This window comes from Nocardia jiangsuensis, assembly GCF_042650385.1.
Lineage (GTDB): Bacteria > Actinomycetota > Actinomycetes > Mycobacteriales > Mycobacteriaceae > Nocardia > Nocardia jiangsuensis.
The window spans coordinates 1-110,508 of sequence record NZ_JBHSAX010000022.1 but is presented as its reverse complement, the minus strand read 5'-3'; the positions used below and the strand labels follow the sequence as shown (position 1 = coordinate 110,508).

Sequence of the window (110,508 nt, the reverse complement as noted above, 5' to 3'; positions counted from 1 at the left end):
AGCGGCGCATCGGCGGCGGCCCGGATCCGGTGGCGTTCCTGCTGCAGCGCAGCTTCATCGTGGTGCGCGAGCGCACCCGCGACTACGGCGCCGCGACCCGGCGCCGGTTGCCCTTCGGCACGGTCTCGATCGACCCGCCGGTCACCCCGGACCTGGCGCCGCTCCCCGAGGGCCCGCAGGTGACGGTCCCGAGGATCGGCGGCGAACCGTACCGGTGGACGGTCACCGGTATCGACCACGAAGGCCGCCCGATCACCCTGTCGATGCCGCTGGTGCTGGTCGTGCCGGGGCGGACGGTGACGGCGACCGCGACGATCCTCGCCGCGTGGCCGCCGGAGCTGCGGCGCGTCCCCGTCGGGGACGTGGCGGTCGCGATGGCTCCGCCGTCGACGCCGGGTGACACCACGCTCGCCGTGCACGCCCTCGACTTCACCGGCGTCGCCGATCCCGATCCACCCCGGGCGACCAGCACGCCGGCCATGGCGCGGGCCTTCGTCACGATCCCCGCGCTGGACACGATCGGCCGCCCCCGCGGCCCGGTCGAGACGCGCTACGCGGAGGGCTATGCCACGAGTGACTTCGACGCCAATGCGCAGGTCTTCCTCACGCTCGCCGACCGGCAGACCCTGAGTTTCGCCGGCGGTGCCGATCGCGCAGGCGGTTTCGTCGAACCGAGCGTCGCGGTGGCGGCGCTCTCGCGCCGGCTCGGCGCGATCGGTGACGAGGCCGGTGCCGCCGCGGGGACGCTCGACCCCGCGACGTTCCTGGCCGGGGCACTGCCGAAGCTGTTCGGCCTGTTCAGCCTGGTCGAACTGGTCGACAGCGCCGGCCTCGGCGAGGCTCCCGCCCTGATCGCCGAGCGGCTCGACGTGCTCGGCTCGCTCGGCGCGGAGTTCACCCGGTTCACCGGCGCGCTCGACCGGGCCGGTGCCGAACTCGGCGACGACATCGCGCACGCCGCCAATGCGGCGGCGAGCGGGCGCGCGGAGGCACTGCGGACGCTGGTCGACGCCGCGCGGGCCGGATCGGCCGGGGCGGACGAGCAGCTGGGCGCGGCATTGCGTGCCGTACTCGACGGACAGGCCGACGAAGCCGCGGCCGCGGCCGGCGCCTTCCGCGCGACCCTGTCGGCCGTCGACCCGGTGCTGGCCGACCCGGCGCTGCCCGCCGCGCTCCGCGCCGCCCTGCACAAGCCCGTGGCCGCGCTGCGCCGGATCGCCGATCTCACCCAGGGTTCGGAGCTGCTCGCCGCACTGCGCGCGCCGTTCGCCTCGAACGTGCTGCGCTTCGAATGGCAGCCGAGGCTGAAGAACTGGTCGCCGCCGGGCGTGAACGCCGACACCGACCCGGTGTTCAAGCCCCGGCCGGACGGCCTGGTGATCGCCGTCGAGGTCCGCACCACCGAACGCGGCGAGCCCGCCGTCGACATCAGCGCGCAGCTGCGCGCCTTCGAATTGATCCTGATGCCGGGCGCCCCGCTGCTGTCGATGCGCTTCGGCCGTCTCGGCTTCCGGGTCGACGGGGCGCGCAAGCCGGAGATCGACGTCGTCTTCGACCGGCTCGAATTCCTCGGAGCGCTGTCCTTCATCGAGAAGATCCGGCAACTGATCCCGTTCGACGGCTTCGCCGACCCGCCGTACGTCGACATCGCCGCCGACGGGGTGACCGCCGGCTTCGATCTGGCACTGCCGAGCGTCGCCGTCGGGGTGTTCGGGCTGGCCAACATCACGCTCTCCGCGGACTGCCGGATCCCGTTCCTCGGCGCGGCGGTGACGGTCGGTTTCGGCTTCTGCCGCAAGGATTCCCCGTTCCGGCTGACGGTCATGTGCATCGGCGGCGGCGGCTGGGTGGAGCTGCGGCTGAGCCCGGCCAAGATGGTCGTCCTGGAGATGGGGCTGGAGGCGTGCGCCTGTCTCGCGGTGGATCTGGGTGTCGCCTCCGGCTCGGTGTCGGTGTCGATCGGGGTGTATCTGCGGCTGGAGAACGGCACAGGGCAGCTGACCGGCTACTTCCGGATCCGCGGCGAGGTGGACGTGCTCGGCCTGATCTCGGCCTGCATCACCCTCGAGCTGTCGCTGACCTACCACTTCCGGTCCGGCAAGCTGATCGGGCGCGCGAGCCTGACCGTCGAGGTCGAGGTGCTGTTCTTCTCCGCCTCGGTCGAGATCGTCTGCGAGCGGCAGCTGGCCGGCTCGAAGGGCGACCCGACGCTGCGCGACATCATGCCGCCGGAGTCCGGCGGCCACGACATGTGGAACCACTATCTCGATTCGTTCGCGATCGGAGCCTGACCATGCCCGGTACCGCTGCGCTGCTGGTGACGGCGCTCCCGCACTCGGTCGACCCGGCCGCGGGCTTCCACGTCTCGCTCTTCTTCACCCACCGGCTCACCCCCGGCGAGACCGGCACCCTCGCCGACGTGCCCGCGCTGACGAACTGGGTCGCGGCGCTGCGCGGCGCGCGGATCGTGCTGCGGACCGACGCGGGCCCCGTCGCCTGCACGCCGATCCTCGACCCGCTGGACGAAGCAGCCTGGGCGACGGCGTTCCCGCCGCAGACACCGGTCGCCGCGTTCCCCGCGCCGGTCACCACCGACACGCCGTGGAAGAGCTACCCGGCCCACCGCCTGCCCGAGCACGCGCTCGGCGCGCACTACGTCTCCGCCTACTCCTCGCCGGTCACCCGGCCGTCGGTGGCGGGCAGCCGCCTGGCGCGCGCGATCCTCGGGGTGCTCGGCGACACCGTCGTCCCGGCCGGTGACTACCCGCACCTGCGCCGCACGCTGGCCGCGCTGGACTCCTACGCGGCGGCCGAGCAGGCCCGGCGCGAGGCGAACGCCGACGCCGCGCGCGCCGACGCCACCGCCGCGCTGCGGCCGGGGATCCCCGCGCCGCCCGCCGATCCGCGCCCCGAACCCACCCCGGAGCCGAGCGGCCCCGCGGTGCACCTGGCCGAGGCGACCGGTGAGCGGCAGCCGTGGCGCTCCCCGATCGAGGCGCCGCTGGACGAATGCGACCGGGAGATCAGCGACTTCCTCGACAAGCCGCCCCGCGACCGGGACGCCGAGGATCCGGCGCTGGGCATGTTGCGCGATACCCATGCCGCGCAGCGCTTCTACCACCGGCCCGAGGAACAGCGGACGTACGCCCCGACACCGGTCGACGGGGTGCACGAGCCGCGCCCGGCCCCGCCGGTGCAGGACTTCCACGCCCGCGCCGCCACCGTCGGCAGCACCCCCGCGCTGGCCCGGCGGCTCGGCTTCGTGCTCGATCTCCGCGTCGCGGACCTCGGTGCGCTCGCCACCGCCACCCTGATCTGCTGCGATGTCACCGTGGACGGGGTCGGCGCACTGGTCGGACCCGCCACCCGCTGTGTGGTGGACGGTCAGCGGTTCCTCGCCGCGCCCGACAGCGACGCGTGGAGTTCGGGCTTCCTCACCGTCGGCAGGCCCGACCGGTACCGGGTCCTCGACCTGGACCCGGACGCCTCGGGGCTCAAACTCGAGCAGTTGTTGCGCGGCACCGTGCGGGCGCGGGCGAGCGAACTCAACGGCGACCCGGCCGCGTTCGCCCCCGGCACGCTGCGCTCCTCCGGCTTCTCGATCGCCCACATCGGCCGTCCGGACGAGTTGCGGGCCCGGGTCGCCGCGGCCGAGCAGCTCACCCCGCGGATCGCCACCGGGGAGGTGCCGCCCGCCGAACGGCAGCCGCTCGGCTTCGAGTCGCTGGCGCGCGGCTACCGCCTCGAGGTGTGGGACGACAGCACCGAGCACTGGCACAGCCTGCACGAACGGCTGGTCAGCGTGGACCATCGCGGCACCACCCTGCTGAGCGACGCGCCCGACACCGGCTATCTGCAGAACGCGCCGATGACCCGGGTCCCCGGCGATCCGGCGAACCCCTACTACGTGCACGAGGTCGTCGCCGGGTGGGACGGCTGGAGCTTGGCCGCGCCCCGGCCCGGGCTGCGCATCGTGCACGACAGCGGCCAGGGCGGCGAGCCGGGCTCGGAGCTGCTGCGCGCGGAGGACGAGCGCCCGCCCGCGGCGGCCGACGGCCTCGGCATCCGCTCGGTGCCCGCCCCGCGCTCGCTGCCCGCGCTGCGCTACGGAAGGCGGTACTCGTTCCGTCTGGCCGGGGTGGATCTGGCAGGCAACAGCGTCGACCGCGGCACCGCGACGGCGCCGCCCGGCCCCGGGGCGGTCGCGGCGGCCGCCGCGCATCTGGCCGCCCTGCGCGCCGATGCCGACGCCCGCGACGCGACCGGGCTGCTCGCCCGATCGCGCGGCACGGATCCAGGGCATCGCCCGGCCGGTAACGATCGGGTCGCCGCGGTGGAACAGGCCATGGCCGCCGTCGAGGCCGCCGCGGGCCGCCCGGCCGTCCGCCCGCAGCTGGCGATCGAGCCGGAGCGGTTCGCCGCCCTGTTCGCCGCCGAGTCGGCCGACCCCGCGACCGTCACCACCCCGCGGCTGTTCCTGCGCTGGGAGGCGGTGCTGCCCCCGGCAGTGGTGCCCCGCGCCCCCTACTCCCTCGGCGAATCGCTGCACCGCCTGGTGATCCGCGACAGCGCCGACGGCGCGGTCAGCACGCAGCGCCATCTCGCCCCGCCCAAGTCCACCCAGCTCGACGCCGAGCTGGACGGGCGTTTCGACCCCTTCGCGACCTCGGCCGACCCCGCCGAGCGGCGCCGCGGCTACGCCATCGCGCTGGCCGAGCGCGGCACCTTCTTCCACCGGCGGATCCAGGACCTCGACGACCCGGCCGCGACGGTGCCGCAGCCCGGGATGTCGCTGCACGCCTCGCCCGGCGCCGATCCGGCCGCCCTGGTGGATCTCGATGCGCTGCAGGATGACCCGGAGGCGCAACCCGCCGAGGGGCAGTATGTGGTGCACGACGTGGACCAGCTGGTCGTGCCCTATCTGCCGGACTCGATGGCCCGTGGCATCGCGCTGATCTTCTCCCGCGCCGCGGCGGGCCACTCGCTGCGCGATGCCCGCATCCTGCAGTCGGTGGTCATCCCCTATGCCGGGGAGTGGCCGCGGATCCGGCCGCTGCGGCTCGTCGTGCACGGCGCCCCGGTGCTGCACGCCGCGCAGGAGGGTGACGTCATCGACGTCGGGGTTCCGCCCGGTGAGCAGATCGCGGTCGCGGTCTCCACCGTCCTGGACCGGGAACACCTGAACCGGCTGGGGCTGTGGCGTTTCCACGCGGTGCACGATCCCGGCGTCGCCGAAGCCGACCGAATGCTGCTCGAGCAGGCCGGGCTCGACGGCTGGCTGTGGTGGCTCACCCCGAGCATCGATCTGCGGCTGGTGCACGCCACCGTCCGGCCCGCGATCGCGCCGGAGCTGACCGCGCTCACCGCACCCGCGCGCACCGCCGGTGTCGCCAGCGCGGAACTGGTCGGATCCCTGCGGGTGCACGGGGCCAGCACCGACCGGGTGGAGCTGCGGGCGTCCTGGACCGATCTGGTGGACGACCCCGCCGCCGCCGAGCCGGGCCCGGTGCCGAAAGCGGAGGTGGTGACCGGCTTCGCGATCGGCGCCGACGAGGGGGAGTCGCTGTTCACCAGCACCGCCGCGACAGTCCCCGGCAGCCGCGACCCGGGGGTGCCGCTCCGGCCGGTGCTCCATCGGCTACCCGACACCAGGTATCGGGAGGTCGACTACCGGTTGCACGGCACCTCGCGCTACCGCGAGTTCTTCCCCGCCGACCAGCTGCCCGCCCCCGGCGACGAGGGCAGCGCCGGTCCGGCCCGCCGGGTGGCGCACCCGAATTCGGCACCGCCCCCGGCACCCGCCGTGCACGAGGTCGTGCCGATGTTCCGGTGGGAGGAGGACGTCGAACCCGGGCACCCGCTCGCCCGCCGCCGCACCCGGCGCAGCGGTGTCCGGGTCTGGCTGGATCGCCCCTGGTTCGCCAGCGGGGACGGCGAAGTCCTCGCGGTGCTCATCGGGGCCGCGGGCTTCCCCGCCCCCGCCGGGAACGCGACCACCGAGGAGATCAGCCTGTGGGGTCGCGACCCCGCCTTCGTCACCGCCGCGCTGCGGAGCTCGACCGACCTCCAGGTTGCCCCGGCCTGGCACCAGCGCGCCCTGCAGCTCCGCCTCGATCCCGGCGCGCCCGCGGGCCGCCCGATCGGCCGTGCCGATGTCGACGCCGATCGCGTGGCCTACCTGTACCGGCCCGAGTACCACCGCGAGCGCGGGCGCTGGTTCGCCGACATCGTCTTCGACGCCGCCGACATCGCCTGGCCGTTCGTGCGGCTGACGCTGGCGCGATACCAGCCGCGCTCGGTGCCCGGGTGCTTCTTCTCTCCCACCGTGGCCACCGATTTCGTGCAGTTGCTGCCCGAGCGGATCGCGACCCTGAGCCGCCCGGCGGCGGGACAGGTGCGGATCACCGTCTCCGGAGCCACCGCCCTCACCGACACCCCCGGGCTCGTACCGCCACCGGCGCCGGAGGAGTTCGCCGACTTCGTGATCCGGGCCCTGCCCGCCTGCAGGCAGGTGATCGCGACCCTGCAGGTGCGTGATCCCGGCTCGGACAGCGATCTGGGCTGGACCAAGGTGGGGCAGACCGTGTGCACGGTCGCGGGTGCCGAGGTGACCCGCGACCCCGCCGACGGGCGCCGCACCCGGCTGGCGGCCGGATGGAGCGGGCTGCTGCACCTCGACCCCGCCCTGCGCCTGCGCACCCCGGGGACCACCCCGGAGACGCGCGTCCTCGTCGAGGAATTCGAGCTGCTCCCGACAGATCCCGTCCCCGGCACCGAGCCGCCCGCCACGATGCCCCGGCTCGTCTACGCCGACCACCTCTATCTGTGAGCATCGCGGGGACGGCCGGGGTCTCGGTGTCGCAGCAGTTCCATCGAGCCGCCCCGGCACACCGACCGGCCGGGCTAACCGGCACTCAGCACTCGCTCGGCGCCGGGATGCCGCGGAGGCGGCCGTCGACCCACCCCTCCAGCTCCGGTGCGCCGGTGACGTAGCCGATCAGGTGCTCGCCGGGCACCACCCGGAACACGCCGGGAACACCGCGCCCGCACTGCTCGCGGAACACCCGCTGGACATCGCCGAGCGGGATCCACGGGTCGTGCGCGGCGTGATACATGAACAGCGGCGCCGAGGAGGTGCGGGCGGTGAGGTCGAACTGCCGGAAGAGCGCCGCCGCGAACTCGCTGTCGAGCGGGGCCGCGGTATCCGCGGCGGTTTCGACCGGGAGGCCGACGATGCCGAGCGGGCCGGAGGTCTCACCGCAGATGTCGCGCAGCGGCGAGGTCGCCACCCACTGGGCCGAGTTGTTGATGTGCCGGAGGATCTCCGGGTGCTCGCGCGCCAGCGCCAGCGTCACCGTCAGCAGGATGCCCGAGGAGATCCTGCCGTTGAACTGGTGCGCGATGTTCACGTAGTCGGTGACGACGCCGCCCGCCGCCGCTCCGGCCAGCACCCCCGCGAGCTCGGGGGCGTACTCGTCCAGCTTCATGGCAGCGGCGTAGGCGGCGATCGCGCCGCCGGAGTAGCCGACGGCCACGTACCGGCTCTCGCCGAACTCGCCGGGCGGGAAACCACGTGCCGCGCGGATGGCGTCGAGCATGACGTGCGCCGCGACGTTCGGATCGGCGTAGGCCATGAAGGGGCCCTCGTGGTCGGGCAGCAGCACCGCGTGGCCCTTGCCGAGCGCCGTCCGGACGGCGGGCAGGAAGGCGGGGAGGTCGGCGTTCGGCTTGTCCAGCAGCCCGTGCGACATCTGATACCCCGGGGTGCAGTGCAGGCCGAGCGAGTTGATCGGCAGCGCGTTGACCTCGACCGGCCGGGAGCCGGGGCCCGTCCACGGCGCCACCGGGACGATCAGGGTGGCGGTTCCGAACGACGGCGCGCCCGTGCCGGAGGTGGAGCGGAACTTCAGCAGCGTGGACCGGGCGACCGGCATCCCGACCCGCAGCGCGGTCGTCGCCGTGACCTCCCTGGCCTCGATGATCTCTCCGGGCGCGCGTTCCGCGAGATCGGCGGGCCAGGTGTCGAGGATCGGGTCACCCGATGGCGACGGCAGTATCGCCCGCCACAGCGATTCCTCGTCGGTCGCCACGGGCGGCGCGGGCACGGTGCCCTCGATCCACGCCTGCAGCGGCGAGGGCGGGGCGGCGGGTAACGGTGGTTCGACCGGATAGGGCGGAGCGGCGGAGGCGGGGGCGCCCATCAGGGCACAACCCACGAGCACGGCGACAACGATCGGCACGGAAGTTTTCACAGACTCTCACCCTCGACTCGAAGCGATTTCGGCCGACGGCGGGGCGCTCACGTCCGGGGGATTCGAGCTGACTCCCGATGGGCGTCGGCACCGCACCGTGATCGCGGCCGGGGGATGTGACATGTGCTGGTGCACTCTAACCGATCTCCGCCCGGATATTCGGTATGCACCGTCGCCGCCCTGGTCCTGCACCGGCCGGTACCCGGAACCACCGCGAAAACCCGTTGACGATGCTCTGCGGCCATTGCTACCTTGCCGAGGCCGTGCAAGAGAACGAGGAGGTGGTACCCGTGAACGCAGTATCGACATGGGTGCTCCCCTCCGGGGTCACGGTCGGGCGATAGGTCGCCCGGGAGCGCCGCTCGAGAGCACTCCCGAAAGGCACGATCATGCGGTTCAACACTGAACAGCGCCTCGACGACGACATCCTCGAACGTGAATTCACCCTCGGCGGGATCCCCGGCATCCTGTGGACGCCCGGATCCGCATCCGGTCCCGCGCCACTGATCCTGGCCGGTCCCCCTCCCCTCGGGCTGCGCGCCTCGTACCCGCGCTTGCTGGCCCGCGCCCGGAGCTCCCTCGCGCAGGGCTACGCGGTGGCCACCATCGAGCTCCCCTGGAGCGGCGAGCGGCCCCGCTCTGCCGCATTCGACCAGGCCCGCGCCGACCTGCAGCGGGCTCTGGCGGCGGGCGGGCCGGTCGACGGCGCGATCGTCGACCGGCTCATCCTTCCCCTGGTCGACGAGGCGGTTCCGGAGTGGCAGGCCGCCCTGGACGGCCTCCTCGCCCTGCCCGAGATCGGCGGCCCGGTCGGCTACTCGGGCGGAGTGATCTCCATCGGCACCCGGCTCGCGGTGGTCGAACCACGCATCGCGGCCGCCGTCCTCTTCGCCGGAAGTTTCGTGCCCCGCGCCGTACTCGACGAAGCCCGGCAGGTCGCCATTCCGCTGCATGTCCTGCTGCAGTGGGACGACGAGGGAAACGACCGGCAGATGGCCTTGGATCTGTTCGACGCCTTCGGCTCCGCGGAGAAGACGTTGCACGCCGATATGGGCGGCCACACCAGCGTGCCTCCGTATGCCGGGGAGGCGGCCGACCGGTTCTTCGCCAGGCACCTGAGGTGAGGCCGCCCCGGCAGGTCATGTATGCGAACACTGTCCGATTTGCGCATGAGTAGCTGACCCTCGTTCCGTCCGTCGGTGCACCGAGCGCGTCCGGCCGGGCCGGGACGGCCCGGCCGGAACCTGTCGGTCCCCCTCGCTACGTTCCCTTCGAGACCGGCGCAGCGGGCGCCGGCGAACGTCGCGGGGAGAAGCCATGTTCCGACAGGGAGACGTCCTGATCGTGCCGGTGCCGGAGGAGGCGGTGCCGCGGCACGCGGTCGACGCCGCGGGCGAGCCGCGCGACGCGCGCGGCCGGATGGTGCTGGCGCTCGGCGAGGTCACCGGGCACGCGCACGCCCTCGTCGCGCCGGGGAAGCTGGTGCGTACCGGCGCCGAGCGCATGCTGCTGCACCTGCCCGAGGGCGGGCGGCTGAGCCACGAGGAGCACGCCGCCATCCCGCTGCCGCGCGGCTGGTACCGGGTGGTCAGGCAGCGCGAGTACACCCCGTCCGCCATCCGCGTCGTCGCCGACTGAGCGCGGGAGCACCGATGAGCATCGACACCTGGCGTGACGTCGCCGCCACCACCGGCCCCGCCGACCGCCCCGCCGCCGAGGCCGCGGTCCGGCTCGCCTACCACCGCGCCGGACTGCCCGCCCCCACCACGGTGATCTGGGCCGACTCCCCCGCGGCCGCGGTCACCGCCGTCCGCGCGCTGACGAATCCCGGTGCCTCCGTGCGTGATCGGGTACGTACCCGGCCGTGGGCCGCCGAGCGGGCGCGGCTCGCCGCCGAGCTCGGCCAGGACGGCTGGGCCACCCGCTGGGCCGACACCGGCGCCCGGCTCTGGGATCTCACCCGCGCGCTCACCGGGGTCGTCCGCGAACAGGTCGTCGCCGCGCACATCGGCGCCGCCCCCGATGCGAAGGCCCGCGCCCGCGTCGAGGGCGAGACCCGCGCGATCCTGCTCGACGCCGTGCTCGGCCAGCACGACGCCCCTTGGCTCGCGGCCTTCGACGGCGCCCCCGCACTGGCCGGAGTAGCAGGGGTTGCCCGCACCGCGGGCTGGTGGTGGCCGTACGAGCACGCCGTCGTGCTCAGCGAGCGCCCCACCCGGCTGCTGCGCGACGAGGCTGGCAGGCTGCACTGCGGCGACGGCGCCGCGCTCGCCTACCCCGACGGGTTCGCGCTGCACGCCTGGAGCGGCATGCCGGTCCCCGCCGAGCTCGTCGCCGACCTGCGCACCCTCACCCCGGAGCGCATCCGGGTCGAGGAGAACGCCGAGCTCCGCCGCGTCATGCTCGAGCACTTCGGCTACGACCGCTACCTCGCCGAATCGCACGCCGAGCCGGTGCACCGCGACGAGACCGGCATCCTCTGGCGCATCCCGCTCCCCGGTGACGAGGACGTCGTGATGGTCGAGGTGGTCAACTCCACCGCCGAGCCGGACGGGAGTTTCCGCACCTACTGGCTGCGGGTTCCGCCGGGCACGGCCACTGCGAAGGCCGGGGTGGCGTGGACCTTCGGGCTGGAAGCCGACGAGTACGAGCCGCAGCGGCAGACCTGAGCCGGGCGGGGATCGTGCCGCTGCCCACCCGGCTCGGCGGGGCGAGAGACCGCGCTTCTCGGCACGCCGAGGGATGACCGCCGCCTGCCTCTCCGGCTCACACCGTGGCGGCCGCCATGGCCTCGTCCACCACCGCCACCATCCTGGCCCGGAACGCCTCCGGGCCGAACGACTCCGCGTGCGCGCGGACGGCGGCGGGGGTGTAGGCGGCGATGTCGTGTGTGCCGAGAACCTCGGCGAAGCCGTCGACCACGGCAGCGTCGTCACCCGGCGGGACGTGGGCGCCGCTGAGGCCGGGCAGCACGGTGTCGAGCGCGCCGCCGGAGCCGACGGCGAGGACGGGGGCGCCGCAGGCCATGGCCTCGACCGGGACGATGCCGAAATCCTCGACGCCGGGCATGAGCAGGGCGGTGCAGCGGCGGTACATGTCGACCAGGACGTCGTCGGGAGCGGCCCCGAGAAAGGTGGTCTCGGGTCCGGCGAGCGCCTCGAGCTGGCGGCGGTAGCGGCCGTCACCGACGACCACGAGGCGGCGGCCGGTGCGCTGGGCGATGCGGATGGCGAGGTCGGGGCGCTTGTAGGGCACCAGCCGCCCGGCGAAGAGCAGGAACTCCTCCCGCGGAATCGAGGGCTCGGGGGCGAAGCGGTCGAGGCGGACCGGGGGGTGCACGACCGAGGCGGGCAGCCCCCACCAGTCGCGGACGCGGTCGGCGACGGCGCGGGAGTTGGCGACCACGCCGGTGAGCCGGGGGGCGGCGGCGAGTTCGGCGCGCCTGGCGAGCACGCCGAGGGTGGCGAGCGCGGCGCGGCCGAGCGGGCCGCCGGCCTCGCGGGCGCGGAAGGCGGGGTCCCAGGCCCAGCGGGCGGGGCTGTGCACGTAGGCGACCACGGGGGCGTCGGTGGCGAGCGCGGCCTGCACGGCGAAGGCGTGGTGGCTGATCACGACGGCGTCGAACTCGCGCAGCGGGAGGCCGCGCAGGGCGCGGGGCACCAGCGGGAGCAGCGGGGCGTGCGAGCGGCGGCCGGTGGCGGCGTGCAGCCGGTTCAGCCAGGTGGTCTCGATGGTGTCCCAGGGCGGGTGGGCGATGTCGGGGGCGGCGGCGGGGTCGACGAGGGGGGCGAAGACCCGGGCCCGCGGCCAGGCGCGGGCGAACTCGCCGACCACGGCCTCGGAGCCGCCGTACTCGGTGAAGCGCTCGTGCACGATGGCGATCCTGGTCATCGCAGCACCTCCGCGAGCCGGCGCGGCGCGGCGGTTGCGCGCAGCGCGGGGGCGACCGGGCGGCCGTCGAGCAGGCCGTCGACCGTGCCGCGGGCGAGCGCATCGGCGTAGACGGCGGCGGCGCCGCGCACGGCCTCGACGGTGTGGTCGATGTCGGCGTCGGTGTGCGCTGCCGAGGTCACGAAGGACTGGCCGAGCACGCCGCGGCGCAGCAGCTCGCCGAGGAACAGTGTGCGGAACTCCTGCGAGGGCTGCCCGGCCGGGTCGAGGGTCTGGAAGACCAGGCAGGAGGGGCGCCCGGCGACCCGCAGGTACTCCCCGATCCCGAGCTCGGCGACCACCGCCTCGAATCCGGCGCGCAACCGCAGCCCGGCGCGCTCCATCCGCCCGACCGGGTCGGTGGTGGCGTAGGCGTGCACGACGGCGCGGAACGCGGCGAGCGCGCCGGTCTCCGGGCCGTGCGTGGTGGAGAGCAGGAAGACCCGCCGCTCGTCGGTGCGCAGCCCGCCGCGCTCCATGTACTCGCGCTTGCCCGCGAGCGCGGCGAGCGGGAAGCCGTTGCCCATCGCCTTGCCCCAGCAGGACAGGTCCGGCGCGACCCCGTACACCGCCTGCGCGCCGCCCGCCGCCCAGCGGAAGCCGGTGATCATCTCGTCGAAGATCAGCAGCGCGCCGTACCGGTCGCAGAGCGCGCGCACCGCGGCCAGGTAGCCGGGCGGCGGCTCGTGCAGCGCGGTCGCGGCCTCCATGATCACGCAGGCGACCTCGTTCCCGGACAGCACCGCCTCCAGCGCGGCGGCGTCGCCGTACGGGAAGGAGACGGTGCCGGGTTCGGGGATGCCCGCCGACATGGCGGTGGTGCCGATGAACCAGTCGTCCACCGAGAAGAACGGCTGCGCGCAGGCCGCGACGGTCACCCGGCCGGTGACGGCGCGGGCCAGCCGGACCGCGGCGGTGGTGGCGTCCGAGCCGTTCTTGCCGAACTTCACCATGTCGGCGGCGGGCACCAGCTCCAGGAAGTCCTCGGCGGCGGCGAGCTCCAGCGTGGTGGGGCGGGAGAAGTTGCTGCCGTCGGCGATGGCGGCGGTCACCGCATCGACCACCGGCCGGTAGCCGTGGCCGAGCGTGACGGCGCGCAGCCCCATGCCGTACTCGACGAATTCGTTGCCGTCGGCGTCGGTCACCCGGCAGCCGCTGCCGCGCACCAGCACCGGCGCCATCCCCTCCGGGTACTGGTCGTCGCCCCTGGCGTAGGTGTGCGCGCCGCCGGGCACCAGTTCGTGCAGCCGCGCCTGGGCGGCATTGCTCCGCGAGAAATCCGTCACGGTCGCTCCTTCCCGGCTCAGCAGCCGATCTCGGTGAAAGCCCTGAGGTAGCCCGCGCTCTGGCGCAGGTACATCCAGGCGGTGAAGGCGAGGTCGGTGCGGCTGGGGCTGGCCACCATGGTCAGTTCGCCGCCGAAACACTTGCCCACGATGTACCTGGCCCGGGACACGTGCGGGGTGAAGGTGACGACGATGATGTGCTGCCAGTGCTCGGCCGCCGCACGCCGCCCGATCTCCTGCGCCTCGCCCTGCGTGGTCCACGGGTCCGGCTCGAAGCAGGAGACCCGGAAGGGGTGGTCGTTCGCGCAGTAGCGCTGCATCACCGGGTCGTTCAGCCCGGTGGAGGCCGAGATGACCAGCTCCGGCGCGAGTCCGCGCTCGGCCAGCTCCAGCCCGACGTCGAAGCGCTCGTACGGCGTGCCGCCGAGCACGACGATGGCATCGGCCGGGCGCAGCGGATCCACCTGGGGGTGCACGAAGACCGGCAACCCTGCCGCCGTCAGCGCGGCGATGACCAGCAGCAATCCGGCCAGCCCGACCGCAACCCGGCGCAGCACCGGCCACCGCGGCCCCGGGGCGGGCGCGGGGTCGGCGGGTTCCGGTGGCGGCGCGGTCATCTCAGCGGGCCGGCCGATCCCTGCCGAGCGGGGCGGTGGTCAGCGCGCCGCCGGGCGCGACGACCAGCCGCCAGTAGCCGCCCTCCGGGTCGCGCAGCACCACCCCGGCGTCGGCGCGGTCGGAGACATAGGCGCCGCTCGGCAGGATCGAGGAGACCGCGGCGCCGTCGGCGGAACGCGCCCGCAGGATCTCGCTGTCGCCCGCGGCCTGCGCCGTCACCGTCCCGGTGAAGCTGGGGCGGTGCGTGCGGCCGCGGCCGATCACCTGCCAGTGCTCCGGGAACGCCCCGGCGTCGATGTCGTCGCCCGCGCTGGAGACGAGGTTGACGGCGGTGCCCTCCGGGCAGCGCTCGGGGTCGATGCGCAGCTCGATCGGGCGCCGCCCCGGGTCCGGGTCGAAGGCGATGTTGGCCAGGTAGGGCTGGCGGCAGTGCACCAGGTCGAGCACCACCGAGCGCGCGGAGGCCTTGCAGTTCACCATGCCGAACTGCGACGGCCCGCCCTGCCCGGCCACCCCGACCTGCACCGCCACCTCGGCGCCCTCGAACCAGACGTTGGTGAGCCACCAGTTGTTGGCCGCGCCGTCGATCAGGATGTGCCGGTCGGTGGTGGTCAGGTCGTTGTCGGAGACGAATTCGCTGTTGCTGATGGAGAGCCCGGCATTGTGGTCGTTGCCGGTGCCGAGCACGCCGATCCAGTTGCTGGTGAACTTCGAGGAGGTCACGTAGTTCTGGATGCACGAGGTCACCAGCCCGACCCCGAAGTTGTTGATGTCGCAGTCGATGAACGCGGTGCCGCCGGTGTTGCTGTCCAGGACGACGCCGCGCTGCCGCAGGTAGCGCGGGTGGTTCTCGGTGATGTGGTTGCCGCGCACCAGCACCTGGTCGAAGCCGCACCGGAAGCAGTTGCTCAGTTTTATGGCGGTGGAGTTCTCGCCGGTCAGGTAGAAGCCCATGCGGGAGAAGCGGATCCGCTGCTTGTCCCGCAGCGAGACCAGCGTGGTGTCCCGGTCGCAGAAGACAGTGGTGAGGTCGGAGCCGTCGCCGTAGACGACGGCGCCGTCCGGCAGGTCCGGCCACGCGGTGACGGTGTAGTCGCCCGCGGGCAGGTAGAGCACCGGCGGCGCGCCGTCGGTCTTCGCCGCGGCGGCGATGGCGGCGGTGTCGTCGGCCTTGCCGTCGCCGAGCGCGCCGAACTCGCGGACATTGCGCACGGTCGGGCTCACCGGCCCGGTCCTGGCCGGCGCCTCCGGCGCCTCGCAGGCGACCAGCGGCACCGCGGCCGCGCCGAGCCCCGCGGCGAGCAGGTGCCGCCGGCGTAAACCACTCACTGCTCCGGCCCGGGTTCCACCGCGGGCGCGGTGCGCCTCGGGCTGCGCCGGGAGAGCCGCTGCCACCAGTTCCGGCCGGTGTTCACGGTGACCAGCCCGGTGACGGTGGCGCCCGCGGCGGTCAGCGTGGCCAGCGCGGCCTCGGCCCGGTCGGTGCGGGCGTCGCCGAGCACGACGACGCCGATGGTGCTCGCGGCGCGGCTGGCCAGCGCGACCGCGTCCGCGGAGTCGCCGGGCGCGGCGGCGTCGATCAGCACGTGGTCGTACTTCTCCCGAGCCGCCCGCAACACCGCGACGAACCGGCCGGAGGCGAGCAGGTCAGCGGTCTGGCCGTCGGCGGCGCCGAGCGGGAGCACCGCGAAGTTGCCGCCGGGCCACGGGGTGACGGCGTCCTCCACCGAGCCGTCGCCGCGCAGCAGCGCGGCCAGCCCGCCGGTGTGCCAGGCGGCCGCGACCGAGGCGGGGAGCTTCTCCGGCTGCGGCTTGTCCGCGGGCGGGTTCCCCGGGATGTTGCGCAGGTCGAGCTTGGTGGTCTGCTGCGCGGCGTTCTCCGGCGCCTCGCCGGCGCCGACCAGCGCGAGGTCGGGCTGCGGCTGCGGGGCGCCGGTGCGCACCGGCCAGTCGATCTCCGGGGCGGGCAGCAGCGCTGACGAGCCGGTGCGGGTGGTGTCGGCGTCGATCAGCAGCACCCGGCTCCCGGTCGCGGCCAGCGCGCCGGCCAGCCCGATGGCGAGTGCGGGCTCGGAACGCGCGCCGATGCCGGTGAGCAGCACCGTCTTCGTCGCCTCCGGCAGCCGGGAGCGCAGCGCGCGCAGGTCGTCGCGCTCCGAGGCGGTGCCGAGCGCGACCGAGCCCAGCAGCGGCCTGCCGAGCGGGGCCAGCTCGGCGCCGGTGCGCACCCTGCGGTCGAAGAGCTCGAGCAGCAGTGCGACCCCGCCGCCGAGTACCAGCCCGCCGACCGCGCCGAGCGCGAGCAGCTTGGTACTGCCGCCGCCGGACGCGGCCGGGCGCTCGGCGCGGTCGACGACGGCGACCCTCGCCTGCGGGGCGGCGGTGTCCTCGATCGTCTCCAGCTCGGCGACGAGCGCGCGGAACTGCGAGACGGTCTCGTCGGTGAGCAGCCGGGAGCGCTCGGCCTCGGTGTCGGTCACCGTGATCCGCAGCAGCGCGGTGGCGGGCGGCGAGTCCACCGAGACCATGCCGCGCAGCTCGTCGCGGGTGAGCCCGAGCCCGAGCTGGCCGATCACCCGGTCCAGCACGAAGTCGCTGCCGACCAGCTCCAGGTACGAGCGCACCCGCTGCTGCGCGGCCAGCCCGCCCTGGTAGGAGTCGGCCACCGAGGTGCCGGTCGCCATCGACACGTACACCGTGCTGGTCGCGCTGTAGGACTTCGGCGTCGACTGCGCCGAGAAGGCCGCCAGCGCGATACCGAGCACGAGCCCGGCCAGCAGGACGGGCCAGCGGCGGCGCGCGATCGCCAGGTAGTCGGAGAGTTCCCTCATTGTTTTCCTTCGCTTCCCACCGGCACCGGGACTCCTGCCGCGACCGGCGCCGTCGTCCGTTCCCGATGCCGCCGCCATTCGCCCACCGCGAGGCGGACCATCCAGGCCAGTACCACCACTTGCAGATATTTGCCGAGCGTCTCGGCGGTGCCGAGCATGCCGCGCTCGAAGACCACCGGCACCTCGATCAGCCCGATCCCGAACAGCACCGGAACCATATGTCGCGCGTACAGCGCACGCGACCACGCGATCAGCACGATCGCGGTGAACACCACCCCGATCACCACCCCGGCGTAGCCGCCGAGCACGTACCCCTCCGGGATGCTGCCCTCCGCCAGCGAGACCGAGACCTGGCTCATGTCCACCGACGCCCCGCGCACATCGGTCGCCCACGCCGTTCCGGCCTGCAGCTTCTCGCCGGGCAGCAGCTGCCCGGGCACCAGGCTGCGGGCCAGCGCGGTGATCACCTGGTCGGGGGTCAGCCAGCTGCCCGGCTCGATGAAGTAGGCGTCGGTCGCCGCCTCCAGCAGGTCGAAGCGGCGCAGCAGGGAGAGGAAGGGCCGCACCGGCTCCGGGTAGGCGGCGTCGACCGAGGCCGCCTGGGCACGCAGGTACGGCGTCGACTTGAGCGACTGCAGCCAGTCGAAGCCCGCGATACCCGCGACCGAGACCGCGCCGATACCGAGCACCTTGTCCCTGGTCCAACCGGTCAGCGCGAAGCGGACCGCGACCGCGAGCGCCGCGCCGAGCACCGGCGTCTTGGACTGGATGGCCGTGGTCCACCACAGCTCGCCGAGGACCAGGAAGCCGAGCAGCAGCATGGTGTCCCGGTTCCGCTCCGGCCTGGCCAGCACGATCAGCCCGACCGCGCCGAGCGTGGCGGGCATGGCGAGCAGGCTGAGCACCGGCGAGGCGCTGGCGACCTCGCCCGCCGCCCCCGCCGACCCGCTCGCGACGCTGGCCAGCCGGGCCAGCGTGCCGAGCGCGTAGAGCACGACGAGCGTGCCCATCATGTTCGGGTCGCCTGCCAGCGGCACCGGCCGCCGGGGCCGGGGGCCGCGCCGCCGCGACCACAGCGCGTACCCGAGCAGCAGCAGCGCGTAGACGACAAGGCCGAAGGCGACCGGGGTGAGCGCGGCCTCGATGCCGCGGTCGTAGCCGAGCGCGACCAGCCGCGGATCGGCCACGTTGTCGCCGAAGCTCGCCGCCGGCTGCACGACGAGCAGGACCACCGGCCGCGCCACGTAGGACATGCCCCAGTACACCGCCTGCGCGATGAGCAGCACCCGGAGCACGCCGGAGAGCAGCAGCGCGGCGATCACCATCGTGACCAGCGCGGCCACGATGATCATCAGCGGGGTGTTGCCGATCAGCACTCCGGCACCCTAGTCGAGCGCATTCAGGATCTCCCGCGCGCGGTCGGCATAGCTGTGCCCGCCCTCGACGATCCGCCGGTACCCGGCCTCGGCGATCTTGGTGGCCTGGTCGGGGAAGAGCGCGCAGCGCTCCAGGATGTCGTCCAGCTCGTCCCGGCTGGAGAAGAGGAACGCCTCGGCACCGTCGTCGAGCAGCTCGGCGTGCTCGTCGGTGCGCTCGCCGACGAAGAGCCCGCCCGCCGCCGGCACCTCGAAGGTACGGCAGGTGTGGGTGTCCCGGTTGTCGGAGTTGAGCAGCACCAGGTTCGCCGTCACCGAGGCGACGGTCATCGAGAAGTCCTCGCCGAACACCCCGGGTCTGACCTCGGCGCGGGTGGTGCGCAGCCGCCGCACCCGGCGCCAGCCCGGCCCGGCCACCAGCAGCTGCGCGCCGTAGGTGCGGGCCAGCGAGACCATGCCGTCGCGCCGGTCCGGGCGGCAGGCGCCGATGAACCCGACCAGGTACTGGCGGGTGGTGCGTTTGGCGGCCGGGTGGTGCCAGGCCGGGTCGTAGGCGCTGCGCACGAAGAGCGTCTCCTTGGCGCCGCGGGCCATGAGTTCGCGCAGGTTGTGCCGCTTGGTGGTGACCACCAGATCCCACTCGGACTCGTGCGCCAGGTAGTCCGGGGTGGTGTTCTGCGGGTTGGCGACGTCGTCCGGGCTGTAGTGCACGTGCAGCGCGGCCGGGATGTCGAGCAGCCTGCGCTGGTCCAGGTGCACCGACTTGAAGCCGAAGACCAGGTCGGGGCGGAGCTCGGCGCCCGCCCGCTCCAGCCGCTGGTGCACGCGGTCGACCGTCCACGGTGCGCGCTGCTCGTGCGACTTGGCGTAGAGCCAGGACGGCGAGAGCCGCGGCGGCAGCGTGGCCGCCGTCGAGTCGATCACCATCACCTCGTGCCCGAGGTGCCGGAATCCTTCGGCGAGCGAGCGGGCGTTGCTGCCGAGCCAGTCGTCGCCGACGAAGAGGATCTTCATCGCGTCCTTCTTTCCGCGCCGGCGGGCAGCGGCCCGCCCGCGGCACGTTCACGAACGATCAGCCCGCGCGTGCGGGCGAGATACCAGAGTGCTACGGCGAATTCGGCGGCCACGATGCCACCGACCAGGGTCCAGACGGAGTGTGTGCGCGCGGCGATCAGCAGCGCGACGCCCGCGATGCAGGTGCCGACGAGCGCGCCGATCAGCACGCCGATGGTGTCCTGCCGCACCGGCAGGATGGCAGTGGTGATGAAGGAGGTGATGGTGGTGGCGGGCAGGATCAGCACCTCGAGCCGCAGCACCGCCACCGCATCGGCGAACTGGTCGCCGAAGATCAGCGGCACCACGACCGGGGCGAGCAGCCAGAGCAGCGCGCTCGCCGCGCAGGCCAGCCCCACGCAGACGGTGAGCGCGCGCAGCGCGTCCGGCCAGAAGCGCTCGTCGCCGCCGCGCTTGGCCATCCGCGGCAGCAGCGCGAAGCCGATCGCGTCGAGCAGCGACTGCACCGCACGGACCAGCCGGTCCGACGCGGAGTACAGCCCGAGCGAGGCGGCGTCGAGCACCGAGCCGAACACCGTGGCCGAGCCCTGCCCGTAGCTGGTCACCAGCAGTCGCCCGGTGACCACCGGCGCGGCCGCGCGCAGCAGCGCGACGACCCCGCGCGGGCGGCCGGGCGGGCCGAACCCGCGCCAGGTGTCCCACCAGGTCAGCGCGACGCAGAGCACCGAGTTGCCGAGCAGGCAGAGCAGCGCGACCTCGGCGGTCGGGATGCGCGGCAGCACCAGGACGAGCAGCAGCAGGTACGCGATCCGCGCCACCGCCTGGTAGAGCGTGGAGGCCCCGAACCGGCCCTGCCCGATCAGCAGCCAGTCCTCGGACATGGACCAGACGCCGCCGATGAAGAGCCCGAGCGCGATCATCCGCAGGTACTCCGGCGCGCCGACAGCGAGCACGACCGCGAGCGCGAGCGTCACCGCGCCGAGGATGCCGCCGCGGATGACCAGGTAGGTACCGCGGGTGCGGTTGATCGACGCGGTCTGCTCGGCCGGGCTCCTGGTCTCGCTCGACTCCTGGACGCGGGCGGCCATGTACGAGGTGATTCCGAGGTCGACCAGCAGCGAACCGATGAAGTAGGAGGACATCCCGATCGCGAGCAGCCCGAGCCCCTCGGTGCCGAGCACCCTGGCCATGAGCGGCAGCGTCGCCACCGTCACCAGGTACTGGCCGTACTTGCCGAAGCTGACGTAGGCGATGTCGCGCGCGACCCCGAGCAGCTCGCGCACCCGCGACACCGGCTCCGCGGGCGGCGGCTTGACGATGATCGGGAGCTTCTGCGTCGGCCAGTCCATGAAGGCCGGCATGACCTCGGTCGGCGGGTCGTACTCCGGCATCCGCATGCCGTCGAGCGACACCGGGTAGTGCCGGTGCACGATCCGGATCGGGACGGTGTCCTCCGCGTAGCGGTTCACGGCGCGGCCACCGCCCTGCGGCCGGTGACCGTCGCCAGCAGCCCGGTGACCGCGGCCGCGGTGGCGTCGATCCCGAAGTCGCGGGAGCGCTCGACCGCCGCGGCGGCGAGCCGGGTGCGCAGCGCGGGGTCGGCGGCGAGGCGGTCCAGCGCGGCGGCGAGCGCGGCCGGATCGCCGGGCGGGACCAGGATGCCGTCCACCTCCGGCCGGACGATCTCGGTCGGGCCGCCGGCGTCGGCGGCGAGCACCGCGCACCCCGCGCGCATGGCCTCGACCACGACCTGGCCGAACGGCTCCGCGGTCACCGAGCAGTGCACGGCGATGTCGGCATCGGCCAGGTACGGCCCCGGATCGGCGACGTGCCCGGTGAACTCGACCGGGATCGGCAGCGCGGCGGCCAGCTCCTCGAGCCGGGCGCGGTACTCCTCCTCGTCGAAGAAGGCGCCGCCGACCAGGGTCACCGCGGCGGGGCGGTGCGCCGTCAGCGCGAGGGCGCGCAGCAGCACGTCCTGGCCCTTCCACGCGGCGAGCCTGCCCGCCATCACGATGCGCACGGCGTCGGCGGGGCGCTGCGGCACGCGCGGCGGCGGTGCGGATTCCTCGATGCCCGGGTATGCCACGACGGCGGGCCGGCGCCGGACGGCGAGGGTGCTCAGGGTGGCGCGGCTGTTGGCCACGACCCCGCGCGCGGCCCACCGGCCGAGCACCCGCAGCGCGACCGCGAGAACCCGGCCGAAGTAATCGGCGGAGATCCGGTCGTGCACCTGCCAGACCAGCGGGATTCCGGCCCGCCGCGCCGCTACCGCCCCCATCAGCAGCGCCTTGGTGCTCTGCGCGACCACCACATCGGCGTCCGCGCGGCGCAGTGTGTCCCCCAGTGCCAGGCCGAGCCGCACCAGCTCCAGTGCCCCACCGACCAGCCGCAGCGGCCCGGATCCGGCGATGGTCAGCGAGCGGCTGTCGAAGTCGTTGCGCTGCACGGTGACCGGGATGTCGCGGGCGCGCAGCAGCTCGACCAGCGGGCCGTCGGCGGTGAGCAGCGCCGACGGCCGCACGGCGGTGCCCGCGCGCAGCGCGGTGAGCAGCCGCAGGGTCGCCAGCTCGGCGCCCGACGGCGCGGCGGTGTGGGTCAGGAAGACGGCGTCGATCATCCGGCCAGCTCCCGGTAGAGCGCGACGTGCCGGTCGGCGGCTGCCGTCCAGGAGAAGGTCTCGGCGTGCGCGCGGCAGCGCTGCGCGTCGGGCAGCTTGCCGTCCAGCGCCGCCACCAGCCTGGCGGAGAGCGCCTCGGCGTCGCCCGCGGCCACGATCAGAGAATCGTCCAGCTCCCGCACGGAATCCGGCAGCCCGCCGCAGTCGGTGACCACCGGAGCGCGGCCGGCGGCGAGCGACTCCAGCGCGATCAGCCCGAACCCCTCCAGCGCCACCGACGGCACCACGGTGAGCGCCGCCTCGCCGTACAGCCCGGTCAGCTCGGCGTCGCTCACCCGGCCGGCGAACCGCACGCTCGCGCCCAGCGCCTCGGCCCGTGCGCGCAGCGCGGACTCGGCGGTGCCGGTGCCGACGATCACCAGCCGGGCGCCGGGGTGCGCGGCGAGCACGGCGGGCCAGCCGCGCAGCAGCACGTCGATCCCCATCCGGTGCTCCAGCCTGCGCACGCACAGCACCACCGGTTCGTCGCTCGCCGGTGCCGGGCGGAAGTGCGCCAGGTCGACGCCGGGCGGGATCACCGAGATCTTCTCCGGACGCACCCGGTAGTCGGCGACGAGCAGGTCGCGGAAGTGCCCGGAGAGCACGACGAACCGGTCCGCGCGCAGCGCGCGCACCCGCTCGAGCAGGTACTTGGCGCGGGTGGCCGCGGCGCCCTCGCCCGCCATCCGGCTCTCCGCCGCCCACGGGCCGTGGAAGTGCACGACCAGCGCGGCACCGCGCCGCGCGGGCGGGCCGTAGAGCGCGAAATGCCGGTCGAGCACGGCTTTTCCGGCCGGGCCGTCGGCGTAGGCGGTGCGGGCCCGGTGCAGCGTGGAGCCGCCGGTCGGCCCCCAGGAGCGGGCGCCCGCGGGCGCGGTACCGAAGGCCGCGGCGTCGACGGTGAGGTCGGCGCGGGCGGCGAGCGCGGTGTAGAGGTCGGTGAAGTAGCGGTTCAGCCCGCCGGGGGCGGAGCCGAACCACTCCGACCCGGTCATCTGCACCCGCGGTGCGGCGCCGGTCATGCCCGGCCCCCGCCGCGGGTGCGGATCAGGTGCCCGGTGCGCACCCGCAGCCGGTGCAGCGCCGCCTTCGCCAGCCGCAGGTCGCCGACGGCGACGTCGAGCGGGGAGAGCAGCCGGGGGCAGTCACGCGCGATGCGATGGTGGAAGCGCAGCATCTCGGTGAGCTTGCTCAGCGACGAGGTGCGGCTGGAGAGGTTGAAGGTCGAGTTCCGCCACGCCGCCGCCACCTCGGTGAAGCCGTAGAAGAGCCCGAACTGCCCGACCCGGGCGAACAGGTCGACGTCCATCGGGAAGACCAGGTCGCCGCGGAGCCCGCCGACTCGGTCGAAGTGCTCGCGCCGGAACATGGCGGCCGCGGTCGGGCCGAAGTCGGCGGGCCCGCGCCGGACGATGGTGCGGGCGAGTTCGCGCGGGCCGTGCACGCCGTCCAGCCCGGGCAGTCCGAGCCCGGTCTCCACCAGCGCGCCGCCCTCGTCGATCACCTGGAAACGCGAGGAGCTCAGCGCGAACGCCCGGTCCCGCATGACCTCGAGCTGGGTGGCCAGCGAGCCGGGCAGCAGGATGTCGTCGGCGCAGACCACCTTGACCAGCTCGCCGGTGGAGAGCTCGATGACCCGGTTCCAGTTGTCGCCGATGCGCAGCGTGCTGTCGTTGCGCTCGACGCGCACGCGCGGGTCGGCGAAGGACGCGGCGATCTCGCCGGTCTCGTCGGTGCTCGCGTTGTCGAGGACGAGCAGTTCGAATTCGACGTCCTGGCTCAGGATCGAGCGCATCGTCGGTTCCAGGGTCCGTCCCGCCTGGTAGGCGGGGACACAGACCGAAAGGCTGACCATGTCCCCTCCTATAAACGGGATAAAAATGAATTCAGCAACATGTCGGCAATATGGCGGGAAATATCGGTTCGGCCGGATACGGCTCGAATCGGATGGACCGAAGACAGGTCCCGTGGTCTTTCATACCGCCCTCATTACGTGCAGCTCCGAATTCTCGAATGTTCAATTCGGCGGAGCAATGGTCAAGCTATCCTGATTCGGCAATCCGGGGAACCCCGGATTGCCGCCAGTGGGCGACCTCACAGCGCCGCACCGCCCCCTGTGCGCGTCAGCGGATCGGCGGCTCCCCGTTGCTCGAGGCCGGCTCGCCGACGAGCCAGCGCCCGGTCAGCTCGGGATACCGGTCGGAGACCTCGGCCAGCAGGTCGGGCACGGTCAGCAACACCCGGTCCGGGTGCGCGGCGACCAGCTCGGCGGGCGCGATGATCGGCACGTCGGTGCCCGGCATCCGTCTGCCCTGCTTGGCGGGCGAGGCGTCGGCCACCCCGGCCACCAGCTCCCGCCGGACCCCGGCCCGGCAGAACAGCGCCACCGCGCGGGACGCGGCGCCGTAGGCGTACACCCGCGAACCGCGGGCCGCCTCCAGTTCCAGTGCGGCGCGCAGGGTCTCGCTCTGCCGGTCGGCCGCGCGCTGCAGCCCGCCGACGAATGCCGGATCCGCCGAGCCCGCCTCGCGGGCGAGGACCCGCCGCACCGCCGCGTCCGGCTCGGCCGGGCCGTGCACCGCGGCGATCAGCACCGTGCCGCCGTACAGCCCGAAATCCCAGGCCGTGACGACCGACATCCCGGCCGCGCCGAGCATGGCGCGGAGCACCGCCAGGCTGTAGTAGGCGAAATGACCGTGCCGCAACGCATTCCACTGTTCTCCCGCGACGATGGTGTGCACGGGATGGTACTGCACCAGCAACACCCCGCCGGGCGCGGTGGCCTGCGCGCGCTCGGCGACGGCGGCGCGCTGGTCACGCTCGTGCATGAGCCCGAAACAGTCGAGCACCACGTCGGCGGGGGCGCTCGCGGGCGCGAAGCCGCGCGCGGCCAGCAACTCCAGCCAGCTGCCGCCGTGCGGGCTGCCGAACTCGCGCACGGTGCGCCCGCGCAGCAGCCCCGCCGCGGCGGCCAGCGCGACCGCCTCGGCGGCCTGCTCGCGCAGTGCCCGCGGCTCGACGCCGCGCGGCTCGGCGGTCTCGGTGTCGTCCGCGGCGAGCTGGGCCAGCCCGCAGGCCGCGCAGAGCGCCATGGCCAGCGGGTGCGCCGCCTCGTCGGCGCGCACCGGCTCGTCCGCGGGCGGGAAGTGGTCGGCGGCAGGCATCCGGCCCAGGTCGAGTACCCGGGTCAGCACGGCGCTCCCGCACGCCAGGCAGCTCATGGCACGATCACCCGGTGCGTATCGAGCGGACCGAGCTCTCCGGCGTCCTCCTGCTGACCCCGAAGCCCTTCCACGACGAGCGGGGCTTCTTCACCCGCACCTTCGACGCCGAACTCTTCGACGCCGAGGTGGGCGCGGGCGTGAGCGCGACGTTCGCGCAGGACTCGCAGTCCCGCTCGGTGCGCGGCGTCGTCCGCGGGCTGCACGGGCGGCGCGGCCGCGGCGAGGCCAAGCTGGTGCGCTGCGCGCACGGCGCGGTGCACGACATCCTGGTCGACATCCGGCCGGACTCCCCCACCTTCGGCCGCAGCCGGGCATTCCTGCTCGACGACAGCGGCTTCCGGCACCTCTACGTGCCGCCCGGCTTCCTGCACGGCTTCCAGGCGCTGACCGAGACCGCCGATGTCTGCTACCGCATCGACCGCCCGCACGACCCCGGCGAGGACCTCGCGGTGGCGCACGACGACCCCGACCTCGCGCTGACCTGGCCGCAGCCGGTCACCGTGGTCTCCCCCCGGGACCGGGCGGCGGGCAGCTGGCGCGAGCTGCTGGCCGCCGAGCGGCTCACGCATCGGTTCTGACCCGGCGCAGCTCGGCGTCGATCAGCCCGCGCTCGCCGAGCGCGCGCAGCGTCGCCAGCCGGACGAAGGTGGAGCCGAAGGCGTCGGCGGTCAGCCCGCGGTCGCGGTACTCGCGGTAGAGCTGGGCGGCGCCGTCCGGAATGCTCCAGCGTGCCTCGAAGCCGAGGTCGCGCCGGGCGGCGGCGAAATCGACCCGGTACGAGCGCGGGTCGGCGCCGGATTCCCCGGTGATGACGACTTCGGCGCCGGGAACCACGTCGGCCACCGCGTTCGCGATCTCGGCCACCGTGCGGTTGTTCCGCTCGGTGCCGATGTTGTAGGCACGGCAATGAATGGCCTCGACCGGGGCCTCCAGGCACACCGCGAACGCCTCCGCGATGTCCTCGGCGTGCACCAGCGGCCGCCACGGGGTGCCGTCCGAGAGCACCTTGACCACGCCGCTCAGCACCGCATGGCCGACCAGGTTGTTGAGCACGATGTCGGCGCGCAGCCGGGGCGAGAAGCCGAAGGCGGTGGCATTGCGCAGGAAGACCGGCGCGAAGCCGTCGTCGGCGATGGCGGCGACGTCGTCCTCGACCCGCACCTTGCTCTCCGCGTACGGGGTGAGCGGGCGCAGCGGCGCCGACTCGTCGACCAGGCCGTCCCCGGCCGAGCCGTAGACCGAGCAGGTGGAGGCGTAGAGGAAGCGGCGCACGCCCGCCTCCTTGGCCAGCCGGGCCAGCCGCACCGAGGCGTGGTGGTTGATGTCGTGCGTGATCTCCGGGACCAGCGCGCCCAGCGGGTCGTTGGAGAGCGCGGCCAGGTGGATCACCGCGTCGAAACCGGCCAGCTGCGCGGCGGTGACGTCGCGCAGGTCGACCGGGATGCCGGGCGGGTCCTGCGGCGCCGCGCCGAGCACGCAGTCGGCGAAGTATCCGGTGTCCAGGCCGGTCACCTCGTGCCCTCCGGCCTGCAGCAGCGGCACCATCACGGTGCCGAGGTACCCCTGGTGCCCGGTGACGAGAACCCGCATCGCCCTACCCACTTCCCACATCGAGCACGATCTTGTCCAGCAGAAAACCTTCGGCGTACGGCGCATAGCACTGCACCCCGCGCAGCCTCGCCAGCCCCAGGAACAACTCGGTGTCGAACCAGTGCCGCTGTGCCTGCGAGGGGTAGTGCCGCGCCAGCAGCGCCGCCTTCTCGGCGGCCACCTCCGGCGCGACCGGATGCAGCGCCGTCGGGCGCGGAGTATCCGTCTCCCACTTGGGGATCTCGTAACCGAGCACCAGATGGTTACGGAACTCGGTCGGCACCAGCTCGGCAAGGGTCCGGTGGTCCTGGTGCGCGTCGCCGCGGTGCGGCGCGAAGACCAGCTCCGGCTCGGTGCTCCGGCGGAACGCGGCCAGCGCGTCCTTCACCCGGGCCCAGTGCGCGGGCACCCGCCCGTCCGGCACGTCGAGCACGGTCAGCGTCAGATCGGCGCCGGGGCAGAACGATTCGAGCGCGGCGCGCTCCTCGGCTTCGCGTGCCGTGCCGCCGCCGGAGAGGACGAGCGCGCGCACCCGGAGCCCGGGGTGGGCGCGCGCCAGCGTCAGCAGCGTCGCACCGGCGCCGATCGCGATGTCGTCGCAGTGCGCGCCGAGCAGCGCGATCTCGGTGAGCCGCGCGGGTACCAGCGCGATCACGACGCCGGACGCTCCCAGACCATCCAGGGCCGGTCGCCGCGGTGGTACCCGGTGTCCAGCTCGGCGCGCTCCTTGAAGGTGTCGGCCGGCTTCCAGAAGCCGAAGTGCTGGTAGCCGAAGAGCCTGCCCTGGGAGGCCAGCGCGCCGCAGGCGTCCTCGACCAGGTCGCCGCCGGCGGGCAGGTGGTCGAAGATCTCCTGGGTGAGCACGAAGTAGCCGCCGTTCTCCCAGATCGGCAGCTTGGCCACCGGGGTGATCTGCTTGACCTCGCCGTTCGGCAGCACGTCCACGCAGTGGAACGACGACTGCGGCGGCACGATCAGCATCGAGGCCGCCGCGCCCGACTGCTCGAAGCGCCCGACGACCTCGTCCAGCGGGGCGTCGGTGAGTACGTCGGAGTAGTTGGCCAGGAACATCTCGTCGCCGTCCAGGTGCGTGCGCACCCGGCGCAGCCGCTCCCCGATCGCCGACTCCAGCCCGGTGTCGACGAAGGTGATGGTCCAGTCCGCGATGTCGGAGTCGAGCAGCTCGACCTCGCCGCCGCGGATGACGAAGTCGTTCGACATCGTCTCCTGGTAGCTCAGGAAGAAGTTCTTGATGTGGTGCGCGCCGTAGCCGAGGCAGAGGATGAACTCGGTGTGGCCGTAGTGCGCGTAGTACCGCATGACGTGCCAGATCAGCGGCCGCGGCCCGACCATCTGCATGGGCTTGGGGACCATGTCGTTGTCGCTGTTGCGCATGCGCATGCCGTAGCCGCCACAGAACAGAACGACCTTCATCGGGTGCCGACCTCCGTGTCAACCGGATCGACCACGCGCACGGTCGGCAGCGGGAAGACCAGCCGGCCGCCCCACTGGCCGATGTGCCGCAACTGCGCGGTCAGCTCCGTCTCGAGATTCCAGGGCAGGACGACGACCACGTCGGGCCGGTCCTCGTCGATCCGCTCGGGCGAGTGGATCGGGATGCGGGTCCCCGGGGTGAATTTCCCGTGCTTGTAGGGGTTGCGATCGACCGTGTAGGCCAGCAGATCGGGGCGGATCCCGCACCAGTTGAGCAGCGTGTTCCCCTTGCCCGGGGCGCCGTAGCCGACCACCGTCCGGCCCGCGGCCCGCTCGTCGAGCAGGAAGCGGAGCAGGTCGTGGCGGACCTCCTCGGCCCTGGTACGCAGCACGGTGTAGCCCGCGACGGTGTGCAGCCCGGCCGCGGCCTCCAGCGCGAGCAGCTCGGCGACCCGCTCGGTCGGCTCGGCCACCGCCTCCGGGCGGGCCCAGATCCGCAGCGAACCGCCGTGCGTCGGCAGCAGCTCGACGTCGGCCACCGCGAGGCCGGCCACCGCGAGCGCGCGCTGCGCCGCGAGCAGCGTGTAGTACTGGAAATGCTCGTGATAGATGGTGTCGAATTGGCCGTAGCGGACCAGATTCAGCGCGTGGTGCACCTCGATCGAGATCCAGCCGTCGTCGGCGACCAGTCCGCGGAGCGCGTGGGTGAAACCGCGCAGGTCCGGAATATGGGCGTAGACATTGTTCGCCACCACCAGATCGGCCGGGCCGTGTTCGGCCCTGACCTTTTCGGCCAGCTCTTCGTCCAGGAATGCGGTCAGCGTCGGCACACCGGCCTCGCGGGCGGCCGCGCCGACATTCACCGACGGCTCGATTCCCAGGCAGGGCACGCCCGCCGCGACCACATTGCGCAGCAGATAACCGTCGTTGCTCGCCACCTCGACCACGAAGGAATCGCCGGTCAGGCCGAGCCGGAGCACCGCGTCCTCGACGAAGGTCTTCGCGTGCCGCACCCAGCTGTCCGAGTACGAGGAGAAATACGCGTACTCGGTGAAGGTCTCCTCCGGGGTGATCAGCGCCGGAATCTGCAGCAGCAGGCATTCCTCGCAGACCCGCAGGTGCAGGGGGTACGTGGGCTCGGGCAGATCGAGCTCGGCGGCGGACAGGAACTTCTCACAGGGGGGTGTGGCTCCCAGGTCGACCACACTGGTCAAGCTGAGCGAATCACACAGACGACAACGCACACGGGCTCCACATCGAAACAACAATCCCGCCGGCGGCGCCCCGCAGCCCGAGAAGTCACTTCTCTACCGACCGGGACAAAAAGTAGCATCACCGTGCGCCCCGCGCGACCCGAAGACTGACCGATTCCGCCCCGAAATCCCCGAACAGCTTGTTTCGAGTTACCGGGCCCGGCGAGCGGTGTCCGGGATCACCGGGGGCGGAGCGCATCCCGGCCCGCCTGCGAATTTCCGTACGCGCGTACCGGCTCACCTCATACCGATCAGTATGCGGCTGTGACCTGGCTCCTACGGGTTGTGCCCGGCGATCATCGGGGGCAATATCTTCGCAACAGATCGGCCCGGTTTCGATTCGCACCGTCGCGACGCCGCCGGACGGGCTGGGTCCTCTGAATTCTTCGTTTTCCTACGGTTGCGAAGAATTAGCGCTTCAAGCTTCAAGCAGGTTGTTTCACACATGGTTCTCGAGCTCACCGGCACCGGCGGTGCCGTCGACCTGCGCCACCTCTCCGCCCGCCCCGGCGAGCGGGACCGCTGGCGCCTCGGCTACGTCAGACGGCTCGTCGTCACCGACATGCTGGCCATCGCCGCGGGAACGCTGCTGGCCCAGCTGGTCGATGTGGATTTCACGGCAGCGCGCCCGCTGGCCTGGGCGCCGGACTTCGGCGCCGCCGCGATCGGGCTCTCGGCCGCCGTCTTCGTCGCCTGGTCGATCGCGCTCGGCTGGAAGGACACTCGCTTCCACCGCACCGTCGGCAGCGGGAACGAGGAGTACCGGCGGTTGCTGTCGGTGACGCTGCACCTGTTCGGCGCGCTCGCGATCGGTTCCTTCGTGCTGCGCGCCGACGCCGCGCACGACTACCTCGCGGTGGCGCTGCCGGTGGGGCTGGCCGGGCTGGTCGGCACCCGCGCCGCCTGGCGCAGGCGCGCCGCCAGGCACCGCGCGCTCGGCCGGTACCGGCACTCGGTGCTCGTCGTCGGCGGGCCGGAGTCGGCGCGTGCCATCGCGCACAACTTCGACCGCAACCACATGTACGGCTACCACGTCGTCGGGGTCTGCACCGCGGCCGGGCCGAACCCCGACGAGCCCGGCTCGATCACGGTCGGCGGGCGGGAGATCCCGATCGTCGGCGACGACCGCTCGGTGATCAGGGCGGCGCGGCGCACCGGCGCCGACACCGTCGTCGTGATGGCGACCGACCGGCTCGGCCCGCGCGACATCCGGCACCTGGCCTGGGATCTCGACGCCTTCGGCGCGGAGCTGATCGTCGCGGCCGGGATCATGGACGTCTCCGGCACCAGGATGTCGAGCCAGGTGCTGGCAGGCATGCCGATGCTGCACATCGAGCGCCCGCAATACGACCGCGCGCTCTCGCTGCGCAAGGCGATCTTCGACTTCTGCTTCTCGATGCTGGTGCTGCTCGCGATCTCGCCGATCCTGCTGCTGATCGCCGCGGCGGTGAAGTTCACCAGCCACGGCCCGATCTTCTACCTCTCCGAGCGGATCGGCATGGACGGCCGGCCGTTCCGGATGATCAAGTTCCGCAGCATGTACGTGCACGCGGACAAACACGTGCACACGCTGATCTCGGAGAACGGCGGGAATCCGCTCTTTTTCAAGATCAAGAACGATCCGCGGGTCACCCCCGTCGGGCGGTTCCTGCGCAAATACAGCCTGGACGAGCTGCCGCAGTTCTTCAATGTGCTGCGCCGGGAGATGAGCGTGGTCGGGCCGCGCCCGCAGGTACGCCGCGAGGTGCACTCCTACGACGGCGTCATGCGGCGCCGGCTGCTGGTGCGGCCGGGTGTCACCGGGCTGTGGCAGGTCAGCGGGCGTTCGGACCTCTCCCCCGAGGAATCGGTGGAGCTGGACATCTCCTACGTGGAGAACTGGTCCATGGTGCTCGATCTCTGGATCATCACCCGCACGCTGCGGGCGGTCGCCGAGGGCGAGGGCGCGTACTGACCCGATCCCGCCGCACCGTCGGGGGGCGGCGGGGTCGTTCTTCGCGGGCCGGCGAGTGTCGCACACCTTCCCGGGCGCGGCCGGGCACCTTCGCAGGTGCCGGGTTCGCGGCTCGCGCGCCGCGGCGCTCGGGGGTGCGGTTCGCACCGGGGCGGCAGCGGTGCGCGAGCGGCAGGCACCCTAGGCTGCGTCCCATGCGTTCGCTCGTCCTCGCTGCCGTCGCCTGCCTGCTGGCCGCGCCGGGGGTGGCGCATGCCTGGCCGTCGGGCTCGCCGCAGCACCCGTTCCTCGGCCCGGCCGGCTCGGCGACCATGCACGGTGATGCCGAATCCTCCGACACCACACCGTATCCCGGCCCCGGCACCCGGCCGCTCACGGTGCGCGCGGACCCGCTGGCCGCCGCCTGCCCGACGCTGCTGCAGGGCCGCGACGGGCTGGTGGTCGCGCTCTGCACGAGTATCGCCGGGCAGGTGCCGACGGTGCACCTGCTCGACCCCGAGCACGGCTCGCTGGCCGCGCTCCCGCTGGCGAAGGGCAGCCTGCTCGGCGGGGTGTACGCCTACCTGGACCAGGACGACCGGCTCGTGGCGGTGGACGGCGATCGCGCGCTGGTCCGGGTGGCGCACCGCCGCGACGCCGACGGCCGCCGGCGGCTGGAGATCGCAGAGCGCACCGACCTCTCCGCCGCGATTCCGCTGGGCGACAGCGTGACCGGGCTGGTGCCGGACTGGTCAGGGAATGTCTGGTTCGCCACCGGGAAGGGCGTCGTCGGGGTACTCACACCGGCGGGCCGCACCGGTGCCGTCCAGCTCGGCGAGCAGGTCGCGAACAGTATCTCGGCGGCGCCGGACGGCCACGTCGCGGTGGCGACCACGCACGCGCTCTACGAGCTGACCGCCGCCGACGGGGTGCCACGGATCGCGTGGCGCGCGCCGTACGATCGGGGCTCCGCCCGCAAGCCGGGGCAGCTCAGCCACGGAACCGGCTCCACGCCGACCTATTTCGGCCCCGGGACCGGCGCCGAGTACCTGACCGTCGTCGACAATGCCGACGGCGGTGTGCGGGTACTCGTTTTCCGCTCCGGCACCGGCGAGATGGTCTGCGCGCAGCCGGTGCTGACCGCGGGCGGGCCGGGCAGCGAGAATTCGCCGATCGGGGCGGGGCGCTCGGTCTTCGTCGCCGGAACGTACGGGTACCCGTACCCCGCCGTTCCCGGGGACGCCGGACCGGCGCTGCCGGCCTCCGCGCCCTTCACCGGCGGCATGACCCGGGTCGACATCGACGAAGCGGGGTGTCACACGGTGTGGGACAGCGGGATTCGCAGCGCGGCGGTACCGCACCTGTCCACCGCCGACGGCCTGCTCTACACCCTCACCCGGCACGGGCCGGATACCGCCACCCCGGCCGATGGCTTCTCGGTCACGGTGCTGGATCCGGCCACCGGCGCGGTGCTCGCGGACTCTCCCGCGCCGGGGACGGTGATGAACGACCCGCTGCAGATGTCGCCGCTGATCCTGCCGGACGGACGCATGCTGCAGGGCACGATCACGGGGGTCCTGCGGATCGGCTGAGCGAGCCCACCGCGCACGCCCGGTGCCGCGTGCACCGGTTCACCCGATGGTCGCGTGCATCTCCCACACGATCACCTCGGCCTCGCCGGAGGCGCTCAACCGCTGCCCGCCCGCGCCGGTGAACCGCACCGAGTCGCCCTCGGCCAGCGGCCCCGTCCCCTCCAGCTCGACCGCGCCGCGCGCGACGAACAGGTGCAGGAACGGCGCGTCCGGCAGCGTGATCGGCGCGTCCCCCGCGCCGAGCCGCGCCACGTGCATGGTGGCGTACTTGTTCGCGATCCGGATGGCGGAGTGGCCGGCGTACTCCTTCATCCCCGAGGCCACCGGTACCAGCCCGCCGGAGAGCAGCGCGTCGTCGATCTCCAGCTGCTCGTAGCCGGGGGTGATCCCGGACTCGTCCGGCAGCACCCACATCTGCACGAAGTGCACCGGCTCGTCGTGCTGCTGCGCGAACGACCCGGTCGCGCCGGAGAACCGCCAGGAGTCGTTCTTCTCCGAGTGCAGGATGCCGGTGCCCGCGCTCATCCGCTGCGCCAGGCCGGGGTAGATCACCCCGGAGTGGCCGGTGGAGTCCTGGTGCACCAGGGAACCGCGGAGCACCCAGGTGACGATCTCCATGTCCCGGTGCGGGTGCGTGTCGAAGCCCATGCCCGGCGTGACGATGTCGTCGTTGTTCACCAGCAGCAGGCCGTGGTGGGTGTTCGCCGGGTCGTAGTGCTGCCCGAAGGAGAAGGAGTGCTTGGAGTCGAGCCAGCCGATCCGGGTCTTCAGCCGGTCGCCTGCGCGGCGGACGTCGATCTGCGGGGTGGTGGGAGCGGACACGGTGCCTCGATTCCGAGTTCGTTGCTTTGTCAACTACTTGCACAGTACTCGGTATCGTTGCCTTGTCAACCACTGCGCGTACGCTGGAGGACGTGAACGCGACACGGTGGCTCGACACCGACGAGAACGAGCTCTGGCGGGCCTACCTCGACGCGACCCGCCTGCTCTTCCGCGACCTCGACAGACAACTGACCACCGACGCGGGCATCGCCTTCGCCGACTACGAGATCCTGGTCCTGCTCGCCGAGGCCCCCGACCGGCGGCTGCGCATGAGCGCGCTCGCCGACGCCAGCAGCACCAGCCGCAGCGGCATCACCCGCGCCGTCACCCGGCTCGAGCACTCCGGCCGGGTCCGCCGCGCCGACTGCGAATCCGACCGCCGCGGCGCCTGGGCCGAGCTCACCGACACCGGCGCCGCCGAACTCGCCGCCGCGAGCCCCGGGCACGTCGCCGCCGTCCGCGAAACGCTCCTCGACCGCATCGACCCCGCCGACATCCCCGCCCTCACCCGCGCCTTCCGCGCCGTGCGCGATCATGCCAAGGTGACTTCCGACCAGCAGCCGGGCGCCCGACATGAGTGACCGTATTCAGATCGACGAGCAGAGCCCGGCTGTCTACAAGACGCAGGTGGGGGTCGCGTTCGCGGCCAAGCAGGCGGCGAAGCGGGCGGGGCTGGATCGGCACCTGGTCGAGCTGGTGAACGTGCGGATCTCCCAGCTGAACGGGTGTGCGCGCTGCTTGGACGTGCATACGAGAGCCGCGCGCGAGGCGGGCGAGACCGAGCAGCGGCTGCACGTGCTGTCGGCCTGGCGGGAGGCGGCGATCTACACCGAGCGGGAGCGCGCGGCGCTCACCCTGGCCGAGGCCGTGACGACGCTACCGCCGCACGACGAGCAGGAGCGCGCCTACGCGGCGGCCCGCGAGCACCTCGACGACGACCAGTTCGCCGCCGTCGCCTGGATCGCCATCGCGATCAACGCGTTCAACCGGATCTCCATCGTGAGCGGGCACGAGGTGCATCAGCGGTGATCATCCGCGCGACCTTTCGATTCGGCCGCGACCAGGACGTAGGAGAAGCACCGGACTCGCGGTAGCCAGAGGTGCAGGGTGGAGAGATCCGCGAGGGCAACAAGGGCGGAGAGGCGCAGCATCCCCCGATGCAGGTGGATCCAGTGTGGCACCTGTCCCGCCGAACAGTCTCCGGCCACCCGCGTAGCCCATCCGGTCTCCGTTCTGCGGGGCTCCAGATCGGCGACGAAGTCGGTCCACACCGTATCGGCCCCCCGGTGTGCGAGGCCACCGCGGATCTCACCGCCCACATCGGGCCGGGTGTCGAGCACCGCCCCCAGCAGCCGTGCGTGCGCGGTGAGCAGGGCGAGAAGCAGGATTACGGCTTGGTACTCCCCCGGGTCACCGTCGAGGCCGAGGAAGCGCGAGGCCGGGGAGAGGTCGCGGGTGGACCGAATCATGCGGTAGAGGTTGACCAGCCGCTTCGCCTCCCTGGGTGTCCCGATCAGTGATTCCATCGCCGCCAAGAGCGCGATCTCCGGTTCGGTGAGCGGCTCCGGCGGGACGCTCGCCGTTCGCGCCGGATCGAGGTCCGCGCCCGCCTCGATCGTGATTCGCTCCGCGTCGACAACGCCCTCCGGCACTTCGGACACGGCATCGGGCAACTCCGGCGCAGGGTCGGCGACGGAAACCGCGCGCCCGCCGTCCGCACCGAACGACCGAAGCAGCCGCTCCACGCTCCCCGAAGGCATGCCGGGCAGGATCAAGGGAATGTTGAGGATCTTCTCCAGGTAGTCCTCCGGAGTATGCCGGTCGGACCCCGCGTCCTCGGTCACGGATTCATGCAGGAGGTTCGCGTACTCGCTGCGCAGGGAGTGCATCAGCCAGCGGGGATCCACGCCGACCACCACGACGAAGAGCTCGAACGCCAGCAGCAGATGCACCGCTTGCAGGACGTCGACCACCTGATCCGGGCGGCAGCGGTCGAGATCGTCGATGTAGAGCACGATGCGATCGGCGGGCTGCCAGGGCGCGCCGGAATCCCCGGGATTCGTCCGCCATTCCTGCATCAGCTCCACCAGTTGCTGGAGGTCCTTGCGAATGGTCGAGGCAAGCCCCAGGTTGCGGGTGTAGGAATCGCTGCGCGCGCGTTCAGCGAGAAAGGTGTAGAGCCTCCGGCCCGGGGTGAGCTGGGCCAGCTGACCGCCGAGCTCCCCTACCTGGGCTATGACCTCCTCGAGCTGCGCCTGGGCGACTCGGTGGTCGGCCTCGGCCTTCCGCAGCTCCGCGAGCTTCGCCGCGACCTCCGGGTCGTCGCCGGTGGCCGCGGCCGCCCCTGCCCGCACCTCCTCGGTCATCGCGCGGAGTTCGCGCAGGCTGCTGTGCGCGCGGGTCAGCCGGCTGTAGCCCGCGCCGCCGGTGACCAGGGTGACAACTCCGAACAGGGCGACCACCCATTCGCGCACCTGCGGGATGAGCAGTGCGGCGGCGGTGGCGATCATCGCGATCGCCGCGACGGACAACGCGATCCGTCCGACGCGATCGGCGCCGGTTCTGCGCAAGGCATCCGCCTCACCCAGGGTTCCACGCAACTCGGCCGTGAAGAGCTTCGCCTGCTCCACCCGGTCAGCGACCCCGAGCCCGCGCCAGACTCCGTCCATCCGCCGCCCGAAGGTGGGCGAGGCCAGCAGCGCGGTGACCACATTCCGGCCGGCCACCTGACGATGCGCCATGGCCGCGTCGACCTCGGCCTCCAGCTCGGCGGCGGCCACCCGCGCCTGCGCGGTCGCGAACTCGAGTTGCGCACGCTGATCGGTCTTCCTCGCGAACTCAACGCGGAGGCGTTCGGCCTCGCCCGGTGCCGACGGTGATTCCGCCAGCTGCCGGAAGATCTCGTCGCCGAGGCTGGCCCACAGGTTGGAATCCGAGTAATGCCAGGCATTAAACCCGATCTGCACGATTCGCTCGCAGTAGCGGTCGGTATCCGAACCACTCAGTGCCTCGATCTGCCCGCGCAGCAGCCCCATGAAATAGCTCTTGCCGGAGCCCCACTCGCCGAAGATACCGACGGACAACGGCAGTGGTGTCTGCTGTTCCGCGATCACGGTGGCGAGCATGGCGGCATACGGGCTCATTCCGAGACGGTCTTCGTGCAGTGCTATTCCGATGGTGGGATCCACGTAGTCCCTCGACACACCACCCGCGAGGTCGACGGGCGTTGGCCCGGGTTCGACCGGACCTGTGTCGTTCACCGTCGGCGCGGGGTTCCAGGCGAACGATCGGGATCGCGCCGTCGACCGGAAATCATCGGCGATCCGAGCAGCTACGTCCGCTTCCTGACAAAGGAAGTCGACGCTGATCAAAGCGTCATTGGCGGGCGAGTTCAGCGCTTCCAGGACAACCGGGACGACGATTGCGGAGATCGGCGCCATCGGAGTTCCCAGGTTACCGGTGGCCAACAGCGGTATCGCCAGCCGACGAGCCCCGTTCCGGACCGCCAGCCTGATGGCGCTGTCGGTCGCCGACTCGATGGCCGCAGTGCTGACCGAATACCCCGAGTTCACATCGTGCGGCGTCGCCAGGATCAGCCGCCGGAGTGCAGAGGTTCCCGAGTCGGCTACCGAAATCTTCAGGAGCCCCGGCCGCTCCGGTGTGATCGCACCGAAGTCGATCGAGAACCAGGCGGCGTCCGGAAACTGTCGGCGAATGGCCGACGCGAGCCCGCCCAGCCCCGTGCCGACCGAGGCCACGATGGTGTCGAAGGGCAGGACCCACGGCGTGCTGGTCCGGGCGATGCCGCAGCGGATGCTTCCGATCGTTCCGAGTTCGGTCCGCGAGGTCCGCTCGCTCCCGGTCATCCGCTGCCCGGCAACCGCACGATCGACCACGCCATCCGCTCCCCCGGTGCGTCCGGTCGGACGCGGGATATCGCCCGCTGCCGCCGGTTCACTGCTGATATGGCGGACAGGCTACCCCGGGACACAGTGGCTCCGTTGTCCATCGAACGCAGGACAGCAGGTGCCGCGCTACCGCGTATCCGGGTCGGCGGGGACCGTGATCGCCAGCGCCACCGGGACGAGCAGGTCGACCAGGTCGGCGACGGGCGGGCGCGGATCCATGAGCAGCCACTCGTGCGCGACGCCGTTGACCGCGCCGATCAGAGCGCCCGCGGCGAGCATGGGTTCGCCGCGGACGTGCGCGCCGGGGCCGGCGATCGGCCCGACGGCCATCTCGATGAGCAGGCTCCACCCGTGCCGCCGCTGGCGGCGGTGCTGCTCCATGCGCTCGCTGACCCCGACCACCTCGAGGAAGGCGACCTTGGCGCGGTGGGGGTCGGCGTCGATGGAGCCGAGGTAGGCGGTGAAGGCGGCGGTGAGGCCTGCCCGCGGTTCGGTGTCGGCGCCGAGGCGGGAGAGCGCGGTGCCGACGGCGGCGGCGGCCTCGTCCTGGATCCGGTCGTAGGCGGCCACCAGGACGTCCTCGCGGGTCTCGAACTCCTCGTAGAACTGGCGCTTGGAGAGCCCGGCGGCGGTACAGACGTCGGCGAGCGAGCAGTGCGAGTACCCGCGTTCAGCGAACAACCTGGTCGCCGCTGCGATGAAGCGAGCGCGCCGCTCCTGCTTGCGCTCGGAGATCGCGCGACCGCCGTACTGCCTGCCGGTGGTTGTCACGACCCTCACTGTATCGGCCGATCGGGGCCCATTTCCGGTGCGGGGCCCGCCGTGGCAGCACTGTGTCGCCGAGACGGCACCTCCGGCGATCGCCTGCTCGATGTACGTCGATATCGTCCTGACGGTCGCGACGTGCCGCACCCGGCTCGATCGAATCCGCTGCGCGGGAGGGCAACAGGACGGCGGCATCGACCAGCCGCGACTGCTGAGCGATTGCCCACCTGCCACCCTTCGGTGATACCGATGCTGGCGTCGGCACTGCGCGCGCTCCGTCTTCGCCGAAATTCCCATCGCAGGCGACTTCCGGGCTCCCCGCTCGACGGCGCTGCGCGACATCGTCGGTCGGGTCGAGGGGCGGGCACCGGCTCGTCCTCGGCACCCCCGCCGAGGTGGCGGAGCAGATCCTGGACCGGTGGCGGGAAGGGGTCGGCGACGGTGCGCGCCCGCTTCGGGTTGCCCGAAGTCGCGGTCCCGGTGACGACCGGCGGGGCAGCGGACTGGTGGCGCCCAAGGATCCGGGCCGCCCGACGCGGCGCACCGGGGGGGGCCGACGGCTCCCGAGCCCCGCCGCCTAGAGCCGCTCCGCCGCGAAACCAGCGGCGGCGGTGACGGCTTCGCCGTAGCGGGTGTGCGCCCCGTATCCGGCGTCGGGGGGCAGGGCGGACGCCGGGTTGCAGACCGGGTCCTGCGCCGCGCAGTACTGCGCGGTGCGCGCGGCGTAGGGCTCCGGGATGGCGGTGTTGTAGACGTGGACCGGGCTGGCGAACAGCAGCAGGGCGGCGATCCGCGGGGCGAGCGCGGGCGGGATGACGGCGGTGGCCGGGAAGTCGTCGCTGCCCATGCCGAGCGCGTTGGAGAGCACCTCGGCTCCCTGCGAGTACCCAGCGAGCACGAACCGCGTTGCCGGGCACTCGACGGTCCGGACGACCAGGTGCGCGACGAGGTCGACGGCGCCGATCACGCGCGAGCGCGGGCCGGTGGTGTCGGCGGGGTAGGACACGTTGTAGAGGGTCCAGTTCAGCTCCGGGCGGGCGGCGCGGACGGCGGCGTCCAGCGGGCGCCCGACCGTCGGGTCGTCCACCGACGCCCAGCTCTCGGCGACCGGCCTCGAGTAGTCGGTGCCGCGCGCCATGACCAGCTCGGCGTCGCCGCAGCCGGGCGCCGCCGCGGCCACCGGGGCAGTGAGCGCGGCTCCGGTGCTGGTCAGGACGGCTGCCAGCAGGGCGGCGCCGGTCGTCGTCGGGGTCATCGCACCTCCGTGTCGGGTGTTGTAGTGGTCGGCGATCTTCGACGCGGACCACGTGGCGGCGCCCGGATCGCGGCGACCGCGGGCGATACCGTCGGTTGCGCGAGCCGTCAGTAGTCGGGGCTGCGCAGCAGCCCGGCGGGATCGGCGCGCTCGGTGACGAGCGGGCGGTGGATCCGCTCGGTCCACTCCTCCTTCGGCACGGGGGCCAGCCCGATCGAGACCGCGCCGTCCCTGACGCCGAAGGCGCGGGTGACGGCGGCGGTGATGTCGGCGTCCAGCCGCGCGCGGGCGGCGGCGTCGAGGTCGGCGGGGAAGTGGCTGATCTCCACGTGCGGCATGGGCGGACCGGCTTCCTGTCGGGGCCGCCCACGGGGGCGAGCGCTCACGGTGCAGCCTGCCAGACCACCGCAGCGAAACGCACCCCGCGGCGGGGCCGAGCGGGCATACTTCCCGGAGAGTTCGCCGGTCGACCCGGCCACGACGCACCGTCCGATCCCAGGGCGGGGAAGGGGCCGAGATGACGGCGCTACCCGGACGGTTGCTCGGCGGCCCGGCCGCCCTGCTCGGCGCGGTGCGCGCCCGGCTCGACCCCTCCGCCTTCCACCCGGAGCTGCGGCTGCACGCGCGGCTGCTGCCGGGCCGGCCGGTCACCGCGCTGACGCTGCCGCTGATGCGCAGGCTCGGCGACCTCGTCCCGGAGGGGCAGGCGGAGGTCGTCGAGATCGGCGAGCACGTCTCGGTGCGGGTGCACCGCCCCACACTCGCCGCGGCGCCGGGGCCCGCGCTGCTCTGGATCCACGGCGGCGGCTACGTTTTCGGCTCCGCGCGACAGAACGACCGGCTCTGCCGCACCTTCGCGGACGAACTGAACGCGGTGGTCGCGGCGGTGGAGTACCGGCTCGCGCCGGAGCACCCCTACCCCGCCGCGCTCGACGACTGCTACGACGCGCTGCAGTGGCTCGGCGCACAGCCGGAGATCGATCCGGAGCGGATCGCCGTCGCGGGAGCCAGCGCCGGCGGCGGGCTCGCCGCCGCGCTCGCCTTCGCCGCGCGCGACCGCGGCGGGGTGCGGCCGGTGCTCCAGGTGCTCTCCTACCCCATGCTCGACGACCGCTCCACCGGCACCGAGCTGGAGACCGGCACCTTCCGGCTGTGGAACACCGCGGCCAACCGCTTCGGCTGGCGGGCCTACCTGGGCGGTGCCGACCCGGCCGCCGCCGTGCCCGCGCGCCGCACCGACCTGGCCGGGCTCGCCCCGGCCTGGATCGGCGTCGGCACCCTCGACCTCTTCCACGCCGAGGATCTCGCCTACGCCGAGCGGCTGCGCGCGGCCGGGGTCGAGGTGCGGGTGCTGGAGGTGCCCGGCGCCTTCCACGGCTTCGACGAGGTGGCCGCCGACACCGGGGTGGCCCGCGACTACATCGCCGCCCAGGTGGTTTCGCTGCGCGCCGCGCTGACCGCCTGATCGAGCAGCTCGGCGATCTCGGCGCACGCCCTGACGTCGCCGAACGAGCGGTAGACCACGTGCAGGGTGGCGTTGTGGTCGGCGTCGCGGCGCGCGGCGGTGGCGTCGGCGAGCAGGATCACCCGGTAACCGAGGGTGCCTGCGTCCCTGGCCGACGACTCGCAGCAGACATTGGTCACGGTGCCCGCGATGAGCACGGTGTCGATGCCGCGGGCGGCCAGCTGCTCCGGCAGGTCGCTGCGGCCGGGGAAGAAGGCGCTGTAGGCGGATTTCTCGGCGTAGAGGTCGCCGGCTCCGGCGCCGAGCCCGGGCCATAGCCGCTCCGCCGAGGGGCCGGTGCCGCCGGAGCAGGCGTAGCTCGCCGCCGTCTCGGCGCCGAAGAATTCGACGGCGTGCGGGAGCGGCGGGCGGGCGGCGGGCACCACCCAGGCCACGGTCCCGCCCGCGGTGCGCAGCCGGGCGGCGAGGTCGGCGACGCGGCCGACGATGCCGCGGCAGTACGGGTTGCCCGCGACGTGGAAGGGCACCATGTCGATCACCACCAGCGCGGTCCGCGCGGGGTCGAGCACCGGGTAGGCGAACCGCCGCCCCCGCCGCTCCTCGTGCCTGCGGTACTCCCGCTCCTCGATGTGCCAGGCGTGCTCGCGAACCTCCCCATCGCTCATACTGGGCAGTGTCGCACCGAAATTCGCTGTCCAGACGAAAGAACACACCACTAACCTCTGGGGATGACCACGGAGATCGTCCTGATCACCGGCGCCATGGCGGCCGGGAAGTCCACCGTGGCCGAGTTGCTGGCCCGCTCGCTCTCGCGCGCCGCACACGTGCGCGGCGACACCTTCCGGCGCTGGATCGTGAGCGGCCGCGCCGAGCCCGAACCGCCGCTCGGCGCGGAGGCCACGGCCCAGCTGGCCCTGCGGCAGCAGCTCGCCGCCGGGGTCGCGCTCGGCTACGCGGGCGCCGGGATCACCCCGGTGCTCCAGGACCTCTACCCCGGCCCCGCACTGGCGCGGATGCGCACCCTGCTCACCGGCCACCCGCTGCGCGTCGTCGTGCTGCTGCCCGACTCGCGGACCCTCGCCGCCAGGGACGCCGCCCGCGACAAGACCGGCTACCGCGGCTGGTCCCCAGCCGAGTTCGACCGCGAGTTCCGCGACCACACCCCACCCGTCGGCCTCCGCCTCGACACCTCCGCGCAGACCCCGGAGCAGACCGTCGCCGCCATCCGCGCCCGCTGGTCCGATGCCCTGGTCTGAGGATTCGCCGACCGGTTGCCCGGAACCGCCGAGCGGCGTTTGATGAAGCGGTGAGCGAAACCTCCCCGATCGACCCGGCCGCGCCGCCGAGCGGCACCGGCTGCCTGGAGTGCGAGCGCGACGGCGGCTGGTGGTTCCACCTGCGCCGCTGCGCCGCCTGCGGCCACATCGGCTGCTGCGACACCTCCCCCGGCCAGCACGCCACCGCGCACGCGGGCACCACCGGCCATCCGCTGATCACCAGTTTCGAGCCCGGCGAGGACTGGTACTACGACTACCGCGACGAGCAGATGTACGAGGGCCCGCGGCTCGCACCCCCGGAGAGCAAACCGGCCGATCAGCCCGCGCCCGGCCCGGCCGACCGGGTCCCGGCGAACTGGCGTCAGCTGTTGCACTGACTCCCGCCGCCGCGGCGCCTCGGTACCCTGAACCCCGATCTCCCCATTCGACCAGCGAAGGGCAACTCCATGCGAGCGACCAGGGTGACGACGACGGCCGCGCTGGCGGCACTGCTGCTGGCGGCGGGAACGCAGGCGGCGGGGGCGCGGCCGGTGGGCCCGTTCGAGGTCGGCGGAGCGATCGAGGTGGAGTTCGACGCGGCGGGCGGGGTGGACGCGCTGGGCGAGCCGACCGGGCCGGAGCAGGACGCGGCGCGCGGCGGCAAGTGGCAGGGGTTCGCGCGCAATGCCGCGGTCTACTGGTCCGAGGCCACCGGTGCGCAGACGGTGACCGGGCCGATCCGGGAGAAGTGGGGCCAGTTCGGCTCGGAGGGCGGCTTCCTCGGCTACCCGGCCACCCGCGAGGCCGCGACCCCGGGCAACACCGGGCGGTTCGCGCACTTCCAGGGCGGCTCGGTCTACTGGTCGGTCGGCACCGCCGCTCACCAGGTGAGCGGCTCGATCCGGGACAAGTGGGGCAGCTACGGCTGGGAGGGCAGCGCGCTCGGCTTCCCGGTCACCGACGAGCAGGCGGGCGCCCGCGGCGGCAAGTACAACCTGTTCAACGGCGGCGCGATCTACTGGGCCTCGGCCTCCGGCGCGCACGTGGTGTGGGGCGCGCTCCGCGAGAAGTGGGTGGCGGCGGGCGGTGACGGCGGCCGCTACGGCTACCCCACCAGCGACGAGTACGACTTCCGCGACGGCAAGGCCCAGGACTTCCAGGGTGGCCGGATCACCTGGGAGCCCTGAGCCCGCAGCTGATTCCACCGTGCGCGATGCACCGCGCACGGTACCGTCATGGGGTGGACCGCCGCTCCGTCGTCGCAGGCGCCGCGCTCGTCGCGCTCGCCGCCCTGCTGGTGACGCTCGGCGCCGCCGTCCGGCCGCTCTTCGTCCCGGACCGGGCACCGGAGCGGGAGATCCTGAGCGCGACCGAGATCGCCTTCCTGCAGGACATGACGGCGCACCACGAGCAGGCGCTGCTCATGGTCCAGTCCCTCGACCCCGGCGTCACGCCGGTGATCGCCCGGCTCGCCCGGCAGATCGACGACGTCCAGCGGGTCGAGCTCGGCACCATGCTGGGCTGGCTCCGGCTGGCGAACACCCTGCCGAGCAATCCGCAGCCGATGGCGTGGCTGCACGAGCCGGGCACCGGTCACCACGGCGCCCCGGTCGCCGCCACCGAGCCCGTCGACACGTCGATGGGTATGGCGACCCGCGCCGAGCTGGACGCGCTCGCCGCCGCCCGCGGCCGCGAGGCCGAGGTCATCTTCCTGCGGCTCATGCAGCGCCACCACTACGGCGGCGTCACCATGGCCCGCGGCGCCGACGCCCTGCTCACCGCGGGGCCGGTCAAGCAGGCGGCGCGGGAGATGGTCACCGAGCAGACCAGGGAGATCGGCATGATCGGGCTGCTGCTGGCGCAGTACGGCTGAGTCAGCTCGCCTCGCGGCAGAGGATGGTCGAGCGCGGGCCGCCGTAGGGCAGGTCGACCTCGGCGGCGATCCGGTACCCGGCCCGCGCGTAGAAGCCGATCCGGGCCGGTTCGGTGGTCTCCAGGTGCGTGGGGAGCCCCTCGGCGTCGGCGCGGGCGATGCCGAAGTCGAGCAGGGCGCGGCCGTGGCCATGCCCGCGGGCAGCGGGATCGGTGCCGATGGCGAGCAGGTGCCAGTGCGGGCGCTGCGGGGCCGCGGTGAAGGTGGCGGCGCTGACGTGCTGCAGGTAGGGATCGCGCTCGCCGTGCAGCCCGCGCAGCGCGGTGCGCAGCCGGGCCTGCTGGAGCCAGGAGAGCCGATACGGCAGCGGGGTCCACAGCGCTGCGGCGAGCAGCGCGCCGTCCGGGTCGACGAGCACGTGCGCGCCGAGCGCGGGCCGGCACACCCGCTCGATCTCCACCTCGAAGGACCCACGCAGCTCGGCGAGGCGCCACTCGGGGACCGGGTGCAGCCAGCGGGAGAGCGGGTCCTCGGCCATGGCGGCGGCCAGCAGCTCCGCGACGGCGGCCACCTCGGTGCGGCGGGCGCCGCGGATGGCGGCGGTGCGTACCGCGGTCACGCGCGGTCGCGCGGGGTCAGCAGCACCAGCGGGATCTCGCGGTCGGTGCGGGTCTGGTAGTTCGCGTAGATCGGGTGCTCCGCGGTGATCCGGGGCCAGAGTTCGGCGCGCTCGGCGGGGTCGGCGACCCTGGCGCGCATGGGCGTGCGCGGACCGCCCTGCACCGAGACCGTGACCTCCGGTCGCGCGAGCAGGTTGTGGTACCACGCGGGGTGCTTGTCCTCGCCCGCCTTGGAGGCGACCACCACGTAGCCGCCGTCCTCCGCGATCGGCGCGGTGAGCAGCACCGCGTGCTCCTTCCCCGACCGCCTGCCGACGGTGGTGAGCTCGAGCGAGGGCATGCCGACGATGCGGTGCCCGAACCTGCCGAAGGTCAGCCTGGTGAGCAGCCGATGCGCGGTATTGGTGGCCCTGAAGGTGAATTCCGGCGGCATGGAAGCACGATAGCGGTCACCGGCCCGGCGGCGCGCTCGCCTCCAGCAGCCGCTGCCGCGCGGAGCGTTCGGCGAGTTCCGGGAGCGAGCCCGCCGGTATTCCGGCGAGGTCGCTCAGACAGCGCCGGACGATCTCGTCGATCGCCCCGGCCGCCAGCCGGTCCTCGAACTCCGCGCGGAGCCGCTCGACGGTCTCGTCGACCACCGAGTCCGGGCACCCCGCCGTGCCCGCCTGTGTTTTCCGATCGCTCACTGCCCCTTCGATCACCCGTCCAGGGTGCACCCGCGCGCCGCCGGTGTTCAGGGCCGAAGGTCCCCGAATCGGGTTCGTCAGGGCACGACGACGGCCCGGCCGGTGATCTCGCCGCGCTCCAGCCGGTGGTAGGCCTCGACCGCGTCGTCCAGGGCGAAGGTGGTGGTCTCGGCGTGCAGCAGGCCGCGTGCGGCGAGGTCGAGCACCTCGGCGAGTTCGTAGCGCCCGCCCCAGTAGGTGGTCTGCACGGAGAGCTCGTAGGGCACCGAGAAGAACGACACCGGCAGGGTGCCGCCGCCGATCCCGATCACGGTGAGGTCGCCGAGCACCCGGCCCGCCGCCGCGCCGAGCGCGAGCGTCTGATCGGTGCCGACGCAGTCGAAGATCGCGTCGGCGCCGTGCCCGCCGGTGGCGTCGCGGATGGCCTGCGCGGCGTTCTCGTCCGAGCGCAGGGTGTGGTCCGCGCCGGCACTGGCGGCGAGCTCGAGCGCCTCCGCGCGGAGGTCGACCGCGATCACCCGCGCCGCGGTCGTCGCTGTGAGGATCTGCACGGCGAGGTGCCCGAGCCCGCCGGCGCCGATCACGACGGCGGTGCTGCCCGGGGTCAGCTCGGCCGAGGAGCGGCGGATGGCGTGGTAGGGGGTGAGTGCGGCGTCGGTGAGCGGGGCGGCGCGCAGCGGGTCGAGCCCGTCCGGCAGCGGGACCAGGTGCCTTGCCGCCGGGACCAGCAGGTACTCGGCCATGCCGCCGTCCATGCCGAGCCCGCCGCCGCCACCGGGCACCGGGGCGGCCGCCGGGTTCTCGCAGTAGGTGTCGAAGCCGCGCGCGCAGTGCGCGCAGACCCCGCAGCCCCACGGCCCGTACACCGCGACCGGCTGCCCGACCTCGAAACCCGTGACGCCGGAGCCGATCTCGTGCACCCAGCCGGCGTTCTCGTGGCCGAGCGTGAACGGCGGGTGCCAGGGCACCGGGCCGTCGTCGGAGAAGTCGCGCATGAGGTGCAGGTCGGAGTGGCAGGCCCCGGCCGCGCCGACCTTCACCACCACCTGACCGGCCTCCGGGTGCGGCTGATCCACCTCGACCAGCTCCGGATCGGACTTCCACGCCGTCAACCGCAGTGCTCGCATCTGTGCCTCCTCGGCTCGTCCCCTTCCGACCCCGCCCTTCCACTCCGGCGCCGGGCTATGCCTGTCATGCTGGTATCGAAATCGGTGCGAGGAGAGGGGCGGCGATGATCCGGGTGTTCCTGGTCGACGATCACGAGATCGTGCGGCGCGGGCTGGCCGACCTGATCGACGCCGAACCGGACCTGGAGATGGTCGGCGGCGCGGAGAGCGTGGCCCACGCGCTGGCCCGGATCCCGGCGCTGCGCCCGGACGTCGCGGTGCTCGACGTCCGGCTGCCGGACGGCAACGGTATCGAGCTGTGCCGCGAGCTGCTCTCCCAGCTGCCCGGGCTGCGCTGCCTGATCCTCACCTCGTTCACCGACGAGCAGGCCATGCTCGACGCCATCCTGGCCGGGGCCAGCGGCTACGTCGTCAAGGACATCGGCACGCTGGAGCTGGTCGACGCCATCCGCGCGGTCGGCGCGGGTAAGTCGCTGCTCGACAACCGGGCCGCCGCCGCGCTGATGGCGAAGCTGCGGGCGCAGGCCGAGCAGAAGGCAGGGCCGCTCGCCACCCTCACCGAGCAGGAGCGCACGCTGCTCGCGCTGCTCGGCAGGGGGCTCACCAACCGGCAGATCGCGGCCGAGATGTTCCTGGCCGAGAAGACGGTGAAGAACTACGTGTCCCGGCTGCTCGCCAAGCTGGGTGTGGAACGCCGCACCCAGGCCGCGGTCCTCGCCTCCAAACTCGGCCGTGACGGACGCTGAACCCCGCGCCGGGGCGGGCGGCGACCGGATGGACGGCCACACCCCGGTCGGCCAGGCCCTCTCCCAGCTGCGGCTGAACGAGCTGCTGCTGGAGGTGCAGGAGCGGATCACCCAGATCGTCGGCGTCCGGGACAAGATGGACCGGCTCATGGAGGCCATGCTGGTCGTCACCGCGGGCCTCGACCTGGACAACACGCTGCGCACGATCGTGCACACCGCCATCGAGCTGGTGGACGCGAGCTACGGCGCGCTCGGCGTGCGGGAGACCGGCAAGGACAGCAAACAGCTCGCCGAGTTCGTGTACGAGGGCATCGATGACCGCGGCCGGATGCTCATCGGCGACCTCCCGCGCGGCCACGGCGTGCTCGGGCTGCTCATCGAGGACCCGAAACCGCTGCGGCTGGCGCAGCTCTCGGCGCACGCCGGGTCGGTCGGGTTCCCGCGCAACCACCCGCCGATGAGCACCTTCCTCGGGGTCCCGGTGAAGGTGCGCGACGAGGTGTTCGGCAACCTCTACCTGACCGAGAAGCGCGGCGGCCAGGAGTTCACCGAGGACGACGAGGTGGTGGTGCGGGCGCTGGCCGCCGCGGCCGGTATCGCGATCGCCAATGCCAGGCTCTACGAGGAGTCCCGGATCCGGCAGCAGTGGCTGGAGGCCACCCAGGAGGTCGCCACCGAGCTGCTGGCCGGCGGTGAGCCGGACGAGGTGCTGGAGCTGATCGTGCGCCGCGCGCTCACCCTGACCGGCGCCGCCTGCGCCTTCCTCGCGCTGCCCGAGGACCCGGACATCCCGCACGATGAGGTGACCGACCTGGTGGTGGTCGCCGCCGCGGGCGCCGATTCCGGGCCGATCACCGGGCGCACCATCCCGATCGACGAATCCCGCTCCGGCGCCGCCTTCCGGGACCGGCGCCCGGTCTCGGTCGCCGACTACTCACCCGCGCCGCTCTTCCCGCGCGAGACCTCGTTCGGGCCAGCGCTGATCCTGCCGTTGCACGCGGGGACGACCGTGATCGGCGTGCTCACCACGCTGCGCCCGCACGGCGCGCCGCCGCTGGACGTCGCCGGGCAGTCGATCATGACGGCCTTCGCCGGGCAGGCGGCGCTCGCGCTGCGGCTGGCCGCGCAGCAGCGCCGGATGCGCGAGCTGGACGTGCTCTCCGACCGCGACCGGATCGCCCGCGACCTGCACGACCACGTGATCCAGCGGCTCTTCAGCGTCGGGCTCTCGCTGCAGGGGACGGTGCAGCGCTCGCACAACCCGGAGATCCGCACCCGGCTCTCCGACACCGTGAACGACCTGCAGTCGATCGTGCAGGACATTCGGCACTCCATCTTCGACCTGCAGAGCAATACCGCCGCCGACTCCGCGACCTTCCGCAAGCGGCTGCACGGCATCGTCTCCGAGACCACCGCGGACAGCGGGCTGCGCACCACGGTCCGGCTGGCCGGCCCGGTCTCGGTGCTCGGGCCGCCGCTCTCCGACCACGTCGAGGCGGTACTGCGCGAGGGCGTCAGCAATGCCGTGCGGCACGCGGGCGCCACCGCCATCTCGGTGGTGCTCACCGTCGACGACGACGCCACCATCCTGATCACCGACGACGGCACCGGCCTTCCGGACCGCACCGGCCGCTACAGCGGCTTGGCCAACCTCGCCGCCAGGGCCGAGGAGGCGGGCGGCACCTTCGGGCTGGAGAAGGGCGAGCGCGGGGGCACCGTGCTGCGCTGGTCGGCCCCGCTGCCCTGAGGCCGGGCACCGGTTCGAAACCGGCGAGCGACTGTTCGAGCGCGGCCCGACCGGGGCCGATGAAGGGATCGGCGCTCGGCGCGACGGCGAGCCCTGGTTGCCGTCGTCGCCTCTGAAATCAGCGGGTTCACCCGGCGAAATCCGGGCAAATCGATGATTAAGAAAATTACCCAACACGGTCCCATCCGCCCCGGCGCACGTATCGAAACGTAGGTGAACGCCCCGCACACGATGCATCATTTGTGCATCGTTGCGATACGATGACGACCAGCCCGACCGCAGACGAGGAGTTCGAGTGAGTGCCGTGTTCTCCGAGCCACAACGGGTGCACCACCTCCTGACCACGCCGGACGGCGAGGAGTGCTCGCCGCCTCGCTGGCGGGCCGGGGTGCGCACCGAGGTGACCCGCGAACTCGAATCGTTCGTGCAGCGGAACCAGCCGGAGCCGATCAGCGGAATCCCGCTGGACGGCGTTCTGCGGCATTACGCGCTCGGCGGCAAGTGCCTGCGGCCGATGTTCCTGTACCTCGGCTGGCTCTGCGGCGCCGACCCGAGCCCGGCCGCGCTGCGCGCCGCCGCCGCGCTGGAGCTGCTGCAGGCCTTCGCGCTGCTGCAGGACGACGTCATGGACGAGGCCGAGCTGCGCCGCGGCGAACCCGCAGCGCACCGCGCCTTCGCGGCGCACCACCGCGAGCTCGGGCTGCCCGGCGACGCCGCCCGGTTCGGCGAGTCGGCCGCCACCCTGCTCGGCGACCTCTGCCTGGTCTGGTCCGAGCGCATGCTGCGCGAGAGCGGGATCGACGAGCGCGCACTGACCCGCATGTGGCCGCGGTACGACCGGATGCGCGTGGAGCTGGCGCTCGGGCAGTTCGCCGACCTGGTGAACGATGCCCGCGTCACCCCCACGCTGGAGTCGGTGCTCGCCATCGCGCGCGCCAAGTCCGGCAACTACACCGTGCGCAGGCCGCTGGAGCTCGGCGCGCTCATGGCCGGCTGCCAGGAGCAGACGGTCGAGGCGCTCTCCCGGTACGGCACGCTGGTCGGCGAGGCGTTCCAGCTGCGCGACGACGTGCTCGGCGTCTACGGCAGCGCCGAGACCACCGGCAAACCCGCCGACAGCGACCTCGGCCAGCGCAAGGCCACCACCGTCGTGGTGGCCGCCCAGGAGATGGCCGACCCGGCCACCGCCCGCGCCCTCGCCGAGCTGCTGGCCGCGCCCGCGCTGGACGCCGCCGCCGTCACCGCGGCGCGCGCGCTGATCAGCGCCACCGGCGCGGCCGAGCGGATCGAGGCCATGATCACCGAGCGGGTCACCGAGGCCAGGGACCGGATCCGGGGCGCCCGGATCGATGAGCCCGAACTGCGCCTGCTCGACGGCATGGCGCTGATCTGCACCACCCGCGAACTCTGAGGAGAAGCAGCACGATGCGCACTGTTCCCGGTCGTACCGACCGTGTCGTTGTGGTCGGCGCCGGCCTGGCCGGGCTCACCACCGCCATGCACCTCGCGGGCCGCGGCCGGGAGGTCACCCTGCTCGAGCGCGACGACGTCCCCGGCGGGCGGGCCGGCCGCGCCGACATCGCCGGCTACCACCTGGACACCGGCCCGACCGTGCTCACCATGCCGGAGCTGCTCGACGACGCCTTCGCGGCGGTCGGCGAGCGCACCGCGGACCGGCTCACCCTCGACCGGGTCGACCCGGCCTACCGGGCCCGCTTCGCCGACGGCAGGGCGCTGGACGTGCACCACGACCCCGGGCTGATGGCCGCCGCCATCACCGAGTTCGCCGGGCCCGCGCAGGCAGGCGGCTACCTGCGGCTGCGTACCTGGCTGAGCCGGCTGTACGAGGCCGAGTTCGACGGGTTCATCGCGTCGAACTTCGACTCGCCGCTCTCCCTGGTCTCCCCCGCACTGGCCAAGCTGGTGGCGCTGGGCGGCTTCCGGCGCTGGGACCGGGCCGTCGCCGACCACATCACCGATCCGGACCTGCGCCGCATCTTCACCTTCCAGTCGCTCTACGCCGGGGTCGCGCCGAGCAAGGCGCTGGCCGCGTACGCCGTGATCGCCTACATGGACACCATCTCCGGGGTCTGGTTCCCGCGCGGCGGCATGCGCGCGGTGCCGGACGCGATGGCCGCCGCGGCCACCGCCGCCGGGGTGAAGATCCGCTACGGCGCCACCGTCTCGGCGGTGGAGCGGGACGGCGGTCGGGTGCGCGCGGTGCGCACCGCCGACGGGGAGCGGGTGCCCGCCGACGCGCTCGTCCTCACCACCGAGCTGCACACCACCTACGACCTGCTCGGGCACCGCTCCCGGCGTCCGGTCAAGGTCGATCCGGCGCCATCGGCGGTGATCCTGCACCTCGGCGTCGACGCGGTGCCGGACCTGCCGCACCACTCGCTGCTCTTCGGCGGGGCGTGGGACGAGACGTTCCGCGACATCATCACCGACGGCCGGGTGATGACCGACCCGTCGCTGCTGCTCACCCGGCCCACCGCGGGCGATCCGGCGCTCGCCCCGCCCGGCCGCGACCTGCTCTACCTGCTGGCACCGGCCCCGAACCTGGACCGCGGCCGGATCAACTGGGACCGCTTCGCCCCGGCTTACGCCGAGGAGGTGCTGGCCGTCACCGATGCCAGGCTGCCCGAACCGCTGCCGAATCCGGAGCTGCTGCGCGTGGTCACCCCGGCGGACTGGGCCAGGCAGGGCATGCTGGCGGGCAGCCCGTTCGCGCTCGGCCACACCTTCGCCCAGACCGGCCCGTTCCGGCCAGCCAACATGATCCGCGGCCTGGACAACGTGGTCCTCGCGGGCAGCTCGACCGTGCCCGGCGTCGGTATCCCGCCGGTGCTCATCTCCGGGCGGCTGGCCGCCGACCGGATCACCGGAACCACGCAGCCAACCCGATCGGACCGCCCATGACCCGCACCGAACTCGACGCCGCAGGCATCACCGACACCGCCCTGCGCGGGTCCTACCGGGCCTGCCGGGTGCTGAACGCCAGGCACGGCAAGACCTTCTTCCTCGCCACCCGGCTGCTCGCCCCCGACCAGCGCCCCGCCGTGCACGCGCTCTACGGCTTCGCCCGGCGGGCCGACGACATCCTGGACGAATTCGACGAACGCTCCACCGCCGAGCGCGCCGAGGGGCTGGCGACGCTCGCGGCGCAGTTCCGGTCCGGCGCGGCCGAGGCCGACCCGGTGCTCGCCGCCGTGCTGCACACCGCCAGCGGCTACAGGATCCCCGACGCGCTCTTCGACGACTTCCTCGCCTCCATGCGGATGGACCTGGAGATCACCGACTACCCCGACCGGGCCGCGCTGGACCGCTACGTCTACGGCTCGGCCGAGGTGATCGGCTTGCAGGTGCTCCCGGTGCTCGGCACCGTCGGCGACGAGGCGGAGGCCGCCCCCTACGCCGCGGCGCTCGGCAAGGCCTTCCAGCTGACGAACTTCCTCCGCGACGTGAACGAGGACCTGGCCCGCGACCGCGTCTACCTGCCCGCCGACGAACTCGCCGCGCACGGGGTCGACCGCGACCTGCTGCTCTGGTGCCAGGCGCACCGCCGCACCGACCCGAGGGTGCGTCGGGCGCTCGCGGAGCAGCACGGCCTCACCCGGACGATCTACCGGCAGGCGGCCGACGGCATCGCCCTGCTGCAGCCGCGCTCGCGCGCCTGCGTGGCGACCGCGCTCACGCTGTACTCGGAGATCCTCGACCGGATCGAGGCGAGCGACTTCGCCGTCTTCGAGCAGCGGGCGCGGGTCGGGATCCCGCGCCGGCTCGCCGTCGGCGGCGCCGGGCTGGCCAGGGCCTGGTGGGCCAGGCGCGCGCCGGACTCGGGAGTGCGGCGTCAGCCGGGGTGAGCGGCGGACCGCCCCGGACCGGTTCACCGGCAGGCCGGGAAGGCGCTGCTCAGGAGGGCAGCGGGGCGCTCAGCTCGACAACCGTTCCGGCGTCGCCGACGATCACCCTGGTGTCCGGGACGAGTGCCCGGATCAGCATGAGGCCGCGGCCGCGGTGCGAATCGGCGTCCTCGTCGGCCGGGTGCCAGGTGCCGCCGTCGGTGATGGTGATGCAGACCTTGCGGCCGTCGACCTCCGCGCGCAGCGTGATCACCCGGCCGTCCTCGCGGTGGCCGTGCTCGACCGAGTTCGTGCACGCCTCACTGGCGGCGAGCAGCAGGTCGTAGGCCCGGTCCGGGTCGGCGGTGTTCTCCGCGAGCCAGTCGCGCAGTGCGTGTCTGACATCGGCCAGTTCGGCCGCGCGCGCGGGGAACTCGATCTCCAACGCTCGCGGGGAGCGATCTGATATGTCCATCTCTCCTCTTCACGTCGAAACCGGCATTCCTGGGCCTACCCGTCTTTCCGGGATACACACCTGAGTCTCGGCTCACCCCGGTGGCAGCGGCCCTTCCGGCTTCTCGTGGTCTCGATCCTGCTCCAGCCAGTAGTCGACCGCACCCTGGAGCACCGTCCGGAACAGGGCGAAATCCACCGGCTTGTAGATATAACTGTCCGCACCCGCGGCGTAACACCTGTCGATGTCACTGGACGCCGTCGACGAGGTGAAGACCACCACCGTGAGCTCCGCGGCCGCGGGCTCCGCCCGGAGCCGGGACAGCACGGTGTAGCCGTCGGTGCCCGGCATGTTCAGGTCGAGCAGGACCAGCGCGGGGCGCGGCCTCCCGGTGTCGCGCAGCCGGGCCAGCCCCTCCGCGCCGTCGGCGACGAACTCGACGAGCAGGTCCGGGTGCGAGGCGCGCAGCGCGCGCTCGATCGCCTCCCGGTCGTCGGCGGAGTCCTCGATGACGAGGACGAGGCGTTGCCCGGTCACGACGGCTCCCCGCGGTGCCGGATGGCGAGCACGGCGGCGTCGTCACCGACCCGGTAGCGGTCGGCACCTGCCGCGAGCGTCTCGGCGAGCTCGGCGGCGGGGAGGTCGCGCAGCCCGGCCAGCGTCGCGGGCAGCTCGTCCTCGAAGAACCGGCCGTCCGCGTCCCGCGCCTCGGTGAGGCCGTCGGTGTAGAGCAGGATCAGGTCGCCGGTGCGCAGCACGCCGTCGTAGGGTTTCAGCCCCAGCTCCGGGCGGACCCCCACGAGCAGCCCGGAGCAGTCCGGCTGCTCGACCTCGCCGCCGCGACGCAGGATCAGCGGCGCCGGGTGCCCGCCGGAGAGCACCCGGATCGGCACCCCCTCCCGGCCACCCGCGGCCAGGTCGAGGGTGACCGCGGTGAGGGTGAGGAAGCGGCTGACGCCGGTGCGCAGCATCTTGGTGTTCAGGATGTCGAAGGCGCGCTCCGGGCTGTGCCCCTCGGCCAGGATGGTCTCCAGCGTGTGCCTGGCCAGCCCGGTGAGCGCGGCCGCGGGCGCGCCGCGGCCGCACACATCGCCCATCAGCGCGGTGAGTGTGTGCTCCGGCTCGTGCACCAGGCCGTAGAAGTCGCCGCCGACGTCGAGGCTGTGGTCGGCGACCCGGTATGCGGTGGCCATCTCCAGCCCCGGCACCTCCGGCAGCGCGGCCGGGAGCAGGTGCTGCTGCAGCGACATGACGTCGGCGCGCTGCTGGGCGTAGAGCGCGGCGTTGTCGATCGCCAGCGCCGCCCGCCCGGCCAGGTTGCGCAGGAAGGCATGCGTCGGCCTGCGCGGCGAGCCGTGCCGGTGGAACAGGGTCAGCAGCCCGACGTCGCGGCCGCGCGCCCGCAGCACCGAGATCGTGGTGGTGTCGAGATTGGCGTCGGGCGGGAGCCCGGCGGGCAGCGGGCTGTCCTCCCAGCCGGAGCGGTCCGCGCGCTGCACCACCGGCGCGCCCGCCCAGCGGCCCGCGCGCAGGTGCTCGCCGAGGCTGCGCTCCCGGCGCGCGTCCAGGTGCGCCACCGCGACCAGCTCCATCTGCCCGCCGCGGGCGATGTGCACGGCGGCGCCGTCGGCAAGGCCGGGCACGATCATCCTGACCACCGCGCGCAGCGTCTCCTCGATCTCCAGCGAGGAGCCCATCCGCAGCGACGCCTCGGCCAGGATGGCATCGGCGAGGCTGCGGTCGGCGAGCACCCGCTGCTCGGCGACCTGCCGATCGATGGCGATCATGATGTCGCGGGCCTGCCGCAGCGCGGTCACGGTATCCGGCGTCACCGGGTGCGCGGCGACGGTGGCCAGCGCGACGAGTCCGCACGGCCCCGCCACCGGGCGGTACGGCGCCACCAGCAGCGCGGCCACGCCGAGCGCGGTCAGCCTGGCCGCGAGTTCGGGTGATCGGGTTTCCAATTCGGTCGGTTCGACCTCGACCAGGGTGGCCTCGGCCGAGCCGTCGGCGCGGTCGGGATACCACTCCGCGGCGCGCGCGGCCAGCTCGGCGGCGAGCGTCGCCGGGACGACGGCGGTGCCGTCGCGGTCGGCCCAGCGCGCGGCGACCGCGGCGTCGGCGGCGGCGACGCCGACGGCGAAGGTCGCCACCACGCCCGGCAGCGAGAGCAGCCCGCCGACCAGCTCGTCCGGCAGGTGGGCGACGCTGCGGGCGTCGAAGGCCGAGCGCCAGGAGGCGTGCAGCAGCGTCGCCCACGGGGTGCGCGGAGTCGTCGGCATGGGTTGCTCGTCCTCCCGCTCTCCGGCGGACCCCGATCGGTCCGACTCCTACTGTAAGGTTCCGCCACATTTGCTCCACCCGGCGACCCATACGGAAGGAGCTGCGATGACGTCGCTCTCCGATGACGACGCCCTGTTCCGGCTCGACGACCGCGATCTGGCGGCCGAGCGGGCGGCGGGAACCGCGTTCGACCTGTCGCAGTGCGTCAACGAGCCGATCCACCGGCTCGGCGGCATCCAGTCCTACGGCACGCTGCTCGCCATCGACGCCGCGGACGTGATCGCGGTCGCCGGCTCGAACAGCGAGCGGGTGCTCGGCCGCTCGGCCGCCGGCCTGGTCGGCACCCCGGCGGCGGAGCTGATCGGCTCCGACGGGCTCGCCGCCGTGCACGACACGCTGCGCGCGCCCACCGGCGACCGCGGGCTGCTCGGGCTGCACATTCCGCCCGGCGGCCCCGAGTTCGACGCCACCGTCTACCGCTCGGACGGCGTGCTCGTCATCGAGCTGGAGCCCGCCGCCGTCGAGCGGCCGTTCCAGTTCGCCCGCTTCTACCCCCGGCTGCGCAGCACCCTGACCCGGCTGCAGAACGCGCGGACGGTGCTCGCCGCCTGCGCCGCGGCGGTCACCGAGATCCGCGCGCTCACCGGCTACGACCGGGTGGTCGCCTACCGCTTCGAGGGGCGCGACGGCCCCGGCGAGGTGATCGCGGAGTCGGTCGCCGACGGCCTCGACCCCTGGCAGGGGCTCTGGTTCCCGGCCACCGACATCCCGCCGCAGGCGCGCAGGCTGTACGAGCGCAACTGGATCCGGGTCATCCAGGACGTGGACGACGACACCGCGGTGCTGGTGCCGCCGCTGCTCTCCGACACCGGCGCCCCGCTCGACCTCTCCGACTCCACGCTGCGCACGGTCTCCGGCTTCCACCTGGAGTACCTGCGCAATATCGAGGTGCGGTCGTCCATGTCGGTGTCGCTGCTGCGCGACGGCGAGCTGTGGGGGCTGATCGCCTGCCACGGCGTCGAGCCGCGCACGCTGAGCCCCGAGGTCCGCACCTCCTGCGAGTTCTTCGGGGTCATGCTCTCGCTGCAGCTCGCCGCGCTGCAGGACGCCGAGACCTCGCGGGCCAGGCAGACCGCGCGCAAGGCGCTGGCCCAGCTGGTCACCGCGCTGGACACCGACATCGGCCAGTCGGTGCGGGACAACGGCGCGCTGCTGGCCCAGCTGGTACCCGCCGACGCCGTCGTGCTGCGCGCCGCCGACATGAGCACCGGCGAGCTCGCGCGCACCATCGCGCACGGCGACGCCGCCGAGTTCGACGCGACCGCGCTGGAGACGCTGTGGCAGCGGCTGCCCGCGCTCGCGCCGGGGCAGGTCTGGAGCAGCGGCTGCCTCGGCGACCACGACCCGGAGCTCACCGCGCTCTCCCCCGCGCTCAGCGGCGCGCTCGTCCTCGCGCTGGACGGCGCGGGCACCGGCATCGCCTGGCTGCGCCGGGAGCGCAGGGCCGCGCGCACCTGGGCCACCGACCCCGCGCAGCCGGTGCGGCTCGGCCCGCGCGGTGAGCGGCTCACCCCGCGCGGCTCCTCGGCGGTGTACCAGGCGGTGGTGCGCGGCTGCTCGGTGCCGTGGACCGCCCCGGACGAGGCCGTGGTGCAGGAGTTCGGCCACGCCATCACCACCGTCGTGCTCAGGCACACCGCCCGGCTCGCCGCGTTGAACACCGAACTGCGCAGGGTCAACCACGATCTGGACACCTTCGCGCACGCCGCCGCGCACGAGCTCAAGGAGCCGCTGCGCGGCATCTCCAACTCCGCCACCTTCATCGGCGAGGACGCGGGAGACAGCCTCGATCCGACCACCGTGCGCAGGCTCGGCACCATCCGCACGCTCGCGGTCCGGATGGACGAGCTGATCAACTCGCTGCTGCACTTCGCCCAGCTCGGCCAGGGCGAGCTGCGCCGGGAGCCGGTCGAGCTGCGCGCCGCCACCGAGCGCGCGCTGCAGATCGCGGGCGCGAGGCTGGAGGAGCAGCGGGTCGCGATCACGCTGCCCGAGCCGGGGGTTACCGTTCCGGCCGACCCGGACCGGCTGCAGGAGATCCTGATCAACCTGCTGGTCAACGCCGCCAAGTACGCCGCGGACGAGGCGCCGCGCACGGTCGAGATCGGGGTGCGCGGTGACGGCCGCGTCCCGGTGTACTTCGTGCGGGACAACGGGATCGGCATTCCGGAGGACGACCAGAAGGAGGTGCTCCGGCTCTTCCGCCGGCTGCACCCGCGGGAGTCGCGCGGTGGCGGCCACGGCGCCGGGCTGGCCATCGTGGACCGGATCGTGGAGCGGCACGGGGGCCGGCTGTGGCTGGAATCCGCGCCGGGGGCGGGCACCACGGTGTACTTCACCCTCGAAGCCGAGCCCGGCGCCGGGTGACCTTCCTGCGGTATGTTTTCCCGGCGACGCCCCCCGGCGCAACGGCCGGGGAAGCGGTTTCCCATGGGATACGCTGAGTACGCGGTTGAGCTCACAGCCGCAAGCGAACTCTTCCCGCGATCTCCCGCGGCGGGATCCCGCGTGGCACCGGCCACCGCCGGATCCGACCACGCCCGGCTGTCGCCGTCGAGAGAGGTTCACCGTGCGCTTCACAGATCCGCCCCGCGATTTCCACGTCGAGGTCAGGTCGGTCGATGCCGCTGTCGTGGTGACCGCCCGCGGCGAGGTCGACATCATCACCGCACCCCGCCTCCAGCAGGCCCTCGCCGAGGCGGGCTCCGGCGTCGTGATCGCCGACCTGACCGCCGTCCCGTTCTTCGACTCGGCCGGGCTGAACGCGCTCATCCAGGTGTCGGAGGGCGCCGAGCTGCGGATCGCCGCCTCCAGGGCGGTGCACCGGCCGATGGAGGCCACCGGCCTGGTCAAGGTGATCCCGACCTTCGACAGCGTGGACGCCGCGCTGGCCGGTTGAGCCCGGCCCGCGGGCAGCCGGGGCGGACATGCTGTCGTGGCATGCTGTCCGAATGCCCGACATTCGCCTCGAGATCACCGACGAGATCGCCACCATCACGCTGCACCGCCCGGACAAACTGAACGCCTTCACCACGGCGATGGAGAACGAGCTGATCGAGGCCTTCGATCGCACCGACGCCGACGACGCCGTGCGCGCGGTCGTGCTCACCGGCTCCGGCCGCGCCTTCTGCGCGGGCGCCGACCTCTCGGCCGGCGCCGACACCTTCGTCGCCCCGGACGACTGGCGCGACGGCGGCGGCCGGGTGGTGCTGCGGATGTTCGAGTCGCGCAAGCCGATCATCGCCGCGATCAACGGCCCCGCGGTCGGCGTCGGCATCACCATGACGCTCGCCGCCGACTTCCGGCTGGCCGCCGAGAACGCGCGCATCGGCTTCGTCTTCAACCGGCGCGGCATCGTGCCGGAGTCCGGCTCCAGCTGGTTCCTGCCCCGGCTGGTGCCGCTGCAGACCGCACTGGACTGGGTCTACTCCGGCCGCCTCGTCGAGGCCGCCGAGGCGCACGAGGCCGGGCTGCTCTACCGGCTCTACCCGGTCGATCGGTTGCTGGACGAGGCGTATGCGCTGGCCCGCTCGCTGACCGAGCACTCCGCGCCGGTCTCGGTGGCGCTCTCCAGGCAGATGCTGCTGCGCGGGCTCGGCGTCGAGCACCCGATGATCGCGCACCGGGTGGAGACCCGCGGCATCCTCGCCCGCGGCGCGAGCGCCGACGCCCGCGAGGGGGTCTCCGCGTTCCTGGAGAAGCGCCCGGCGCGCTTCCCGGACCGCCCGAGCACCGACATCCCTGACATCTTCGGCGCCGACATGCCGATCCCGCCCTTCCACCCGTAGCGGAAATGCCCACGGGGGGTGCGGGGTTGATCACGCAGGTGACCGATATCGCACTCGCCGGCGCCGCCGAGGGTCAGGAGGCGTAGCCGCGCAGGATGACCCCGCGCAGCGCGGCCCGGTAGTCGTCGGTCTCCGGGGTGGCGGCCGGGCGGCGGGCACCGGGCCAGCGGTGCAGCGCGTCGTCGATGCCCTCGTTCACCGCGTCCAGCACGCGCGGGGCCGGGATGCCCTGCTGGGCGCAGGTGCGCACCGCGCGCTCCAGCCGCTCCAGCGTCGGCATCCCCGATCTCTCCGCGACCTCGAGCAGCGTCAGCACGACGTGGAAGGCCGCGTGCGTCGCCGCGCGGGTGTCGCGCTCCCCGGTACCCCTCAGGTCCTCCACGCCGCTTTCCTTCCTCGCCCACCGTCTCGTTCTCCCGACCGTGCGGCGACAGACGGTATCGGAGTGCGCCGGGGTCCGCGGGCGAGCCGGGACGGTCCCGTGCAATCCAGTTCCTACGCCCACGTATCTTGTGACCGGCCACAGTAGGCGTGAGTACGGGTTGCAGCAAATTCCAGGATCGCCGGGCCGGGCCGGATCAGTAGACCGGGACCGCGGCCTCGTCCGCTCCGGTGAACATCCGGCGCACGAGCGGGCGGGCCGCCCGGGAGGTCATCACCCCGGCGGCGGCGCGGGCCAGCCGCACGGCCGTCTTCGAGCCGGGCACCATGGCCCTGATGCCGCCGCCGGGCACCTGCTTGGCTCGCTCCAGGTGCGGCGCGAGCACCCGCTCGGTGCGAGCCAGCGCGCCGGGGATGTCGCCGGGCGCGGCGGTGAGCTCGCCGCAGAGCACGTAGGCGCCGACGACGGCCATGGCGGTGCCCATCCCGGTGAGCGGCGACCCGCAGTACCCGGCGTCGCCGAGCAGCGTCACCCGCCCGGCCGAGAGCGACGGCATGTCGACCCGCACCAGCTCGTCGAAGTAGAAGTCCGGCGTCTCCGGCAGCGCGGCCAGGATCTCCGGCGCGTGCCCGCCGACCCCGGTCAGCCTCTGCCGCAACAGCTCCCGCTGCGCCGCGGGATCGCCGCGCAGCGCCGGATCGGCGGGGGCGCGCAGCGTGACGATCGCCTTGGCGGTGGCCGGGTCGGCGTCCGGGCGGATCCCGACCGCGACCCCGACCGCCGGGTGCAGGGAGAACCACCCGGGCTCGGCGTCGGCCGGGGTGGGGACGGTGAAGAAGGACATGGCGCCGCCGAGGTGCGTGGCGAACCGCTCCTCCGGCCCGAAGGCGAGCGCCCTGGTGCCGGAGTGCAGCCCGTCCGCGGCGACGACCAGGTCGTACCGCCCGTACAGCCCCGAGGCGAAGGTGACGTCGACGCCGGAGCCGTCGTCGTGCAGCGCGGCGATCGACTCGCCGTAGCGGTACTCGGCGCCGTCGCCGAGCGCGGTGAGCAGCACGTCGTTCAGGTCGCCCCTGGTGATCTCCAGCTCGGCCACCGGGCCCGCGCCGTCGAACATCTCGGCGGGCATCCTGGCGTAGACCCGGCGCCGCGCGTCCACGTAGGCCATGCCGCGCTCGTGCAGCCTGCGCTCACGAACGGCGGGTAACAGCCCCATCCGCTCCACCACCGCGCTGCTCTGCCCGCGCAGATCGACCGCCTGCCCACCGGGCCGCGGCGCCGCCGCGCGCTCCACCACCGTCGGGCGAATTCCCCTCGCCGCCAACCCGAGTGCGAGCGCGTTCCCCGCGATACCGCCACCGCTGATCAGAACCTGCATGACCGACCTCTCCCTGAAACGAACGTCTGAGACATATGTATAAGCCAGGTTTGCACGGATGTCTAGAACAAACGTCTAAGACGCTGGTGTACGGTCTGCCCATGGGCAATCGGGAAGACCTGCTGGCCGGCGCACGGCAGGTGATCGTGGAGCGCGGCGTCGCCAAGGCCACCGCGCGGGAGATCGCGGCCGCCGCCGGGGTCAGCCTCGCGGCGATCGGCTACCACTTCGGCTCCAAGGAGCAGCTGATCACCGAGGCGATCAGCGACACACTCGGCACCGCCATCGGCGACGCCATGGAGGACCGCATCCGCGAGGGCAGCGGACACACCCCGCTGGACGGCTTCGCCGCCGTCTGGAACGCCATGCCCACCGCCTTCGCCGCGAACCGGCCCGCCATGCTCGCCAGCATGGAGAACCTGGTCCGGGTCGCCCGCTCCCCCGAGGCGCAGCAGCATTTCCAGGAGATGCTCGACGGCGGCTTCGGCGACCTCGCCGACGCGCTGCGCGACGCCCACCCCGAGCTCACCGCCGATCAGGCGCGGGCCGTCGCGGAGCTGCACTTCGTCTTCTCGCAGGGCCTCGGGCTCCTGCACACCGTCGCCCCCGACGCCCCGCTCCCCGACGGCGACCGGCTCGCCGTCGCCATCACGGCGCTCGCCGGGATCAGCCGGGATTCGTGACCCGCGCCGGCACGATCGCCCCCGATCGACCCGAGCGCGAGCACCCGGCCGACGGTGAGCTGATCGCGGTGCCGAACGATCGTGGCGATGCCGGTGAAGACGGCGTACGCGGCGCCGACCGGCAGGGTGCGCATGGCACGCGAGAGCTCTGCGACCAGGCCATCTCGACGAGTCCGGCAAGCTCCGGCAACGACCACCCCGTCGTGGTTCGACGCTCACTCACATAGTTTGATGCGCATATCCAGGTATGGGCATTGTTATTGCCGATGCGGCGCTCGCGCGAGTGTTGCTCCGGCTCGCCCGGTGAGCGCCGGAGCGGATGGCCGTGCAGGGGCCCAGGTTTCGGCAACCGGCTCGGCCCTCGGGCCGGGCGAAGAGCAGCACTCCCCCGCCGAGTGGGCCTGCCACGAACCCGGCCGCTGCACATGCCCCGTTTCGTTCGCCGGGCCCACATTCCGGCGCGGCAACGACCGATACGGGCCGCACCCCGCACGCCCCGGGTTCCGCCGGGCCGGATGCGTCTCCGGGAGCGTGTCGGCGGCGCCGAAGAACGTGTGGCGCAGGGTGTCCGGCGTGTACTCGTGCTGGGCGAGCCCGCGCCTGCGGAGTTCGTCGGCGATCCGCTCGGGAGCACCGACGAGGTGTGCCGACGGGCGGCCCGTCGAGACTGGAGGATTCGTCGAGGGGCCGCCGAATTCTGGTTAGCGGTCCGCTTTTCGCAGGGGAAGCTCGACTCGTGTCCAGTGCGATCCCCGTACGGCTTGAACTGCACGTTCAGTTCTCTCTACGGTGCCGGACGGAGCTATTAGCCATACGTTTGCTCCTCCGAATTCCCGGGCATTGTCGAAGTGCAATTGTCCAAGCCGACAGCGACGTGAGGATGAGGACGAATGGACAAGAGAGGAAAAGCGGCACTCGCCGCCGGAGCCGCCGCGATCCTATTGCTCGGCGGCGCCGGTAGTCTGGCCTTCTGGCAGGACAGCACGCAGTCCGGCGGCGGCACCATCACCGCGGGCGAGTTGGCGCTCAGCCCCTGCGTCCCGGTCGGGGCCACCGGATGGGAGGACATCACCGGCGGCACCGCCGAGCCGGTCGACGTCGCCAGCTTCCGGATCGTGCCTGGCGACACCCTGCGCTACACCTGCACGACCACGGTCAGCGCGGACGGCGACAACCTCACGGCAACGCTCGCCGCGGACACCTCCCAGATGTTCGCGGCGGGCAGCGATCCCGCGCTGCGGGCCCGGTTGATCGACACCTCGCTCACCGCGACGAGCAGCAGCGGGGCGGTGCTGCCGAACGCGCAGATCACCGAGGCGAACGACGGCCAGACCGTCACCGTCGCGGCCCGGCTCACCTTCGATCCGACCACGCCGGACAAGGAGGCGCAGAACGCGAGCGTCACCCTGAACGCCGTGGCGATCACGCTCACGCAGAACACGAATCCCGCGCCCTAGCAGGGATCCGATGCGACGGCTGCGATGGTGGGCGATCGCCGGTGCGGCGCTGGTACTGCTGGTCTTCGGGGTGGCCGAGCAGTCCGGCGCCTACTGGCGTGGCGAGTCGCGGATCGGCGGCGACATCATCCGCTCCGGCACGCTCGCGCTGCGGGTCGGCGGGGCGTCGAGCCAGGTGAGCAACTATGTCTTCGACGCCTTCGGCGGCACCGACCTGGCCCCGGCCGCCGTCGTGCAGAAGCCGCTCACCGTCCGCAACTCGGGTGACGTGACCATGTTCTACCGGTTGCAGAACGTGCGGCAGAGTTCGGCGGCGCTGCCGCTCACGCTGCAGATCTGGCTGGTGGGCACGGAATCCGGCTGCCCGGCATCGGCGGCGCCCGGCGGGACCGCGCTCTACAGCGGGCCGATGGTGGGGGCCCAGGTGCCCGGTGCACCGGCCTGGGCGCCGGCGCTCACGCCGGGCGCGAGCGCCGTGTGGTGTGTGCGCGCCACCGTCGGCGCGGACGCCGCCCCGAACACCTCCACGACCGTGACCTTCGACTTCCTGGCGAGTTCATCGTGAACGCACACCGTGGTACGGCGCCGGAGGCGCCACCCGAGGAATCCACCGGCGCGGGCTGGTGGCTGAAGTCCGTGCTGACCTGGGTGCTGCTCTTCGTCCTGGGTGCGCTGCTGGTGGTGACCATCGTGCTGCCGCTGGTGGTCGGCGGGCACCGCTACACCATCCTGACCGGGTCCATGGTGCCGACCTATCCGCCGGGGACGCTGGTGGTGGTGCGGCCGGAGGATCCGATCGACCTCGCGGTCGGCACCCCGATCACCTATCAGCTCCGGTCCGGGCAGCCGGAGGTGGTGACGCACCGGATCGTGCAGGTCCGGCGCAATGCCGACGGCCGGATCGGCTTCATCACCCGGGGCGACGCCAACCCGGTCGACGACGAGCAGATCGTGAATCCGGAGCAGATCCGCGGCGCGGTCTGGTACTCGATCCCGTACCTCGGCTATGTCAACAACTGGTTCTCCGGGCCGAAGCGGACCTACACCATCGCCGCGCTCATCGTGCTGCTCGGCGGGTACGCGCTGTTCGCGCTCGCCACCGATACCAGGGACCGGGTGCGGGCCAGGCGGGAGGAGCGGTGAGATACCTGACCGCGCTCGGGAATCACTGGGCCGGCGCCCGGATGCGCGCGCTGCTGACACTCGGCATCGTGCTCGGGCTCGGCACCGCGGGCACGCTCGCGACCTGGAGCGATTCGGCCACCGCCACCTCGGGCACCTTCAGCATCGGCACCCTCGACCTGCGCGTCGACGGCACCGAGGAACTCGCGCTGCCCGCGCTCGCGCTCACCGGCATGCTGCCGGGCGAGAGCGTCGCCGCCCAGCTCACCGCCCAGAACAAGGGGACGATCCCGTTGACCTACACCATGGCCGCGAGCACTCCGGCCGGGAGCGCCGCGCTCGCCGGGTACCTGCAGCTCTCCATCCATCCCGGCGGCGCGGCGAGCAATGCCACCGCGAACGGGATGCGCACCGGAACCTGTAGCGGGACTCGGCTCGCCCAGGGCACGTTGGCCGCAGGCGGCTCGACGCCGCTGGTGACGACGGCGCGGCCGATCGCCGCGCGCACCGGCACCGATCCGCTCTGCGTGGTCGCGCAGTTGACGACCGCGACGCCGGTCGCCGTGCAGAACCAGAGTGTGGCGTCGGTGCGCTTCGCCTTCACCGCGACCGCGGCGGGGCAGCCGTGAGCGGGGTGCCCGCGGGGCGGCCGCCGTGGCAACGGAGCCTTCCGGATGCGCCGGCCGGAGCGCGTGGTGGAACCGCACCGAATGGCGAGACCGGGGCGGGCAGTGGGCCGGGCGGTCGGCTCGGGCGGGCGGGCCGTGCCGGGCGGGCGGCAGAGAGCGACTACTTCGGCGTAGCCGGTGCGACGGACGTGCGCGACGATGCGCCGCCCCGAGCCCGTCCCGGAGACGAGTTCGGGGTGCCCGCGGCGACCGGGGTCACGAACGGAACGTCCGCTCCGGCCGGGAAGCACGCGCGACCGGACTTGCGGACACCGGCGCAGATCGCGCTGACGGCCGGGGCGGTGGCGGGGACGATCTGCCTGATCGCGGCGGCGGCGGCGCTGCTGTTCGGGATCAAGCCGCTGCTGTTCCGCTCCGGGTCGATGGAGCCGGAGATCGGGCCGGGGGCGGTGGCGCTGGTGCGCACGATCGACGCCGCGGAGATCGACCCCGGCGACGTGGTGTCGGTGCGCAACGCGGCGGGCGAGCGGCTGACCCACCGGGTGGTCGCGGTGGATGCGGTCACCGGCAACAGCGCGACCATCCGGCTCAAGGGCGACGCGAACGAGTCCGAGGACGCCCAGCCCTACACCGTGACCGAGGCGGAGCGGGTCTTCCTCCACGTCGAGAAGCTCGGCTACGCGGTGGCCTGGCTCGCGAGCCCGCCCGCGGTGTTCCTCGGCGGCGCCTTCGCCGGGCTGCTCCTCGCCATCGCGTTCCTGCCACGCCCGCCCCGCACCGCCCCGGGCGGAGGCGGGAAGCGCGCGGCGGCGCCGCTGGTCGTGGTGGCGGCGCTGGTCACCGCGACCGGGCCGGCCGGTGCCCCGGAGGCGCAGGCCGCCGCCACCGATGCGGCGGCCGCGAACAGCGGTGCCTTCACCTCGCGCACCGAGTTCGTGCCGCGAATCAATCAGCCGTTCTCCACGGGCTCCTACGTGACGTGCTCGAAGACGCCCGCGACCGGGCCGGACCCGGTGACGATGCGCTGGCGGCACATCGGCGCCCCCTACCTCTACCGTCTGGTGCTGCGCGATCTCGGCGGCACGATCTGGCGCACGTGGGACGTGACCACGGTTCCCGCCGCGGCCGGCGACACGGTGAGCTTCGTGATCACCGGTGCCGGGCTGCCCGCCCGCCTGGCGCTGCCCTACCTCTACGACCTCGAGGTGCACACCGTCCTGCCCGGCCCGCCCGTCTCCTCCGGGGCCGTGAGCACCGCCTGGCGCGGCTACGGCGTGCAGCAGGTGCTGCTCATCGGGCTGATCACCCCGGAGGATCTGGACTGCGGCGTGCTGCGCACCGAGCAGAACGGCACCCCGGCCTACGTGCCGGGCCCGGCCTCGGTCTCCTGCGCCGACGCCGCCCCGCGCGTGACCCTCACCTGGCCGCACCTGGGCTCCCCGTACACCTACACGCTGATCGTGCGCGACGGCACCAGCCGCAACAGCATGCTCACCCGCCAGAACATCGCAGGCCCCGCGCAGGCGGGGCAGAACGTGACCAGCACGATCGCCGTCGCCGACCTCGATCTCGGCCAGCGCACCGGCAACGCCGCCGTCGCCGAGATCCGCGCGACGAACGGCTCCGCCGTCTCCAGCGAGTTCGCGCAGCAGAACCTGACCGTCACCACCACCTCGGTGGCCTGCCCGGCCGCGGGGTTGCGCGCACAGTCCGCGCCGTCGAGCAGCACCACCGCTACCACCACCGGCTCGACCACCCCGACCACGAGCGCCCCGACCACCTCGCCGACACCGGGCACCGCACCACCCCCCGCCCCGGCGACCACCACGACGACCCCCGCACCCGTGCCGGGACCACCGGCCCCCGCACCCGCCACCACGACGACGACCACCCCGCCCCCCGAAGCCCGCGAACTCCCCCCGACGACCACCCCGTCCTCCACCCCGACGACCCCGCCCTGACCGGCGCGGGTGGCGAGGCGACCGAACGGTGTGAAAGATGGCGACCGTGAATCTCTCAGGTGTCGGAATTTGGAGTTCCCCGCTGCGCTACAGCGACCCGGTCGAGGCAGCGGAGGCCGCGGCCGAGCTGGAGGAGGCGGGTTTCTCCGCGCTCTGGATCCCGGACGTCGGCGGACCGGTCCTGGACGCGGTGGAGAACCTGCTGCGTGCCACCTCGAAGACGGTGATCGCCACCGGCATCCTCAACCTCTGGATGCACGAGCCCGCCGACGTGGCCGCCGCGTACCACCGGCTCGCGGCGAGCTACGGCGACCGCTTCCTGCTCGGCATCGGGGTGAGCCACGCCCCGCTCGTCGACGCGAAGTCCCCCGGCCGCTACCGCAAGCCGCTCGCCGCGACGAAGGCGTTCCTGGACGGGTTGGACGCCGCCGAGCGCCCGGTGCCCGCCGACCGCATGGTGCTCGCCGCGCTCGGCCCGAAGATGCTCGCCCTGGCCGCCGAGCGCACCCGCGGCGCGCACCCCTACCTGGTGCTGCCCGAGCACACCCGCACCGCGCGCGAGGTGCTCGGCGCGGGCCCGCTGCTGCTGCCGGAGCAGACCGTCATCCTCACCGGCGATGCCGCCGAGGCGCGCGAGATCGGCACCCCGTGGCTGCGCGGCTACCTCTCCCTGCCGAACTACGCCAACAACCTGCTGCGCTCCGGTTTCACCGAGGAGGACATCGCCACCGTCAGCGACCGGCTCTTCGACGCGATCATCGCCTGGGGTGACGAGGAGGCGGTGCTGCGCCGGATCGCCGAGCACCGGGAGGCGGGGGCCGACCACGTCTGCGTGCAGGTGCTCCGCGCCGACCCGCGCGTCTTCCCGCGGGAGGAGTGGCTCCGGATCGCGGCCGCGCTGCGCTGATCAGCCGGGGGCGGGCAGGGTGAAGCGGAACCGGGCGCCGTCGGTGTAGCCGGTGTCGACGGCGATCCGGCCACCGTGGAACTCGACGATCTTGCGGCACAGCGCGAGCCCGATCCCGGTGCCGGAGTACTCCTCCCGGTTGTGCAGCCGCTGGAAGATCACGAAGATCTTCTCGGCGAACTCCGGGGCGACGCCGATCCCGTTGTCCGAGACGACGAACTCGTACCACCCCGCCGCCGCCTCGGCGTACTCGATCCGCACGGCGGGCGGCACGCCGGGGCCGGCGAACTTCACCGCGTTGCCGATCAGGTTCTGCCACAGCATGATCAGCAGGGTCGGGTTGCCGAGCACCTCGGGCAGCGCCGCGGGCCGCTCGATCGTGGCCCCGGCGCGCTCGACGATCTCGGCGAGGTTCCCGAGCGCCCGGTCCAGCGGGCCGTCCAGCGCGATCGGAACGGTGGTGTCGTCCACCCGGCCGACCCGGGAGAAGGTGAGCAGATCGTTGATCAGCACCTGCATCCGCTTGGCACCGTCGACCGCGAAGTCGATGTACTGCCTGCCCCGCTCGTCGAGCTGATCGCCGTACCGCTTCTCCAGCAGCTGACAGAACGACGCCACCTTCCGCAGCGGCTCCTGCAGATCGTGCGAGGCCACATACGCGAACTGCTCCAGCTCCTGATTCGACCGCCGCAGCTCCACGGTCTGGGCATCCAGATCCGCCGCCTGCTCGGCCAGCTTCGCCTCCTGCGCCCGCGAGGACTGCAACTCCGCCACGATCCGGCGCCGCATGTCCTCCACCGCCTCGGCCACCGTCCGCAGATCCGACGGACCCCGCGCCTCGATACGGTGATCGAACTCCCCGCCCGCCACCTTCAGCGACGCGGCGCTCAGCCCACGCAGCGGATCCGCGACCAGTCTGCGCACGATGGCGGTGAGCGCCAGCGCGGCCAGCACGAAGAGCACCACCAGGCCGACCAGCACGGTGTTGCGGACGTGCCTGGTGTGGGTGAGGTCGGCGCGGTCGGCGGCGAGCGCGGCGGTGAAGTCGGCGTTCTGGGTGCGGAACCGGTCGCGCAGGCCGTCGAAGACCACCTTGCTCGGCGTCACCGTCGCGGCGGCCACCGCGGCGGCCCGCTCCGGGGTGGTGGCCTCGGTGACCGGCTCGGCGTGCACGGCGCGCCAGGCGGCGGCGGCGCGCTCGATCTCCTCGAGGTCGCGGAGCAGCTCGGGGCGGTCGCCGACCAGCTCCCGGATCCGGGCGGCGGCCTGCTCCTCCTCCCGGCGGCCGGTCTGGTAGGGCTGCAGGAACTGCGGGTCGGCGGTGATGGCGTAGCCGCGCACCCCGGTCTCCTGGTTGAGCAGCGCGCCCTGCAGCCGGTACGCCTCGGCGGCGGCGGGCTGCAACCGGTCGATCAGCCGGTTCGAGCTCGCTATGGTCTGCCCGATCACCTGGGCACCCGCGGTGGCGCCGGCGAGCACGAGCACCACCATCAGCCCGAGCACCAGCTGGAACCACCCCTCCACGGTGAGCCGCCCGGCCACCGAACCCCGGACCCGCACCCACAGCCTCCTCGTCACCGCGCCACGACGGCACCGACTGTGCCATACCGCTACCGCGGCCGTGCCGCGTCCATACTGGGAGCCCTGCACGCAACCGATGGAGGCCGCCCCATGATCGTCACCGGACTCGTCCTGGCCGGAATCGCCGCGGCGATCCACATGTACATTTTCCAACTGGAATCGCTGGCCTGGACCGCACCGCGCACGAGGGCCATCTTCGGGGTGAATGCCCAGGACGCCGAGATCACCAAGCCGCTCGCGTTCAACCAGGGCTTCTACAACCTCTTCCTGGCGCTCATGATCGTGGCGGGGATCGTCGCGGTGGCGCTCGACCATCGGGCGGTCGGCGCGACGCTGGTGTTCGCCGGCGCGGGCAGCATGGTCGCGGCCGGGCTGGTGCTGCTGCTCTCCGACCCGCGCAAGCTGCGGCCCGCGCTGATCCAGCTGGTCGCGCCGCTGCTCGGCATCGTGATCCTCGCCATCGGGCTGGCCGTCTGAGTTTCGGCGGCGCCAGCCGGGAAACGCCCCCGGTAACCGAATCGAAGGAGGGGTGCGCCGTGCCCGAGACCAGCACCCGTGAACGGATCGTCGTCGTCGGCAGCGGATTCGCCGGCTTCACCTGTGCGAGCGAGCTGTGCGGGCGGGTCGCGAAGTCGGGCCGTGACATCGAGATCGTGCTGGTGACCCCGCAGGACTACATGCTCTACACCCCGCTGCTGCCGGATGTGGCCGGTGGGCTGATCGACCCGCGCTTCGTCGCCATCCCGCTGGCGGACGCGCTGCCGAAGGTCAGGCTGGTGGTGGCGAGCGCGGACTCGATCGACCTGGCGGGCCGCACGATCACGGTCACCAGCGAGCACCACGCGCCGCGCACCCTCTCCTGGGATCGCCTCGTCCTGACCCCCGGCTCGGTGACCAGGCTCTTCGACGTACCGGGGCTGCGCGAGCACGCCCGCGGCCTGAAGACCGTCGCCGAGGCGCTCTACCTGCGTGAGCAGTTGCTGCGGCAGCTGGAGCTGGCCGATCAGGAGGAGGACGAGGCGGTGCGCCGGGCCCGGCGCACCGTCGTGGTGGTCGGCGCCTCCTACGCCGGCACCGAATTGATCGCCCAGCTCCGCGCGCTCGCCGACGACTACGCGCGCCGCCGCGGCCTGGACCGCGCCGACCTCCGGTTCCTGCTGCTCGACACCGCGAAGCAGGTCATGCCCGAGGTCGGCGCCGAACTCGGCGAGAAGGTGCTGCACGAGCTGCGCGGCCGCGGGATCGAGATCCGGCTGGAGACCTCGCTGCGCGAGCTCGCCGCCGACCGGGTGGTGCTCACCGACGGCACCGAGGTGCCGACGCACACCGTCGCCTGGGTGACCGGCGTGACCGGCGCCCCCGTGCTGGAGACGCTCGACCTGCCGCTGGAGCGCGGCAGGCTGGTGGTCGACGCCGAGCTGCGCGTGCCCGGCCACCCGTCGGTCTTCGCCGGTGGCGACGCCGCCGCCGTGCCCGATCTGACCAAGCCCGGCGAGATCACCCCGCCCACCGCCCAGCACGCCTCCCGGCAGGGCAAGACGCTGGCCCGCAATGTCGCCGCCAGCCTGGGGATCGGCACCTTCGCGCCGTACCGGCACCGCGACCTCGGGCTGGTCGTCGACCTCGGCCCGCGCTTCGCCGTCGCCAACCCGCTCGGCATCCCGCTCTCCGGGTTGCTCGCCAAGGCGGTCACCCGCGCCTACCACACGCTCGCGGTGCCGCGCGGGGTCAACCGCTGGGCCATCGTCATGACCTACCTGACCAACACCGTCACCCAGCGCCCGCTGGCGCTGCTCGGCCTGGTCAGCCCGGAGGAGGCGAGTTTCGCGCGCGCGGAGGGGATTTCGGAGCGCTGAGCCCGGTCACAGTGGCGACCGAGGGGTAGTCGCGCCGGGGCGGTCGATGGCCCGGTACTCGCCACTGCCCCCGCTCCGCACAGCCGGATTCCGGGGCGGCCCGGGAATCGGCGGCGGCGGCGCGGCATGCGGCCGGTGGCAATCGAATTGGCGCGGTCAGCCCTTGGGGCTCCCCTTCCAGTCGCCGAACGGCTCGTCGCGCTCGCGGACCGCTTCGCGGAACCCGGCGGTGGCGGCGCGGAGCTGGAAGGCGTACCCCTCGCGGGTGTGCCGGGAGATGCCGTCGAAGACGGTGCTGATCATGCCGGAGGTGGCGACGCCCTGGGCGAGCAGCGAACTCGTCACCGCGAGCTTCGCCATGACCAGCTGGTTCAGTGGCATGCGGGCGATCCGGGCGACGAAATCCTCGGTGCGGGCGTCGAGTTCGGCGGCGGGCCAGGATTCGACGGCGAGCCCCCACTCGGCCGCTTGCGCGCCGGTCAGCGAGTCGCCGGTGAAGAGCAGTCGCTTGGCGCGCTGGTCGCCGAGGCGGTGCGCCCACATGCCCGCGGCGGGGATGCCCCAGACCCGGGTGGGCGGGTAGCCGATGCGGGTGTCGTCGGCGCAGACGATCTGGTCGGCGTAGAGCGCGATGTCGGTGCCGCCGGCGATGGCGAAGCCGTGCAGCTTGGCGACGGTCGGCTTGTTCGCGTGCAGCAGGCTGGCGAAACCGCGGTTGAAGCGGCTCATCATCTGGTAGTCGAGCACCGGATCCCAGGTGCCCCAGGGGTTGTGGTTGCGGGCCTGCACCATCGGGTCGAGCGCGGTGCCGAGGGTGGAGTCCGGGTCGTCGGCCGAGCCGGACTGCTCGGCGAAGAGCGCCAGGTCGTAGCCGCCGCAGAAGCCCTTGCCGCGGCCGGAGACCAGGATGACGTGCACCGCCGGGTCCAGGTCGGCGCGCTCGACGGCGTGCGCGAGATCGAGCGGGGTGTCCGGGGTGATGGCGTTGCCGTGCTCGGGGCGGTCGAAGGTGATCCGTGCGATGCGGTCGGTCACCTCGTAGGTGAGGGTGGCGTAGCGGTGTTCGCGCACCGGCTCGGGGCGGCCCGCGTAGGGTGACCCGGCGCCCGCGGAGGCGTCCTCGTACCAGGCGGCGGGGCGGGTGCCCGCGTGGTTCTCGTAATCCGGCATGGATCTCCCCTCTCGGACGGTCGCCACCGAACCTAGCCCAGGGGTTGCCGGGTGCGGCGGAGCCGGACCGGCCCCGCCGCGCGCGCTCACTCCAGGTTCGCGTCCCCGGTTTCGGCGGCCCGCTTCGCCTTCTCCAGTTCACCCTTCAGCCGCTCGACGGTCTCGGTGTCACCGAGGTTGTCGGCGGTGGTGATGTCCTGGTTCAGCTGGGCGATGGTGTCCCTGTCCGGCATCGCGTGCTCCTCTCGGGTCGGGGGCGTTCCATCGGCGGGGTGTCCGGTTTCCGGGCCCGGAAACCGGCGGCGAAGGCCACGGGTTGGCGCCGCGCGCACGGGGTAGCCCAGCCCGCATGACCTCTTCTTCGACCGCTCGGGACGTCGTCCGGTACGGGCTGGCGGGCGGCATGGTGTTCGCCGGGCTCAGCCACCTCTTCTGGGGAAGGGAGACCTTCCGCGCCCAGGTGCCGAGCTGGACGCCGCTGGACGAGGACGGCGTGGTGATGGCCTCCGGCGGGGTCGAGATCACCCTCGGCACGCTGCTCGCCGCGAGTTCGCGGGACCGGGCCCGCTTCGGCAGGCTGCTCGCGCTCTTCTTCGTCGCGGTCTTCCCAGGCAATGTCGCGCAGTACACCAGCAAGCGGGACGGCTTCGGCCTCGACACCGACCGGAAGCGGCTGCTCCGGTTGTTCTTCCAGCCGGTGCTGATCGGGCTCGCGCTGTGGAGCACCTCACCGCCGCGGCGCTGATTGCCAGACATTCGCCGGACGCGGGTCTACGCTGAGATCCCGACCGTCGAGGAGGGCGCAGTGAACCGTCCGCACGTCTCCGGCTCCGGACTGATCGACCGCTTCGTCGAATCCCCGCTGGCCGGGCTCGCGCCGTGGATCGTGATGTCGCTGTTCAACGGCCCCGGCCGCTTCGAGGAGGCGGTGGCGGCGGCGCTCGGCATCGCGCTGCTCGTCTTCGTCGCCGCCCGGCGGCACGGGACCTCGGTGAAGTTGCTGGAGCTCTTCGATCTGGCCTTCTTCGGCACGCTGGCGGTGATCGGGATCCTGGCGACGCCCGGCGCCATCGAGTGGCTGGAGCTGTGGGCCGGGGAGGTCTCGAACATCGCGCTCGCGCTCTTCGCGCTCTCCTCGCTGCTCGCGCGAGTGCCGTTCACGCTGCAGTACGCGCGCGAGCAGACGCCCCGCGAGTACTGGGTCTCACCGCTCTTCCTGCGCGTCAACTACGCGATCACCGGGGTCTGGACCGCGTCTTTCGGGCTGAACGCGCTGCTCGGCTTCCTCGCCGACGGGGTGCAGCACGACCCGGACAACTTCTGGACCGGGTGGGTGCTGCAGCTCGGATTCACGCTCTTCGCCATCGCCTTCACCGAGTGGTACCCGGAGTACGCACCGAACCGGGCGGCGCAGCGGGCGGGCGAGCCGACCGAGCCGCCGCGGCCGGTGGCCCGGCTGCTGGACTGGTTCCCGCCCTACCTGATCGGCGTCGGCGTCGCCGGGCTGATCACCGACGGCACGCAGGCGGCGGTCGGGATCGGGCTGATCGTGGCCGGGCTCGCCGGGGGTGCGGTGCTGCGCCGGGTCGCGCCCGCCGCGCGGGCCGGGTCGCACAGCGGCTGAGCTGACCGGCCGCGGCTCACGAGTCCCGGTGCGCGCCGTCCGACGGGACGACGGTGAACTGCGTCGGCGGCGCGAAACCCCGCGCGGCGAAGGCCAGCTCGACCGCCTCGGAGATCGCCGCGACAGCGTCGGCAGGCGCCAGCGCGATGGCCGCGCCGCCGAAGCCGCCGCCGGTCATCCGCGCCCCGAGCGCCCCCGCGGCGCGCGCCGACTCCACCGCGACGTCCAGCTCGGGAACCGAGATCTCGAAGTCGTCGCGCATGGAGACGTGCGAGGCGTCCAGCAGCGGGCCGATGGCGGCGGCGCCGTCGGCGCGCAGGGTGCGCACGGTGTCGAGGACCCGGCGGTCCTCGGTGACCACGTGCCTGACCCGGCGGAAGGTGATGTCGTCGAGCAGCTTCCGCGCCCGGTCCAGGTCGCCGGGCTCGAGGTCGCGCAGCGCGGGGACGCCGAGCGCGGCGGCGCCCGCCTCGCAGGAGGCGCGGCGCTCGCGGTAGCCGCCGGTGGCGTGCTCGTGCCGGACGCCGGTGTCGATGACGCGCAGCACCAGCCCGGCCTCGGCGAAGCCGAGCGGGACCACCTCGGCGGCGAGCGAGCGGCAGTCGAGGAAGACGGCGGCGTCGAGTCTCCCGAGCAGCGAGGCGGATTGGTCCATGATGCCGGTGGGCGCGCCGACCGCGTCGTTCTCCGCGCGCTGCCCCACCTTCGCCAGGGTCTCCCTGGAGTGCGCGAGACCCCACAGCTCGGTCAGCGCCAGCGCCACCGCGCTCTCGATCGCCGCCGAGGAGGAGAGGCCGGCGCCGACCGGGACGGTGGAGTCGATGGCGAGGTCGGCGCCGGGAAGGGCAGCCAGGTCGGCGCCGAATTCGCCGAGTGCCCAGGCGACGCCGAGCGGGTAGGCCGACCAACCGCGCAGCTCGCCGCCGGCGTGCGCGCGGACCAGGTCGGCCACCGGGAGCGAGACGGGCTCTCCGCCGAAGGTGCTCACCACGCGCAGCACCCCGTCGGTGCGCGGTGCGGCGGCGACCTCGGTGCGCCGGTCGATGGCGAACGGGAGCACGAAGCCCTCGTTGTAGTCGGTGTGCTCGCCGATCAGGTTCACCCGCCCCGGAGCGGACCACACCCCCGCCTCGGCTCCCCCGGTCAGCTGACGGAACAGCTCCCGCGCGGTCCCGCTGCGCAGTTCCGGCCCGACCGGGGATACGCCGTCGCTGTCCCGCTCCGCTCCCGCCTCCCGGCCCGAGCCGCTCATGCCAGCGCCTCCCGGATGCGGGCCGCCGCGGTCTCCGGCGGGATGTCCCCGATCCACGCGCCCATGGCCGCCTCCGATCCCGCCGGGTACTTGAGTGTGTCGATGCCGCGCCGTGGCGAGGTGAGCTGCAGGTGCAGCCGCAGCGCGTCCCGGCCGACGCGCACCGGCGCCTGGTGCCAGGCCGCGATGTAGGGCGTCGGGGTGCCGTAGAGCGCGTCGACGCCGCGCAGCAACCGCGGCAGCAGTTCGGCGAGCTCGGCGCGCTCGGCCTCGTCGGTGCCTGCGAAATCCGGAACGTGCCGGTGCGGGAGCAGGTGCAGCTCGATGGGCCAGCGCGCCGCGAAGGGCACGAACGCGGTCCAGTGCGCACCGGCCAGCACCACCCGCGGGCCCGCCCGCTCGAAGTCGAGGATGTCGCCGAGGAATCCCGGGCCGAGCCGCTCGGCGGCGTCGAGCAGGCGGGCGGTGCGCGGGGTGACGTAGGGGTAGGCGTAGATCTGGCCGTGCGGGTGGTGCAGCGTCACCCCGATCGCCTCGCCCCGGTTCTCGAACGGGAAGACCTGCTCGATCCCGGGCAGCGCGGCGAGCGCGGCGGTGCGGTCGGCCCACGCCTCGATCACGGTGCGCGCCCGGCTCGTGCCGAGCGTTCCGAGCGAGCCCGTCGGCTCCGGGCTGAAACAGACCACCTCGCAGCGCCCCACCGCGGTCAGCTCCCGGCCGAGGCCGAACTCGGCCAGGTCGGCGAGGCCGGTCGGTGCGGGTGGCGCGCCGGTGACCAGCGGCGGCAGCGCGGGGCCGAAGGCGGGCGAGCGGTTCTCGAAGACGGCGACGTCGTAGCGGTCCGGGATCTCGGAGGGGTTCAGCGGGGTCTGCGGGGCGAGCGGGTCGCGGTCCGACGGCGGGAGCACCACCCGGTTCTGCCTGGCCGCGGCGATCGAGATCCACTCCCCGGTGAGCACGTCGAGCCGCATGGCCGCGGTGCCGGGGCGCGGTTCCAGCGCCCTGGTGTCGATCCGGCGCTCGGGGCCGAGCCGGGTGTCGGCGTCGTCGAAGTAGATCAGCTCGCGGCCGTCGGCGAGCCGCGCCTGCCGCTTGACGATTCCGGATGCCACCGCCCCACGATAGCCAGCAATTCTCCCCGTAGGCTCACGACGTGCTCGAATCCGCCATCACCGCCACCGGAAGGGCGGTCACGCTGGAGTCCGGCGGCGTGCGCGCCGAGATCGGCACCGTGGCCGCCGTGCTCCGCTCGCTGACCGTCGACCGGGTCGCCGTCACCGAACCGGTGCCCGCCACCGCGCCGCCGCCACAGGGGTGCGGCCTCGTGCTCGTCCCGTGGCCGAACCGGGTGCGCGACGGCCGCTGGACCCTGGACGGCGCCGCGCAGCAGCTCGACCTCACCGAACCGGCCCGCGGCAACGCCATCCACGGCCTGCTGCGCAACACCGAGTACGCCGTGCTCGAGCAGAGCGCCGACGCGGTGACGCTCGGCGCGCTGATCCCGCCGCAGCACGGCTGGCCGTTCCCGCTCGACACCGCCGTGCGGTACGCGCTGCGCCCGGACGGCCTCGCGGTCACCCACAGCGTGCGCAACCACTCCGGGCGCGCGGCGCCGTGGGCGGTCGGCGCGCACCCGTACCTGCGGGTCGGCGCGCACCCGATCGAGGAGCTGGTGCTGACGCTGCACGCGGGCACCCGCTTCGAGGCGGACGAGCGGATGAACCCGGTGGCCGAGCATCCGGTCGCGGGCACCGCGTTCGACCTGCGCGGCGGCGTCCGGGTCGGCGAGCTGGATCTGGACACCGCCTTCGGCGACGTGGTCCCGGTGGACGGCGTCGCGGCCCGGCTGACCGCGCCGGACGGCGCCGCCGTCGAGCTGCTGCAGGGCGCGGGCTGGGGGTACGCCCAGGTCTTCACGCCCCGGATCTTCCCGCGTGACGGCGTGCGCGGCCTCGCGGTGGCGGTGGAGCCGATGACCGCGCCGCCGGACGCGCTGAACTCCGGGCGCGGGCTGGTCCGGCTGGCGCCCGGCGCGCGCGCCGAGCGGAGCTGGGGGCTGCGCTACACCGCCGCGGGCGGGTCGCGGTAGCGGCGCGGGGCGCTGCGCTCCCAGGCCGCGCCCCAGGCGGCGTAGCGGTGCCGGTCGAACAGCAGGGCGATCGCGCGCACCAGCATCCAGCCGAGCCCGGCGGCGGCGGAGAGGACGAGCAGCCCGGTGCCGATCCCGCCGATCGGGGCGGCGTCCGGGCTGCGCGGCGCGAGGACCGGGCGGTTCGCCGGGTCGAGCCAGAGCGTGATCCGGTCGCCCGCCGCCGCGGTCTGCGGCACCGAGGTCTCGGCGCTGCCCGCCCTGCCGTTCTCGTCCCAGCGCACGGTGGCCCGGGCGGTGTAGGGCGCGACCTCGACCGGCTCGGTGACCACGGTGGCCTGCACGGGAGTCCTGGTCGCCCGCTCGACCCGGATGCGGGCCGCGTCCGCCGCGTACACCTCGGTACCGAGCCCCCAGGCCAGCGGAACGGTGAGCAGCACGGCGACCACGACGGCCAGCCGGAGCACCGCCTCCATCCGGTCCAGCGGGCGCAGCAGCGGGCTCGGATGCCACGGCCGCATCCACCCGAACCGGACGGGCCGCTCCGGACCGTGGGAAAGCGCGGACATGGGGCACCCTTCATTCGACATCGCCGCCTCATCGAGCATGCCCTGCCCGCCGGCGCCCGGCGGTGAGAGATCCGTCATGCTCCGCAGAGCGGCGCCAGCGCGGCGGTCGCGCTCAGCAGCGCCAGCGACCTTGCGGCGATCTCGCGCTCCCTGGCGACCAGCGCCGCGGTGACGGCGGCGGTGCCGCCGCGCGGCAGCCCGGCGAGCACCGCGCGCACGGCCCCGATCCGGTACCCGGCGGCGCGCAGCTGGTGCACGATCCTGGCGTCGCGCACCTGGCCCGGGGTGTAGCGGCGGGCGCCGCCGCGGTCGCGGCCGGGGCCGATCAGCCCCTCGGCCTCCCAGTGCCGCAGCGCCGAGGCCCGGACACCGAGCGCCGCAGCGAGTTCCGCGATGCCCATGGCGTCGGCCGGGCGCGGATCCGGCACCGGCTCGGCCGCGACGGCGGCGGTCGCCGCGGTCGCCTCGGCGAGCTCGGCGCGCTCCCGGTGCAGCTCGGCGTGCGCGGCGTCGAGCCGGGCGAGCACGGCGTCCAGCGGGTCGCGGTGCAGCGCGCGCAGCAGCTCCTTCGCCGCCGCCGGGCCGATCGCGGCGGCCAGCGCGCGGTAGCCGAGCAGGCAGCGCAGGTGGGTGTCGCCGTAGCGGCGGTAGCCGTTGCCCGCGCGCCGGGCGGGCGGGAGCACCCCCGCGCGCTCCAGGTCGCGCACGTGCTGCACCGAGCAGCGGGCGCGGCGGGCGAGCTGCGCGGTGCCGTAGTGGAGGGTCGGGTGGCCCGAATCCCCGGTCGTACGGTCGGAAGTCTCCACAAGCACTCGAATGTAACGCTCGAAGGCATGGAAATCGACGACATCGTCCGCCTCGTCTCCGCGCTCGACGGGGTGCTCGCACAGTGCCCGCGCCCCGGCGACCCCGGCGTGCCCGAGATCGCCTGGGGCGACACCTTCTTCTTCTACGCCCCGGACGGCGAACTCCCCCGCGCCCAGCCCTTCGCCACCATCGTGACCAAGGACTACCCCGGCGATACCGGTTCGCGGCTGCGCGCCCCCGACCGCTTCCGGCTCAATATCGCCGCGGGCGCGGCGGCCTTCGCCGCGCACACCGGGCACCCGCCGCGCGCCGGGGTGCCCGCCCCCGACCCCGCCGCCACCGACACCCTCTTCGCGCACCCGCTCTACGGCGGCGCGGGCTGGCTCGCGGTGGTGAACCCCGGCGGCCGAACGGCTTCCGTGCTTCCCGAGCTGCTCCGGGCCGCGCACGCCGCGGCCGAGCGGCGGCACCGCCCCGCGCACAGCCCCGCCGAACAGCTGGACGATACTGAAACGGCCATGACCAACTCCCCCGCCGACCCTGGCTCATGAGACGCCGGAGATCCCCCGCCGCGCTGCGCACCGGCACCTTCGGCCACCTGGCCGCCGAGCAGCGCTGGCAGTGGTCGGCGGAGACCGCCGCCATGCACGGCTACGAACTCGGCGAGGTGGTGCCGACCGCGGAGCTGCTCGCGGCGCACCAGCACCCGGACGATCGCGCGGTGTTCCTCGCCGCCGTCGGCGGCGGCGGCGGGTTCTGCCTGCGGCAGCGGCTCACCGACGCCGGCGGCAACGGCCGGGTGGTGATCGCGATCGCCGAGCCGGGCCCCGCCGGGCTCGCCGGTTTCTACATCGACCTCACCGGCCCGGTGCTGGCGCAGCATCGGACGCTGATCGACGCCGCGCTGCCGGAGTACGCGCGGCTGCGCGGCCCGATCGAGCAGGCCGCGGGGATGCTCATGGTGGTCTACGGCATCCCGGCCGGGCGCGCGGACGAACTGCTGCGCACCCGCGCCGCCGAGCACGGGCTGGCGCCGGCCCGCTTCGCCGAGCTGCTCTGCGCGGCGGTGGCCGACGGCGTCGATGTGCCCGCCCGGCTGCGAACGGTCTTCGACCACGTGCTGCTGACGGTGCATCAGCGGGGCTGACCGGGGCGGCGTTTCGGAGCCGGGGTGCCGGGTAGCACGATCCGGTCTCCCGCCAGCCCCGATCGAGGAGGTCCTTCCGCAATGCCGGAAACCCCGCAACCGCCCGGCGTGCCGGGCACCGAACCCGCCCCGCTCGACGAGCCGACCACCCCGCGCGAACCACTCCCGCCCAAGGCCGACCAGCGCGGCCCGGCCCCGGTCTCCCCCACCGGCGGCGAGCCGGGCGTGCGGAATCAGCAGGGCGCCACCCTGACCACCGCGCAGGGCGGCAAGCTCCGCGACACCGACCACTCGCTCAAGGCCGGGCCGCGCGGCCCGGTGCTGCTGCAGGACCACCACCTGCGCGAGAAGATCACCCACTTCGACCACGAGCGGATCCCGGAGCGGGCGGTGCACGCCCGCGGCGCCGCCGCGCACGGCGTCTTCGTCGGCAACGGCGCGGCCACCGAGATCAGCTGCGCCGGGCTCTTCGCCCAGGGCGTCGAGACCCCGGTCTTCGTGCGCTTCTCCACCGTGCTCGGCTCCCGCGGCTCGGCCGACACCGTGCGCGACACCCGCGGCTTCGCCGTCAAGTTCTACACCGCCGACGGCGTCTGGGACCTGGTCGGCAACAACATCCCGGTCTTCTTCATCCAGGACGCCATCAAGTTCCCGGATGTGGTGCACGCCGCCAAGCCGCACCCGGACCGGGAGATCCCGCAGGCGCAGAGCGCGCACGACACCTTCTGGGATTTCGCCTCGCTGCACACCGAGGCGACCGCGCACACCCTGTGGAACATGTCCGACCGCGGCATCCCGCGCTCCTACCGGACCATGGAGGGGTTCGGGGTGCACACCTTCCGGCTGATCGACGCCGACGGCCGCTCGTCGCTGGTGAAGTTCCACTGGAAGCCGCGGCTCGGGGTGCACTCGCTGGTCTGGGAGGAGGCACAGATCGCCGCGGGCGTCGACCCCGACCTGCACCGCCGCGACCTGGCCGACGCCATCGAGGCGGGCGCCTTCCCGGAGTGGGATCTGGGCGTGCAGGTCTTCCCGGACACCGAGGAGCAGACCTTCGAGGGCTTCGACCTGCTCGATCCCACCAAGTTCGTGCCGGAGGAGCTGGCGCCGGTGCGGATCATCGGCACCATGACGCTGAACGCCAACCCGCGCAACTACTTCGCCGAGACCGAGCAGGTGGCCTTCCACCCCGGCCACCTGGTGCGCGGCATCGACGTCAGCAACGACCCGCTGCTGCAGGGCAGGCTCTTCTCCTACCTCGACACCCAGCTCACCCGGCTGGGCGGGCCGAACTTCGGGCAGCTGCCGATCAACCGGCCGCACGCCCCGGTCAACGACATGCTGCGCGACGGCATGCACCAGACCGCCGTGCACACCGGCGTCGCGCCGTACCGGCCGAACAGCCTGGACGGCGGCTGCCCGTTCACCGCGAACCCGGCCGAGGCGCTGATCGAGTTCCCGGAGATGGTGGTCGGGAACAAGGTCCGCGAGGCACCCGCGAGCTTCGACGACCACTTCAGCGGGGCCCGGCTGTTCTACACCAGCCTCACCGAGATCGAGCGGGCGCACGTGGCCGAGGCGTACTCCTTCGAGCTGGGCAAGGTGTACGAGAAGGCGATCAAGCAGCGCACGCTCGCCGTGCTGCGGCACATCGACGAGGAGCTGGCGAGCATCGTCGCCGGCAACCTCGGGCTCACGCTCGACGGCCCCGCGCCCGAGCTCGCCGAGGTGACGCCCTCGCCCGCGCTCTCCCAGCTCGGCGCTACCTGGCCGGTGGACGGCAGGCTGGTCGGGATCGTCGCCGACGACGACACCGACACCGGCGAGCTGGCCGACGCCGTCGCGGCGGCCTTCGCGGCCGGGGTGACGCCGCTGGTGATCGGCCCGCACGGCGGCGAGTTCGGTCCGGTGCCGATCTCGCGCACGCTGGACACCGCGCGCTCGATCGAGTTCGACGCCCTGCTGATCGCCGCCGCGCCCGCGCACCCGAAGCTCGGGGTGCTGCTGCAGGAGGCGCACCGGCACCTCAAGGGCATCGCCTACACCGAGCGCGGTGCCGGGGCGCTCGCCCGCGCCGGGATCGACACCGGCTCGGCCGGCGTCGACGCCGCCCCCGGGCTCACCGCCGGGTTCGAGGTGCTCGCCGCCGCACTGCCCGAGCACCGGGTCTGGGCGCGGGCCGCGGAACTGGGCTGAACCCGGCCCGCCCCCGGAGCTCCCGGGGGCGGGCCGGAATTCGGTTGAGGTGGCCGTCCCCGGGTGGCATTCTCACCGCCCATGGACGACGCGGCGGTCGAGCGCTTCATCACCGATGGGTTCGTGCGCGTCGAAGGCGCCTTCGATCGTGATCTCGGGCTGCGCTGCGCGGCCGAACTCTGGGCGCACATCGGCCTCGACGCCGCCGATCCGGCGGCCTGGACCCGCCCGCTGATCTGGGTGCCCGGGCTGAGCTCGCCGCCGTTCACCGCGGCGGCGGGCACCGACGTGCTGGTGGCGGCGTACGACCGGCTGGTGGGCGCGGGCCGCTGGCGGCCGCGGCTCGGGCTCGGCACCTTCCCGCTGCGTTTCCCCAGCTCCGAGCCGCCGGAGGCGGCGGGGTGGCACGTGGAGGCGTCGTTCACCGGGGCCGGCGGCGGGCCCCGGGTCGATCTGCGCTCGCGCGGGCGGGCGCTGCTGATGCTGTTCCTGTTCTCCGATGTCGGGGCGGACGACGCGCCGACGCTGCTCCGGGTGGGGTCGCACCTCGCCGTGCCGCCCCTGCTCCGCGGTTCGGGACCGGAGGGGCGGGACTGGATGGAGGTCTGCGCCGAGGTCGTGCCCGCCACCGACGGGTGCGGGGTGGTCGCGGCGACCGGCCGGATCGGCGACGTCTTCCTGTGCCACCCGTTTCTGGTACACACCGCGCAGGCGCACCGGGGCCGGGTACCGCGGTTCCTGGCGCAGCCGCCGCTGGAGCCGGTCGGCGGGCTCGACCTCGACGGCGACCAGCCCGCTCCGGTGGCCGAGGCGGTGCGGCGCGGGCTGGCCGCCGCCGGTCGCTGACCCGCGGCTCAGGGGGTGCGGGCGATGGCGGCGTCGCGCTTGGTGAGCCAGCCGTTCATGGCGGTGAGGGCGAAGCGGAAGCCGTTGAGGCGGTGCCGGTTCAGGTAGCCGTGCCAGGAGTGCGGGACGACGGCGTGCGCCACCGGGACGCCTGCGGCGGCGAGTTCGGCGGCGAAGGCCTCGCCGGAGGCGCGCAGGGTGTCGAAGTCGGCGTCCAGCATCAGGGTGGGCGGCAGGCCGGTCAGCTCGGTCCCGGCGGGGAAGGCGCCGCCGGTGAGCAGCTCCTCGTGGCCCACGTAGTTGACGTTCATCTTGTACACCGCCGCCGGGGTGAACTGGCGGTACCCCGCGAGCCCCCTGGTGCGCCTGCGCACCGAGCCGGGCAAGCCGGGGAGTTCCGGGTGGTAGAGGCCGTAACAGAGCAGCAACCCGGCCGTGCCCGGCAGGCGCTGGGCCGCGGTCACCGCGAGACACGCGCCCGCGCTGGCTCCGCCGAGCACGATCCGCCCGTGCTCGGCGGCGAGCGCGCGGCTCGCGTCGACCACGTCGTCCAGCGCGGCGGGGTAGTGGTGCCCCGGCGGGGTGTGCTTCGAGCGCCGCCCCCAGGGCCGGGGCGCGAGCCGATAGTCGACCGCGCGCACCAGCCGCCCGGCGGCGGCCAGCCGCAGCGCCACCCGGTGCGACTCCGGGGTGTCCAGGTCACCGGTGACGAAGCCGCCGCCGTGCAGCCAGATCATCGGCGCCGCCCCCGCGCGCGGCTCCGCGGGCAGGTAGTCGCGGACCGGTATCGCGCCCTGCCGCCCCGGTATCGTCCGGTCCTCGGTGCGCACGGCGCTCATCGGCTTCTCCTGTCGGGCGGGTCCTACTCCTCAGGCGGTATACCCGCCGCGACCGCGTTGCGGCGTCACGAAGACCACACAACGCAGAGCGGATCAGTAGCGGCTCTGCGCCGTCGCTGGGTACTGGTCGATCACCTCGGTGCGCTCGCCGTCCTCGAAGGAGTTGCGGATCGCGGTCTGCGCGTTCGGCGGCAGGGTGTGCAGGATCTCCTGGACCCGCTGCCTGCGGCGCAGCATGCCCTGGCGCACCGGCATGCCGGGGGTGGCCCGCATCTGCGGGGCGATCCCCTCGACCTCCTCGGCACCGCCGTGGTGGTGCCCGGCGTCGACCATGGCCTGCTCGCGCGCCATCTGGGTCTCGTCCTTCTCCTCGGACATGCCGATCGGCCCGATGATGCGGCCGTTGAGGAACTGCTTCACCACCGGCTCGTCGGAGGTGAGCAGCACTTCGCGCGGGCCGAACATCACCAGCTGGCGCCGGAACAGCATCCCGATATTGTCCGGAACCGTCCGCGCGAGGTTGATGTTGTGCGTGACGATCAGAATCGTCGCGTCGATCTGAGCGTTGATATCGATCAGCAGCTGCGACAGATACGAGGTGCGCACCGGATCCAGCCCCGAGTCCGGCTCGTCGACCAGGATGATCTGCGGATCCAGCACCAGCGCGCGAGCCAGCCCGGCACGCTTGCGCATACCACCGGAGATCTCACCGGGCAGCTTGCCCTCGGCCCCGATCAGACCGGTCAGCTCCAGCTTCTCCATCACGATCTGCCGGATCTCGGACTCCGACTTCTTCGTGTGCTCACGCAGGGGGAAGGCGACGTTGTCGAACAGCGTCATGGACCCGAACAGCGCACCGTCCTGGAACAGCACCCCGAAGAGCTTGCGAATGTCGTAGAGCTGCTTGTTCGAACACGTCGTGATGTCGACACCGTCGATGTAGATGGAGCCGCGCTCGGGACGCAGCAGCCCGATCAGCGACTTCAGGAACACCGACTTGCCCGTCCCGGACGGGCCGAGCAGCGCACTGACCTCGCCGGACGGCAGCGTCAGCGACACGTCCTGCCAGATCCGCTGCGAGCCGAACGATTTGGTGACCCCTTCGGTCCTGACCTCGACGCCCACGAGAACCTCCCTGCTCCCGGTGGCCCGGATCAGGGCACACCACACGATTCAGACGGCGATGTTACCGCCGATTCCAAGACCCCGTGGTCCATATCGATCAGAAACAACGCGCGAATTTCGCCTCCACCGGCGCACGGAAACCATTAAGTTAGCTGGGGTTCGCATTTTTGCGAGCGCATTTCGAGTGGAGGGAGCGGTATGGTGCAGCTCGCTGTTCTGCCGGAGACGGACCGATCCGCCCGCCGGATCCGGGCGCGATGACCGCGCTGCGCACGGTCGAGGTGGAGCGGGTGATCGCGGCCCCGATCGCGGAGGTCTTCGGCTTCCTCACCGACTCGGCGAACTATCGATCGGTGCCCGGCGTGCTCCGCGCCCGGCTGGTGACCCCCGGAGCCTCGGTGCCGCAGGGCGCCGGGGCGGTCCGGCAGGTGGTGACGGCGGCGCTGGCACTGACCGAGCTGGTCACCGGGTACGAGCCACCGCACCGGATGGAGTACCGGATCGTCCGGGCGGTCCCCCCGCTGCGGCACGAGGCCGGAAGCATCACCTGCGAGCAGGTGCCGGGCGGAACGCGGGTGCGCTGGCACTCGGAGTTCGCGGTGGCGACGCCGATCGCGGCCGGGCTGCTCACCCGGGTCTGGACACCGATCGTGCGAAGCGGCTTCGAGCTGGTGCTGCGCACCGCCGACCGCAGGCTGCGGCGCTGATTTGGGCCCACGACCCCGCGCAGCCAACCGGTGCGGCGACCACCCCGGGCGGCACGACCGCACGCACCGGGTGTCGACCGGCACCGATCAACTGGTCTCGCCGACGCTCCGGCGCACCGGCGGAACGGTGTCGCGCAGCCGCAGCAAGACGGCGGCGAGCTGATCCAGCCCCGGCTGCTCCACCGGGAAGTGCCCGCAGCCCTCGAGCAGGACCACCTCGGTGCGCGCGGCGATCCGCTCCAGCACCCGCAGGCTCAGCGCGGGCGGGGTCCAGGCGTCGTCGGCCGGGTGCACCAGCGTCACCGGCGGGCCGGTGTAGCGGGTGGGCGCGGTGTGCTCGAAGGTCAGGAAGCTGGCCATGAAGCCGAGCGGCACCCGCGCCCCGCCGCCGCGCGGGTCGCGGGCGCAGAATCGGGTCAGCTCCGGGTTCGCGCTCATCCGCCCGAGATCGCCGAGCAGCCGCATCGGCATCATCACGCCGCCGAGCACCGGTTCGAGCGCGGCCAGCCCTGGCGCCAGCCGCGCGGCCGCCGGGGTGCGGGCCGCGGCGCGGCGCGCGGCCGGGTCGGCGGGGTCGAGCAGGCAGGTGGCGAGCACGTGCGCGGCCGCGCCGGTGCGGGTCGCCGCCTCGTAGGCGAGCATCCCGCCCATGCTCGCCCCGAACAGCACCAGCGGCCGCGGGTCGCGCGCGGCCTCGGCCCGCACCAGGTCGCAGACGAGCTCGACCCAGTCGCCGTACCGCACCGAGCGCGGGTCCGGCTCGACGGTTTCGCCGTAGAGCGGCAGATCCACGGCGAGCAGCTCGACGCCGTCCGGCGCGACCGCGGCGGCCAGCGGCCAGAGCGCGCCGCTGTGCCCGCCGCCGCCGTGCAGTACCAGTACGCGCACACCGGCCTCCGGTAGCTCCGCACGCGCGATGTGCACCCGACGGCCGCGCCACTGCCACCAGGTCGAGACCGGGGCGACGCGGGCCCGCTCCCGGTACTCCGGGGGCAGGAACTGGGCGTAGTCATCGGAATGCATGCCTCCGACGATTCTCGCCCCGCGCCCCCGGGACAACTCACGTTCGGGCAGAGCGGCTTCCGGCGAGCAAACCCGGCGCGAACTGCCAGTATCGGGAGGGCTCCGGGGGCTGTCCGGTCGGTTGCTCAGGTTTCGAGCAACCGCTTCGGCGCGGCCAGCCGCCAGGAGTCGAGCACGATGGCGCACAGCTCATCCCGGTCGTCCAGGGCCGCGAGCCGCACCCGGACCCAGGCGTTCCCCGCCTCGTGCGAGGCGATCCAGAACTTCTCCGGCTCCGCGGCGACCAGCTCGTCCCGGTCGACGATCGGGCAGCGCACCGCCATCGAGGTCTCGTCGTCGGGCAGCGTCAGGAAGAGCGAGCGCCCCACCCGGAAGATCGGCATCTGCCACAGGAACTCCTCGGCGGTCTCCGGCAGTGACAGGGCGTAGGCGCGGACATCGTCCCCCGAGGCGGTCATGACCGGGAATCCTGCCATCGGCGTCCGACAACCCCGGCGTCTAGGCTTTCGAACCATGACCGATTCCCCCATCACCGTCCTGCTGATCCACGGCGGCGGAGCCAGCGGCTGGGACTGGCACCTGGTCGCGCCGCTGCTACGGGAGTACGGGTACGAGGTGCTGGCGCCGGATCTGCCGATCGAGGACCCGGAGACCGGGATCGCGGAGTACGCGGACTTCCTGGCCGCCGAGCTCGGCGACGCGGAGCGGGTGGTGGTCGTGGCGCACTCGTACGGCGGGCTGGTGGCGCCGGTGCTCGCGGCGCGGCGCCCGGTTGAGCAGCTGATCCTGGTGAGCGCCATGATCCCGGCGCCGGGCGAGGCGCCGAACGAATGGTGGTCGAAGAGCGGCTACGACGCGCTCGGCCTGGAGCTGCCGATGGAGACCGAGGAGCAGATGGTCGCGGCGTTCCTGCACGACGTGCCCGCCGAGCTGGCGGCCGAGGAGCTGGCGCGCGGCCGGGAGCAGGTGGAGGACGGTGACGTCCCGGTTCCGCTGGACGCCTGGCCGGACGTGCCGACCCGGTTCCTGCTCTGCCGCGACGACCGGTTCTTCCCGGCGGACTTCGTGCGCACAGTCGTGCGCGAACGGCTCGGCATCGACCCCGATGAAATCGATGGAAGTCACGGGGTGATGCTGAGCCGTCCGCGCGAGCTGGCCGACCGGGTGAACCGGTACGTCACATCTTGGCGTGCTTCGCCTGGAAGAAGTTGAACAGGCCGTAGACGGCGATCCCGAGCGCGGCGAGCACCAGCAGCACCTGCCCGAAGGGCTGGGCGCCGAGGGTCTTGAAGGCGCCGTCCAGACCGGAGGCCTTGCTCGGGTCGTGGTCGAACACGGCCCAGGCGATCAGGCCGCCGATGACGGCGATGGCGATCCCCTTGGCGATGTAGCCGGTGGTGCCGAGGCGCTTGGCCAGCTGGCTGTTGGTGTCCAGGTCCTCCAGGAACTTCTTGGTGACGCCCTTGTACACGTAGTAGGCGCCGACACCGAGCACGACCAGCGCCGCGATGATCAGCAGCGCCTTGCCTCCGGTGCTCTCCATCAGCTTGGCGGTGGTGCCCTTGTTCTGACCGCTGCTCGAGCTGCCGCCGCCCTTGGCGAAGGAGAAGGCGGTGAGCGCGAGCCCGAGGTAGATCACGGCGGTGCCGAGCGCCTTGACCCGGCGGAACGCCTCGCCCTCCCTGCTGTTCTTGTCCGGCTTGTTGGCGCTGCCGAAGGCCGCCTCGGCCAGCCGCCACAGCGCCATCAGCACGAAGGCGACCACGGCGAACCAGAGCACGAACTTCCCGCCGGGCGCGGCGGCGATCTCGGCCATGGCCCCGGACTGGTCGGCGGTGCCGCCGCCGCCGAAGGCGACGCGCAGGGCGATGTAGCCGACGAGCAGGTGGACGATTCCGCTCATCACGTATCCGGCGCGGGCTACGCGCTCGAACGTGCTGTTCTGGGCGATCCGGCTAGCGGAGCCCGTCGAGGTGTTGGTGATAGCCATGGCGCCTTCTCATCAGTGCGGTGTGGTCGTTCGGCGAGTTACCCGGCCGTGCGGCGCCGAAACGGGCGCCGCTGCCCGCGAACGGGTTACGGCCACCCGGCGCCGGGCGCGGGAGCGGGCACCGCGGCCACCACGCCCGATGGCCAGCCCTGCTCGTCGCCCCACCGCTGGCCGACCAGGTAGAGCTGCGGATTCGCACCCCTGCTCAGCGTGCAGGAGAAGGCGGCGCGATCGAATTCCACGGTGCCGCAGCGCTCCCCGCCCGCGCGCACCCGGACGCAGCGGGACGTGCCGACATCGGCGTACCAGACCGCGCCGTCGGCGTCGGCGCAGATGCCGTCCGGGTGGTCGCCGGGGGTGGCGGCCCACTCCGCTGCCGCGCCGAGCGTGCCGTCCGGGTGCACGGCGAAAGCGGTCAGCCGCTCGGCGTAGGACTCGGCCAGGATCAGGGTCGCGCCGCCGGGCAGGATGGCCATGCCGTTCGGGAAGGCGACGTCACCGGCGACCCGGCGCGCGGTGCCGTCGGTGTCGACCAGGACCAGGAAGCCGGGGGCGAATTCGCCGCCGGGGAAGTCGAAGCCGATGTTGTTCAGGTAGGCGCGGCCCGCCGCGTCCACCACGATCTCGTTCCACGGGGTGGTGCCGAATTCGGCCAGGTCGGCGTGGGTGGCGAGGGTGCCGTCGGGTTCGCGGCGCAGCACCAGGCGCCCGGCGCTGTCGAGCAGCAGCAGCCTGCCGTCCGGCAGGAAGTCGAAGCAGAGCGGGAAGGACCTGACCTCGGCGATCACCTCCGCGCCGCCCGCGTCGTCCAGCGCGAGCACCTGCCCGGCGGCCCAGTCCGCCACCCATGGCCTTCCGCCGTGCCAGCGCAGCGACTCCCCGAATCCGATCCCCTCGCGCACGATTCGCATTCCCGGCTCCTCACCTCGACGTCGTCGGTACCGACGGGCCGAGTCGCCGGAACTCGTCGGTCCGCGCGGCGTGCGCCGCTATTCTGGCCGGGGGCCGGACACCGCGCCAGCACTACGCGTGCGGGCACGACGCCGCGTCGTCGTGCGCCGGACGCAGTCGGGAGGTCCCCGTGGAACCGCGTTACGACCGTGCCGCCCTCGCCCGCGTGCTCGGCTCGCTCGCCCACCCCGGGCTGCTCGCCGCGGCCGGGCCGGGGCGCGAGCCGTTCACCGCGCACTACCTCGCGGTGCCGCTCACCCCCGAACCGGGCCATCACCTGACGCTCTCGCAGCGGCTCTACCTCGAACGCTTCATGCGGCCCTGCCCGCCGGAGCTGGTGACCTCGGCGACGCACCGGCTCACCTGGGTGGACGAGGACGGCATCACCAACACCGGACACTTCCACGCCGACGGGCCAGGCCCGATCGTGCCGATCGCCGCCCGCTCCGCGTTCCTCGAGCTCTGGCGGGCGCTGCGCACCGACGCGGAGTTCCTGGGCCGGGTGCGCGCCCTGGACGAGCCCGCCCGCGCGGTGCTGGCCGGGACGACCACCGATCAGGAGCCGCTGGAGATCGTCCGGGTCGGGGTGGAGGCGGCCGCGCGGGCGCTCACCCAGCACGCGCTGCTCGCGCACCGCACCCCGTACCGTGACCCGGCGGATTTCGCGCGGGCGCTGCGGGACTCGGGGATCTTCGGCGCGGTGGCGACGCGCTGGTTCTGGGAGCTGCAGGCCTCGACGCATCGCCGCGGCATGATCCCGGTGGCGTTCGACGGCACCGGCGAGCGGCTGCGCTACACCCCCGATTCGGTGGCGACGCTGCACGCCATGAAGAACGCGACGCTCGCCGAGGCGCGCGCGGTCATGCACCGGGCCCGTACCGCGGAGGGGCTCGGCACCGAGCAGGCCATCGCGAGATACCACGACGAGCTGGACCTCGTCTCCCGGCAGTACGCGCTGCTCGGCCCCGCCGAGCGGCCGGTCTGCCCGGCCACGAGCTGGCAGCGGGTGGACGGCAGCCCGCTGCGGCTGCACGGCCTGGTGGCGGAGCGGTTCGTCGAGGCGTTCGCGGCCGCGGTGCGGCGGATCGATGCGGTGCCCGCTCCCCCTGCCGACGCCGAGGACGGGCCGGACGGGCTGGTCACGGTGCCGGACATGAACTGCAAGCACTGCGTCCGCACCATCACCGCCGTGCTCACCTCGATGGACATCGCCGTGCACGACATCGACCTGGAGCGCAAGACGGTGCACGCCGAGTTCCGCAGCCCGCGCAATCGGGAGCGCGCCTTCGAGGCGCTGCGGGACAGCGGCTACAACCCGGCCCTGCTCGCCCCGGATCGGGCACCCCTGGCCTGATCCGGGGCACCGGGCGCCCGGGGCCGTGTTTCAGGCGGCGTGCAGCGCGGTCACCAGCTCCGCGACGGCCTCGGGGTCGGGGGTGTAACCCGGGAAGTAGCAGCAGACCTCGCCGACATGGGCCCCGAACCGGGCGCGGATCCGCGCGGCGCACTCCGCGGGCGTGCCGACGATGCCGATGCGCCGCACCATCTCCTCGGTGACCAGCGCGCGCATCTCGGCGTAGCCGCCGGTCTTGGAGAGCTGGTTCAGCTTCGGCTGCACCTCACCCCACCCCTCCGCCTCCAGGACCGGGCGGTAGGCGGGGGTGGAGCCGTAGAAGGAGATCAGCATGCCGACCCCGGCGAGCGCCGCCGCCAGCTCCGCCTCTGTGCGCCCCACCGCAACCATGACCTGCCCGATCACCGGGAAGTCGGCGGCGCTGCGGCCGGAGCGGCGCAGCCCTTCGGCGATGGCGGGTGCGGTGCGCTCGGCCAGGTGCCGGTCGGTGTTGAACGGCATGACCAGCAGCCCGTCCGCCACCTCGGCGGCCTTGCGGGTCATCACCGGGCCGAGCGCGCCCATGAGCACCGGCGGCGGCCCGAACGGGTTCGGTCCGGGGTCGAAGTTCGGCGGCATGAGCGTGTGCGTGCTGAACTCACCGCGGAAGTTCAGCGGCGCCTTGCCCTCCCAGGCGTCCAGGATGGCCTTCACCGCCGCCACCGTCTCGGCGGTGCGCGCGGCCGGTTTGCCCCACGTGCTGCCGTACCGCTTCTCGATGTGCACCCGGATCTGCGAGCCGAGCCCGAGCCGGAATCGCCCCGCGCTGTAGCTCTGCAGGTCGTGCGCGGCGTGCGCCAGGTGCAGCGGGCTGCGCGGCCCGGCGATGGCGACATTGGTCATGAGCTCGAGCTGCCCCGCCCCCGCGGCGACCACCAGCGGGAAGAAGACGTCGTGCGGGCCCTCGAAGGTGAACAGGCCGTCGGCTCCGGTCTCGGCCAGTTCCCGGGCATGGCCGGCGGCCCGGCCGGGTGCGCCGTCGACCTGCAGGTGTACTTTCACCCGGCCATCCTATGGACAGTCCTCCGTTCAGGTGTCCAGTTCGGGGAGGATCAGGCTCACGCCGTCGCCGAGGCGCAGCCGGTGCCCGGCCGGGGTCTCGGTGAGCACCAGCAGCACCGCCGCGCAGGAGGCGCAGCGCAGTACCGCGCCGGGGCCGCGCAGGTAAGCGGGGGCCGCGCCGATCGGCCCCGCCCCACCGCAGGCTCCGCAGCGGCAGGCGCAGGCCGTGACCTCGGCCGCGAAGATCTCGGCCAGCGGCCCGGCCAGGGCATTTCCGTCCAGGTGCGTGCTCATCGACTACCTCCCGGCCGGGCCGAAGCGTTCGGTGCGGATCAGGGCCGGATCGTGCCCGAGCTCGACGAGCTGCGCCGCGGTGGCCTCGACGAAGCCGGTCGGCCCGCAGACGTAGCAGGTGACGTCCGGCGCGGGGGCCAGCCCGTGCTCGGTCAGCTCGGCGGCGGTGAGCCTGCCGGGGTCGCGGGGGTAGCCCTCCGGCACCCGCCTGGTGTAGGCGACGAAGACGCCGTCGGCGTCCAACTCCGGGCCGTAGTAGCGCTGCGCCGGGGTGCGCAGCGCGTACAGCGCCCGCACCGGGACCGCCGCGTTCGCCGCGCGCCGCGCCCGCAGCATGGCCATGATCGGCACCACCCCGGAGCCGCCCGCGACCAGCATCGCCGGGCCGCCGGTGGCCGGATCCCAGACGAACCAGCCGCCGACCGGGCCGCGCAGCTCCACGCTCGCGCCGACCGGCAGCTCGTCCACCAGGTAGCCGGAGACCTCGCCGTCCGGCACCCGCTGCACGGTGAGCTCGACGATGTCGCCGTCGGCGGGCGCGGCCAGGGAGTAGCTGCGCACCGCCCGGTAGCCGTCCGGCGCGGTGAGCCGGACATCGACGTGCTGGCCGGGCAGGTGCCCGGGCCAGTCCGCGACCCGCAGCAGCAGGGTGCGGGCGGTCGGCGTCTCGAACCGCTCGCCCGCCAGTTCGGCGGGGCGCCAGCCGCGGGCCGCGGTCAGTCGTCCCGGTACCGCTGCTCGCGCCATGGATCTCCGTAGTCGTGGTAGCCGGCGGCCTCCCAGAAGCCCTGCTCGTCGCGGTCCAGCAGCCGGATGCCGCGCACCCACTTGGCCGACTTCCAGAAGTAGAGGTGCGGGACGAGCAGCCGGGCCGGGCCGCCGTGCTCGGGGTCGAGCTCGGCGCCGCCGTAGCGGTGCGCCACCCAGGCCTTGCCGTCGAGCAGGTCGTCCAGCGGGAGGTTGGTGGTGTACCCGCCGTAGCTGTACACCAGCGCGTACTCGGCCTGGGTCTCGACCGCGCCGAGCAGGGTGTCCAGCGAGACGCCGGTCCAGTCGGTGTCGAGCTTGCTCCAGCGGGTCACGCAGTGGATGTCGACGTGCGGCTGCTCCTGCGGCAGCGCCAGGAACTCCGCGCGGCTCCAGGTGGTCTCGGCGCCGGTCTCGTCGGTGACGGTGAAGCTCCAGCGCTCCGGGGCGATCCGCGGCGTCGGGCCGGCGGAGAGCACCGGGAAGTCCTCGGTCAGGTACTGCCCCGGCGGCAGCCGGTCGTCGGCCCCGCGGGCCCGGCCCCGGAACCCGGGCGAGAAGATGGCCATGCCGAGGATCGTAACCCCGTGGTTGCCGGGTTGCAGCGCTCAGCGGTGCAGCCGGTCGAGGAAGGCGCGCAGGTTCTCCCGCACCCGCTCGACCTTCTCCTCGGTGCTCAGGTTCTCGCGGTAGCGGTTGCCGAGCGCGGGGCGTCTGCGGCCGCGGGCGTAGAGCGAGCAGGCCAGGTCGGTGCACATGAGGGTGCCGACCGAGTCGCCGCGCCGCCCGGCCTCGCCCGCCTTGTGCGCGGTGAGCAGCGAGACGCCGCCGCCGGTGTGCGTGGTCAGGCAGATGGTGCACATCTGGGCCCGCCCGGAGCCGCCGGTCTCGTAGCGCAGCGCCACCCCGATCGGGCCGTCGGCGCCGGGCGCGACCAGGTAGCAGCGGCCGGGCAGCGAACGGTCGCTCCAGCCGAGGAAGTCGAGGTCGTCCCAGGGCCGCTCGGCCAGGTCGCGGGGGACCGGCAGCCGCTTGGCCTCGCCCTTGGAACAGTTGACGAACGACGAGCGGATCTCGCCCTCGGTGATCGGATCCATGCGACCGACGGTACGAATTCCGCGTTGGGGGGACAACGCAATTATTCCGGAACCCCTATTCGCCAGTCATTTGCCGGAACCCCGGCGCCGCACCGCTGGCGCGCGCAAGATTGACCTGAGCGACTACCCTCACAGGAGGTTGACATGCCCGAACGCAATACCCCCTGGCAGCCGGGCACGCCGTGCTGGGTCGATTGCCAGGTCGACGACACGCACCGGGCCGCGGCGTTCTACGGCGCGCTGTTCGGTTGGGAGATCGAGGACGGCGGCGCCGAGTCCGGCGGCTACCTCATGGCGCGGCGCCACGATCGCGCCGCCGCCGGGATCGGCCCCAAGTCCCCCGAGATGGCGATGCCGTCGGTGTGGACCACCTACATCGCCACCGAGAGCGCCGACCGCACCGCCGAGGCGGTGACCGGCAACGGCGGCGCGGTGCTCGTCCCGCCGTTCGACGTGCTCGACGCCGGGCGGATGCTGGTCGCCGCCGACCCGACCGGCGCCGCCTTCGGCGTCTGGGAGGCGCGCGGGCACCACGGCGCCGGAATCTACAACGAGCACGGCGCCTACTGCTGGAACGAGCTGCACACCGACGGCTACCGGCGCGCGCAGGAGTTCTACACCGGCGTCTTCGGCTGGGCGTACGGGGAGATCGGCGACGGTGCGGACATCGTCTACTCGACCTTCGCGCACACCCCCGACGGCGCCCCGCTCGGCGGCATCAACCAGGCCGCCGGGCCGCCGTACTGGCTCACCTGGTTCCAGGTCGACGACACCGACGCCGCGCTCCGGCACGCCACCGAACTCGGCGCGACGGTCCTGCGCGGCCCGGACGACAGCCCGGTCGGCCGGATGGGCGTCCTGCGCGGCCCCCAGGACGAGGTCTTCGCCGTCATCGACCCGACCCGGACGGCAGGCCCGCCGCCCGGCACCTGACCGAACGCCTCCCGCCCGCAGCCGGCCGGCCTCGCGGCCGCCTGCCGCCCGGCGTACCCGCGAGCGAGACCGCGCGGAGGCGGTGTTCGAGGTGTTCAGCGCGCCCGGGCGAAGGGCGCCGGCCGATTCGGCGAGCCGCCGCGGCGCGGGCGACGTACCGTCGAGATCATGGCGGAACTGGTTCTCGGTCCGGTGCTGCGGCACGTCGACGCCACCTCGGCAACAGTGTGGGTGGAGACCGACGCGCCCTGCGAGGTCACGGTGCTCGGCGCCCGCGCCCGCACCTTTCAGGTGGGCGAGCTGCACTTCGCCCTGGTCACGGTGACCGGCCTGGAGCCGGACAGCTCGGTGCCGTACGAGGTCGCGCTGGACGGCGCCCGGGTGTGGCCGGAGCCGGATTCGGAGTTCCCGCCCAGCCGGATCCGCACGCACCAGGTGCGCTCCCTGATCTTCGGCTCCTGCCGGGCGGCCAAGGTGACGCCGGGCGCGCTCGCCGCGGACAAGGTCGGGGTGGACGCCCTTGACACCTACGCGCTGCGGATGAAGGAGCTGCCCGAGGCGGAGTGGCCGGACGCGCTCGTCCTGCTCGGCGACCAGGTGTACGCCGACGAACCCACGCCGCGGATCAAGGAGTGGCTGGCGCAGCGGCGGAACGGGGCCGAGCCTGCGGGCGAGGTGGTCTCGTTCCGCGAGTACGCCGAGCTGTACCACGAGTCCTGGGCCGACCCGGAGATCCGCTGGCTCATGTCCACCGTGCCCACCTCGATGATCTTCGACGACCACGACGTGCGCGACGACTGGAACACCTCGCGCACCTGGCGCGAGCAGATGGCCGAGCTGCCCTGGTGGCCCGAGCGCATCCGCTCCGGGCTCGCCTCGTACTGGGTGTACCAGCATCTGGGCAATCTCGCGCCTGCCGATCTGGCCGCCGACGAGCTGTACCGGACGGTCACCGCGCACGGCGGCGACGTCGGGGAGCTGCTGGAGGAGTTCGGCGCCGCGGCCGACAAGGAGGCGGACGGGCGCAAGCCGGTGCGCTGGAGCTACCGCCGCGATTTCGGCCGGGTCCGGCTGCTCGTCATCGACACCCGCAACGGGCGCATCCTGGACGGCGACCGGCTCATGGTCGGCGCCGAGGAGTTCGACTGGCTGGAGGAGAACGCAGCGGGCGATATCGACCACCTGCTCATCGGGTCGTCGCTGCCGTGGCTGATGCCGCCCGCGCTCAGCCACTTCCAGTCGCTGAACGAGCGCGCCGCGGCATTGCCGGGGTGGCGCGGGAGGCTCGGCGAGAAGGTGCGGCAGGAGGCGGATCTGGAGCACTGGCCCGCGTTCCGCGCCTCCTTCGAGCGGCTGGCCGCGCTCATCCGGCGGATCGGGAGCGCGCCGGACGCGCCCGCCACCATCTCGGTGCTCTCCGGCGACGTGCACCACAGCTACGCCGCGCGCGCCGACTACCCGGAGCCGACGAAATCCACGGTGCTGCAGCTGGTCTGCTCGCCGGTGCACAACGAGCCGCCGAAGATCTTCCACGCCGTCTTCGCCGCGGCCTGGGGGCGCCGGTTGGCACGGGCGCTGCGCCGGCTCGCCGATCGGCGCGGGATCTCGCCGGACCCGGTGCGCTGGGAGAAGATCAGCGGGCCGCACTTCGGGAACTCGCTCGCCGCGCTGCACCTGGACGGGCGGCGCGGGCGTTTCGTGCTCGAAACCGCGCGCTCGGACGCGGGATTGGTGAAGGTCGCCGATCTGGAGTTGCGGGCGCCGCACTCCTGAACCCCGCGGGGATGTTCCCCGGCGGGCACACCGCCCGCGCGGGGTGGCCGAGGCCGTGCGCGCCGCCCTCGCCCGACCGACGCTTACCGCCCCTGCTTCGTCATGCTGGTGACCCGGACCGGCCCACTCCACCCGCAGGGCGAATCACAGACCCCGACCACCTCGCGCCTGGTACGCCCGTCGGCGACGACGGTGTGCAACCACGCGGTGGCGGGATACCCGCAGCGCGGGCACTTCCCGAAGTAGTCGAGGATCTCGGTGGCGGTCCGGCGCCCGACGGAGGCACTCATCCGGCGGTGTCCGCCCCGTACTCGCGCAGCGCCCGCCGCAGCAACTTCCCGGTCGCGTTCCGCGGTAGCTCGTCCAGCACGATCACCTCCCGCGGCACCTTGTGCCGCGCCAGACCCGCCCTGACGTAGTCCTTGATCTCCCGCACGTCCACCGACGCCCCCTCGACCGGAACCACGAACGCCCGCAACCGCTGCCCGAAATCCGCGTCCGGCACCCCGACCACCGCCGCCTCGGCGATATCCGCCCGCTCCACCAGCAGGTTCTCCACCTCGAGCGGGAACACGTTCTCCCCGCCGGAGATGATCATGTCGTCGTCCCTGCCGTCGACGAACAGCCGTCCCTCGGCGTCGAAGTGCCCCACGTCCCCGCTGGAGAGCAGCCCGTCCACGGTCTCCTTGGTCCGCCCGTCGGTGTACCCGGCGAAGCTCAGCCCGCTGGAGACGAAGATCGTCCCGACCACTCCGGGTTCGGTGATGCGCGCCCGCCGCTCGTCGTACAGCGCGACCCGGCATCCGACCGGCGGCCGCCCCACGGTGCCCGGCGCCAGCCGCATGTCCTCCGGCGTCGCCACCGCCGCCACCGCCACCTCGGTGGAGGCATACAGGTTGTACAGCACCTCTCCGAAGAGCTCGGCGGTCCGCCTGCTCAGATCCGGCGACACCGACGATCCGGCCGCGAAGATCACCCGCAGGGCAGAGGTGTCGTGCGCGGCCAGTTCGGCGGCGGGCAGGTCGACGATGCGCTGCAGCATGGTCGGGACGACCACCAGGCTCGCGGCCCGGTGCTCGGCCACCGCCGCCACCGTCCAGCGCGGGTCGAAGCGCCCCGGCCGCAGCACGACGGTGTTGCCGAGCGCCCAGCCCAGTCCGAGCTGGGAGAGCCCGGTGCCGTGGAACAGCGGCGCCGCCATCACCATGGCGCTGTCCTTCGGCAGCGGGATCCGGTCGAGGAACTGCGCCGACTGCAGCGGCGAGACCTTCTCCCGCGGCGCGCCCTTCGGCGTCCCGGTGGTGCCGCTGGTCAGGATGACCAGCCCGCCCGCCCTGGCCGGGGTCGGCAGCGGCTCGGGCGCGTGCGCGGCGACGAGCCCGTCCACGGTGAGCACCCCGGGCTCGGCCCCGTCCGACCTGGTGAGGATGCGCGCGATGGCATCCGGCGCCGCGGCGAGCAGGGGAAGGAACTCGGCGTCGAGCAGCAGCGCCGCGATCCGCTCGCGCACCGCGACCTCGGCCAGCTGCCGCCCGCCGAACCCGGTGTTGAGCAGCACGACCCGGGCACCGAGCTTCCCGGCCGCGGCCATCGCCAGCAGCATGCCGCGGTGGTCGCGGCAGAGCACGCCGAGCACGGTGCCCGCGCCGTGGCCGCCTGCGGCGAGGCCGCGGGCCAGCGCGTCCGAGCGGGAATCCAGCTCGGCGAAGGTCAGCCCGCCGCGATCGTCGATCACCGCGGTGCGCTCGGGCCAGCGCCGCGCCGCCGCGCGCAGCACCGTGGTGAACGGGCCGTAGCGGCTCGCGTCCCGCGCGGTGCGCAGGGTGTGGTCCGGGCGCAGCGGATCCAGCATGCCGCGCCGGACCAGCACGCTCGCCGCGGCGAGCGAATCGGTGAGCGGACGGGTCAGCTCCTGCAGCCGCACGGCGGTTCTCCCTCAGCGATGACGGATGGGTGCGCAGAGCGTAGCGCAGGAGCAGAATACTCATTCACTTATTTCGACATCCGGCGTCATCGGAGGCGCGATCGTTGTTGAACAGCTGATTACATGAGAGACTTGGTGCCAACTTGTTTCATCAACTCTCGGGAGGTCGGAGATGACCCGCTCGATCCAGCCGGTGCCCAGCACGCCCGGCGCCGAGCCGACGGACCGCCGCCGCTTCATCGCGGGTCCCGGCGCGCTGCTCGGCGGCCCGGCGAACGTGATCATGCAGCTGAGCCTGGCGCCGGTCGGCCGCGGCGTCGTGGAGAGCACGGTGGCCAGCGGCCGCTTCGACCTCCGGCCGCAGAAGCGCGGCCGCACCACGCTCACCTACCTCGCGGTCGCCATGCTCGGCACCGAGGAGGAGCGGGTGGCCTACCGCGAGGCCACCGATACTTCGCACCGCCAGGTCCGCTCGCAGCCCGGCGCCGAGGTGCGCTACAACGCCTTCGACCCGAAGCTGCAGCTCTGGGTGGCCGGCTGCATCTACCTCGGCACCGCCGACTCCTTCCGGCTGCTCTACGGCGAGCAGACCGAGGAGTTCTCCGACGCGCTGTACCGGGAGTCGGCGCGGTTCGGCACCACGCTGCAGATGCCCGCCGAGCTGTGGCCCGCCGACCGCGCGGCCTTCACCGCGTACTGGGAGTCCATGCTGCCGCAGCTCTCCATCGACGAGGGCGTGCGCCGCTACCTGCTCGACCAGGTGGTCGACCTCGGCCCGTACAGCCGGGTCCAGCAGCTGCTCGGCAAGCACGTGAACCGCTTCTTCACCACCGGCTACCTGCCGCAGTGGTTCCGCGACGAGCTCGGGCTGGACTGGGGGCCGCGCAGGCAGCGCGCTTTCGAGCTGATCATGCGCGGCCTCGGCTTCGTCATCCAGCGGCTGCCCGAGCCGTGGCCGCAGTACCCGCTGGACAAGCACCTGGCCGACATGCGGCGCCGGATCGCGGCGGGCAAACCGCTGGTCTGAGTCAGCCGGCGCGCACGGCCCGCCTGCGCCTGCGCGCCGCCGACCAGCGGGTGGCGATCAGCCCGTGCCGCGGCCCGACGAGGTAGACCGCGGCGAAGAGCACGCCCTGGGCGAGCACCACCATGCCGCCCGCCGAGGTGTCCCAGTAGTAGGCCAGGTACAACCCGGTCACCGCCGCGACGACGGCGAGCGCGGGCGCGATCAGCAGCATCCGGCCGAACCGGTCGGTGAGCAGGTAGGCGGTGGCGCCGGGGATGATCAGCATCGCCACCACCAGCACCACCCCGACCACCTGCAGCGCGGTCACCGCGGTGAGCGCGAGCAGCCCGAGCAGCAGCGCGCCGAGCAGCCGCGGATTCAGCCCGATGGCGTGCGCGTGCGTCGGGTCGAAGGCGTAGAGCGTGAGGTCGCGGCGCTTGGCCACCGCGGTCACGAAGACCACCGCGCCGAGCGCCGCGATCTGCCACAGATCCGAGGGGGCGACGCCGAGCAGGTTGCCGAAGATGATGTGGTTCAGGTCGGTCTGGCTCGGGGTCACCGAGATGAGCACGAGCCCCAGCGAGAACAGCGTGGTGAAGACGATGCCGATGGTGGCGTCCTCCTTGACCCGGCTGGTGTCGCGCACCACCCCGATCAGCGCCACCGCCAGGAAGCCGAAGACCACCGCGCCGAGCGCGAACGGCGCGCCGATGATGTAGGCGAGCACCACCCCGGGCAGCACCGCGTGCGAGACCGCGTCGCCCATGAGCGACCAGCCGATCAGCACCAGCCAGCAGGACAGGATCGCGCAGACCACCGAGGAGATCACGGTGGCGGCGAGCGCGCGCACCATGAAGTCGTAGGCGAACGGGTCGAGCAGCAGGTCGATCACCGGGCGCCGCCCGCCATCGGGTCCAGGCCGAAGGCGCGGACCAGGTTCTCCGGGCGGATCACCTCGTCGATGTCGCCGTGCGCGAGCACCTTCCGCATGAGCAGCACCGCCTCGTCGGCCAGGTTCGGGAGCGCGTGCAGGTCGTGCGTGGAGATCAGCACGGCCGCGCCGTCGGCGGCCAGCTCGCGCAGCAGCGCGGTGATGGTGGCCTCGGAGCGCTTGTCCACCCCGGCGAAGGGCTCGTCCAGCAGCAGCACCGACGCCCCCTGCGCGATGCCGCGCGCGACGAAGGCGCGCTTGCGCTGCCCGCCGGAGAGCTGCCCGATCTGCCGGTGCGCCAGGCCGGCGAGCTCGACCCGCTCCAGCGCGGCGTCCACCGCCGCCCGGTCCGCCGCCCGCGGCCTGCGGGTGAACCCGAGCCGGCCGTAGCGTCCGGTCATGACCACCTCGCGCACGGTGATCGGGAAGGCCCAGTCGATCTCCTCCGACTGCGGCACGTACCCGACCAGCCCGGCCCTGCGGGCCGCCGCCGGGGTGTCGCCCGCGATCCGGACGGTGCCGGTGTCCGGGGTGAGCATGCCCATGATCGCCTTGAACAGCGTCGACTTGCCCGAGCCGTTCATCCCGATCAGCGCGCAGACCCGGCCGCGGGCCAGCTCCAGCGAGGCGCGCTCCAGCGCGAGCACCTCGCCGTAGTGCACGGTGACGTCGCTGACCGCGATGGCCGGGGTCATCGGGCGGCGCTCCCGGTCAGCCCGGCCACCACGGTGTCCGCGTCGTGCCGGATGAGCTCGAGGTAGGTGGGGACCGGCCCGTCCGGCTCGGAGAGCGAGTCCACGTACAGCACCCCGCCGAGCCGGGCGCCGGTCGCCGATGCCACCTGCCGCATGGGGTCGTCGGAGACGGTGGACTCGCAGAACACGGCGGGCACCGCGGCCGAGCGGACGAACTCGATCACCCCGGTCACCTGCTGCGGGGTGGCCTGCTGCTCGGCGTTCACCGGCCAGATGTAGCGCTCGGTGAGCCCGGCGTCGCGGGCCAGGTAGGAGAAGGCGCCCTCGCAGGTCACCAGCGCGCGCTGGGTCGGCGGCAGCGCGGCGAGCCGGGTCACCAGGTCGTCCTGGACCTGCTGCAGCGCGGTCCGGTAGGCGGCGGCGTTGGCGGCGTACTGCTGCGCGCCGTCGGGGTCGAGCTCGGTGAAGGCGCGGGCCAGGTTGTCGGCGTAGAGCTGAACGTTGAGCGGGCTCATCCAGGCGTGCGGGTTCGGCTTGCCCGCGTAGGCGTCCGCGGCGATGTCGATGGTCCGCACCCCGTCCGAGGCGACCACGTGCGGGACGTCGAGGTCGGCGACGAACTTGGCGAACCAGGCCTCCAGGTTCAGCCCGTTGTCCACGATCAGATCGGCCTGCGCGGCCCGCCGGATGTCGCCGGGCGTCGGCTCGTAGCCGTGGATCTCCGCGCCCGGCTTGGTGATCGACTCCACCCGCAGCCGGTCGCCCGCGACGTTGGCGGCGATGTCGGCGAGCACGGTGAAGGTGGTGAGCACCACCGGGCGCCCGTCGTCGTCGCGCGCGCCGACCCGGTCGCAGCCGGCGGTGGCCAGCCCGAGCGCCAGCACGACGAGCAGCACCATCCGATTCATGGAGCCATCATAAGTTCGGCTTCCCGAACTCGAAAGCGCGGGTGGCGGAACTCTCGGTGCGCTACCCCGCCGCGACCGGCACCGTGAAGCGGAACCGGGCGCCCCCGGTGTACTCGGTGTCCAGCTCGATCCGGCCGCCGTGGAACTCGACGATCTTGCGGCAGATGGCGAGCCCGAGCCCGGTCCCCCCGTACTCCTCCCGGTTGTGCAGCCGCTGGAAGATCACGAACACCTTGTCCGCGAACTCCGGGGGCACGCCGATCCCGGTGTCGCGCACCGCGAAGTGGTGCGTGCCGTCGCGCTCCTCGTGCTCGATCACGATCTCCGGTTTCCGGCCGGGCGCCGCGAACTTCACCGCGTTGCCGAGCAGGTTCTGCCAGAGCATCTCCAGCAGCGTCGGATCGCCGACCACGGCGGGCAGCCGCTCCGGCCGCTGCACCGTCGCGCCGGACTCGGCGATCGCGGAGCCGAGGTTGTGCAGCGCCCGGTCCAGCACCGGATCCAGCTCCAGGCGCTCGGTGCGGTCGTTCACCCGGCCGACCCGGGAGAAGGTGAGCAGATCGGTGATCAGCACCTGCATCCGCTTGGCGCCGTCCACCGCGAACTCGATGTACTGGCGGCCGCGATCGTCCAATTCATCGTCGTAGCGCTTCTGCAGCAGCTGACAGAAGGATGCGACCTTGCGCAGCGGCTCCTGCAGGTCGTGCGAGGCGACGTAGGCGAACTGCTCCAGCTCCTGGTTGGAGCGGCGCAGCTCGACGGTCTGGGCATCCAGGTCGGCGGCCTGCCGCACCAGGGTGGCCTCCTGCTCGCGGGCCGAGCGCAGCTCGGTGACGATCCGGCGGCGCATGTCCTCCACCGCGGCCCCGACGGTCGCGATGTCGGCCGGGCCGCGCGCGGCGATCCGGTGCTCGAAGTCCCCGCCCGCCACCCGCAGCGAGCTGCGCTGCAGCTCGGCGAGCGGCCGCACCACCAAGCCGCGCACCAGCACCGTGAGCAGCACCGCGGCCAGCACGAAAACCACGACCAGGCCGCCGAGCAGCAGGTTGCGGTTGTCCCGGTTGTGGTACATGGCGGTGCGCTCGGTATCGAGGGCGACCGCGAGCCGGTCGGCCTGCCCGGTGAAGCCGGCGCGGACCGCGTCGAAGAGCTGCCGCCCGTCGGCGGCGGCGGCGCGGGCGCGCTCCGGTGCGGCGGTGACGGTCTCGGCGTAGCCGGTGCGCCAGCGGAGGGCGCTGGCCTCCACCGCGGCGAGGTCGGCGAGCGCGTCGGGGCGGTCGGCGAGCAGCCCGCGCAACCTGCTCAGCGCGCGCACCTCGGCGTCCCGGCCGGCGCCGTAGGAGCGCAGCGCCACCGAGTCGGCGCCGATGGCGTAGCCGCGCACGCCGTTCTCCTGGTCGATCAGCGCCGCCTGCAACCGGTAGCTCTCCGCGAGCGCGGGCTGCAGTTTGCCGATGACCAGGGTGGAACTCACTGTGGTGCGGGCGATCATGCTCGCCCCCGCGACCGCACCGGCGAGCACGATCACCACCATCGAGCCGAGCACGAGCTGGAACCAGGTCTCGACGGTCAGCCGGGTCGTCCCCCGGGCACGGGTATTCATGGTGTCGTCCAAGCTCTCGAATCGCAGCTGACCGCGCCACCGGTATCGAGCGCCTGCGGACACTCTGCCACACCGCCGACACGCCGGTGGGGCGGTGCCGTCCACGGGGCTTGCACCCCGCGCCGCGCACGGTTGTCGCGGGGTCGCGGTGCAGCACAGCAGGGCTTTTCACCGTCGCGGCGGAGTTATGCAAGTGCCGCATGGGATGTCGGGTACGCGGCACCTCGTGTCACGCAGCCGGAAGTGGGCATGCCCCGCAGCACAGAGAGTGAAGGAGCTCAGCATGTTCCAGCGTGCCAACACATATCGGCGCCGTGATCGATCGGGCGGACGGCGCCGGGGCGCGAACCGGACGACCGGAAGGCGCTCCTGGCGCCGGGGCGGCGGGGGCGGGGCCCGCGGCCGCAGCACCGTGAGCAACAGCCGCGGCCTGGAGAAGGTGGCCCGCTTCGGCTTCATCGCCCGCGGGATCGCCTACATCGTGCTCGGCGTCCTCGGCTTCATGCTCGCGGTCGGCACCGCCGAGCACTCGGCCAACGAGGTCGGCGCGCTGGCCGCGCTCTCCGAGCAGCCGCTCGGCTACCTGCTGCTGTGGATCCTGGTGTTCGGCTTCGCCGCGCTCGCGGTGTGGCGCTTCACCCAGGTGGCCACGGCCGGGCGCACCGTCTCCGGCGGGCACCGGGCCTACGCGGCCGTCGCGGGCATCTTCTACGCCCTCGCCTTCTTCTTCACCCTGCGCTTCGTCGTGAACGGCAGGCTGCCCGCACCCGGCGAAGTGGTGGCGCGCGACTTCACCACCCGCATCCTGGCCTGGCCCGGCGGCCAGGTCGTGGTCGCGCTGCTCGGCATCGCGGTGCTCGCCTTCGGGCTCCTGCTCATCGTGCGCGGCGCCCGGCTGCACTTCACCGACGACCTGCGGATGGGCTGGATGACCCGCGGTTCCCGGACCGCGGCGGTCTGGCTCGGCCGGGCCGGCTACATCGCCCGCGGCGCCGTCGTCGCCGCGATCGGCCTCGCCGCCCTGGTGGCCGCGCTGAACTACGACCCGGCGCAGGTCGAGGGCGTCGACGGCGTGCTGCGCGACTTCGCGGGCACCCCGTTCGGCCCGTGGCTGCTCATCCTGATCGCGCTGGGGCTCATCGCCTTCGGGCTGCTGTCCTTCCTGGAGGCGCGGCACCGCCGCACCTACGGCGGCGTCCCGGTCTGATCTCTCTCCTCGAGCGGCCCGGCGGTCTGCACCGCCGGGCCGCTCCGCGTTCTCGGCCCGCTGCGCGCCACCGCGACCCCGGCCAGGCAGAGCACTCCGCCGAGCAGCGCGAGCGGCACCGGCACCTCGCCGAGCGCGAGCCAGGAGCCGAGCACCACCAGCGCCGGAACCGCGTAGGTGGTCACCCCCATCCGCCCCGCCGTGGTCCTGGCCAGGGCATAGGCCCAGGTGGTGAAGGCCAGCGCGGTCGGGAAGACACCGAGGTACAGCACGCTCAGCGTCGCGGCGGGCGGCGCCGCGCCGACCTCGCGCACCAGTTGCCCGGCGAAGGGGAGGCAGGCGAGCGCGCCGACCACGCAGCCGCCGGTGGTGACCTGCAGCGCGGAAGCCACCGCCAGCGCGGGCTTCTGCACGATGGTGGAGATCGCCCAGGTGATCGCGGCGAGCACCGCGAGCAGCACCCCGGCCGCGGCGCCGCCCTGCGCGGTGCCGAGCCCGACCACGATCGCGCCCGCGAAGGAGACCGCGATCCCACCCAGCAGCCTGCGCGGGAACCCCTCCCCCAGGAACGCCCCGCCGAGCAGCGCGATCAGCACCGGCCCGATGTTCACCACCATGGCCGCGGTACCCGCGTCCACGTACTCCTCGCTCCAGTTCAGCGCCACCATGTAGACGCCGAACCAGAGCACCCCGGTGATCGCGATCGCGCGCCACGCCGCGCGCGGTGGCAACCCCTCGCCCACCACCAGCAGGATCAGCAGCAGCGTCACGGCCCCGGCCAGTAGCCGGCCGAGCGCCAGCGCGCCCGGCGAGAAGTGCTCGCCCGCCGCCCGGATGAAGACGAAGGCCGAGGCCCAGAGCAGGACCGTCGCCCCGGCCGCCGTCGCGGCCCGCTGCCCCTCGGTTCCGATCGCGCGCATCCGCCGAACCTAACCCGCGAAGCGGCCCCCCGTCGCGCGGGTTTCGGCCTTCGCGCTACCGGACCCGGTCGTAGACCAGGGCCAGCTCGCCCAATTCGCCCGCCTCCTGCCGGGTCTGCGTCCAGCGCGAGCGGGGCAGCCCGTCGGTGAACAGCTGCTGCCCGCCGCCCGCGATCTCCGGGCAGATCGTCAGGTACAGCCGGTCCAGCAGGTCGGCGGCGAGCAGCGGCCGGATCAGGCTGGCGCTGTTGTTGACCAGGATGTCGCCGGTGCCATCGGATTTCAGCTCGGCCACCACCGCCTCGACCGGGGCGGCGCGCACCCGGGTGCGCGGCCACGGCGCCGCGGTCAGGGTCCGGGAGAGCACCACCTTCTCGGTCTCGACCAGCCAGGCGGCGTAGCCGCGGTCGCGCGGGTCGGCGTCCTCGTCGTCCGCGACCGACGGCCAGTAGCCGAGGAACCCCTCGGCGTTGCGCCGCCCGAGCAGAGCCGTGGTGGCACCCCCGTGCAGCCGGGCGAGGTGGTCGCGGGCGACGTCGGAGGTGGCGTAGCGAACGATGGCGCCGAGGTCGCCCGGGCCGTCCGGCCCGCTGTAGCGGCCGTCGAGGGTGAGGCTGATATCGGCGCGCACACGGCGTCCGGTCATGCGGGGGTCTCCTTCGAACGGGTGCCGACGGCGTCGGCGAGATTGTCGAGCACCTGGCCCCAGCCGGTCTCGATTCCGGCGATGGCCGGGACGGCCTCGACGGTGGTTCCGGTGACGCGCACGGCGACCCGCAGCCGGGTGCCCGCCGCCGCCGGTTCGAGGGTCACGTCGTAGTGGCCGGTGAAGGTCGTGCCGCCCGCCGGGTCGAGCACGGACAGCTCGAACTCCAGCAGCTCCTCCGGAGTCGCCCGGCGCACCCGGCCCGCGGAGCGGTAGCGGCCCTCGGCGTCGCGGTACTCGAGCACCGCGCGCCCGCCCGCCACGGGCTCCAGCACGGCCTCGGTGACGGTGAGGGAGGGCGGCGCCCACCAGGCGGCGAGCAGCTCCGGCTCGGTCCAGTAGCGCCAGACGGTCTCCCGCGGTGCGGGGAGGAGCCGCTCGAAGGCGTAGGCGCGGCCGTCGGCCCACCGGCTCCGGTCCGCGATGGCGGCCTCGGCCTCGATGGCGGCGCGATACCGCGCGATGACGTCGCGCTCGCCCGCTTGCACCGCGGCCGTGGCGACCAGCGCGCGGAGCCGATCGGTCAGCGCGCCCAGCACAGCGGGCTCGAGCGCGTAGACCCGCCGCTGCCCGAGCGGGACCACGGTGACCAGCCCCGCACGAGCCAGGGTCTGCAGGTGCTTGGTGGCCTGCGGCTGGCGCAGCCCGGTGCGTTCGGCGAGCTCGCCCACCGAGCGCGGACGTTCGGCGAGCAGCTCCACCAGCCGCCAGCGAGCGGGATCGCCGAGCGCCGCCGCGATCTGTTCCATACGGCAAAGCATTCACTGTCCGGAATATTCTTGTCGAGGAATACTGCCGCGAAATCCAGTTGCCGTCGCGCGTCTCCCGGGTTCCGATGGGGCCATGCCCCTTCCCCGCGATCTCACCGGCCGCGTCGCCGTGGTCACCGGCGTCGGCCGCCGGGCCGGTATCGGCTTCGCCGTCGCCCGGCGGCTCGCCGAGCGCGGCGCCGCGCTCTACCTCGCGCACTGGCGCCCGCACGACGAGCGGCAGCCGTGGGGCGCCGACGACACCGACGCGCTGCGCGCCGAACTCGCCGCCACCACGACGGTGATCGACCGCGCTGCCGATCTCGCCGTCCCCGACGCCGCGCACCGGCTGATCGAGGACGCCGTCGCCGAGTTCGGGCACCTCGACATCCTGGTCGCCAACCATGCCCGCAGCGGCGGCGACGGCACGCTGCTCGAGGTGGACGCCACCATGCTGGACGGACACTGGGCGGTCGACGCGCGCTCGGTGCTGCTGCTCACCCAGGCGTTCGCCCGGCAGTACCGGCCGGAGCGCGGCGCGGTGCCGGATCGCGGCCGGGTCGTCTGGCTCACCTCCGGCCAGCACCTCGGCCCGATGCCGGGCGAGATCGCCTACGCGGCGGCCAAATCGGTGCTCGCCGGGCTCACGCCGACGGTGGCGGCCGAGCTCATCGAGCGCGGCATCGTGCTGAACACCGTCAACCCGGGCCCGGTCGACACCGGCTACCTCTCCCCCGGCAGCACCGACCTCGACCCCGCCCTCGCCGCCGCCGTGCACGCCGCCTTCCCCCGCGGCCGGGCGGGCGAACCGGACGATCCGGCCCGGCTCATCGCCTGGCTGATCTCCGACGAGGGCCGCTGGATGGTGGGCCAGGTCCTCGACTCCGAGGGCGGCTTCCGGCGCGCCCGCTGGTAGCGGAGAACAGACCGCCGGTTAGAGTGGCTGCACGGATGCCGGTCCGGGGAGTTCCGGCGCCTGGCGCGAGGAGAGCAGCCGATGAGCGATCGGCCCCGTTCGACCGCGGTGCCCGGAGCAGGTTCGCGCACCGCCGCCGACGGCCGCGCTCCGGTACGCCGGTTTCCGGTCATCGCGATACCGCGCGACCGAGCGCGATTCCGGCCGGCCCCGCGAGACCGAGCGCGATTCCAGCCAACCCCGCGAGACCGAGCGCGGCTCCGGCCGGCCCCGCGAGACCGGGCGCGATTCCAGCCGGTGCCGTACGGCCTCGCGGTCGGAGCCGCGACGGCCCGCCCCGCAGGGCACGGGTGGTGACCGTGGCACAGCTCTCCGACGACCGGATCGCCGACGCGCTCGCGCCCTGGCGCGGCCGCCGCTACGTCGCACTCGGCAGCTCCTTCGCCTCCGGACCCGGTATTCCGCCGCGCGCCCCCGGCTCGGTGCGCGCGGCGGGCCGCTCCAGCCGCAACTACCCGCACCTCATCGCGGGCGCGGCCGGGCTGCGGCTCACCGATGTCACCAGCTCCGGCGCGACCTGCGCGCACATCCTGCACGAGCGGCAGCACGGCAGCCCCCCGCAGCGCATGGCCGTCACCCCGGACACCGAGCTCGTGACGGTGACCATCGGCGGCAACGACATCGGGTTGACGGCGTTCCTGATCGCCCGGCGCATGCCGTCGCCGGTGCGGCTGCTGCCCGCCGCCCGCCGCTCCGCCGACGAGGCGGCCACCGGCCGCGCGCTCGGCGGGATCGGGAAGCGGCTGAACCGGGTGTTCGGCACGGTGCGCGACCAGGCACCGAACGCACGTTTGCTGGTGGTGAACTATCTGTCGGTACTCGGCCCGCCGCGACCCGACGAACCGCCCACCGACCGGCACTACCGCTACCTGGCGGAGTCACTCGCCGACCGCACCGCCGCGGCCGCGGAGCGGGCAGGGGCGCACCTGATCGACGTCCGCACCCCGAGCCTCGCGCACGCCCCCGGCTCCCCCGTCCCGTGGACTTCGGACTTCTTCGTCCCGGTACCGGGCCGCCCCGCGCACGGCACACCCTGTCACCCCACCGCCGCGGGCATGGCCGCGGTGGCCGACCTCGTACTGGTCCGGCTACGAACCCTGACCCCGGTCGGCTGACGCGCCCGGCGCGCCCGGCCGTGGCCGCCCCCGCCACGCCATCCCCGCCGCCCGGCAGCGTCGGCAGACAGCGTTACGGGGCGGGGGCGGGCGGGACCGGGAACGGGATGGTGATGCCGAAGGGGAGGACGAGGCCGGGGGGCGGCGGCGTCGCCGCGTCCGGGCCGGGGGCGACCGGCTGCCCGTCCGGGCCGAACTCCACCGGCGCGGGCCCCTGCGGCGCCACCTGCTGCGGGGCGGGAGCGGGCACCGCCGCACGCGGCAGCTCCTCGGCGCGCGGCCCGGGCTCACCGGGTTGCACGGCGGGCGGCGGGGGCGGCGGGCAGAAGAACCCGCACGGGATCGGCGGCAGCCCGGGGATGGTGATCATCGGCTCGGGGACCGCGGCGGGCGTCGGCGTCTGCACCGCCTGCTCGAGCGGCAGCCCCTCCGGCGCCTCCGCGGGCAACGGACCTGGCACCGGCCCCGGCGCGGAGGCGGCGAGCACGCCGGGCGCGGTCCCCCAGCCCCCCGACCCCGGAACGATCGCCTCCGGCGACACCCGCC

At 73.4% G+C, this 110,508-nt stretch carries 108 protein-coding genes and 1 pseudogene (1 of these 109 only partly in view); 49 read left to right on the top strand and 60 right to left on the bottom strand.

From position 1 onward, the window contains the following. Positions 1-2,291, top strand: the 3' portion of a protein-coding gene (locus ACFO0B_RS26625; protein ID WP_378615543.1) for a LysM peptidoglycan-binding domain-containing protein. 1,504 nt of this gene lie to the left of the window's left edge; the window shows 2,291 of its 3,795 coding nt (coding positions 1,505-3,795); its start codon lies off the left edge, out of view; it ends in the stop codon at positions 2,289-2,291. A 2-nt stretch (positions 2,292-2,293) separates the two neighbouring features. Continuing rightward, on the top strand, positions 2,294-6,829 hold the full coding sequence (locus ACFO0B_RS26620) for a hypothetical protein (protein ID WP_378615542.1): 4,536 nt from the start codon (positions 2,294-2,296) through the stop codon (positions 6,827-6,829). 85 nt (positions 6,830-6,914) lie between these two features. Here the strand turns inward: ACFO0B_RS26620 and ACFO0B_RS26615 are convergent, their stop codons facing one another. Beyond that, the gene (locus ACFO0B_RS26615; RefSeq protein ID WP_378615541.1) at positions 6,915-8,252 is read right to left on the bottom strand and encodes a lipase family protein; all 1,338 of its coding nucleotides are present in this window, start codon (positions 8,250-8,252) and stop codon (positions 6,915-6,917) included. Positions 8,253-8,641: 389 nt separating this feature from the next. On the opposite strand from ACFO0B_RS26615, the gene ACFO0B_RS26610 reads away from it, so the two are divergent. The 3 genes from ACFO0B_RS26610 (at position 8,642) to ACFO0B_RS26600 (ending at position 10,921) form a co-directional block, all read left to right on the top strand. Next, entirely contained in the window at positions 8,642-9,376 is a 735-nt protein-coding gene (locus ACFO0B_RS26610; protein WP_378615539.1) for a dienelactone hydrolase family protein, read from the top strand. A 193-nt stretch (positions 9,377-9,569) separates the two neighbouring features. Next, positions 9,570-9,890, top strand: coding sequence for a hypothetical protein (locus ACFO0B_RS26605; RefSeq protein WP_378615537.1), 321 nt, complete (start codon positions 9,570-9,572; stop codon positions 9,888-9,890). 14 nt (positions 9,891-9,904) lie between these two features. Further along, positions 9,905-10,921, top strand: a complete 1,017-nt coding sequence (locus ACFO0B_RS26600; protein ID WP_378615535.1) for a DUF6745 domain-containing protein — start codon at positions 9,905-9,907, stop codon at positions 10,919-10,921. A gap of 97 nt (positions 10,922-11,018) precedes the next feature. Here the strand turns inward: ACFO0B_RS26600 and ACFO0B_RS26595 are convergent, their stop codons facing one another. The 12 genes from ACFO0B_RS26595 to ACFO0B_RS26540 all read right to left on the bottom strand — a co-directional run bounded on the left by ACFO0B_RS26595 (position 11,019) and on the right by ACFO0B_RS26540 (position 25,187). Further along, entirely contained in the window at positions 11,019-12,143 is a 1,125-nt protein-coding gene (locus ACFO0B_RS26595) for a glycosyltransferase (protein WP_378615532.1), read from the bottom strand. After that, positions 12,140-13,468, bottom strand: coding sequence for a glutamate-1-semialdehyde 2,1-aminomutase (locus tag ACFO0B_RS26590; RefSeq protein ID WP_378615529.1), 1,329 nt, complete (start codon positions 13,466-13,468; stop codon positions 12,140-12,142). Before ACFO0B_RS26590 ends, ACFO0B_RS26595 begins: the two co-directional genes overlap by 4 nt. A gap of 17 nt (positions 13,469-13,485) precedes the next feature. Then, positions 13,486-14,085 carry a YdcF family protein gene (locus ACFO0B_RS26585; protein ID WP_378615527.1) on the bottom strand — a complete coding sequence of 200 codons (600 nt, stop codon included), beginning with the start codon at positions 14,083-14,085 and terminating at the stop codon, positions 13,486-13,488. 1 nt (position 14,086) lies between these two features. Further along, positions 14,087-15,415, bottom strand: a complete 1,329-nt coding sequence (locus tag ACFO0B_RS26580; RefSeq protein ID WP_378615525.1) for a glycosyl hydrolase family 28-related protein — start codon at positions 15,413-15,415, stop codon at positions 14,087-14,089. Then, positions 15,412-16,917 carry a protein tyrosine kinase gene (locus ACFO0B_RS26575; protein WP_378615523.1) on the bottom strand — a complete coding sequence of 502 codons (1,506 nt, stop codon included), beginning with the start codon at positions 16,915-16,917 and terminating at the stop codon, positions 15,412-15,414. Before ACFO0B_RS26575 ends, ACFO0B_RS26580 begins: the two co-directional genes overlap by 4 nt. Further along, on the bottom strand, positions 16,914-18,293 hold the full coding sequence (locus ACFO0B_RS26570; RefSeq protein ID WP_378615521.1) for a hypothetical protein: 1,380 nt from the start codon (positions 18,291-18,293) through the stop codon (positions 16,914-16,916). The genes ACFO0B_RS26575 and ACFO0B_RS26570 overlap by 4 nt, the downstream gene beginning before the upstream one ends. Before the next feature lie 9 nt (positions 18,294-18,302). Beyond that, complete coding sequence (locus tag ACFO0B_RS26565) at positions 18,303-19,307, bottom strand: CgeB family protein (RefSeq protein WP_378615519.1); 1,005 nt, start codon at positions 19,305-19,307, stop codon at positions 18,303-18,305. Then, on the bottom strand, positions 19,304-20,776 hold the full coding sequence (locus ACFO0B_RS26560) for a lipopolysaccharide biosynthesis protein (protein ID WP_378615517.1): 1,473 nt from the start codon (positions 20,774-20,776) through the stop codon (positions 19,304-19,306). Before ACFO0B_RS26560 ends, ACFO0B_RS26565 begins: the two co-directional genes overlap by 4 nt. Then, positions 20,773-21,927 carry a glycosyltransferase family 4 protein gene (locus tag ACFO0B_RS26555; protein ID WP_378615515.1) on the bottom strand — a complete coding sequence of 385 codons (1,155 nt, stop codon included), beginning with the start codon at positions 21,925-21,927 and terminating at the stop codon, positions 20,773-20,775. The genes ACFO0B_RS26560 and ACFO0B_RS26555 overlap by 4 nt, the downstream gene beginning before the upstream one ends. Then, the gene (locus ACFO0B_RS26550; protein ID WP_378615868.1) at positions 21,924-22,961 is read right to left on the bottom strand and encodes a glycosyltransferase family 4 protein; all 1,038 of its coding nucleotides are present in this window, start codon (positions 22,959-22,961) and stop codon (positions 21,924-21,926) included. The genes ACFO0B_RS26555 and ACFO0B_RS26550 overlap by 4 nt, the downstream gene beginning before the upstream one ends. A 23-nt stretch (positions 22,962-22,984) precedes the next feature. Beyond that, a complete protein-coding gene (locus ACFO0B_RS26545) occupies positions 22,985-23,821 on the bottom strand; it encodes a glycosyltransferase family 2 protein (RefSeq protein WP_378615513.1) in 837 nt (278 codons plus the stop codon). Positions 23,822-24,089: 268 nt separating this feature from the next. Next, positions 24,090-25,187: a class I SAM-dependent methyltransferase gene (locus tag ACFO0B_RS26540; protein ID WP_378615511.1), complete on the bottom strand. Its 1,098-nt coding sequence runs from the start codon at positions 25,185-25,187 to the stop codon at positions 24,090-24,092. Between the two features lie 14 nt (positions 25,188-25,201). Here ACFO0B_RS26540 and rfbC point away from each other — a divergent pair, with 14 nt between their 5' ends. Then, positions 25,202-25,768, top strand: a complete 567-nt coding sequence (rfbC, locus tag ACFO0B_RS26535; protein WP_378615509.1) for a dTDP-4-dehydrorhamnose 3,5-epimerase — start codon at positions 25,202-25,204, stop codon at positions 25,766-25,768. On the opposite strand, the gene ACFO0B_RS26530 is transcribed toward rfbC, so the two are convergent. From ACFO0B_RS26530 to ACFO0B_RS26515, 4 genes are read right to left on the bottom strand one after another with little or no spacing between them, the layout of a single operon-like run. After that, the gene (locus tag ACFO0B_RS26530; RefSeq protein ID WP_378615507.1) at positions 25,752-26,780 is read right to left on the bottom strand and encodes an NAD-dependent epimerase/dehydratase family protein; all 1,029 of its coding nucleotides are present in this window, start codon (positions 26,778-26,780) and stop codon (positions 25,752-25,754) included. The genes rfbC and ACFO0B_RS26530 overlap by 17 nt on opposite strands. 4 nt (positions 26,781-26,784) lie before the next feature. Continuing rightward, the gene (locus tag ACFO0B_RS26525) at positions 26,785-27,435 is read right to left on the bottom strand and encodes a PIG-L deacetylase family protein (RefSeq protein ID WP_378615505.1); all 651 of its coding nucleotides are present in this window, start codon (positions 27,433-27,435) and stop codon (positions 26,785-26,787) included. Further along, a complete protein-coding gene (locus ACFO0B_RS26520; RefSeq protein ID WP_378615503.1) occupies positions 27,432-28,214 on the bottom strand; it encodes a glucose-1-phosphate cytidylyltransferase in 783 nt (260 codons plus the stop codon). Before ACFO0B_RS26520 ends, ACFO0B_RS26525 begins: the two co-directional genes overlap by 4 nt. Then, positions 28,211-29,458 (bottom strand): methyltransferase domain-containing protein, encoded by a 1,248-nt coding sequence (locus tag ACFO0B_RS26515; RefSeq protein ID WP_378615501.1) that lies wholly within the window; start codon positions 29,456-29,458, stop codon positions 28,211-28,213. Before ACFO0B_RS26515 ends, ACFO0B_RS26520 begins: the two co-directional genes overlap by 4 nt. A 454-nt stretch (positions 29,459-29,912) precedes the next feature. Here ACFO0B_RS26515 and ACFO0B_RS26510 point away from each other — a divergent pair, with 454 nt between their 5' ends. Both ACFO0B_RS26510 and ACFO0B_RS26505 read left to right on the top strand, forming a co-directional pair. Then, positions 29,913-31,421, top strand: a complete 1,509-nt coding sequence (locus ACFO0B_RS26510; protein ID WP_378615499.1) for a sugar transferase — start codon at positions 29,913-29,915, stop codon at positions 31,419-31,421. Positions 31,422-31,615: 194 nt separating this feature from the next. Continuing rightward, positions 31,616-32,992: a hypothetical protein gene (locus ACFO0B_RS26505; protein ID WP_378615497.1), complete on the top strand. Its 1,377-nt coding sequence runs from the start codon at positions 31,616-31,618 to the stop codon at positions 32,990-32,992. A 39-nt stretch (positions 32,993-33,031) separates the two neighbouring features. On the opposite strand, the gene ACFO0B_RS26500 is transcribed toward ACFO0B_RS26505, so the two are convergent. Beyond that, positions 33,032-33,814 carry a pirin family protein gene (locus ACFO0B_RS26500; RefSeq protein WP_378615495.1) on the bottom strand — a complete coding sequence of 261 codons (783 nt, stop codon included), beginning with the start codon at positions 33,812-33,814 and terminating at the stop codon, positions 33,032-33,034. Between the two features lie 92 nt (positions 33,815-33,906). On the opposite strand from ACFO0B_RS26500, the gene ACFO0B_RS26495 reads away from it, so the two are divergent. Together ACFO0B_RS26495 and ACFO0B_RS26490 are read left to right on the top strand one after the other, a co-directional pair. After that, entirely contained in the window at positions 33,907-34,395 is a 489-nt protein-coding gene (locus ACFO0B_RS26495; RefSeq protein WP_378615493.1) for a MarR family winged helix-turn-helix transcriptional regulator, read from the top strand. Continuing rightward, positions 34,388-34,843, top strand: coding sequence for a carboxymuconolactone decarboxylase family protein (locus ACFO0B_RS26490; RefSeq protein ID WP_378615491.1), 456 nt, complete (start codon positions 34,388-34,390; stop codon positions 34,841-34,843). Before ACFO0B_RS26495 ends, ACFO0B_RS26490 begins: the two co-directional genes overlap by 8 nt. Here the strand turns inward: ACFO0B_RS26490 and ACFO0B_RS26485 are convergent. The 4 genes from ACFO0B_RS26485 to ACFO0B_RS26470 all read right to left on the bottom strand — a co-directional run bounded on the left by ACFO0B_RS26485 (position 34,834) and on the right by ACFO0B_RS26470 (position 40,080). Then, positions 34,834-37,710 carry a P-loop NTPase fold protein gene (locus ACFO0B_RS26485; RefSeq protein WP_378615489.1) on the bottom strand — a complete coding sequence of 959 codons (2,877 nt, stop codon included), beginning with the start codon at positions 37,708-37,710 and terminating at the stop codon, positions 34,834-34,836. The two genes, ACFO0B_RS26490 and ACFO0B_RS26485, sit on opposite strands and share 10 nt — an antisense overlap. Before the next feature lie 138 nt (positions 37,711-37,848). After that, positions 37,849-38,493, bottom strand: a complete 645-nt coding sequence (locus ACFO0B_RS26480) for a TetR/AcrR family transcriptional regulator (protein ID WP_378615487.1) — start codon at positions 38,491-38,493, stop codon at positions 37,849-37,851. A gap of 571 nt (positions 38,494-39,064) precedes the next feature. Then, positions 39,065-39,742 carry a cutinase family protein gene (locus tag ACFO0B_RS26475; RefSeq protein WP_378615485.1) on the bottom strand — a complete coding sequence of 226 codons (678 nt, stop codon included), beginning with the start codon at positions 39,740-39,742 and terminating at the stop codon, positions 39,065-39,067. Positions 39,743-39,849: 107 nt separating this feature from the next. Continuing rightward, entirely contained in the window at positions 39,850-40,080 is a 231-nt protein-coding gene (locus ACFO0B_RS26470) for a hypothetical protein (protein WP_378615483.1), read from the bottom strand. A gap of 179 nt (positions 40,081-40,259) precedes the next feature. Here ACFO0B_RS26470 and ACFO0B_RS26465 point away from each other — a divergent pair, with 179 nt between their 5' ends. Then, positions 40,260-41,207 (top strand): alpha/beta hydrolase, encoded by a 948-nt coding sequence (locus tag ACFO0B_RS26465; RefSeq protein ID WP_378615481.1) that lies wholly within the window; start codon positions 40,260-40,262, stop codon positions 41,205-41,207. On the opposite strand, the gene ACFO0B_RS26460 is transcribed toward ACFO0B_RS26465, so the two are convergent. Further along, positions 41,159-41,872 carry an isochorismatase family protein gene (locus ACFO0B_RS26460; RefSeq protein ID WP_378615479.1) on the bottom strand — a complete coding sequence of 238 codons (714 nt, stop codon included), beginning with the start codon at positions 41,870-41,872 and terminating at the stop codon, positions 41,159-41,161. The two genes, ACFO0B_RS26465 and ACFO0B_RS26460, sit on opposite strands and share 49 nt — an antisense overlap. Positions 41,873-41,935: 63 nt before the next feature. Here ACFO0B_RS26460 and ACFO0B_RS26455 point away from each other — a divergent pair, with 63 nt between their 5' ends. The 4 genes from ACFO0B_RS26455 to ACFO0B_RS26440 all read left to right on the top strand — a co-directional run bounded on the left by ACFO0B_RS26455 (position 41,936) and on the right by ACFO0B_RS26440 (position 44,336). Further along, on the top strand, positions 41,936-42,463 hold the full coding sequence (locus tag ACFO0B_RS26455; protein ID WP_378615477.1) for an AAA family ATPase: 528 nt from the start codon (positions 41,936-41,938) through the stop codon (positions 42,461-42,463). Positions 42,464-42,513: 50 nt separating this feature from the next. Then, positions 42,514-42,861 carry a UBP-type zinc finger domain-containing protein gene (locus ACFO0B_RS26450; protein ID WP_378615475.1) on the top strand — a complete coding sequence of 116 codons (348 nt, stop codon included), beginning with the start codon at positions 42,514-42,516 and terminating at the stop codon, positions 42,859-42,861. A gap of 69 nt (positions 42,862-42,930) precedes the next feature. Then, positions 42,931-43,650, top strand: a complete 720-nt coding sequence (locus ACFO0B_RS26445; protein WP_378615473.1) for an LGFP repeat-containing protein — start codon at positions 42,931-42,933, stop codon at positions 43,648-43,650. Positions 43,651-43,703: 53 nt separating this feature from the next. After that, on the top strand, positions 43,704-44,336 hold the full coding sequence (locus ACFO0B_RS26440) for a DUF305 domain-containing protein (protein WP_378615471.1): 633 nt from the start codon (positions 43,704-43,706) through the stop codon (positions 44,334-44,336). Position 44,337: 1 nt separating this feature from the next. On the opposite strand, the gene ACFO0B_RS26435 is transcribed toward ACFO0B_RS26440, so the two are convergent. The 4 genes from ACFO0B_RS26435 to ACFO0B_RS26420 all read right to left on the bottom strand — a co-directional run bounded on the left by ACFO0B_RS26435 (position 44,338) and on the right by ACFO0B_RS26420 (position 46,769). Continuing rightward, positions 44,338-44,955, bottom strand: coding sequence for a GNAT family N-acetyltransferase (locus tag ACFO0B_RS26435; RefSeq protein ID WP_378615469.1), 618 nt, complete (start codon positions 44,953-44,955; stop codon positions 44,338-44,340). Beyond that, entirely contained in the window at positions 44,952-45,389 is a 438-nt protein-coding gene (locus tag ACFO0B_RS26430; RefSeq protein ID WP_378615467.1) for a nitroreductase/quinone reductase family protein, read from the bottom strand. Before ACFO0B_RS26430 ends, ACFO0B_RS26435 begins: the two co-directional genes overlap by 4 nt. Before the next feature lie 16 nt (positions 45,390-45,405). Next, a complete protein-coding gene (locus ACFO0B_RS26425) occupies positions 45,406-45,657 on the bottom strand; it encodes a hypothetical protein (protein ID WP_378615465.1) in 252 nt (83 codons plus the stop codon). Between the two features lie 62 nt (positions 45,658-45,719). Continuing rightward, positions 45,720-46,769 (bottom strand): NAD(P)-dependent alcohol dehydrogenase, encoded by a 1,050-nt coding sequence (locus tag ACFO0B_RS26420; RefSeq protein WP_378615463.1) that lies wholly within the window; start codon positions 46,767-46,769, stop codon positions 45,720-45,722. A gap of 104 nt (positions 46,770-46,873) precedes the next feature. Here ACFO0B_RS26420 and ACFO0B_RS26415 point away from each other — a divergent pair, with 104 nt between their 5' ends. The 5 genes from ACFO0B_RS26415 (at position 46,874) to ACFO0B_RS26395 (ending at position 53,128) form a co-directional block, all read left to right on the top strand. Further along, positions 46,874-47,515: a response regulator transcription factor gene (locus ACFO0B_RS26415; protein ID WP_378615461.1), complete on the top strand. Its 642-nt coding sequence runs from the start codon at positions 46,874-46,876 to the stop codon at positions 47,513-47,515. A 28-nt stretch (positions 47,516-47,543) separates the two neighbouring features. Beyond that, positions 47,544-49,262 carry a sensor histidine kinase gene (locus tag ACFO0B_RS26410; protein ID WP_378615866.1) on the top strand — a complete coding sequence of 573 codons (1,719 nt, stop codon included), beginning with the start codon at positions 47,544-47,546 and terminating at the stop codon, positions 49,260-49,262. Between the two features lie 295 nt (positions 49,263-49,557). After that, positions 49,558-50,673, top strand: coding sequence for a polyprenyl synthetase family protein (locus ACFO0B_RS26405; RefSeq protein ID WP_378615459.1), 1,116 nt, complete (start codon positions 49,558-49,560; stop codon positions 50,671-50,673). 14 nt (positions 50,674-50,687) lie between these two features. Beyond that, on the top strand, positions 50,688-52,184 hold the full coding sequence (gene crtI / locus ACFO0B_RS26400; RefSeq protein ID WP_378615457.1) for a phytoene desaturase family protein: 1,497 nt from the start codon (positions 50,688-50,690) through the stop codon (positions 52,182-52,184). Then, on the top strand, positions 52,181-53,128 hold the full coding sequence (locus ACFO0B_RS26395; RefSeq protein ID WP_378615456.1) for a phytoene/squalene synthase family protein: 948 nt from the start codon (positions 52,181-52,183) through the stop codon (positions 53,126-53,128). Before crtI ends, ACFO0B_RS26395 begins: the two co-directional genes overlap by 4 nt. Positions 53,129-53,177: 49 nt before the next feature. On the opposite strand, the gene ACFO0B_RS26390 is transcribed toward ACFO0B_RS26395, so the two are convergent. The 3 genes from ACFO0B_RS26390 to ACFO0B_RS26380 all read right to left on the bottom strand — a co-directional run bounded on the left by ACFO0B_RS26390 (position 53,178) and on the right by ACFO0B_RS26380 (position 55,843). Beyond that, entirely contained in the window at positions 53,178-53,582 is a 405-nt protein-coding gene (locus ACFO0B_RS26390) for an ATP-binding protein (protein WP_378615454.1), read from the bottom strand. A 72-nt stretch (positions 53,583-53,654) separates the two neighbouring features. Further along, positions 53,655-54,098 carry a response regulator gene (locus ACFO0B_RS26385; protein WP_378615452.1) on the bottom strand — a complete coding sequence of 148 codons (444 nt, stop codon included), beginning with the start codon at positions 54,096-54,098 and terminating at the stop codon, positions 53,655-53,657. Continuing rightward, positions 54,095-55,843 carry a PP2C family protein-serine/threonine phosphatase gene (locus ACFO0B_RS26380; RefSeq protein WP_378615450.1) on the bottom strand — a complete coding sequence of 583 codons (1,749 nt, stop codon included), beginning with the start codon at positions 55,841-55,843 and terminating at the stop codon, positions 54,095-54,097. Before ACFO0B_RS26380 ends, ACFO0B_RS26385 begins: the two co-directional genes overlap by 4 nt. A 106-nt stretch (positions 55,844-55,949) precedes the next feature. Between ACFO0B_RS26380 and ACFO0B_RS26375 the strand changes: the two genes are divergently transcribed. The 3 genes from ACFO0B_RS26375 to ACFO0B_RS26365 all read left to right on the top strand — a co-directional run bounded on the left by ACFO0B_RS26375 (position 55,950) and on the right by ACFO0B_RS26365 (position 59,692). Continuing rightward, positions 55,950-58,271, top strand: coding sequence for an ATP-binding protein (locus tag ACFO0B_RS26375; RefSeq protein ID WP_378615448.1), 2,322 nt, complete (start codon positions 55,950-55,952; stop codon positions 58,269-58,271). Between the two features lie 202 nt (positions 58,272-58,473). Further along, on the top strand, positions 58,474-58,803 hold the full coding sequence (locus ACFO0B_RS26370) for an anti-sigma factor antagonist (RefSeq protein ID WP_378615446.1): 330 nt from the start codon (positions 58,474-58,476) through the stop codon (positions 58,801-58,803). A 52-nt stretch (positions 58,804-58,855) separates the two neighbouring features. After that, positions 58,856-59,692 carry a crotonase/enoyl-CoA hydratase family protein gene (locus tag ACFO0B_RS26365; RefSeq protein ID WP_378615444.1) on the top strand — a complete coding sequence of 279 codons (837 nt, stop codon included), beginning with the start codon at positions 58,856-58,858 and terminating at the stop codon, positions 59,690-59,692. A gap of 73 nt (positions 59,693-59,765) precedes the next feature. On the opposite strand, the gene ACFO0B_RS26360 is transcribed toward ACFO0B_RS26365, so the two are convergent. After that, positions 59,766-60,074, bottom strand: a complete 309-nt coding sequence (locus ACFO0B_RS26360) for a hypothetical protein (protein WP_378615442.1) — start codon at positions 60,072-60,074, stop codon at positions 59,766-59,768. A gap of 196 nt (positions 60,075-60,270) precedes the next feature. Continuing rightward, positions 60,271-61,452, bottom strand: coding sequence for an FAD-dependent monooxygenase (locus tag ACFO0B_RS26355; RefSeq protein WP_378615440.1), 1,182 nt, complete (start codon positions 61,450-61,452; stop codon positions 60,271-60,273). A 101-nt stretch (positions 61,453-61,553) separates the two neighbouring features. On the opposite strand from ACFO0B_RS26355, the gene ACFO0B_RS26350 reads away from it, so the two are divergent. The 8 genes from ACFO0B_RS26350 to ACFO0B_RS26315 all read left to right on the top strand — a co-directional run bounded on the left by ACFO0B_RS26350 (position 61,554) and on the right by ACFO0B_RS26315 (position 68,211). Next, entirely contained in the window at positions 61,554-62,135 is a 582-nt protein-coding gene (locus tag ACFO0B_RS26350) for a TetR family transcriptional regulator (protein ID WP_378615438.1), read from the top strand. Next, entirely contained in the window at positions 62,132-62,362 is a 231-nt protein-coding gene (locus ACFO0B_RS26345; RefSeq protein ID WP_378615436.1) for a hypothetical protein, read from the top strand. Before ACFO0B_RS26350 ends, ACFO0B_RS26345 begins: the two co-directional genes overlap by 4 nt. A gap of 663 nt (positions 62,363-63,025) precedes the next feature. Beyond that, positions 63,026-63,592 (top strand): alternate-type signal peptide domain-containing protein, encoded by a 567-nt coding sequence (locus ACFO0B_RS26340; protein ID WP_378615434.1) that lies wholly within the window; start codon positions 63,026-63,028, stop codon positions 63,590-63,592. A 10-nt stretch (positions 63,593-63,602) separates the two neighbouring features. Next, complete coding sequence (locus ACFO0B_RS26335; protein WP_378615432.1) at positions 63,603-64,157, top strand: hypothetical protein; 555 nt, start codon at positions 63,603-63,605, stop codon at positions 64,155-64,157. After that, positions 64,154-64,735 carry a signal peptidase I gene (locus ACFO0B_RS26330; RefSeq protein ID WP_378615430.1) on the top strand — a complete coding sequence of 194 codons (582 nt, stop codon included), beginning with the start codon at positions 64,154-64,156 and terminating at the stop codon, positions 64,733-64,735. The genes ACFO0B_RS26335 and ACFO0B_RS26330 overlap by 4 nt, the downstream gene beginning before the upstream one ends. Further along, positions 64,732-65,343, top strand: coding sequence for a TasA family protein (locus ACFO0B_RS26325; RefSeq protein WP_378615428.1), 612 nt, complete (start codon positions 64,732-64,734; stop codon positions 65,341-65,343). Before ACFO0B_RS26330 ends, ACFO0B_RS26325 begins: the two co-directional genes overlap by 4 nt. Positions 65,344-65,645: 302 nt before the next feature. After that, a complete protein-coding gene (locus tag ACFO0B_RS26320; RefSeq protein WP_378615426.1) occupies positions 65,646-67,304 on the top strand; it encodes a S24/S26 family peptidase in 1,659 nt (552 codons plus the stop codon). Between the two features lie 46 nt (positions 67,305-67,350). After that, positions 67,351-68,211, top strand: coding sequence for an LLM class F420-dependent oxidoreductase (locus tag ACFO0B_RS26315; protein ID WP_378615424.1), 861 nt, complete (start codon positions 67,351-67,353; stop codon positions 68,209-68,211). Here ACFO0B_RS26315 and ACFO0B_RS26310 read toward each other — a convergent pair whose 3' ends face one another. Next, positions 68,212-69,771 (bottom strand): sensor histidine kinase, encoded by a 1,560-nt coding sequence (locus tag ACFO0B_RS26310; protein ID WP_378615422.1) that lies wholly within the window; start codon positions 69,769-69,771, stop codon positions 68,212-68,214. It lies immediately after the preceding gene. A 111-nt stretch (positions 69,772-69,882) separates the two neighbouring features. Between ACFO0B_RS26310 and ACFO0B_RS26305 the strand changes: the two genes are divergently transcribed. Further along, positions 69,883-70,269, top strand: coding sequence for a DUF1304 domain-containing protein (locus tag ACFO0B_RS26305; RefSeq protein ID WP_378615420.1), 387 nt, complete (start codon positions 69,883-69,885; stop codon positions 70,267-70,269). Positions 70,270-70,328: 59 nt separating this feature from the next. Beyond that, on the top strand, positions 70,329-71,648 hold the full coding sequence (locus ACFO0B_RS26300; RefSeq protein ID WP_378615418.1) for an NAD(P)/FAD-dependent oxidoreductase: 1,320 nt from the start codon (positions 70,329-70,331) through the stop codon (positions 71,646-71,648). Between the two features lie 156 nt (positions 71,649-71,804). On the opposite strand, the gene ACFO0B_RS26295 is transcribed toward ACFO0B_RS26300, so the two are convergent. Both ACFO0B_RS26295 and ACFO0B_RS26290 read right to left on the bottom strand, forming a co-directional pair. Next, positions 71,805-72,818, bottom strand: a complete 1,014-nt coding sequence (locus ACFO0B_RS26295) for a crotonase/enoyl-CoA hydratase family protein (RefSeq protein ID WP_378615416.1) — start codon at positions 72,816-72,818, stop codon at positions 71,805-71,807. Positions 72,819-72,904: 86 nt separating this feature from the next. Continuing rightward, positions 72,905-73,051: a hypothetical protein gene (locus ACFO0B_RS26290; RefSeq protein WP_378615414.1), complete on the bottom strand. Its 147-nt coding sequence runs from the start codon at positions 73,049-73,051 to the stop codon at positions 72,905-72,907. 116 nt (positions 73,052-73,167) lie between these two features. On the opposite strand from ACFO0B_RS26290, the gene ACFO0B_RS26285 reads away from it, so the two are divergent. After that, positions 73,168-73,563, top strand: a complete 396-nt coding sequence (locus ACFO0B_RS26285; protein ID WP_378615412.1) for a DoxX family protein — start codon at positions 73,168-73,170, stop codon at positions 73,561-73,563. Between the two features lie 60 nt (positions 73,564-73,623). Beyond that, positions 73,624-74,442: a hypothetical protein gene (locus ACFO0B_RS26280; RefSeq protein ID WP_378615410.1), complete on the top strand. Its 819-nt coding sequence runs from the start codon at positions 73,624-73,626 to the stop codon at positions 74,440-74,442. A 16-nt stretch (positions 74,443-74,458) separates the two neighbouring features. Here the strand turns inward: ACFO0B_RS26280 and galK are convergent, their stop codons facing one another. Together galK and ACFO0B_RS26270 are read right to left on the bottom strand one after the other, a co-directional pair. Beyond that, on the bottom strand, positions 74,459-75,694 hold the full coding sequence (galK, locus tag ACFO0B_RS26275; RefSeq protein WP_378615408.1) for a galactokinase: 1,236 nt from the start codon (positions 75,692-75,694) through the stop codon (positions 74,459-74,461). Beyond that, positions 75,691-76,806 (bottom strand): galactose-1-phosphate uridylyltransferase, encoded by a 1,116-nt coding sequence (locus ACFO0B_RS26270; protein ID WP_378615406.1) that lies wholly within the window; start codon positions 76,804-76,806, stop codon positions 75,691-75,693. The genes galK and ACFO0B_RS26270 overlap by 4 nt, the downstream gene beginning before the upstream one ends. Before the next feature lie 41 nt (positions 76,807-76,847). Here ACFO0B_RS26270 and ACFO0B_RS26265 point away from each other — a divergent pair, with 41 nt between their 5' ends. Then, on the top strand, positions 76,848-77,783 hold the full coding sequence (locus tag ACFO0B_RS26265; RefSeq protein WP_378615404.1) for an aldose 1-epimerase family protein: 936 nt from the start codon (positions 76,848-76,850) through the stop codon (positions 77,781-77,783). Here ACFO0B_RS26265 and ACFO0B_RS26260 read toward each other — a convergent pair. Both ACFO0B_RS26260 and ACFO0B_RS26255 read right to left on the bottom strand, forming a co-directional pair. Then, positions 77,756-78,352 (bottom strand): Rv1733c family protein, encoded by a 597-nt coding sequence (locus tag ACFO0B_RS26260; RefSeq protein WP_378615402.1) that lies wholly within the window; start codon positions 78,350-78,352, stop codon positions 77,756-77,758. The genes ACFO0B_RS26265 and ACFO0B_RS26260 overlap by 28 nt on opposite strands. Positions 78,353-78,426: 74 nt before the next feature. Further along, the gene (locus ACFO0B_RS26255; RefSeq protein WP_378615400.1) at positions 78,427-79,158 is read right to left on the bottom strand and encodes a MerR family transcriptional regulator; all 732 of its coding nucleotides are present in this window, start codon (positions 79,156-79,158) and stop codon (positions 78,427-78,429) included. Positions 79,159-79,185: 27 nt separating this feature from the next. Here ACFO0B_RS26255 and ACFO0B_RS26250 point away from each other — a divergent pair, with 27 nt between their 5' ends. The 4 genes from ACFO0B_RS26250 (at position 79,186) to ACFO0B_RS26235 (ending at position 83,348) form a co-directional block, all read left to right on the top strand. Next, a complete protein-coding gene (locus ACFO0B_RS26250) occupies positions 79,186-79,710 on the top strand; it encodes a DUF6194 family protein (RefSeq protein ID WP_378615398.1) in 525 nt (174 codons plus the stop codon). Then, positions 79,707-80,306, top strand: a complete 600-nt coding sequence (locus ACFO0B_RS26245; protein ID WP_378615396.1) for an antitermination regulator — start codon at positions 79,707-79,709, stop codon at positions 80,304-80,306. The genes ACFO0B_RS26250 and ACFO0B_RS26245 overlap by 4 nt, the downstream gene beginning before the upstream one ends. An 81-nt stretch (positions 80,307-80,387) precedes the next feature. Beyond that, the gene (locus ACFO0B_RS26240; RefSeq protein WP_378615394.1) at positions 80,388-82,502 is read left to right on the top strand and encodes a catalase; all 2,115 of its coding nucleotides are present in this window, start codon (positions 80,388-80,390) and stop codon (positions 82,500-82,502) included. Between the two features lie 63 nt (positions 82,503-82,565). Then, complete coding sequence (locus ACFO0B_RS26235) at positions 82,566-83,348, top strand: phytanoyl-CoA dioxygenase (protein ID WP_378615392.1); 783 nt, start codon at positions 82,566-82,568, stop codon at positions 83,346-83,348. An 8-nt stretch (positions 83,349-83,356) separates the two neighbouring features. Here ACFO0B_RS26235 and ACFO0B_RS26230 read toward each other — a convergent pair whose 3' ends face one another. Both ACFO0B_RS26230 and ACFO0B_RS26225 read right to left on the bottom strand, forming a co-directional pair. After that, the gene (locus ACFO0B_RS26230; protein ID WP_378615390.1) at positions 83,357-84,187 is read right to left on the bottom strand and encodes an alpha/beta hydrolase; all 831 of its coding nucleotides are present in this window, start codon (positions 84,185-84,187) and stop codon (positions 83,357-83,359) included. 93 nt (positions 84,188-84,280) lie between these two features. Next, a complete protein-coding gene (locus ACFO0B_RS26225) occupies positions 84,281-85,312 on the bottom strand; it encodes an ABC transporter ATP-binding protein (RefSeq protein WP_378615389.1) in 1,032 nt (343 codons plus the stop codon). Between the two features lie 257 nt (positions 85,313-85,569). On the opposite strand from ACFO0B_RS26225, the gene ACFO0B_RS26220 reads away from it, so the two are divergent. Beyond that, positions 85,570-86,019 carry an SRPBCC family protein gene (locus tag ACFO0B_RS26220; RefSeq protein WP_378615387.1) on the top strand — a complete coding sequence of 150 codons (450 nt, stop codon included), beginning with the start codon at positions 85,570-85,572 and terminating at the stop codon, positions 86,017-86,019. An 87-nt stretch (positions 86,020-86,106) separates the two neighbouring features. Here ACFO0B_RS26220 and ACFO0B_RS26215 read toward each other — a convergent pair whose 3' ends face one another. Next, positions 86,107-87,042, bottom strand: coding sequence for an alpha/beta hydrolase (locus ACFO0B_RS26215; protein ID WP_378615385.1), 936 nt, complete (start codon positions 87,040-87,042; stop codon positions 86,107-86,109). Between the two features lie 125 nt (positions 87,043-87,167). After that, positions 87,168-87,500 carry an MmcQ/YjbR family DNA-binding protein gene (locus tag ACFO0B_RS26210; protein ID WP_378615383.1) on the bottom strand — a complete coding sequence of 111 codons (333 nt, stop codon included), beginning with the start codon at positions 87,498-87,500 and terminating at the stop codon, positions 87,168-87,170. A gap of 55 nt (positions 87,501-87,555) precedes the next feature. Between ACFO0B_RS26210 and ACFO0B_RS26205 the strand changes: the two genes are divergently transcribed. Continuing rightward, positions 87,556-88,254: an alpha/beta fold hydrolase gene (locus ACFO0B_RS26205; protein ID WP_378615381.1), complete on the top strand. Its 699-nt coding sequence runs from the start codon at positions 87,556-87,558 to the stop codon at positions 88,252-88,254. Here ACFO0B_RS26205 and ACFO0B_RS26200 read toward each other — a convergent pair. Then, complete coding sequence (locus ACFO0B_RS26200) at positions 88,220-89,032, bottom strand: DUF1206 domain-containing protein (RefSeq protein WP_378615379.1); 813 nt, start codon at positions 89,030-89,032, stop codon at positions 88,220-88,222. The two genes, ACFO0B_RS26205 and ACFO0B_RS26200, sit on opposite strands and share 35 nt — an antisense overlap. 86 nt (positions 89,033-89,118) lie before the next feature. Continuing rightward, the gene (locus ACFO0B_RS26195) at positions 89,119-89,943 is read right to left on the bottom strand and encodes an SMP-30/gluconolactonase/LRE family protein (RefSeq protein ID WP_378615377.1); all 825 of its coding nucleotides are present in this window, start codon (positions 89,941-89,943) and stop codon (positions 89,119-89,121) included. Positions 89,944-90,113: 170 nt separating this feature from the next. Between ACFO0B_RS26195 and ACFO0B_RS26190 the strand changes: the two genes are divergently transcribed. Continuing rightward, the gene (locus tag ACFO0B_RS26190; protein ID WP_378615375.1) at positions 90,114-91,337 is read left to right on the top strand and encodes a heavy-metal-associated domain-containing protein; all 1,224 of its coding nucleotides are present in this window, start codon (positions 90,114-90,116) and stop codon (positions 91,335-91,337) included. A gap of 30 nt (positions 91,338-91,367) precedes the next feature. Here the strand turns inward: ACFO0B_RS26190 and ACFO0B_RS26185 are convergent, their stop codons facing one another. From ACFO0B_RS26185 to ACFO0B_RS26165, 5 genes are read right to left on the bottom strand one after another with little or no spacing between them, the layout of a single operon-like run. After that, positions 91,368-92,378: a TIGR03617 family F420-dependent LLM class oxidoreductase gene (locus ACFO0B_RS26185; RefSeq protein ID WP_378615373.1), complete on the bottom strand. Its 1,011-nt coding sequence runs from the start codon at positions 92,376-92,378 to the stop codon at positions 91,368-91,370. Positions 92,379-92,405: 27 nt separating this feature from the next. Then, positions 92,406-92,672 carry a DUF6510 family protein gene (locus tag ACFO0B_RS26180; RefSeq protein ID WP_378615371.1) on the bottom strand — a complete coding sequence of 89 codons (267 nt, stop codon included), beginning with the start codon at positions 92,670-92,672 and terminating at the stop codon, positions 92,406-92,408. 3 nt (positions 92,673-92,675) lie between these two features. Beyond that, positions 92,676-93,419, bottom strand: a complete 744-nt coding sequence (locus ACFO0B_RS26175) for an FAD-binding oxidoreductase (RefSeq protein WP_378615370.1) — start codon at positions 93,417-93,419, stop codon at positions 92,676-92,678. Next, the gene (locus tag ACFO0B_RS26170; protein ID WP_378615368.1) at positions 93,389-93,988 is read right to left on the bottom strand and encodes a sulfite oxidase-like oxidoreductase; all 600 of its coding nucleotides are present in this window, start codon (positions 93,986-93,988) and stop codon (positions 93,389-93,391) included. Before ACFO0B_RS26170 ends, ACFO0B_RS26175 begins: the two co-directional genes overlap by 31 nt. A 39-nt stretch (positions 93,989-94,027) precedes the next feature. Next, on the bottom strand, positions 94,028-94,516 hold the full coding sequence (locus ACFO0B_RS26165) for an FBP domain-containing protein (RefSeq protein ID WP_378615366.1): 489 nt from the start codon (positions 94,514-94,516) through the stop codon (positions 94,028-94,030). Positions 94,517-94,660: 144 nt separating this feature from the next. Here ACFO0B_RS26165 and ACFO0B_RS26160 point away from each other — a divergent pair, with 144 nt between their 5' ends. Together ACFO0B_RS26160 and ACFO0B_RS26155 are read left to right on the top strand one after the other, a co-directional pair. Continuing rightward, entirely contained in the window at positions 94,661-95,449 is a 789-nt protein-coding gene (locus ACFO0B_RS26160) for a VOC family protein (protein WP_378615364.1), read from the top strand. 168 nt (positions 95,450-95,617) lie between these two features. After that, positions 95,618-97,222: an alkaline phosphatase D family protein gene (locus tag ACFO0B_RS26155; RefSeq protein ID WP_378615362.1), complete on the top strand. Its 1,605-nt coding sequence runs from the start codon at positions 95,618-95,620 to the stop codon at positions 97,220-97,222. Positions 97,223-97,305: 83 nt separating this feature from the next. On the opposite strand, the gene ACFO0B_RS26150 is transcribed toward ACFO0B_RS26155, so the two are convergent. Together ACFO0B_RS26150 and ACFO0B_RS26145 are read right to left on the bottom strand one after the other, a co-directional pair. Then, positions 97,306-97,512, bottom strand: a complete 207-nt coding sequence (locus ACFO0B_RS26150; protein WP_378615360.1) for a hypothetical protein — start codon at positions 97,510-97,512, stop codon at positions 97,306-97,308. Beyond that, positions 97,509-99,146, bottom strand: coding sequence for an acyl-CoA synthetase (locus ACFO0B_RS26145; RefSeq protein ID WP_378615358.1), 1,638 nt, complete (start codon positions 99,144-99,146; stop codon positions 97,509-97,511). Before ACFO0B_RS26145 ends, ACFO0B_RS26150 begins: the two co-directional genes overlap by 4 nt. 172 nt (positions 99,147-99,318) lie before the next feature. Here ACFO0B_RS26145 and ACFO0B_RS26140 point away from each other — a divergent pair, with 172 nt between their 5' ends. Next, complete coding sequence (locus ACFO0B_RS26140; protein WP_378615356.1) at positions 99,319-100,173, top strand: oxygenase MpaB family protein; 855 nt, start codon at positions 99,319-99,321, stop codon at positions 100,171-100,173. Between the two features lies 1 nt (position 100,174). Here ACFO0B_RS26140 and ACFO0B_RS26135 read toward each other — a convergent pair whose 3' ends face one another. The 4 genes from ACFO0B_RS26135 to ACFO0B_RS26120 form a co-directional block, all read right to left on the bottom strand. Next, positions 100,175-101,005 carry a metal ABC transporter permease gene (locus ACFO0B_RS26135; protein ID WP_378615864.1) on the bottom strand — a complete coding sequence of 277 codons (831 nt, stop codon included), beginning with the start codon at positions 101,003-101,005 and terminating at the stop codon, positions 100,175-100,177. 35 nt (positions 101,006-101,040) lie between these two features. Then, the gene (locus ACFO0B_RS26130; protein ID WP_378615355.1) at positions 101,041-101,778 is read right to left on the bottom strand and encodes a metal ABC transporter ATP-binding protein; all 738 of its coding nucleotides are present in this window, start codon (positions 101,776-101,778) and stop codon (positions 101,041-101,043) included. Then, a complete protein-coding gene (locus ACFO0B_RS26125) occupies positions 101,775-102,686 on the bottom strand; it encodes a metal ABC transporter substrate-binding protein (RefSeq protein ID WP_378615354.1) in 912 nt (303 codons plus the stop codon). Before ACFO0B_RS26125 ends, ACFO0B_RS26130 begins: the two co-directional genes overlap by 4 nt. 61 nt (positions 102,687-102,747) lie before the next feature. Further along, on the bottom strand, positions 102,748-104,289 hold the full coding sequence (locus ACFO0B_RS26120; protein WP_378615353.1) for a sensor histidine kinase: 1,542 nt from the start codon (positions 104,287-104,289) through the stop codon (positions 102,748-102,750). A 412-nt stretch (positions 104,290-104,701) separates the two neighbouring features. Here ACFO0B_RS26120 and ACFO0B_RS26115 point away from each other — a divergent pair, with 412 nt between their 5' ends. Then, positions 104,702-105,496 carry a DUF1206 domain-containing protein gene (locus tag ACFO0B_RS26115; RefSeq protein ID WP_378615351.1) on the top strand — a complete coding sequence of 265 codons (795 nt, stop codon included), beginning with the start codon at positions 104,702-104,704 and terminating at the stop codon, positions 105,494-105,496. Here the strand turns inward: ACFO0B_RS26115 and ACFO0B_RS26110 are convergent. The 3 genes from ACFO0B_RS26110 to ACFO0B_RS26100 are packed head-to-tail and all read right to left on the bottom strand — an operon-like array spanning position 105,475 to position 107,871. Further along, complete coding sequence (locus tag ACFO0B_RS26110; RefSeq protein ID WP_378615349.1) at positions 105,475-106,416, bottom strand: DMT family transporter; 942 nt, start codon at positions 106,414-106,416, stop codon at positions 105,475-105,477. The genes ACFO0B_RS26115 and ACFO0B_RS26110 overlap by 22 nt on opposite strands. 55 nt (positions 106,417-106,471) lie before the next feature. Further along, entirely contained in the window at positions 106,472-107,062 is a 591-nt protein-coding gene (locus ACFO0B_RS26105) for a dihydrofolate reductase family protein (RefSeq protein ID WP_378615347.1), read from the bottom strand. Then, entirely contained in the window at positions 107,059-107,871 is an 813-nt protein-coding gene (locus ACFO0B_RS26100; protein ID WP_378615345.1) for a metalloregulator ArsR/SmtB family transcription factor, read from the bottom strand. Before ACFO0B_RS26100 ends, ACFO0B_RS26105 begins: the two co-directional genes overlap by 4 nt. Positions 107,872-107,965: 94 nt before the next feature. Here ACFO0B_RS26100 and ACFO0B_RS26095 point away from each other — a divergent pair, with 94 nt between their 5' ends. Together ACFO0B_RS26095 and ACFO0B_RS26090 are read left to right on the top strand one after the other, a co-directional pair. After that, the gene (locus ACFO0B_RS26095; protein WP_378615343.1) at positions 107,966-108,787 is read left to right on the top strand and encodes an SDR family oxidoreductase; all 822 of its coding nucleotides are present in this window, start codon (positions 107,966-107,968) and stop codon (positions 108,785-108,787) included. Between the two features lie 359 nt (positions 108,788-109,146). Continuing rightward, positions 109,147-109,962: an SGNH/GDSL hydrolase family protein gene (locus ACFO0B_RS26090; RefSeq protein WP_378615341.1), complete on the top strand. Its 816-nt coding sequence runs from the start codon at positions 109,147-109,149 to the stop codon at positions 109,960-109,962. A gap of 73 nt (positions 109,963-110,035) precedes the next feature. Here the strand turns inward: ACFO0B_RS26090 and ACFO0B_RS26085 are convergent. Further along, positions 110,036-110,508 (bottom strand): annotated as a pseudogene (locus ACFO0B_RS26085) (lytic transglycosylase); the annotation flags it as partial.

What these genes read in the sequence shown, in the direction of transcription:
- ACFO0B_RS26290 (WP_378615414.1), bottom strand. Translation starts at nt 73,051, where the DNA reads ATGCCGGACAGGGACACCATCGCCCAGCTGAACCAGGACATCACCACC.
- ACFO0B_RS26545 (WP_378615513.1), bottom strand. Translation starts at nt 23,821, where the DNA reads ATGGTCAGCCTTTCGGTCTGTGTCCCCGCCTACCAGGCGGGACGGACC.
- ACFO0B_RS26620 (WP_378615542.1), top strand. Translation starts at nt 2,294, where the DNA reads ATGCCCGGTACCGCTGCGCTGCTGGTGACGGCGCTCCCGCACTCGGTC.
- ACFO0B_RS26250 (WP_378615398.1), top strand. Translation starts at nt 79,186, where the DNA reads ATGGAAATCGACGACATCGTCCGCCTCGTCTCCGCGCTCGACGGGGTG.
- ACFO0B_RS26445 (WP_378615473.1), top strand. Translation starts at nt 42,931, where the DNA reads ATGCGAGCGACCAGGGTGACGACGACGGCCGCGCTGGCGGCACTGCTG.
- ACFO0B_RS26470 (WP_378615483.1), bottom strand. Translation starts at nt 40,080, where the DNA reads ATGCCGCACGTGGAGATCAGCCACTTCCCCGCCGACCTCGACGCCGCC.
- ACFO0B_RS26585 (WP_378615527.1), bottom strand. Translation starts at nt 14,085, where the DNA reads ATGACCGCGCCGCCACCGGAACCCGCCGACCCCGCGCCCGCCCCGGGG.
- ACFO0B_RS26355 (WP_378615440.1), bottom strand. Translation starts at nt 61,452, where the DNA reads ATGCAGGTTCTGATCAGCGGTGGCGGTATCGCGGGGAACGCGCTCGCA.
- ACFO0B_RS26165 (WP_378615366.1), bottom strand. Translation starts at nt 94,516, where the DNA reads ATGGATCCGATCACCGAGGGCGAGATCCGCTCGTCGTTCGTCAACTGT.
- ACFO0B_RS26430 (WP_378615467.1), bottom strand. Translation starts at nt 45,389, where the DNA reads ATGCCGCCGGAATTCACCTTCAGGGCCACCAATACCGCGCATCGGCTG.
- ACFO0B_RS26610 (WP_378615539.1), top strand. Translation starts at nt 8,642, where the DNA reads ATGCGGTTCAACACTGAACAGCGCCTCGACGACGACATCCTCGAACGT.
- ACFO0B_RS26380 (WP_378615450.1), bottom strand. Translation starts at nt 55,843, where the DNA reads ATGCCGACGACTCCGCGCACCCCGTGGGCGACGCTGCTGCACGCCTCC.
- ACFO0B_RS26555 (WP_378615515.1), bottom strand. Translation starts at nt 21,927, where the DNA reads ATGATCGACGCCGTCTTCCTGACCCACACCGCCGCGCCGTCGGGCGCC.
- ACFO0B_RS26170 (WP_378615368.1), bottom strand. Translation starts at nt 93,988, where the DNA reads ATGGCCATCTTCTCGCCCGGGTTCCGGGGCCGGGCCCGCGGGGCCGAC.
- ACFO0B_RS26155 (WP_378615362.1), top strand. Translation starts at nt 95,618, where the DNA reads ATGGCGGAACTGGTTCTCGGTCCGGTGCTGCGGCACGTCGACGCCACC.
- ACFO0B_RS26375 (WP_378615448.1), top strand. Translation starts at nt 55,950, where the DNA reads ATGACGTCGCTCTCCGATGACGACGCCCTGTTCCGGCTCGACGACCGC.
- ACFO0B_RS26295 (WP_378615416.1), bottom strand. Translation starts at nt 72,818, where the DNA reads ATGCCGGATTACGAGAACCACGCGGGCACCCGCCCCGCCGCCTGGTAC.
- ACFO0B_RS26175 (WP_378615370.1), bottom strand. Translation starts at nt 93,419, where the DNA reads ATGGCGCGAGCAGCGGTACCGGGACGACTGACCGCGGCCCGCGGCTGG.
- ACFO0B_RS26210 (WP_378615383.1), bottom strand. Translation starts at nt 87,500, where the DNA reads ATGACCGCCTCGGGGGACGATGTCCGCGCCTACGCCCTGTCACTGCCG.
- ACFO0B_RS26490 (WP_378615491.1), top strand. Translation starts at nt 34,388, where the DNA reads ATGAGTGACCGTATTCAGATCGACGAGCAGAGCCCGGCTGTCTACAAG.
- ACFO0B_RS26120 (WP_378615353.1), bottom strand. Translation starts at nt 104,289, where the DNA reads ATGAATACCCGTGCCCGGGGGACGACCCGGCTGACCGTCGAGACCTGG.
- ACFO0B_RS26205 (WP_378615381.1), top strand. Translation starts at nt 87,556, where the DNA reads ATGACCGATTCCCCCATCACCGTCCTGCTGATCCACGGCGGCGGAGCC.
- ACFO0B_RS26465 (WP_378615481.1), top strand. Translation starts at nt 40,260, where the DNA reads ATGACGGCGCTACCCGGACGGTTGCTCGGCGGCCCGGCCGCCCTGCTC.
- ACFO0B_RS26390 (WP_378615454.1), bottom strand. Translation starts at nt 53,582, where the DNA reads ATGGACATATCAGATCGCTCCCCGCGAGCGTTGGAGATCGAGTTCCCC.
- ACFO0B_RS26455 (WP_378615477.1), top strand. Translation starts at nt 41,936, where the DNA reads ATGACCACGGAGATCGTCCTGATCACCGGCGCCATGGCGGCCGGGAAG.
- ACFO0B_RS26410 (WP_378615866.1), top strand. Translation starts at nt 47,544, where the DNA reads ATGGACGGCCACACCCCGGTCGGCCAGGCCCTCTCCCAGCTGCGGCTG.
- ACFO0B_RS26505 (WP_378615497.1), top strand. Translation starts at nt 31,616, where the DNA reads ATGCGTTCGCTCGTCCTCGCTGCCGTCGCCTGCCTGCTGGCCGCGCCG.
- ACFO0B_RS26335 (WP_378615432.1), top strand. Translation starts at nt 63,603, where the DNA reads ATGCGACGGCTGCGATGGTGGGCGATCGCCGGTGCGGCGCTGGTACTG.
- ACFO0B_RS26595 (WP_378615532.1), bottom strand. Translation starts at nt 12,143, where the DNA reads ATGACCAGGATCGCCATCGTGCACGAGCGCTTCACCGAGTACGGCGGC.
- ACFO0B_RS26420 (WP_378615463.1), bottom strand. Translation starts at nt 46,769, where the DNA reads ATGCGAGCACTGCGGTTGACGGCGTGGAAGTCCGATCCGGAGCTGGTC.
- ACFO0B_RS26395 (WP_378615456.1), top strand. Translation starts at nt 52,181, where the DNA reads ATGACCCGCACCGAACTCGACGCCGCAGGCATCACCGACACCGCCCTG.
- ACFO0B_RS26460 (WP_378615479.1), bottom strand. Translation starts at nt 41,872, where the DNA reads ATGAGCGATGGGGAGGTTCGCGAGCACGCCTGGCACATCGAGGAGCGG.
- ACFO0B_RS26565 (WP_378615519.1), bottom strand. Translation starts at nt 19,307, where the DNA reads ATGAAGATCCTCTTCGTCGGCGACGACTGGCTCGGCAGCAACGCCCGC.
- ACFO0B_RS26305 (WP_378615420.1), top strand. Translation starts at nt 69,883, where the DNA reads ATGATCGTCACCGGACTCGTCCTGGCCGGAATCGCCGCGGCGATCCAC.
- ACFO0B_RS26520 (WP_378615503.1), bottom strand. Translation starts at nt 28,214, where the DNA reads ATGAAGGTCGTTCTGTTCTGTGGCGGCTACGGCATGCGCATGCGCAAC.
- crtI (WP_378615457.1), top strand. Translation starts at nt 50,688, where the DNA reads ATGCGCACTGTTCCCGGTCGTACCGACCGTGTCGTTGTGGTCGGCGCC.
- ACFO0B_RS26200 (WP_378615379.1), bottom strand. Translation starts at nt 89,032, where the DNA reads ATGGCTATCACCAACACCTCGACGGGCTCCGCTAGCCGGATCGCCCAG.
- ACFO0B_RS26340 (WP_378615434.1), top strand. Translation starts at nt 63,026, where the DNA reads ATGGACAAGAGAGGAAAAGCGGCACTCGCCGCCGGAGCCGCCGCGATC.
- ACFO0B_RS26195 (WP_378615377.1), bottom strand. Translation starts at nt 89,943, where the DNA reads ATGCGAATCGTGCGCGAGGGGATCGGATTCGGGGAGTCGCTGCGCTGG.
- ACFO0B_RS26180 (WP_378615371.1), bottom strand. Translation starts at nt 92,672, where the DNA reads ATGAGCACGCACCTGGACGGAAATGCCCTGGCCGGGCCGCTGGCCGAG.
- ACFO0B_RS26245 (WP_378615396.1), top strand. Translation starts at nt 79,707, where the DNA reads ATGAGACGCCGGAGATCCCCCGCCGCGCTGCGCACCGGCACCTTCGGC.
- ACFO0B_RS26475 (WP_378615485.1), bottom strand. Translation starts at nt 39,742, where the DNA reads ATGACCCCGACGACGACCGGCGCCGCCCTGCTGGCAGCCGTCCTGACC.
- ACFO0B_RS26100 (WP_378615345.1), bottom strand. Translation starts at nt 107,871, where the DNA reads ATGGAACAGATCGCGGCGGCGCTCGGCGATCCCGCTCGCTGGCGGCTG.
- ACFO0B_RS26260 (WP_378615402.1), bottom strand. Translation starts at nt 78,352, where the DNA reads ATGTCCGCGCTTTCCCACGGTCCGGAGCGGCCCGTCCGGTTCGGGTGG.
- ACFO0B_RS26530 (WP_378615507.1), bottom strand. Translation starts at nt 26,780, where the DNA reads ATGCGGGTTCTCGTCACCGGGCACCAGGGGTACCTCGGCACCGTGATG.
- ACFO0B_RS26510 (WP_378615499.1), top strand. Translation starts at nt 29,913, where the DNA reads ATGGTTCTCGAGCTCACCGGCACCGGCGGTGCCGTCGACCTGCGCCAC.
- ACFO0B_RS26220 (WP_378615387.1), top strand. Translation starts at nt 85,570, where the DNA reads ATGACCGCGCTGCGCACGGTCGAGGTGGAGCGGGTGATCGCGGCCCCG.
- ACFO0B_RS26130 (WP_378615355.1), bottom strand. Translation starts at nt 101,778, where the DNA reads ATGACCCCGGCCATCGCGGTCAGCGACGTCACCGTGCACTACGGCGAG.
- ACFO0B_RS26550 (WP_378615868.1), bottom strand. Translation starts at nt 22,961, where the DNA reads ATGACCGGGTCGGAGTGGTTCGGCTCCGCCCCCGGCGGGCTGAACCGC.
- ACFO0B_RS26600 (WP_378615535.1), top strand. Translation starts at nt 9,905, where the DNA reads ATGAGCATCGACACCTGGCGTGACGTCGCCGCCACCACCGGCCCCGCC.
- ACFO0B_RS26215 (WP_378615385.1), bottom strand. Translation starts at nt 87,042, where the DNA reads ATGCATTCCGATGACTACGCCCAGTTCCTGCCCCCGGAGTACCGGGAG.
- ACFO0B_RS26575 (WP_378615523.1), bottom strand. Translation starts at nt 16,917, where the DNA reads ATGAGGGAACTCTCCGACTACCTGGCGATCGCGCGCCGCCGCTGGCCC.
- ACFO0B_RS26350 (WP_378615438.1), top strand. Translation starts at nt 61,554, where the DNA reads ATGGGCAATCGGGAAGACCTGCTGGCCGGCGCACGGCAGGTGATCGTG.
- ACFO0B_RS26285 (WP_378615412.1), top strand. Translation starts at nt 73,168, where the DNA reads ATGACCTCTTCTTCGACCGCTCGGGACGTCGTCCGGTACGGGCTGGCG.
- ACFO0B_RS26160 (WP_378615364.1), top strand. Translation starts at nt 94,661, where the DNA reads ATGCCCGAACGCAATACCCCCTGGCAGCCGGGCACGCCGTGCTGGGTC.
- ACFO0B_RS26095 (WP_378615343.1), top strand. Translation starts at nt 107,966, where the DNA reads ATGCCCCTTCCCCGCGATCTCACCGGCCGCGTCGCCGTGGTCACCGGC.
- ACFO0B_RS26605 (WP_378615537.1), top strand. Translation starts at nt 9,570, where the DNA reads ATGTTCCGACAGGGAGACGTCCTGATCGTGCCGGTGCCGGAGGAGGCG.
- ACFO0B_RS26415 (WP_378615461.1), top strand. Translation starts at nt 46,874, where the DNA reads ATGATCCGGGTGTTCCTGGTCGACGATCACGAGATCGTGCGGCGCGGG.
- ACFO0B_RS26230 (WP_378615390.1), bottom strand. Translation starts at nt 84,187, where the DNA reads ATGAGCGCCGTGCGCACCGAGGACCGGACGATACCGGGGCGGCAGGGC.
- ACFO0B_RS26110 (WP_378615349.1), bottom strand. Translation starts at nt 106,416, where the DNA reads ATGCGCGCGATCGGAACCGAGGGGCAGCGGGCCGCGACGGCGGCCGGG.
- ACFO0B_RS26140 (WP_378615356.1), top strand. Translation starts at nt 99,319, where the DNA reads ATGACCCGCTCGATCCAGCCGGTGCCCAGCACGCCCGGCGCCGAGCCG.
- ACFO0B_RS26240 (WP_378615394.1), top strand. Translation starts at nt 80,388, where the DNA reads ATGCCGGAAACCCCGCAACCGCCCGGCGTGCCGGGCACCGAACCCGCC.
- ACFO0B_RS26150 (WP_378615360.1), bottom strand. Translation starts at nt 97,512, where the DNA reads ATGAGTGCCTCCGTCGGGCGCCGGACCGCCACCGAGATCCTCGACTAC.
- ACFO0B_RS26365 (WP_378615444.1), top strand. Translation starts at nt 58,856, where the DNA reads ATGCCCGACATTCGCCTCGAGATCACCGACGAGATCGCCACCATCACG.
- ACFO0B_RS26135 (WP_378615864.1), bottom strand. Translation starts at nt 101,005, where the DNA reads ATGGTGCGCGCGCTCGCCGCCACCGTGATCTCCTCGGTGGTCTGCGCG.
- ACFO0B_RS26540 (WP_378615511.1), bottom strand. Translation starts at nt 25,187, where the DNA reads ATGAGCTGCCTGGCGTGCGGGAGCGCCGTGCTGACCCGGGTACTCGAC.
- ACFO0B_RS26105 (WP_378615347.1), bottom strand. Translation starts at nt 107,062, where the DNA reads ATGACCGGACGCCGTGTGCGCGCCGATATCAGCCTCACCCTCGACGGC.
- galK (WP_378615408.1), bottom strand. Translation starts at nt 75,694, where the DNA reads ATGAGCGGCTCGGGCCGGGAGGCGGGAGCGGAGCGGGACAGCGACGGC.
- ACFO0B_RS26125 (WP_378615354.1), bottom strand. Translation starts at nt 102,686, where the DNA reads ATGAATCGGATGGTGCTGCTCGTCGTGCTGGCGCTCGGGCTGGCCACC.